Here is a 111,434-nt window from a genome sequence, read left to right as displayed (position 1 = left end):
CCTGCCGCGGTGAGCGTGCCCGGTGTGCCGCGCACCTCGATGCCGCCCTCGACGAACGCGGGGGAGACGGGCTCCGGCCGGTCGTCGAGGAGGCCGCGGGCGGCCTCCTTCGCCGACTCGACGTCGGGCTGATCGAACGGATCGATGCCGAGCAGACGCCCGGCCACCGCGATCGCGTACTCCCAGGTGAGCAGGAGTGCACCGAGTGTGCCGCTCACGAGCACCTCGCCGGGGTGGCGCTCGCGCAGGTGGTGCTCACCAGCGTTCGCCACGAGGCGGACGATCTGCACGTCGGCGAGACCCTCGGTGAGCTCCGGGGAGTCGACGTCGAGCACGACGGGGAGGAGTCCCTTTCCGTCTTTGCCGGTCGACTCGGCGATCAGCTGCTCGGCCCAGTCGGCGAAGCCCACGATGTGGGTTCCGTCGGCCACGATGGCGACCTTGTCGCGCAGCGGCGACGTGCCCGCCAGGGCGGCGCCGAGGATCAGTCCGAAGTTCTCCGATCCGTCTTCGGCGAGGTTGAGGGAGATGGCCTCCGCCTCATCGAGCAGCTCACCGATGTCGGCGCCGGCGAGCCCGGACGGCACGAGACCGAAGGCCGTGAGCGCCGAGTAGCGGCCGCCCACGTCGGGGTCGGCCAGGAACGTGCGGTAGCCCGCCGCGGTGGCCAGCTGCTCGAGCGGTGAGCCCGGATCGGTCACGATCACGATCCGGGAGACGGGGTCGATGCCCGCCGCACGGAAGGCGCTCTCGTAGGCCCGGCGCTGGCTGTCGGTCTCGAGGGTGCCGCCGGACTTCGACGACGCGACGAGCACGGTGGTCTCGAGGCGGTCGGCGAGAGCGGCGCGCAGCTGCCCCGGAGCAGTCGAGTCGAGGATGGTGAGCTCGACACCGGCCGTCTTGGTGATGACCTCGGGAGCCAGCGACGATCCGCCCATGCCCGCGAGCACGATGTGGTCGATGCCGGCCGCGAGGAATTCCTCACGGAGTGCGGAGACCTCCGCCACGAGCGGCCGCGAGACAGCCACCGCCTCGACCCAGCCGAGGCGCTTGGACGCCTCGGCCTCGGCGGCCGGACCCCAGAGCGAGGGGTTCTCGGCCGTGATCCCGGAGGCGACCAGGTCGGCCACCAGACGCGGTACGTGCGTCTGGACGGCCGTCCTGGCGTCTCCGGAGACGTGGATCGATACGGTCACTCGGCAGCCTTCAGGGCGGCCGTCACGGTGTCGAGCAGCTCGTTCCAGGAGACGATGAACTTCTCCACGCCCTCCTTCTCGAGCAGCTCGGTGACCTCGGCGTACGAGATGCCGAGGGCGCCGATGGCGTCAAGCACCTTGTTGGCCTCGGCGTAGCTGTTCGCGATGGTGTCGCCGGTGACGACTCCGTGGTCGGCGAGAGCGTCGAGGGTCTTCTCCGGCATCGTGTTGACCACGCTGGGAGCGGCGAGCCCGACGACGTAGGTGGTGTCGGGGACACTCGGGTCCTTCACGCCGGTCGAGGCCCAGAGCGGACGCTGCGTGTTGGCACCGGCCTCGAGCAGCACGAGGGCGCGCTCGGTGGCGAACGCCTGGGTCCACACCTCGTAGGCGAGCTGGGCGTTGGCCACGCCGGCCTTGCTCTTGAGGGCGAGCGCCTCGTCGGTGCCGATCTCGTTGAGGCGCTTGTCGATCTCGGTGTCGACGCGCGACACGAAGAAGGAGGCGACGGAGTGGATCTTCGACAGGTCGTGGCCCGCCTCCTTGGCCTTCTCGAGGCCGGCGAGGTAGGCGTTGATGACGTCGCGGTAGCGCTCGAGCGAGAAGATCAGCGTCACGTTCACCGAGATGCCCTCGCCGATGGTGTTCGTGATGGCCTCGAGGCCCTCCACCGTGGCGGGGATCTTGATGAGCACGTTCTCGCGGTCGACCTTGGCGTAGAGGGCCTTGGCCTGCTCGAACGTTCCGGCGGCGTCGTGCGCGAGCCCCGGCTCGACCTCGATCGAGACGCGGCCGTCGAAGCCCTTGGTCTCGTCGTAGATCGGCTTGAAGATGTCGCTCGCGGTGGCCACGTCATCGGTCGTGATCTCGAAGACGGCGTCGGTCACGTTCGTTCCCGACTTCGCGAGCGTCTGCACCTGCTCGTCGTACGACTCGCCCTTGGCGAGGGCGGCGGCGAAGATCGTGGGGTTCGTGGTGACGCCCACGACGTTCTTCTCGGCGATGAGCTTCTGCAGCCCGCCCGAGGAGATGCGCTCGCGCGACAGGTCGTCGAGCCAGATGCTGACGCCGACGTCGGAGAGCTTCTGAGTGGATTCGGTCATTGTTCTTCTCCTAGAAAGTGTGTCTGTCGGCCGGCGCTAGAGCGCGGCCAGCGAGGTCTTCGCGGCCTCGACGGCCGCCTCGGTGGTGATGCCGAACTCGCGGAACAGGGTCTTGTAGTCGGCCGAGGCACCGAAGTGCTCGATCGAGACGATGCGGCCGGCGTCGCCGACGTAGTGCCGCCAGCCGAGGCCGATGCCGGCCTCGATCGAGACGCGCGCCTTGACGGCCGCGGGCAGCACGTGCTCCTTGTACTCATCCGACTGCTCCTCGAACCACTCGAGCGACGGAGCAGAGACGACGCGGGCGTTGATGCCCTCGCCCCTCAGGATCTCACGGGCCTCGACGGCCAGGTGCACCTCGGAGCCGGTGGCGATGAAGATCACGTCGGGCGTGCCGTTCGGAGCCTCGGCGAGCACGTAGGCGCCCTTCGAGACGTTGCTCGCCGACGCGAAGACCTCACCGGAGGCCTCGCCGTCGCCGCGCTCGTAGACCGGGATGTTCTGGCGGGTGAGCGCGATGCCGGCCGGGTTGTGACGGCGGCCGAGGATGGTGAGCCAGGCGTGGCCCACCTCGCTCGCGTCTGCGGGACGCACGACGTCGAGCCCCGGGATCGCGCGGAGCGACCACAGCTGCTCGATCGGCTGGTGCGTGGGGCCGTCTTCGCCGAGGGCGACGGAGTCGTGGGTCCAGACGAACACCGAGGGCACCTTCATGAGTGCGGCCAGACGCACCGCGGGGCGCATGTAGTCGCTGAAGATGAGGAAGGTGCCGCCGAACGGGCGGGTCTTGCCGTGCAGCACGATGCCGTTGAGGATCGACGCCATGGCGTGCTCGCGGATGCCGAAGTGCAGCACGCGGCCGTACGGGTTGCCCGTCCACTCGTGCGTCGAGTGCTCGGAGGGCACGAACGACGCGGCCGACTCGATCGTGGTGTTGTTCGACTCGGCGAGGTCTGCGGAGCCGCCCCAGAACTCGGGCAGCAGCGGCGCGAGGGAGTTGATGACCTTGCCGGAGGAGGCGCGGGTCGAGACGTCCTTCCCGGGCTCGAACACGGGGAGTGCGTCGGTGAGCCCCTCGGGGAGCTCGCCGGCCTCGAGGCGGTCGAGCAGCTCCTTCTTCTCGGGGTGGGCGGCGGCCCAGGCGTCGAAGCCCTTCTGCCACTCGGCACGCTCCTCGGCGCCCTTGGCGATCGCGCCGCGGGTGTGCTCGATGACCTCTTCGGCCACCACGAAGGACTGCTCGGGGTCGGCGCCGAGCACCTCCTTGAGGCCCTTGAGCTCGTCGGCGCCGAGCGCCGAGCCGTGGATCTTGCCGGTGTTCTGCTTCTTCGGGCTCGGCCAGCCGATGATCGTCTTGAGGATGATCAGCGACGGCTTGGAGGTCTCGGCCTTGGCGGCCTCGATCGCCTCGTAGAGGGCGTGCACGTCTTCGACGTACTGACCCGTCTTCTTCCAGTCGACCACCTGCACGTGCCAGTGGTAGGCCTCGTAGCGGGCCTTGACGTCTTCGGTGAAGGCGATGTTGGTGTCGTCCTCGATCGAGATCTGGTTCGAGTCGTAGATCGCGATGAGGTTGCCGAGCTGCTGGTGGCCGGCGAGCGAGGAGGCCTCGCTCGTGACGCCCTCCTGCAGGTCGCCGTCTCCGGCGATCACGTAGGTGTGGTGGTCGAACGGGCTCGTGCCGGGCGCGGCATCCGGATCGAACAGACCGCGCTCGAAGCGCTGCGCGTAGGCGAAGCCCACGGAGGAGGCGAGACCCTGGCCGAGCGGGCCGGTCGTGATCTCGACGCCGTCGGTGTGGCCGTACTCGGGGTGGCCGGGCGTCAGCGAGCCCCAGGTGCGGAGCGCCTTGAGGTCGTCGAGCTCGAGGCCGTAGCCGCCGAGGTAGAGCTGGATGTACTGGGTGAGGGAGGAGTGACCGACCGACAGGATGAAGCGGTCGCGCCCGAGCCAGTGCTGGTCTCTGGGGTCTTTGCGCATGACCTTCTGGAACAGGAGGTAGGCCGCCGGCGCGAGGCTGATCGCGGTGCCGGGGTGGCCGTTGCCCACCTTCTCGACGGCGTCGGCCGCGAGGATCTTGGCGGTGGTGACCGCCTGGTCGTCAATGGGTTCCCATTGGAGTGAAGCCACGAGGTGTTGGACCCTTCTCGATTGCGGCTCCTCAGAAGCGGAACCGATCCGCCACAATCATATCGACGCCGACAGGGGCCGCCGCTTCGATCGAATAGACTTGTGGACGGGATCTTTCTGTGCAGGTAATGAGGAGTAATGGACGTAGCGGTTGACGGCCGGGTCGAGCATCGGCGGATCAGCCCGATGGAGAAGGTCAAGGCGTATGTCGCGCTGACCAAACCGCGGGTGATCGAGCTCCTCCTGGTGACCACCGTCCCGGTGATGATCCTGGCCCAGCAGGGTATCCCGAACCTGTGGCTCGTCTTCGCGACCCTCATCGGCGGGGCGCTCTCCGCCGGCAGCGCCGGAGCGTTCAACTGCTACTTCGACCGCGACATCGACCGCGTGATGGATCGCACCTCGAAGCGTCCGCTCGTCACCGGTGTGCTGACCGACCGCGAGGCGCTCGTCTTCGCCTGGGCCCTCGGCGTCATCTCGATCGCCTGGCTCGCCGTCTTCACCAACCTGCTGGCCGCCTCGCTCTCGCTCGTCGCGATCCTCATCTACGTTCTGCTCTACACGCTCGTGCTGAAGCGCCGCACCCCGCAGAACATCGTCTGGGGCGGCACGGCGGGATGCATGCCCGTGCTGATCGGCTGGGCGGCCGTCACGAACTCGCTGTCGTGGGAGGCGCTGATCCTCTTCGGCATCATCTTCCTCTGGACCCCGCCGCACTACTGGCCGCTGTCGATGAAGTACCGCGCCGACTACAAGACCGCCGGAGTGCCGATGCTCGCCGTGGTGCGCGGCCGGGTCGTCGTCGGCCTCCAGATCGTGCTCTACGCGTGGGCCATGGTGGCGTGCTCGCTGCTGCTGATCCCGGTCGGTCACATGGGCCTCATCTACTCGGCCACCGCCGTGATCGCGGGGGGCTGGTTCCTCTACGAATCGCACCGCCTCTACAGCCGGTCGATCCGCGACCTCTCGATCAAGCCGATGCGCGTCTTCCACGGCTCGATCACGTACCTCACGCTCATCTTCCTCGCGGTCGCGATCGACCCGCTGGTCACGATCCTCCCGCTGTAAGGGGTCCCGAATGCAGACCCCCTTCGGCTGGCTCGCCGACCGCGTCTCCCTCTCACCCCGCGCCCTGCGCTGGGGCACGACGGCCGCTCTCGTCGTGAGCATCCTCATCATCATCACCGGCGGTGTCGTGCGCGTCACGGGCTCCGGCCTCGGCTGCCCCACCTGGCCGGCCTGCGACGACGGATCGCTCACCACGACGCCCGAGCTCGGCATCCACGGCTTCATCGAGTTCGCGAACCGCGCGCTCACCGGCGTGCTGATCGCCGCCGTCGGCTGGGCGATCGTGGCGGCCCGGCTGCAGAAGCCCCGCGTGCGGAGCATGACCAGGCTCGCCTGGTCGCAGTTCTGGCTCGTGGTCGCCAACGCCGTGGCCGGGGGAGTGACGGTACTCACCGAGCTCAACCCCTGGGTCGTGGCCATGCACTTCCTGATGGCGATCGCCCTGCTCACGACCACCACGCTCACCTGGCACCGCGCGCATCGAGCGCAGGGTGCCGAGGCCGTCTTCCCGCGCCCGGTCGGCATCCTGGCCTGGGTGCTCGTAGCGGCCACCGCCGTGCTCATCGTCGTCGGCACGCTCGTGACCGGCACCGGACCGCACGCGGGCGATTCGGCCGACGTGCCGCGGATGGCGTTCGTCTGGGAGCACGTGGCGATCGCGCACGGCGTGCTCGGCACGCTCGTGCTCGTGCTCGGGGTCGTGCTCTACATCGCCGTCGCCCGCATCCCCGGCGCCGCTCTGGCCCGACGCCGTGCGCTCACCTTCGTGGTGGTCGTCGTGCTGCAGGCCGTCCTCGGGGTCGTGCAGGCGCTGACGGGCCTCCCGGAGTGGATGGTCGTGCTGCACCTGCTGGGCTCGGCGCTGGTCTGGGTGGGCGTCCTCCGGGTGCTGCTCGATGTGCATCCGCATCTCTGGGCCCCCGGCGCTCCCGGGCCGTATACAATGAAGTCTCAGGAACCCGCTCTTCAGGCCTAGTTCCGCCCGACACCCGATCCGCACCTAGTCCGGGCATCTGCACAGAGTCCCGGCATCGGCAGATAGTTCGATGCGACTATGGAATGTCGGAGACCTCCTCCAGGTTGCACAGCAAGGAAGGGAGACAGTCATGTCTGACGTACTCATCGACCGTCCGGAACTCGAGAACCTCGGAGTCTACGAATTCGGCTGGTCCGATTCCGACACCGCCGGTGCCACGGCGAAACGCGGCATCAACGAAGCCGTGGTGTCGAACATCTCCGCGCTGAAGAACGAGCCGGAGTGGATGCTGAAGACGCGCCTCAAGGCCCTTCAGATCTTCGGTCGCAAGCCCATGCCCACCTGGGGCGCAGACCTCTCGGGCATCGACTTCGACAACATCAAGTACTTCGTGCGCTCCACGGAAAAGCAGGCCCAGACCTGGGAAGATCTGCCCGACGACATCAAGAACACCTATGAGAGGCTCGGCATCCCCGAGGCGGAGCGTCAGCGCCTCGTCTCCGGTGTGGCCGCGCAGTACGAGTCCGAGGTGGTCTACCACCAGATCCGTGAAGACCTCGAGGCCCAGGGCGTCATCTTCATGGACACGGACACCGCGCTCCGCGAGCACCCCGAGTTCTTCACCGAGTACTTCGGCACCGTCATCCCGTCGGGCGACAACAAGTTCGCCGCGCTCAACACGGCCGTCTGGTCGGGCGGATCGTTCGTCTATGTGCCGCCCGGCGTGCACGTCGAGATCCCGCTGCAGGCCTACTTCCGCATCAACACGGAGAACATGGGCCAGTTCGAGCGCACGCTGATCATCGCCGACGAGGGCTCGTACGTCCACTACATCGAGGGCTGCACCGCTCCGATCTACAAGAGCGACTCGCTGCACTCCGCCGTGGTCGAGATCATCGTCAAGAAGAACGCCCGGGTGCGCTACACGACCATCCAGAACTGGTCGAACAACGTCTACAACCTCGTCACCAAGCGGGCCATCGCCCACGAGGGCGCGACGATGGAGTGGATCGACGGCAACATCGGCTCCAAGGTCACCATGAAGTACCCCTCGATCTACCTCGTGGGCGAGCGGGCCAAGGGAGAGACGCTCTCGGTGGCCTTCGCGGGCCCCGGCCAGCACCAGGATGCCGGCGCGAAGATGATCCACATGGCTCCGTACACGCAGTCCTCGATCGTCTCCAAGTCGATCGCCCGAGGCGGTGGGCGCGCAGGCTACCGCGGCGAGATCCGAGTCGCGGAGAACGCGCACCACTCGGCCAACACCGTGCGCTGCGACGCCCTGCTGGTCGACACCATCTCGCGCTCGGACACCTACCCGGCCATCGACATCCGGGTCGACGACGTGCAGCTCGGTCACGAGGCCACGGTCTCGAAGGTCTCCGAGGAGCAGCTGTTCTACCTGATGTCGCGCGGTCTTCCCGAAGACGAGGCGATGGCCATGATCGTGCGCGGCTTCATCGAGCCGATCGCCCGGGAGCTGCCGATGGAGTACGCACTCGAACTCAACAAGCTCATCGAGATGGGCATGGAAGGATCCGTAGGCTGAACATGGCCCTCGCCTCACCCGCTTTCGTTCCCGTCCAGACCCGGTCGGAGCGCCTCGCCTCGACCTCCGTCACGGACTTCCCGGCCGTCACCGGCCTCGAGTTCGAGTGGAAGTTCATTCCGCTGGCTCGCGTCAAGCACCTCACCGAGGGTGCGCTCGACGGATCGCCGACGGCGTTCACCTACTCGGTGTCGGCCGGCACCGCCGTGGACTGGATCGATCCCTCGGCACCGGTCGTCGGCACCGCCGGCGTGCCGGAGGACAGGGCCGCAGCGAACGCCTGGGCCTCGGTCGAGAAGGTGCTGCACATCGCGGTGACCGGTGAAGACGCGGCCGAGCTCGTGGTGCGACGTGACCGCTTCGGATCGACGGCGCGCGCGGCCCACGTGGTGATCGAGGCGGCGCCGAACAGCAAGGGCGTCGTCATCCTCGAACATCACGGATCGGCGAACCTCACGGAGAACGTCGAGATCGTGGTGGGCGACAACGCCCAGCTCACGGTCGTGACCGTGCAGGAGTGGGATGACGAGGCACTCCACCTCTCCTCCCATTTCGCGCGAGTGGGCCGGGATGCGAACCTCCGCCACGTGATCGTGTCGCTCGGCGGCTCGGTCGTGCGGGTGAACCCCTCCGTGCACCTGGTGGCGCCGGGCGCTTCGATCGATTCGTTCGGCCTCTACTTCGCCGACGCGGGGCAGTACTTCGAGCAGCGCCCCTACATCGACCACCAGGCCGCGAACACGCGCAGCCGGGTGAACTACAAAGGCGCCCTGCAGGGCAAGGGTGCGCACACCGTCTGGGTGGGCGACGTGCTGATCGGCCCGCACGCCGACGGCACCGACAGCTACGAGCAGAACCGCAACCTCGTGCTCTCCGAGGGCACGCGCGCCGACAGCATCCCGAACCTCGAGATCGAGACCGGCAACATCCAGGGTGCCGGACACGCCTCCTCGACCGGCCGGTTCGACGACGAGCAGCTCTTCTACCTGCAGTCGCGCGGCATCTCCGAGGAGGAGGCTCGCCGTCTCGTCGTGCGGGGCTTCCTCGCGGAGATCATCAATGAGATCGGCTCGCCCGCCCTCGAGGAGCGGCTCTCCGCCGCCGTCGAGGCGGAGCTCGTGCAGGCCGAGGCCGTGCGCGCCTCGGCGCTGGTGCAGTAGCCGTGGCCGAGAAGGTGTGCGCGTTCGAGGACGTGCCGGTCAACCAGGCGCTCCGCGTCGTGGTCGGCGGCGTCGCGATCGCCCTGGTGAAAGACAGCGCGGGGGAGTGCCACGCCATCGGCGACACCTGCACGCACGGCGACATCTCGCTCGCCGAGGGCTTCGTCGAAGACGACACTCTCGAGTGCTGGGCCCACGGCTCCAAGTTCTCGCTCGAGACCGGCAAGCCGCTCACGCTGCCGGCCTACGAGCCCGTCCCCGTGTTCTCGATCGAGATCATCGACGGGGACATCTACATCGACCCGACCGTGACGAAAGTGATTAACTAGCATGTCTGTTCTGAAGATCGAAGACCTCCAGGTGAGCGTCGAGACCGAGCAGGGGACCAAGCAGATCCTGCGCGGCGTCGACCTCACCATCGGCGAGGGCGAGACCCACGCCATCATGGGCCCGAACGGCTCCGGCAAGTCGACGCTCGCCTACGCGATCGCCGGGCACCCGAAGTATCAGGTCACGGGCGGTTCCGTGCAGCTCGACGGCGAGGAGATGCTGGACAAGACGGTCGACGAGCGCGCTCGCGCGGGCCTCTTCCTCGCCATGCAGTACCCGGTCGAGATCCCCGGCGTCTCGGTGTCGAACTTCCTCCGCACCGCCAAGACCGCGCTCGACGGCGAGGCCCCGCCCATCCGCAGCTGGATCAAGGACCTCGACTCGTCGATGACGGCCCTCCGCATGGACAGGACCTTCCGGGAGCGCAACGTCAACGAGGGCTTCTCGGGCGGCGAGAAGAAGCGGCACGAGATCCTGCAGCTCGAGCTTCTGAAGCCCAAGTTCGCGGTGCTCGACGAGACCGACTCCGGACTCGACGTGGATGCGCTGAAGATCGTCTCCGAGGGCGTCAACCGCGCGAAGGAGACCACCGGGCTCGGTGTGCTGCTCATCACGCACTACAACCGCATCCTGCGCTATGTGAAGCCCGACTTCGTGCACGTGTTCGTGGCCGGCCGTGTGGCCGAACAGGGCGGGCCCGAGCTCGCCGTGCGACTCGAGAACGAGGGCTACGATCGCTTTCTCACCGGCGCGAACGTAGAATAACGAAATGGTCACGACACTCGAACCGACGCGCTACGACCAGATCGAAGAAGCGCTCAAAGACGTCATGGACCCTGAGCTCGGCGTGAACATCGTCGACCTCGGTCTCATCTACGACCTCGGCTGGGATGCGGAGCAGGACGCGCTCGTCATCAGCATGACGCTGACGTCGGCAGGCTGCCCGCTCACCGACGTGCTCGAGGAGCAGACGGCGGAGGCGCTCGACGGCGTCGTCGATCAGTTCCGCATCAACTGGGTGTGGATGCCGCCGTGGGGCCCCGAGAAGATCACCGACGACGGCCGCGACATGATGCGCGCCCTCGGCTTCTCCATCTGACGCTTCCGCGTTCGAAACCGCACTCGTCGCGGCATCCGCTCTTCTGGAGAGCACGGATGTCGCGACGTTTGCGTTTCTGAACCACCGCATCTGCTCCTGCACAGCTGTGGGCCCGCGGCGGTGAGTCCACCGATCCGCGGCGCGGCGACCGGGCCGGCGGCCGATGCGGCACCGTTGCGGCATGATTTCCGCAGCCGCACTCGTCAGCGACCTCGGTGGCGTGGCGTCGTGCCGGGAACTCGCTCTCCACGGTGTACTTGCGACCGAGGTCACCCGTGCCGTGAGGGTGGGCTCGCTCATTCGTGTCCGAAACGGGTGGGTCGCGCAGCCTCGCGAGGGGCCGCCTGACGTTCTCGAGGCGGTGAGGGCCGGGGGCACTCTCGGGTGCGTGTCCGCACTCGTCGCACGAGGTGTCTGGACCCGCCGAGACGCACGGCGGCATGTTCGGATCCGACGCTACGCGCACCGACCCGGCCCGTCGACAGGTCTCGTGCTGCACCGCTCGCATCCGATCATCGGGCTAGCTCCCCCCGTCGGCGGCCTCGACTCCGTCGAGTGGGCTGTGGCTCACGCGACGATGTGCCAGCCGCCGCGAGACGCGGTGGCGACTCTCGATTCCGTGCTCCACCTCGCGCTCTGCTCCCGACGGCGGCTTGAAGACGTGGTGGGCGGGCTTCCTTGGCGCTACGCCTCCCTTCTCGACCGAGCTGATGCTCGTGCCGAATCCGGGCTGGAGACCCATGTGCGGCTGCTGCTCCGCTCGGTCGGGATCCGCGTGGAGGTGCAGGTGCAGATCAGCGGCGTCGGGCGGGTCGATCTCCTGGTGGGCGACCGGCTCGTCATCGAGACGGACGGGCGGGAGTGGCACTCCGATGCGCGGTCGTTCGCCGACGACAAGCGGCGCGATCTCGCCCTCGTCGAACGCGGGTATCTGGTGCTCCGGTTGAGCTCTGCGCAGGTGATGTTCGAGTCGGAGCTGGTGCTCGATGTCGTGCGGCGGCTCCTAGCCCGCGGGGAGCATCGATGGGCGGCGCGACACCGCCGCGCCGGATTGGCCGTCCATCTGTGATGCGGTTCGACAATGCACACGTCGCGGCCTCCGAGCTCCTTGGGGAGCCGGCGGCCGCGACGTTTGCGAGTCTGAACTGGTGGGGACTAGGGCTTGGGGCGGGAGGTGAGCTTCCAGGCGAGGGGGATGATGCCGGCCGCGAGGAGGGCCTTGATGATGCCGCCGACGATGAAGGGGTAGAGGCCGGCCTGGAGGGTCTGCTCGAGGGTGAGTCCGAGGGAGGCGGCGAGCCAGGGGAGGCCCGCCGCGAACGTGATGACGGTGCCCGCGGTGAAGGAGGCGAAAGCGCCGAGCACTTTGCGGTCCCAGTTGCGCTGGGCGAGCCAGCCGGTGAGGCCCGCCGCCACGATGAAGCCGATGATGTAGCCACCCGTGGGGCCGGCGACGACCTGCCAGCCGGCGCTCGCGTCGCTGAACCACGGGACACCCGCGATGCCGACGACCGCGTAGACCGCCATGGCGATGACTCCTCGGAGGGCACCGAGCGTGGAGCCCACGAGCAGCACGGCGAGGGTCTGGCCCGTGATCGGCACCGGCCACAGCGGGATGGCGACCTGGGCCAGAAGGCCCACGAAGGCCGCGCCACCGGCGACGAGCATGACGTCGGTGAGGATGCTGCGGCTGATCAGCCGGTCAGCCAGGGTGGGACGGCCAACGGCCAGGGACAGGGTGGACATGCAGTCTCCTTCTCGGTGCCGGATCGCTGCACGAATGCACGACGATTGCACGGATGCGGGCAGCGGTCGGCCACCGGCTTCTCTCGAAATATACTAGAAGACGTCCCCCACCCCACCGCGTTGTGGCAACGCAACGAAAGAATTGGATTTCTCTGTGCTCAGCGTTACAGACCTGGCCATCCGGGTCGGCGCACGAACCCTCATGGAGGACGTGTCCTTCCGAGTCGGTCCTGGCGACAAGGTCGGCCTCGTGGGCCGGAACGGCGCGGGAAAGACCACGCTCACCAAGGTGCTCGCAGGCGACCTGCAGCCTGCCGCGGGTTCGGTGAACCGGAGTGGCGAACTCGGCTACCTGCCTCAGGATCCCCGCTCGGGAGACCCGGAGGAGCTGGCGCGCACGCGCATCCTGAACGCCCGTGGCCTCGGCTCGCTGCTCGAGGGCATGAGCGAGTCGTCGATGGCTATGGCGAGCGACGACCCGAAGGTCAGTGCGGCCGCCATGAAGAAGTACGGCAACCTCACGGAGCGCTTCGACGCGCTCGGCGGCTATGCGGCCGAGGCGGAGGCGGCCTCGATCGCCTCGAACCTGAGCCTTCCCGACCGCATCCTCGACCAGCCGCTGAAGACGCTCTCCGGCGGTCAGCGCCGGCGCATCGAGCTCGCCCGGATCCTGTTCTCAGATGCCGAGACGCTCATCCTCGACGAGCCGACCAACCACCTCGACGCCGACTCCGTGGTGTGGCTGCGCGAGTTCCTGAAGAGCTACAACGGCGGCTTCATCGTGATCAGCCACGACATCGAACTCGTGGGCGAGACCGTGAACCGCGTGTTCTACCTGGATGCGAACCGTCAGGTCATCGACGTCTACAACATGAACTGGCGCAACTACCTCCGTCAGCGCGAGGCCGACGAGGAGCGCCGCAAGAAGGAGCGCGTCAACGTCGAGAAGAAGGCCACGCAGCTGCAGATGCAGGCCGCCCGCTTCGGCGCAAAGGCCTCGAAGGCCGCAGCGGCGCACCAGATGGTGGCGCGCGCCGAGAAGATGCTCTCCGGGCTCGAGGAGGTGCGCGAGGTCGACCGGGTGGCGAAGCTGCGGTTCCCCACGCCCGCCGCCTGCGGCCGCACGCCGCTCATGGCCTCGAACCTCTCGAAGAGCTACGGTTCGCTCGAGATCTTCACGGCCGTCGACCTCGCGATCGACCGAGGATCGAAGGTCGTCATCCTGGGCCTGAACGGTGCGGGCAAGACGACCCTGCTCCGCATCCTCGGCGGGGCCGACGAGCCCGACACCGGGCGCATCGAGCCCGGTCACGGCCTCCGGATCGGCTACTACGCCCAGGAGCACGAGACGATCGACGTCAAGCGCACCGTGCTCGAGAACATGGTGTCGGCCTCGCCGAACCTCACCGAGACCGAGGCGCGGCGCGTGCTGGGCTCGTTCCTTTTCACCGGAGACGACGGGCACAAGCCCGCGGGAGTGCTCTCCGGCGGCGAGAAGACGAGGCTCGCGCTGGCCATGATCGTGGTGTCGGGCGCGAACGTGCTGCTGCTCGACGAGCCGACGAACAACCTCGATCCTGCCAGCCGCGAGGAGATCCTGGATGCGCTCGCGCACTACGAGGGCGCCGTCGTGCTGGTGAGCCACGACGAGGGTGCCGTCGAGGCGCTCAATCCCGAGCGCGTGCTGATCCTGCCGGACGGCGTCGAGGACCACTGGAACAAGGACTACGCCGACCTGATCTCGCTCGCCTAGCCGCTCCAGGCGACCAGGCCGCCGGACTCAGCGATTGTCGAGGATCTCGTCCTCGACCTCCGCGTCGGTCTTGCGGGCGAGGCGCTTGCGCTCGCGCTCGGCCGCGCGCTCCTGCTCCTCGGGGTCGTCGGCGTTCAGCCGGCGGAACTCCTGGCGCACGATGTAGCCGAGCCCCACGAAGCCGAGCACGCCGAAGCAGAACCACTGGAACGTGTACGACAGGTGCGCGCCCTCGTCGGGCTGCGGCTTGGGCATGGCCATCGGGCGCTCCGCCGGGGCCGGATCCTCGCTCGCGAGCAGGCCGTAGGCGGCCGTGTACGTGGGGAGATCGAGCAGGTCGGCGATCACGGGCAGTTCGATCGTGCCGATCTGCCCGTCGCCGAGGCCGCCCATCGAGGCGAGCTCGGGCTCGCTCGCCTTGAGCCGCGCGACCACCGTGACCGTTCCCTCGGGTGCGGCCGGCACGGCATCCGGAGCGTTCTGCCGCTCGCCCGTGGGCACCCAGCCGCGGTCGACGACGAAGACGTCGCCGTTCTCGAGCTGGAAGGGCACGAGAACATCGAAACCGACGTCGCCACCGAGCGGCCGGTTGCGCACGAGCAGCTGATCATCGGAGAGGTAACGGCCGGTCATGGAAACCGTGAGCCACTCGTCGGACTCGTCGTAGGAGTCGAGCTCGGGGAGCACATCGGCGAGAGGCGTGGGCTCGGCGTCGAAGTTGGCGGCCACGCGGTTGATCTCGGCGACCGCTTCATCACGGCGCGCGAGCTGCCAGAGCGCGAGGAGCACGCATACGAGCGCGAACACGAGCGTGAGCGCGAGATAGCCGGCCCAGCGGCGGCTGAGCAGGAAACGCCAACCCATCATGCCGGCACGACCTCCAGCGGGAAGTCGCGGGCGGCGAGGAACTCCCGAAGGAAGGAGACGTGCTCGTCGCAGGCGAGCCAGATCTTGCGACGGTCCTCGGAGTGGATCTTCGGGTTCCGCCATTCGATGCGCCAGATGCCCTCCGCGCGGCAGCTAGCCCGCGAGCACTCGGCGGCCGAGGGCTCGAGCCCGAGCGAGATCACGGCCGGGGCTCCTCGGAACCCGGCGCCGGCCGGTAGACCTCTATGGCGGTCGGCTGCTCGTGCCGTTTGAGGCTCGACGTGCCGACGTTGCCGAGCACCACCGCGAAGTAGGGGAGGAGGATGGCGCCGGCGGCCACGACAGCGAGCCACCAGCCCTGCACGAAGAGCATGAGAACGAGACAGACCACGCGGATCGACATCATGAGCAAGTACTTGTTCATGCGCTTCCGGCGCTCGTCATCGGGTGACGGCGGGAGGCTGGTGACCGACTGGCTGCTCTTCATGATGTACCCCTTAGCCTACGCTCGCTTTCCTGCTCCTAAGCTGGTATTCGATCATCCGTCGCCCAGCAGTGAGGACCACCCCAGCGTGAGCACCACCACCCCCCGTACCGTACTGATCACCGGCGGCAACCGCGGCATCGGCTACGCCATCGCCGAGGAGTTCGTGGCCCAGGGCCACCGTGTCGCCGTGACCGCCCGCTCGGGCATGGGGCCGGAGGGCACCCTCACCGTGATCGCCGACGTCACCGACGGCGCCTCCATCGACGCCGCCTTCACGGAGGTGGAGAAGGAGCTCGGCCCCGTCGAGGTCGTCGTGGCCAACGCAGGCATCACGCGCGACACCCTCATGATGCGGATGTCGGAGGACGACTTCACGAGCGTGATCGACACCAACCTCACGGGCGCGTTCCGCGTGGTCAAGCGCGCCTCGAAGGGCATGCTCAAGGCCCGCTTCGGCCGCATCGTGCTCATCTCGAGCGTCGTGGGGCTCTACGGATCGGCCGGCCAGGTCAACTACAGCGCCTCGAAGAGCGCTCTCGTGGGTCTCGCCCGCTCGGTCTCGCGTGAGCTCGGCGCCCGCGGGATCACCGCCAACGTCGTGGCGCCCGGGTTCATCGAGACCGACATGACGGCCGAGCTGCCCGAGGCGCAGCAGGCCGAGTACAAGAAGAGCATCCCGGCCGGGCGGTACGGATCGGCGGGTGAGGTCGCGAAGGCGGTCGCATGGCTCGCCGGCGACGACGCCGCGTACATCACAGGCGCCGTCATCCCCGTCGACGGCGGCCTCGGCATGGGGCACTGACCCCGGCGAGGCTGACCGTCAACCGCGCAACCCCACCAGGGGCAGGAGCTGGCTGAGGTCGCGCACGTCCATCACGAGGTCGGCGTTCTCGCGCACGAGCGGCCGCGCGTGGAAGGCGACGGAAAGCCCAGCGATCTCCATCATCTTGAGATCGTTGGCCCCGTCGCCCACCGCGACGGTGCGGGAGAGCGGGGTGCCGCGGGCGCCCGCCCACTCGGTGAGCGCATCCGCTTTGCTCTGCGGGTCGATGATGGGCCCCGAGACCGTGCCGGTGAGGCGACCGTCGGCCACACCGAGGCGGTTGGCGCGCCAGTGGTCGAGCCCGAGCGACTCGGCGAGCGGGTCGAGCACCTCGTGGAACCCTCCGGAGACCACCGCCACAGCACCCCCGGCCGCGTGCACGGCGGCGATCATCTCGGGCACTCCGTCGGTCACCCGGATCGCGGCACGAACCTCGTCGAAGCACGACGACGGCAGGCCCTCGAGCAGCCGCACGCGGGCGGCGAGGCTCTGGGCGAAGTCGAGTTCGCCGCGCATGGCCCTCTCGGTGATCTCCGCGACCTCGGCGTGGCAGCCTGCCAGGTCGCCGAGCATCTCGATCACCTCGTTCTCGATGAGGGTGGAGTCGACATCGAGGACGATGAGGATGCTCATGGATCTACGCGAACTCCCTTGCCTACGACGGTGATGCCCGAGTCGGTGACCGTGAACCCTCGTTCACGGTCGCGCTCCGCATCCACACCCACCTGGGCGCCGGCCGTCACGATCACGTTCTTGTCCAGGATAGCCCGACGCACCACGGCGTCCGGTTCGATGTGCACGCGGTCGAAGAGCACCGACTGCTGCACGAGGGCGCCTGAATCGACCGTCGTCCACGGCCCCACGACGCTGCCCTCGACGCGGGCGCCGGAGATCAGGCAGCCGAGCGAGACGATCGACTCCACCGTGACCCCGGGGTTGCCCTTGCTGTCGCGCACGAACTTGGCGGGCGGCGAGTTGAGCTGCTGGGTGTAGATCGGCCACTTCTCGTTGTAGAGGTTGAAGACCGGGAGCGCCGAGATGAGGTCCTGGTGCGCGTCGTAGAACGAGTCGATCGTTCCCACATCGCGCCAGTAGTAGCGGTCGCGGTCGGTCGAGCCGGGCACGTCGTTGCGGTTGAGGTCGTAGACGGCGGCGTTGCCGGCCGCCACGAACGCGGGGATGATGTCGCCTCCCATGTCGTGGCTCGAGCCCGGCAGCTCGCCGTCGCGGATGACCGCGTCGATGAGCTGGTCGGCGTCGAAGATGTAGTTGCCCATGGAGGCGAGCACCTCGCCGGGGGAGTCGACGAGCCCCGTCGCATCCTTCGGCTTCTCGAGGAACTCGGAGATGACCGTCGGGTCGTCGTCGGCGGTCTGGATGACCCCGAACTGGTCGCTCAACTCGATCGGCTGGCGGATGGCCGCGACCGTCGCGCCCTTGCCCGAGTCGATGTGCGCCTGGATCATCTGGCCGAAGTCCATGCGGTAGACGTGGTCGGCGCCGACCACGACGACGATGTCGGGCTTCTCGTCGCGGATGAGGTTGAGCGACTGCAGGATGGCGTCGGCGGATCCGCTGAACCAGCGCTTGCCGAGCCGCTGCTGGGCGGGCACGGAGGCGATGTAGGAGTTCAGGAGACCGTCGAGGTGCCAGGTCTGCGAGACGTGGCGGTCGAGCGAGTGCGACTTGTACTGCGTGAGCACGACGATCTGGCGGAGACCGGAGTTGACGAGGTTCGACAGCGCGAAGTCGATCAGACGATAGCCCCCGCCGAACGGCACTCCGGGCTTCGCTCGATCGGCCGTGAGGGGCATGAGGCGCTTGCCCTCGCCACCGGCCAGGACGATGCCGAAGATCTTCTGTGATGCTGCCATACCCCCCACCATAATGAGGTTTCCGCCGGCTCGTACTACGGTTCGATTATGCGAGTCGACGTGATCACCCGAGAGTATCCGCCCGAGGTCTATGGAGGCGCCGGCGTGCACGTCGCCGAGCTGGTGAAGGGCCTGAGGTCCCATCTCGATATCGCCGTGCGCTGCTTCGGCGCTCCGCGCGACGAGGAGGGTGTGTTCGCCTACGGTGTGCCCGCCGAGCTCGCAGGGGCGAATCCGAGCCTCACCACCCTGGGTGTCGACCTGCAGATCGCCGAGGCCGTGGCCGGCACCTCGCTCGTGCACTCGCATACCTGGTACGCCAACGCCGCCGGGCGGCTGGCCGCGCTGCTGCACGACGTGCCGCACGTCGTCACCGCCCACTCGCTCGAGCCCCTCCGCCCGTGGAAGGCCGAGCAGCTGGGCGGCGGCTACCGGATCTCGTCGCTGATCGAGAAGGATGCGTTCGAGTCGGCCGACAAGGTCATCGCGGTCAGCGACGGCATGGCCCGGGACATCCTGCGCTCGTACCCCTCCCTCGACGAGTCGAAGGTCGTGACCGTCTACAACGGCATCGACCTCGAGCGCTGGAGGCCGAACCACGACGCCGCCGTGCTCGCACGTCTCGGCATCGACGCCGACCGGCCGACCGTGGTGTTCGTGGGGCGGATCACGCGCCAGAAGGGACTGCCGTATCTCCTTCGCGCCCTCGCGCTGCTGCCGGAGGACGTGCAGGTCGTGCTCTGCGCCGGCGCGCCCGACACGCCCGCGATCCTCGAGGAGGTCTCGAGCGCCGTGCGCACTCTGCAGGAGACACGCGGCGGCATCATCTGGATCGAGGAGATCCTGCCGCAGAGCGACCTCACCGCCGTGCTCACCGCCGCGACCGTGTTCGTCTGCCCCTCGGTCTACGAGCCGCTCGGCATCGTGAACCTCGAGGCCATGGCGTGCGGCCTGCCCGTGGTCGGCACCGCCACCGGCGGCATCCCCGAGGTCGTCGACGACGGCGTGACGGGCCTCCTCGTGCCCATCGACCAGCTGCAGGACGGCACAGGCACACCGACCGACCCCGATCGCTTCGTGGCCGACCTCGCCCGAGCCCTCACCGAGGTCGTCTCCGACCCCGAGCGCGCCGCCCGCATGGGTGCCGCTGGACGGGCTCGTGCGGAGGCGGAGTTCTCCTGGGGCGCCATCGCCTCCCAAACCGCCGACATCTACCGCGCGTTGATCTGAGCAGAGGTTTCTGCGCGACTAAACTTCTTCCATGCCCACTGTGCTCGATCTCGAAGACGTTTCGGTTGTCCGCGATGGGACCACCATCCTCAGCGGAGTGAATTGGAAGGTGGACGGCGATCAGCGCTGGGTCGTGCTCGGCCCGAACGGCGCCGGCAAGACCACACTGCTGCAGATCGCGGCCGCGATGAGCCACCCCTCCAGCGGGGTCGTGCACGTGCTCGAGGGCCAGCTCGGCCAGGTCGACCTGTTCGAACTGCGGCCCCGCGTGGGCTTCGCATCGAGCGCGATGGCCCGCCGGTTCCCGGCCAACGAGACCGTGCTCAACGTCGTGCTCACGGCGGCCTATTCGGTCACCGGCCGCTGGAACGAGGCCTATGAGGACATCGACCTCCGCCGGGCGCAGCGCGTGCTCGTGGAGTGGAAGCTCGACCACCTCTCGGAGCGCCTCTTCGGCTCCCTGAGCGATGGCGAGCAGAAGCGTGTGCAGATCGCCCGATCGGTGATGACCGACCCCGAGCTGCTGCTGCTCGACGAGCCGGCCGCGAGCCTCGACCTCGGCGCCCGCGAGGAGCTGCTGCAGCTGCTCGGCGGTTACGCCTCGGCCCCCGAGGCCCCTGCGATCGTGATGGTCACCCACCACGTCGAGGAGATCCCCAAGGGCTTCACCCACGCCCTGCTGCTCGGCCCCGACGGCATCGTGGCGGCCGGCGAGCTCGGTGACGTGCTCACCGCCCAGAACCTCGAGGCCACGTTCGGCCTCCCGATCGCCCTCTCCGAAGACGACGGGCGCTTCAGCGCTCGCGCCGCGTGACATCTATCTGCTAAACTGTCTAGCTGGCCCGTCTGGCCCTAGATCTCATCCCTCGCTGTGACACAAGGACACCACTATGAAGACTGACACCCACCCCAAGTACGAAGCTGTTGTCTTCCGCGACCTCGCATCGGGCGCCACTTTCCTCACCCGTTCGACCGTCGGCTCCGCCAAGACGATCGAGTGGGAGGACGGCAACACCTACCCCGTCATCGACGTCGAGATCTCGTCGGAATCGCACCCCTTCTACACGGGCAAGCAGCGCATCCTCGACTCGGCCGGCCGCGTCGAGAAGTTCAACACCCGTTACAAGGGCTTCGGCGGCGCCAAGTAGCCCTCAGGCCCTCACCGGCTGACGGCGCACCTGCACCGCCCGCAATCACACGCACGAGAACCCCGTCGACTCCGGTCGGCGGGGTTCTTCGTCGTCCGTGCTGAAGTTTCTGCGGAGAACGACAAACAGAGGCGGCCCCGGGGGCGGCTCAGGGGCGGGGCGGCACCTCGGGCCAGCCGCGGCGCGCCGTGAACTGCGGGTCGCGGACACGCCGCATGTAGTCCTCGAAGGAGTCGCACTGGGCGTCGTGCCAGGCGTGCTGAGCCGCGTGCAGCTGCACGAGGTCGAGGTCGAGCTCGGCGGGGAACGCCGACGCGATGGCCTGGGCCACCCGGCCGGCCGCGATCGCGTCGGCCCCCGCGTCGTGCGCGTCGGTGAGCGTCACGCCGTAGTGGGCCGAGGAGGCCTCGAGCGTGCGCTTGCCCTTGCGGTAGCGGTCGAGCTGCTTGTCGATGACGAGTGGATCGATCACGGGGAAGGGCGCCACGAGGGGGAGCACCCCGTGCCGGAGCGACTCGTGGTGCAGCAAGCTGAGGTCGTAGGGCGCGTTGTACACGACGAGGGCGTAGCCGTCGTCGAGCGCACGGCGGAGCTCGGTGACGATCTCGGCGACGACCTCGGCCGCCGGCCGGCCCTCGGCCCGGGCGTGCGCCGTGGTGATGCCATGCACCGCCGTGGCCTGCTCGGGGATGGGGACTCCCGGATCGGCGAGCCAGTCCCGGCGCCGCACGGGCTCGCCCGCCGCGTCGAGCAGCGAGATGTTGGCGGTGACCACGCGGCTGGTCTCGACGTCGATCCCGGTGGTCTCGAGGTCGAACACCGCGAGCCGGTCGGCCCAGGCGGGACGCGGGCGGGTCTCGACGGCCACGGGGGCGCCTTCGAACGCCATCGGCACCGCTTCCGCTTCGACGATCGGCACAGCGACCGACGGAGCCGACATCACCCCGGGCGGAGCCACCGGAGCAGCCGCGACCACGGGAGCAGCGGCCGCCGCCTCCACCACGAGCTCCGCGTCGGCCAGGTCGAAGAGGGGCACCTCGACGAAGACGACGTCGGTGCGGGAGGATTCGGTCATCGGCACGGGCTACCGCCCCTGTTCTTGCTCGGTTCTCTGGCCGACATGCAGCCAGTAGAAGGCTTGGGTTCCGAAAGTGAGCGTAACCCGGCCCTCGTCGTCGAACGACGGGAACTCGCCGTGACCGAACAGATCGAACAGGCGGCGGCCCGCGAACTCGGGCGCCTCGATGGTGGCGGTGACGGGGTTGTGCGAGAACGAGAACACGCACAGCACGTCCTCCGGCGCATCTCCCAGGTAATCGCCCGAACCCTCGTAGGAGCGCACGAACGACAGCACGGATTCGTGGTCGCTCGAGAGCACCTTCATGGTGCCGAGACCGAATGTCGGATGCGCCTTCCGCACGTGGATGACGTTGCGCACCCAATGCAGGAGCGAGCGCGACTGGGCGAGCTGCGACTCGACGTTGACCAGGTTGTAGTTGTAGACGAGCGACTGCACGACCGGCAGGTAGAGCTTGCCGGGATCGGCGGTGGAGAAGCCCGCGTTCCTGTCCGGGGTCCACTGCATGGGCGTGCGGGAGGAGTCGCGGTCCGGCAGCCAGATGTTGTCACCCATGCCGATCTCGTCGCCGTAGTAGAGGAAGGGCGAGCCCGGAAGCGAGAACAGCAGTGCATGGGCGAGCTCGAGCTCGGCACGCGAGTTGTCGAGCAGCGGCGCCAGCCGGCGCCGGATGCCGATGTTCGAACGCATCCGCGGATCGTAGGCGTACCAGCCGTACATGGCCTGCCGGTACTCCTCCGACACCATCTCGAGCGTCAGCTCGTCGTGGTTGCGGAGGAACACGCCCCAGGCGGCTCCCGGCGGGATGTCGGTGGTCTCGGACAGCACGCGCATGAGCTCGTCGGCCCGCTGCGAGCGGAGCGAGTAGAAGATGCGCGGCATGACCGGGAAGTCGAAGGCCATGTGGCACTCCGGCTCCTCCTCGGTGCCGAAGAACGCCGCAACCTCGCGGGGCCACTGGTTGGCCTCAGCCACGAGCATGCGACCCGGGTACTCGTTGTCGATCATGGCGCGCAGCCGCACGATGTACTCGTGCGTCTTGGGCTCGCCCTCGCCGTTGCCCTCCTCGGACTCGAAGAGGTAGGGGATGGCGTCGAGCCGCAGGCCGTCGACCCCCATGTCGAGCCAGAACCGGCAGACGTCGAAGACGGCCTCCTGCACGGCCGGGTTCTCGAAGTTGAGGTCGGGCTGGTGGGAGAAGAAGCGGTGCCAGAAGAACTGCCGGCGCACGGGGTCGAACGTCCAGTTCGACTCCTCCGTGTCGACGAAGATGATGCGGATGTTCTCGTACTTCTCGTCGTCGTCGGCCCAGACGTAGTAGTCGCCGTAGGGCCCCTCGGGGTCGGCGCGCGACTGCTGGAACCACTCGTGCTGGTCTGACGTGTGATTGAGCGGGAAGTCCATGATGATGCGCATGTTGCGCTCGTGCGCCTTCGTGACGAGCTCGCGGAACTCCTCGACGGTGCCGTAGTCCGGCAGCACGGCCTTGAAGTCGGAGACGTCGTAGCCTCCGTCGCGCAGCGGCGACTGGAAGAACGGCGGCAACCAGAGGGCGTCGATGCCGAGCCACTGCAGGTAGTCGAGCTTCGAGATCAGTCCCGCGATGTCGCCGAAGCCGTCTCCGTTGGAGTCGACGAACGAGCGGATCATCACCTCGTAGAAGACCGAGCGTCGATACCACTCGGGATCGAGGGAGAGACCGGGAGACTGGATGGGTGCGGTGAAGCTCACAGGTGTCCTTTCGGAGTGCGGAAGACCGGCCAGTGCATTCCACGCCCCACGCTAGTCCAAACCTCCGACAGTGCCAGCGCCGCCTATGCTGGTCGGGATGACCGTCGCCTCGCCCTACGCCCGTGAACTCGCCCGGATGCCCGTCACGACCAGGGTCGAGACGCTCGCCGGAAGCGATACCCATCTGTGGGAGTACGGCGCATCCGGGCTCGACGAGGCGGCCAGGGAGGCCGCCACCACGGCCGTCGTCGTGGTGCACGGCTTCCGCGGCGACCACCACGGCCTCGAACCCGTGATCGCCCAGCTCGACGAGCCGGGCATGCGGATCGTGGCCCCCGACCTCCCGGGCTTCGGCGCGTCGACCCCGTTGGCCGTGACGCACGACATCGACGGCTACGCCACCTGGGCGAAGGCCCTCGTTGCCTCCGTGCGCGCACAGTCGCCCGCCGCCCGCATCGTGGTGATCGGCCACTCCTTCGGCTCCATCGTGGTCTCGGCCGCGCTGGCAGGCGAAGGCGACGGCGGCGCCCTCGAGGCCGACGACATCGTGCTCATCAACCCCATCGCCGCGCCTGCTCTCGCGGGCCCGCGCGGGTTCATGACGCGCCTCGCCATCGGCTACTACCGCTTCTCGGCCGCCGTGCCGGAGAAGCTCGGCTTCGCCATCCTGCGGAGCGGCCTTGTGGTGCAGATCATGAGCTCGACCATGGCCAAGACGAAGGACAAAGGCCTCCGCCGCTGGATCCACGACCAGCACCACCGCTACTTCTCGGCCTTCGCCAACCGGAGCGTCGTGCTCGACGCCTTCCGGGCCTCGGTGAGCCACGACGTCAGCGAGTACGCGGCCCGCATCCACGCTCCCGTGCTCATGATCGCGGCCGATCGGGACGACATCACGCCCGTGGCCGCCCAATACTCCGTGCAGAAGACGATCCCGGGGGCCGAGCTCGTGATCATCGAGGGCGTCGGCCACCTCATCCATTACGAGCGCCCGGTCGAGGCGGCCGACGCCATCCGGTCGTACCTGGCTCGCTCGTGAAGCTCGTCTTCGACTGCCGCTACACCCGGATCGGGCGCCACGACGGCATCAGCCGCTACACCGCGGGAGTGGTGGGCGCTCTCAAGGCCCTGATCGACGCCGGCGACCCCGCCGTCGACGGCCTCGAGCTCACGATGCTCATCAGCGACGAGCGCCAGCTCACCATGCTGCCGGACCTGCCGTGGTCGAAGGCCTCGGGGCCCACGAGCGTGCTCGAGCCCGTGGTGTCGCTCCAGGTCAACAGGCTGGCGCCGGATCTCGTGATCAGTCCCATGCAGACCATGGGCACCTTCCGTCGCGGCTACCGCCTCGCGCTCACGGTGCACGACCTCATCTACTACTCCAACCCCACGCCCCCGCGCGACCTGCCAGGCTTCGTGCGCGTGCTCTGGCGGCTCTACCACAAGGCCTGGTGGCCGCAGCGGATGCTGCTGAACCGGGCGGATGCGATCGTCACGGTCTCCGAGACCACCCGCGCCCTCATCTCCCGGCACCGGCTCACCACGAAGCCCGTTCTCGTGGCGCGGAACGCAGCCGACCTTCCACCCGCATCCGTGGCGGAGGCGGCGGCAGGAGCCGCCGGCGAGCGGTCGGCCTCGAAAGCCCTGATCTACATGGGATCGTTCATGCCGTACAAGAACGTGGAGACCCTCGTGCGCGCCGTGGGCGACCTCCCGGGCTACACGCTGCACCTCGTGAGCCGGGTGTCGAAGGCCGATCGCGAGAGGCTCGAGGCGATCGACCCCGACGCGCGCCTCGTCTTCCACGACGGCGCGAGCGACGAGGAGTACTCGGAGCTGCTGCAGAACGCCACCGCCCTCGTGACCGCGTCCCTCGACGAGGGCTTCGGCATCCCGCTCGTGGAGTCGATGGGGCACGGCACGCCCGTGGTCGTGAGCGAGATCAGCGTGTTCCACGAGATCGGGGGAGAGGCGGCGCTCTACGCGCCCGCCCGCGACGCCGCGGCCTTCGCCGCGCGCATCCGCTCGCTCGAGGAGCCGGACGAGTGGGCACGCCGCTCGAGGGCCTCGAGGGCGCAGGCCGAGACGTTCAGCTGGGAAGCGTCAGCTCGAGCGCTAGCGGCGCTCGCATCCGGATCGCCGGATCGATCGCGGCGCCATTGAACTCGGCGATCGAGACCTCGCCGGCTTCGATCACGAAGTCGTGCGCGGAGCCGTTCGGGATGCCGTGGCCCTGCTCGGGCAGCTTCTTCTCGGTGATGTAGCGGAGGAGCGACGCGATCACGCCGCCGTGCGAGACCACGATGAGCGACTCGCCCGAGTGCTCCTCGGCCAGCAGCTCGAGAGCGGGCAGCACGCGGCGAACCACCTCGGAGCGGCGCTCACGACCGGGCACCTCGGCGAGCGGATCAGGGAACCGCTCCGCGATCCCCGCGGCATCGAGACCCTCGACCTCGCCGTAGCTGCGCTCCACGAGGGCGGGCACGAGCTCGGGCGCCGGGAGTCCGACGATCTCCGCCACGATCTCGGCGGTCTCGCGGGCCCTGCTGAGCGGACTCGCGACGATGCCGTCCCACTGCTGACCCGCTTGTGCCCGCGCCGCCAGAGCATGGCCGGCCTCGCGAGCCTGCTCCCGGCCGGTCTCGTTCAGCGGCACATCCGTCGTGCCCTGGATGCGCTTCTGGAAGTTCCAGTCGGTCTGGCCATGGCGCACGAAGGTGAAGGTAGTCATCGCGACCAGTCTAGAACGGAGCGTGCGGATCGACCCGTCCCTCAGCGGGGCTGGGGAAGCAGCCGTGCGGCGAGCTCGGTGAGGGTCTCGGTCGTGCCGGCGTCGATCTTGACGGTCGCCCTGGTGTCTCCCTTGGTCACCCCGCGGTTGACGATCACGATCGGGAGCTTGCGTCGCCTGGCCTGCTCGAGCAGACGGATGCCGGAGTTGACCACGAGCGAGGATCCCGCGATGAGCATGGCGTCGGAGGCCGCCACGATCGCCGAGGCCTCGGCGAACTTCTCGGTGGGGATGAACTCGCCGAAGAACACGACGTCCGGCTTCAGCACGCCGCCGCACACGGTGCAGGCCGGCACCTCGAAGGCCTCCCACTCGCTCACGTCGGCGTCGCCGTCGGGAGCCATGCGCACGAGATCCGGCTCGGTGAGCCCGGGATTGGCGGCCGAGATGCGCTCGGCGACGCTCGAGCGCGCGAAGCTCTGGCCGCACTGCAGGCAGGTCACGCGGTCCATCGATCCGTGCAGGTCGACGAGGTGGCGGGATCCCGCCCGTGCGTGCAGACCATCGACGTTCTGCGTGATGACGCCCGTGACGACCCCGGCGTCCTCGAGCTCCGCGAGGATGCGGTGCGTGCCGTTGGGCTCGGCGGCATCGAACATGCGCCAGCCGAGGTGGCTGCCGGCCCAGTAGCGCTTGCGGAACGATGCGCTCGCGAGGAACTGGTCGAAGGTCATCGGATTGCGGGTGGGTGCACCCTCGCCGCGGTAGTCGGGGATGCCCGAGTCGGTGCTCACACCGGCCCCCGTGAGCACCACGACGCGCTTGCCCGCGAGCACCTCGGCCGCCCGATCGAGCTCGGGCGCGGCACCGGGAACGGCGGATGCTGCCGCCTCCGGGACGGACGAGACCGACGGAACCATGGAACCTCCTCGCCGGTGCAGCGCACCAGCCTGTCACAGAGTCTAAACAACGGAGTTCTCCGGAATGTTTCCGGGCTGGCAGAGTGGGGGATGAATCCACCGTCCGGTCACCCATCAGTAAGGCTCCCGTGCCCCTCGTTCCCCTCGACACCCTCGACCGGCCGGAGCTCGCCGACTACGCGAACCTCACCGACGTCGCGCTCCGGCGCCTGCTCGAGCCACAGGGCGGCCTCTACCTCGCGGAGTCGAGCAAGGTGATCGAGCGCGCCGTCGCTGCGGGTCACCGGCCGCGCTCGGTGCTGCTGCAGCAGAAGTGGCTGCCCGACCTCGAGTGGCTCGTGGAGCGCTTCCCCGAGGTCCCCGTCTTCGTGGCCGACGACGCGCTGCTCGAGCAGCTCACGGGCTTCGCGATGCATCGCGGCGCGCTCGCCTCGATGCACCGGCCCGAGCTGCCCGACCCGCGCGACCTCCTCCGAGACGCCCGCACCGTCGTGGTGCTCGAGGACATCGTCGACCACACCAACGTGGGCGCCGCGTTCCGTTCGGCGGCCGGTCTCGGGGCCGACGCGGTGCTCATCACCCCGCGCTGCGCCGATCCGCTCTACCGCCGGAGCGTGCGGGTGAGCATGGGCACGGTGCTCCAGGTGCCCTGGACCCGCATCGGGGAGTGGCCGGAGGCCGGCCCGCTGCTGCACGAGGCGGGGTTCACCATCGCGGCCCTCGCGCTCGGCGACGACTCGGTGCCGCTGCCCGAGTTCACGGCCGCCCTGCCCGAGCGCGTGGCGATCGTGCTCGGCACCGAGGGCGACGGGCTCAGCCGCCGGGCCCTCGCCGCCGCCGACGTGCGGATCGAGATCCCCATGCTGCACGGCGTCGACTCGCTCAACGTGGCCGCGGCGAGCGCCGTCGCCCTCTACGCGCTGCAGGACGCGAACAGGTAGCGATTGCCTACTGCCCGTCGGGTCGCTCAGACAATATGCTTCGTCTACCTGACCCGAGGGAGATCCGCATGACCGAGAAGAGCGCCGCACCCGCCGTCGTCCCCCCGCCCACCGAGGGCAAGGGGCTGGCGGCCGGCAAGCTGGGCCTCTTCGGCTCCACCGTGATCGGCCTGGCCTCCACGGCCCCGGTCTACTCGCTCGCGGCCACCGTGGGCTTCGTGGTGCTCGCGGTGGGTGCGCAGGCGCCGATCGCGATGATCCTCGCCTTCATCCCGATGTTCCTCACGGCCTACGCCTACCGCGAGCTCAACCGCGCGGTGCCCGACTGCGGCACGGCGTTCACCTGGGTCACGAAGGCCTTCGGCCCCCGCACCGGGTGGCTGGCCGGCTGGGGCGTGGCGGTGGCCGGCATCATCGTGCTCGCGAACCTCGCGCAGATCGGCAGCAAGTACCTCTGGCTGCTCACGAACAACCCCGACCTCTACGACAACGTGCCGCTCGTGACCGCCACGGGCGTGGTCTTCATCGGGCTCATGACCTTCGTCAGCGTGCGAGGCCTCGAGATCGGCGAGAGGTTGCAGAACATCCTGCTCGCCGTGCAGTACGTGGCGCTCATCCTGTTCGTGGTCCTCGCGCTCTGGGCCGTCTTCACGGGCACCGCTCCCGAGGGCTCCACCGTTCCCCAGGCCGACTGGTTCAACCCGTTCGCCTTCACCTCGCTCTCGGGCTTCACCGAGGCGATCCTGCTCTGCCTCTTCATCTACTGGGGCTGGGACACCTGCCTCGCACTCAACGAGGAGACGAAGGATCCCAAGCGCACGCCCGGCCGCGCCGCCGTGCTGTCGACGGTCATCCTGCTCGTGACCTACGTCTCGGTCACGGTCGCGGCCATGGCGTTCGCGGGCCTCGGCACCTCGGGCATCGGCCTCGGCAACGAGGGCAATTCCGAAGACGTCTTCTTCGCCCTGAAGGACGCGATCTTCGGCCCGTGGGCGTGGCTGCTCGTGATCGCCGTGTGCGTCTCGGCGATCTCGTCGACGCAGACGACCATCCTCCCCACGGCCCGCGGCACGCTCGCGATGTCGACCTACCGGGCGCTGCCCGAGGCGTTCGGCCGCATCAACCCCACGTTCCGCACCCCGCGCTTCGCCACGATCTTCATGAGCGTCGTGGCCGTGGCCTTCTACGTGGGCATGACCCTCGTGAGCGAGAACATCCTGGCCGACACGATCCTCTCGATCGGGCTCGCGATCGCCTTCTACTACGCGCTCACGAGCTTCGCGTGCGTCTGGTTCTTCCGTCGCGAGATCTTCACGACCGTCCGCAACTTCCTGTTCAAGGGCCTCTTCCCGCTCATCGGCGGGCTCATGCTCACGGCGGCCTTCATCCAGTCGGCCATCGACATGTACGACCCCGACTACGGCTACACCGTGATCTTCGGCATCGGCGGCGTGTTCGTCGTGGGCGTCGGCTCCCTCGCGCTCGGCGTCGTGCTCATGATCGTGTGGTCGTTCTTCCCGCGCGCGAAGCCCTTCTTCCGTGGCGAGAGCCTCAACCGCGAGACCGCCGTGCTCGTGCCGGAGGACGACCACCCCGTACCACGGTCGGTCGACGGCGGGCTCATGTAGCAGCGCTGGCTAGGATGGGCGGGTGAGTCCCGCCAGCCCTGCCGTCTATCGGCGCCGGCGGATCGTGGTGGGCTCGGCCCTCGTCATCCTCGCCCTCCTCCTCACTTACCTGCCGGTCGCGATCCTCGCCCCCGTGCCCGCCGCATCCGCTGCCGTGGCCGCCACGGAACCGGTCGTCACCCCGCCCGTCGCCCTCACCACGCCTGGTCAGGGCTCGAGCGCCATCGGCCTCGTCACCGACGGTCAGACCCGGATGCTGGGCCAGAGCGGCAGCACCGACTCCGTTCCCATCGCGAGCATCACCAAGTCGATCACCGCTCTCGTGGTGCTCGACGAGCTGCCGCTCGGCGAGGGCGAGGAGGGGCCCGAGCTCACCATGACGGCCGCCGACGAGGCTCTCCTGCAGGCGACGATCGCCGAGAACGGCTCGTGGGCATCCGTGTACCCCGGTCAGGTGCTGACCGAGCGCGAGGTGATCGAGATCATGATGCTCGAGTCGGCCAACAACTACGCCTACACGCTCACCAACTGGGCCTTCGGCGACACCGCCGCCTACCTCGCTGCGGCCACGGCGTGGCTTGCCGAGAACGGCCTCACGGGCACGGCCGTCGTCGATCCCTCCGGTTTGAACCCCGGATCGCGGAGCACCACCTCCGACCTGCTGACGATCGCCGGGCTCGTGCACTCCGACCCCGCCCTCAGCGAGATCGTCGGCACCGCGGCGCTCGAGCTGCCTCAGCTCGGCACGGTCGAGAACTCCAACACCCTCGTCGGCACTGCGGGCATCGACGGCGTGAAGACCGGCACGACCGACGAGGCGGGCTTCTGCCTGCTCTTCTCGGCCGACTACGTGGTGGAGGGGCAGACGCTGCAGCTCGTGGGCGTCGTGCTCGGTGCCGCCGACACGGACTCGCTGCAGGCGTCGGTTCTCGCCCTGCTCCAGAGCACCGAGAGCGGTTTCCAGACCGTGCAGGTGGTGGCCGCGGGCGACGTACTCGGCAGCTACTCGACGGCGTGGGGGTCGTCGTCTGACGTGGTGGCCGCCGAGGGGGTCACCGCCACCGTGTGGTCGGCTGTGACCGTGACGGGCGACGTCGAGCTCGAGCAGGTCGACGGCGCGGCCGCCGGGGATGAGGTGGGCACGGCCCGCTACACCGTGGAGGGCGTCACCCTGGGCAGCGGCGAGCTGACGGTGCCGCTCACGCTCGACGAGACGCTCGAGGGGCCCGACCTGGGCTGGCGGCTCTCCAACCCGGGCCGGCTGTTCGGCTGAGACCCCGAGCGCCCGCCGGCCACCGCCCGCCCCTCAGTCCTTGGGCACGAAGATCGGCTCGGCCAAAGGCCGCTTCGGCAGCACGTTGTCGCCGCTCGAGCGGTGTGTGATGCGCCGCAGCACCCAGGGCACGAAGTGCATGCGCGCCCAGACCAGGTCTTCGCTGCGCGCATGACGCCAGCTCGTGCGGGGGAGCGGCTCGGGCTCGCCCGGCTGCAGGTCGTTGTCGACGTTGAGCGAGCGCAGCACGAGCCGCGCGACCTCGTGATGCCCCTTCGCGTTGAGGTGCAGGCGGTCGGGCGACCACAGCCGGGTGTCCTGGATCTCCTTCAGACCCCACTGGTCGGCCACCACGCAGTCGTAGCGGTCGGCGATCACGCGGAGGTGCTCGTTGAAGATCGCCACCTTGCCGCGGATGCTCCGGAACACCGGCGTGAAGTTCGTGTCGACCCCCGTGAAGATCACGACGGTCGCGTCGTCCCGGCGCAGCCGCCGGATGCCGACCTCGAAGCGCGCCGCGATGTCATCCGGATCGGTGCCAGGGCGGATGACGTCGTTGCCGCCCGCCGAGATCGTGATCAGGTCGGGCTTCAGCTCGAGGGCGGGCTCGACCTGCTCGTCGAGGATCTGCTGCAGCAGTCGGCCGCGGATGGCGAGGTTCGCGTAGGAGAACTCGCCGTCGGCCGTGACGGCGAGCGTCTCGGCCACGCGGTCGGCCCAGCCGCGGTAGCCGCCCGGGCTCTCGGGCTCGGGGTCTCCGATGCCCTCCGTGAACGAGTCTCCGAGGGCGACGTAGCGACGCCAGGGATGGGGCTGGGTCATCAGCGGATGCTCCTTTCCGAACGCCTTCCAGGGTAAGCCCGTGTCACCCGTGCGGGGTATCCTCGAACATCGTGACCAATCTCCCCCTCTTCGAACCGGCTCCCGGAACGAGTGCAGCGGGTCACCTGTCACCGTCGTTCCCCGCCCGTGCTCCGTGGGGCACCGCGGGCCGGCTGCGGGCGTGGCAGGAGGAGGCGCTCACGGCCTACTTCGAGCGGGAGCCCCGCGACTTCCTCGCCGCCGCCACACCGGGCGCGGGCAAGACCACCTTCGCCCTGCGCCTCGCCTCGGAGCTCCTGCGCCGCCGCACCGTCGACCGCGTGATCGTGGTGGCGCCCACCGAGCACCTCAAGCGGCAGTGGGCCGATGCCGCCGACCGGGCGGGCGTGCGCCTGAACCCCGGCTTCAAGAACAGCGAGTCGCGCTTCGGCCGGCACTTCCACGGCGTGGCGCTCACCTACGCGCAGGTGGCCGCCCGGCCCTCCCTGCACCGCGAGCTCACCGAGGGCGCCCAGACCCTCGTCATCCTCGACGAGGTGCACCACGGCGGCGACGCGCTCAGCTGGGGCGACGCGGTGCGGGAGGCGTTCGAGCCGGCCGCCCGCCGGCTCTCGCTCACCGGGACGCCGTTCCGCTCGGACACCTCGCCGATCCCGTTCGTGGAGTACGCACCGGACGAGCACGGCATCCGGGTCTCCCGAAGCGACTACAGCTACGGCTACGGGCGTGCGCTGAAGGACGGCGTCGTGCGGCCCGTGCTCTTCATGGTCTACGCCGGCCACATGCGTTGGCGCACCAAGGTGGGCGACGAGATGGAGGCCCGTCTCGGCGAGGGCAACACGAAGGACATCACCTCCCAGGCCTGGCGCACGGCGCTCGACCCGGCGGGCGACTGGATCCCGCAGGTGCTCGGCGCCGCCGACAAGCGGCTCTCCGAGGTGCGGCAGGCGATCCCGGATGCAGGCGGCCTCGTCATCGCCACCGACCAGACCGTCGCGCGCGCGTACGCCGCCATCCTGGAGTCGATCACGAGCGAGAGCGTGACCGTGGTGCTCTCGGACGAGAAGGAGGCCTCGGACCGCATCGAGCAGTATTCGAAGGGCACGACGCGCTGGATGGTGGCGGTGCGCATGGTGTCGGAGGGCGTCGACGTGCCGCGGCTCGCCGTGGGCGTCTACGCCACGAGCGCCTCGACGCCCCTGTTCTTCGCCCAGGCGATCGGCCGCTTCGTGCGGGCCAGGCGCCGCGGCGAGACCGCATCGGTGTTCCTGCCGAACGTGCCCTCGCTCATGGCACTGGCCGAGAAGCTGGAGCTCGAGCGCGATCACGCGCTCGACAAGCGCGACGACGGCTCGAATCCCGAGGGCGACTTCTACAACCCCGAAGACGCCATGGTGGCCGCCGCCAACCGCGAGGAGAAGGCGTCGGAGAGCCTGCTGGAGGAGTTCAGCTTCCAGGCGATCGGCTCGGAGGCCACCTTCGACCGCGTGGTCTACGACGGTGGCGAGTTCGGCTTCCAAGCCGTGGTGGGCAGCGAAGAGGAGCTCGACTTCCTGGGCCTGCCCGGGCTCCTCGAGCCCGAGCAGGTGAAGGATCTGCTGCAGCACCGGCAGGCCAGGCAGCAGAAGCACGCCAAGACCGCGCCGAAGCCCGACACTCCCGACCAGGGCGGCGTGCCCGCGCCGCTCTACCGCACGCTCAAGGAGCAGCGGAGCCTGCTCAACTCGCTCGTGGGCATCTGGTCGAAGACCTCGAACGAGCCGCACGGGCTCATCCACGCCGAGCTCCGGCGCATCTGCGGCGGGCCGGCCGTGGCGCAGGCGAGTGTCACCCAGCTGCAGTCGCGCATCGTCACGGTGCGCAAGTGGATGAGCGCCGCCGGACGCTGAGCCCCGAAGGTGGGGTAGCGTCGCGCACCGCGAAGCGGAGGCGGCGTGCCACTATGTCGGAATGACGACGACTGAGACCACGAAGGAACGCACCTTCTTCGGTCAGCCCTTCTCGCTGGTGCACGTGTTCGGCGTGGAGATGTGGGAGCGGTTCTCGTTCTACGGCATGCAGGGCATCCTGCTGCTCTACATGTTCTACAACACCACCGAGGGCGGCCTCGGCATCCCGAAGCCCACGGCCGTGAGCATCATCGGTGCCTACGGCGGCGCGGTCTACCTCGCGACCATCCTCGGCGCCTGGATCGCCGACCGCCTCGCCGGCGCCGAGCGCACCCTGTTCTTCAGCGCCATCGTCGTGATGGCCGGGCACATCGCGCTGTCGCTCCTGCCGGGCTTCGCGGGACTGGGGGCGGGGCTCGTGCTGATAGCGCTCGGCTCCGGGGGAGTGAAGGCCAACGCCACGAGCGTGGTCGGCACGCTCTACAGCGAGCAGGACATCCGGCGCGACGCCGGGTTCTCCCTCTTCTACCTCGGCATCAACCTCGGCGCGTTCCTCGGGCCGCTCCTGACCGGACTGCTGCAGACCTCGGCGGGCTTCCACTGGGGATTCGGCCTCGCGGCCCTCGGCATGGCCATCGGCCTCGTGCAGTACTCGTTCGGCCGGCGGTCGCTGCCCGCCGCCTCGAAGACGGTGCCGAATCCGCTGCCTGGCCGCCGCCGGCTGCAGATGGCGCTCATCGCCGTGGCCGGCATCGTGGTCGTGCTCGTCCTGATCCTCACCGGCATCCTCACCGCCGACAACTCGGCGGATGCCGTGGCGATCGTGACCCTGCTGGCGGCGATCGCGCTCTTCGCCGTCATCCTGTCGAGCTCGCGGCTCAGCGCGGTCGAGCGGCGCCGGGTGATCTCGTTCATCCCGATGTTCATCACGAGCGTGGCGTTCTGGTCGCTCTACCAGCAGCAGTTCACCGTCGTGACCATCTACGCGAACGACCGACTGAACCTCGACCTGTTCGGCTGGACCATGCCGGTGGCGTGGGTCCAGTCGATCAACCCGATCTTCATCATCATCCTCTCGGGAGTCTTCGCCGCGATCTGGACGAAGTGGGGCGCGAAGCAGCCGGCCACCCCGTACAAGTTCGCTGCAGCGGCGATCGTGATGGGGCTCGCGTTCCTGCTGTTCATCCCGTTCTCCGGCACCGGCGAGCACGGAACGCCCCTGATCGCCCTCGTGGGCATCCTGTTCGTCTTCACGATCGCCGAGCTGCTGCTCTCACCGGTCGGCCTGTCGCTCTCGACCAAGCTCGCACCGCGGGTGTTCCAGACGCAGATGGTGGCCCTGTTCTTCCTCTCCATCGCGCTCGGCACGGCCATCTCGGGCATCCTGGCCGGCTTCTACGACGAGAAGAACGAACCGCCCTACTTCGGCATCTCGGGATTCGTGGCCATCGCGGTGGGCGGCGTGCTCATCGCCCTCACTCCGTGGGTGCGCAAGATGATGAGCGGCGTGCGGTAGCGCCCCGGACCTCGCCGAACTGTCGGCCCGTCAGCGGGGGGCGGTGACGTGCTCCCACAGCTCGACGACGACGGAGTCCGAGACGGTGGCCGGGCCTCCGAGGACCTTGACCTGCTGGGGGTTCAGGCGGTCGAGTTCCGCGAGCACCGAGGTTGGGATGCTGTCCGGCGTGACGAGCAGCACGGGAGCGTCCATCGCGATCGCGGCTGCAGAACCGGAGAGTGCGTCGGGAAAGACGCGGCCGGATGCCACGAACACGGTGGTCGTGTCGTTGCAGAACGTCTTCTCAGAGGTCGTGGCCGACACCTCGTAGCGGTCCGCCCCTCCTATCCGTGTGACGTGGCCGAACCGCCCGAGTTGTTCGACCACGGCCTCACTGATCGTCGATGGCCCCCCGACGACGATGATCTCGTCGAGCATCGTCTCTTCACGAAGCAGTCCGAGCACGGGCTCCGGTACTCCGTCTTTGGCGGTGAGCAGAACCGGAACGTGCCAAGAACCCGCCGCCGCGCTGGCGGAGAGCGCATCCGGGAACGTCTGACCGGAGGCCACGTAGAGGATCTCGCTGCTGGTGCCGAAGGTGAGCCGGGCCAGAGATGCGGCGACCTCGTAGCGGTCGTCACCCGCCACCCGCTCGACGGCGGCAGGCAGGTAGTCGAGCGACCGCTCGAGTTCGGCAGAGATCGAAGCCGTGCCGCCCAGGATGACGATTTTGCCAGGCGACAGTCGCACCATCTCGTCCAGAACGCCTTGAGGCACAGAATCCCTGGGTACCAGGAGGATCGGCCCTCCGTCGAAGCCGGCTGCTGCGGAGCCCGCGAGCGCATCGGAGAAGGTCGAGCCCGAAGCGAGGTAGACGACGTCTGCACCACCGGGGAAGGCCTCCTGCGATGCCCGGATCGCCACCCCGACGCGATCGGCCCCGCCGAGACGTTCCACCGTCGGTGGAATCAGCTCCGTGATCGGGCACAGCCTCGCTCTGGATCGCTCAGCGGGTTCCACGGGTTGGGCCGCCGCGCCCCCGGGCACCGCGCCTGATGCCAACGCCACAGCGATGATCGCACCCACGAGTCCATTGATCTTCATGATCTCCTCCAGTCGGTCGATTCGACCATACTCGAGAATTCATCACTTCAGGGGCGGTGGCGGGCTTTCTTCGACGACGTGAACCATCAGCTAGCCGCCGAAGCGCTCGGTGCGCACCGTCGTGGGGTCGGCCCCCGCCGCCACGAGTGCGTTCGACGCGAGCTCCACGAAGGGCGTGGGACCACAGATGTAGGTGGCGGCGCCGACCGAGCCCTCGGAGCCCTCGGCCCAGGCGGTGACCCGGGCGGCGTCGATGCGGCCGAGGGTGCCCTCCCAGCCCTCGGGGGCTCGGCGGGTGTACTGGATGTCGACACGCGCAGCCGTGGCGGCGGCGAGCTCGGCGAGCTCGTCGCGGTAGTAGACGAACTCGGGGGAGCGCACGGAGTAGAGCAGGTGCACCGGAGCCGTGCTCGCGGCCTCGGCGTGGGTGCGCAGGATGGACATGAGGGGTGCGATGCCGGAACCGCCGCCGATCAACCGGAGCGGCTCGGGCTGAGTGGTGGGACGCCAGACGAACCAGCCGCCGAGCGGGCCGATCACCTCGAGCTGATCGCCCACCGAGACGCCGCGCACGAGATAGGGGGAGACCTCCCCGTCGGGCATGAGCTCGACGCTCACGGAGACGACCGGATCGCCTGCGGCCGAGGAGAGCGAGTAGGAGCGGGCGGCCTGGTAGCCGTCGGGCGCCGTGAGGCGGATGTCGATGTGCTGGCCTGCGAGCGCACCCGGCCAATCCGGGATGCGGAGCATCAGCGTGCGCGCGGTCGGGGTCTCTTCACGGATGCCGACGACCTCGGCGATGCTCCACTTCACTCACCCATCGTACGAGTAGCGCTCCTCTTTCCACGGGTCGCCGTAGGCGTGGTAGCCGTTGACCTCCCAGAAGCCGAGCTCGTCGGTGTCGTGGAGGGTGAGTGCGGTGACCCACTTCGCGCTCTTCCAGAAGTAGAGGTGCGGCACGAGCAGCCGAGCGGGGCCGCCGTGCTCGGGATCGAGCGGCTCGCCGCCGAACTCGAACGCCACCCACGCCTTGCCGTCGAGCAGGTCCTCGAGCGGCACGTTGGTGGTGTAGCCGCCGTAGGAGTGGGCCATGGTGTAGCCCGCATCCGTCTCGACGTCTTCGAAGAGGGTGTCGAGCGAGACCCCGCGCCAGGTGGTGTCGAACTTCGACCAGCGCGTGACGCAGTGGATGTCGGTGTCGACGGTCTCGACGGGGAGGGCGCGGAACTCCTCCCACGACCAGCGCTTCACGTCGCCAGACTCGTTCGTGATGGAGAACGACCACTCACCGGGGTGGATGTTCGGGGTGGGCCCTGCGGAGAGCACTGGGAAGTCCTTCGTCTCGTACTGCCCCGGTGGCAGCTTGGGGTCGGCCTCGCGTGCGCGGCCGAAGAATCCCGGCGTGATGACTCCCATGGTGCTCTCCTCAGGTGGCTCGGACGGTCTGGATCAGGCCTTGGCCTGGTCGGACAGGTCGTGGATGAGTGCCTTCTCGTCCTCCTCGGAGAGCGAGGTCTTGATGACGGTGCCGTTGAAAGGCGCGAGCGCCGCGGCGAACTTGTCCTCGGTGATCTTGGTCGTGTAGATGACGACGGCCGACTTGCCGGCCTTGACCTGGTCCTTGACCTGCGAGCGGAACTCGCTGTTGAGGCCGGTCTTGTCGATTCCGGCGAACAGCGCGCCCATCAGGCCGCCGAAGACGAGGCCGACGAACGGCACGAAGAAGAGGATGCCGATGAGCGTGCCGAACATGGCTCCGCCCGCTGCTCCCAGGCCGATGTTGCCGACGCCTCCGGGGTTCTCGACGTGGGTCTTGCCGTCTTCGTCGACCTTCACGAGGGCGAGACCGGAGAGCTGCACGATGAGGTCGCCGTTGAGCTCCTGGACCTTCTCGTAGGCGCCCTCCGCATCTTTCTCGGTGTCGAAGGCGATGACGATGAGATCTGCCATGGGAGTGAGTCCTTTCGCTGTTTTCTTCGAGCGTAGGGGAAGTCCGGCAGCATTTATATAGGCACAGACGACAGAAGGCCCGGTCTTCCGACCGGGCCTTCGTACTGTCTCAACCAGTGTGTCCGAGGGGGGACTTGAACCCCCACGCCCTATACGGGCACTAGCACCTCAAGCTAGCGCGTCTGCCATTTCCGCCACCCGGACGAGTGTCTCGCCGTTCGATCGCTCGACCAGCCAAGAGAAGACGATAGCACGGATCCGGAGGCCGCAAATCCACTTCCGCACCGAGCGGCCGGGTAGCGTGGTCGGCATGACGCCAACGCCTGGGAACGACGAGCTCGACCTCACCGCACGCATCGCCCGCGACCTCATCCGCTTCGACACGTCGAACTTCGGCGAGGGCCGGTCGAACGGCGAGACCGAGGCCGCGGAGTACCTCGCGGCGCACCTGGAACGGCTCGGCCTCACGGTGCAGTCGTTCGACTCGGAGCCACGGCGCACGAGCATCGTCACGCGCATCCCCGGGCGCGATCCGTCGAAGCCCGCACTCGTCGTGCACGGCCACACCGACGTGGTGCCGGCCATCGCCGCCGACTGGTCGGTCGATCCGTTCGAGGGCGTCGTGAAGGACGGCATGCTGTGGGGGCGCGGCGCCGTCGACATGAAGAACATGGACGCCATGATCATCTCGGCCCTCGATCGCATCCTGGGCAGCGGGCGTCAGCCGGCGCGCGACCTCGTGGTGGCGTTCTTCGCCGACGAGGAGGCCGGGGGAGTGCTCGGCTCCGGCTACCTCGTGCGCGAGCACCCGGAGCTCTTCGAGGGCGCCTCGGAGGCCATCAGCGAGGTGGGCGGCTACTCCATCGACCTCGACGGCAAGCGCGCCTACCTCGTGCAGACGGGGGAGAAGGCGATCCTCTGGATCAAGCTCGCCGCGCGGGGCACCGCGGGCCACGGCTCGCAGATCAACACCGACAACGCCGTCACCCGGCTCGCGCGGGCCGTCGCGGCGATCGGCAGCCGCGAGTGGCCCGTGCACCTCACCGCCACCACGAGCCAGCTGCTCGACCGGGTCGCGGCGATCCTCGGTCACGACCCGCAGCAGCAGAGCCCCGACGAGATCGCGATCGCCACCGGCACGGCCTCGCGTTTCATCTCGGCGACGCTGCGCACCACCGCGAACCCCACAGGACTCACCGCCGGCTACAAGCACAACGTCATCCCGGATTTCGCCGAGGCCATGATCGACGTGCGCGTGCTGCCAGGGCACGAGGAGGCGGTGCTCGCAGAGATCCGCTCGATCGTGGGCGACGACATCGAGATCTCGATCACCCACCGGGACATCGGTCTCGAGACGACCTTCGACGGCGCGCTCGTCGACGCCATGGTCGGGTCGCTGCAGAAGCACGATCCGGGCGCCGAGGTGCTGCCCTACCTGCTCTCGGGCGGAACCGACAACAAGGCGCTCAGCCTCCTCGGCATCCGGGGCTTCGGCTTCGCCCCGCTGCAGCTGCCGGCAGCCCTCGACTTCCCGGCGATGTTCCACGGCGTCGACGAGCGGGTGCCGCTCGAGGCGCTATCGTTTGGCACTGACGTACTCACCGACCTGCTGCTGGAGTACTGACCGGCACCGCCTCGTCTCCGACTGCAAGGGACCCATGGACTTCATCAACGCGATCATCCTCGGCCTGGTCCAGGGGCTCACCGAGTTCCTGCCGATCTCCTCGAGCGCGCATCTGCGCATCGTGGGCGAGCTGCTGCCCGGGGCACAGGATCCGGGAGCCGCGTTCACCGCCATCACGCAGCTCGGCACCGAGACCGCCGTGGTGGTGTTCTTCTGGCGCGACATCGTGCGGATCATCTCGCGGTGGGCCAAGTCGCTCGCGGGGAAGGTCCCGCGGAACGACCCGGATGCGCGGATGGGCTGGCTCATCATTCTCGGCTCGCTGCCGATCGTCGTGCTGGGCGTGTTCTTCCAGGACCAGATCGAGACCACGTTCCGCTCGCTCTGGGTCGTGGCCGTGATGCTGATCGTCTTCGGCGTGCTGCTCGGCATCGCCGACTACGTGGGGGCGAAGCAGCGCCGGCTGAAGGATCTGACCGTGCCGCACGGCATCATCTTCGGGTTCGCGCAGGCGCTCGCGCTCATCCCCGGCGTCTCCCGCTCGGGCGGCACCATCACGGCCGGGCTCTTCATGGGCTACGAGCGCCGCGCCGCCGCGCGGTACTCGTTCCTCCTCGCCATCCCGGCGGTTTTCGGAAGCGGCTTCTTCCAGCTGGCGAAGAGCTTCGACGAGCAGAACTTCTACGGCCCTCTCGAGACGGCCATCGCCACGGTGGTGGCGTTCGTGGTGGGGCTCGTGGTGATCGCGTTCTTCATGAGCTACATCTCGAGGCGCTCGTTCCTGCCGTTCGTGATCTACCGGATCGCGCTCGGCGGCGTGCTCATCGTGCTGTTGTCGACCGGGGTGCTCGCGGCCTGAGCGTGCGCGTGCTCGCGGCGTGAGCGTGCTCGCGGTCGTCTAGGCTTGATCAGTGCGATCCTGGCCCCGACCCGACATCCCCGCGCTGCCCGGCCGTGGAGCCGCAGCCCGCGTCCACGACGACGCGAGCGGTCACTACCTCGAGTCGGCGTCGCCTGACGCGCCGGCCACGCTCTACGTCTGCGGGATCACTCCCTACGACGCCACGCACATCGGCCACGCGGCCACCTACCTCGCCTTCGACACGCTCGTGCGGGTGTGGGTGGATGCCGGGCTCGAGGTCTCGTACACGCAGAACGTGACCGACGTCGACGACCCGCTGCTCGAGCGCGCGGCCGCCACCGGGGTGGACTGGCGGGAGCTCGCCGAGAGCCAGGTCGAGCTCTTCCGCACCGACATGGAGGCGCTGCGGGTGAACCCGCCGGATGCCTACGTGGGCGTCACCGAGACCATCGACGCGATCGCCGGTGCCGTGGCCGAGCTGGCCGCACGCGGTTTCGCCTATCGTGTGCCGACTCCGGATGCGCTGAACCCCGGCGACGAGGACTGGTACTTCGACATCGCGGCCGCCGAAGCCGCGACCCCGTGGACCCTGGGCTCCGAGAGCGGTCTCGACCGCGCCGTGATGAGCGCGTTGTTCTCCGAGCGCGGGGGAGACCCGGATCGTGCGGGCAAGCGCGATCCGCTGGATCCGCTGCTCTGGCGGGCCGCCCGGGCGGGCGAACCCGCGTGGGACGTCGACGGTGACGGCTCCGACGGCTCCGACGGGCGCATCGGGATCGGCCGCGGCCGGCCCGGTTGGCACATCGAGTGCTCGGTGATCGCGCGGGACACCCTCGGCGACACGATCTGCGTGCAGGGCGGCGGAGGCGACCTCGTCTTCCCGCACCACGAGTTCAGCGCTGCGCACGCGACAGCGCTCACGGGCGAGCGGTTCGCGCGCGTGAACGCGCACGGCGGTCTCGTGGCCTTCGACGGCGAGAAGATGTCGAAGTCGCTCGGCAACCTCGTGCTCGTCTCCCAGCTGCGCGCGGCCGGCATCGAGCCGGCCGCCGTCCGGCTCGCGATCCTCGGCCACCCGTACCGCTCCGACTGGGAGTGGCTGCGGGGCGACGAGCTGCTCGCGACCGAGCGGCTCGCCCGCTGGCGGGCAGGAGCCGCGCGCCTCGTGCCGCTCGACTCCGAGCTCGATCCCGAGGCCGACGACGCCGCGGCACTCGCCCTGCTCGAGGCCGTGCGCAACCGCCTGCACGACGACCTCGACACGCCGGGCGCGCTCGGGCTCGTCGACGACTGGTTCGACGGCGCCCACACGGCCTCGTCGACCGAGGTCGTCACGCGCCTCGTCGACGCCCTCCTCGGCATCCGCCTCTAGCCGCCCCTTCGGCGACTTGACAGAAGTTGCGCGAAAGAACGCCGACTTGACACAAGATGTGCCAAGTCGGCGTTTCTAGGCACAACTTCTGTCAAGTGGGGGACGCAGGTCAGTCCCGGCGCCAGGGCTCGTCGGGCCGGCCGTCGCCGCCCGCGCGGCCGTCGCCGCCGGCGCGGCCGTCGCCGCGCTTGCGGAGGTAGCGCTCGAACTCCTGGGCGATCGCCTCGCCGCTCGCCTCCGGGGAGTCGACGGTGTCGCGCGCCTGCTCGAGCTGCTGGATGTAGGCCGCCATGTCCTCGTCCTCACCCGCGAGGGCGTCGATGCCCGTCTCCCAGGCCGACGACTCGTCGGCGAGTTCGCCGCGGCTGATGCTCACGCCGATGAGCTCCTCGAGCCGGTCGACCAGCGCGAGCGTGGCCTTCGGCGAGGGGGCGTTGTGCACGTAGTGCGGCACGGATGCCCACACCGACACGGTCGGCACGCCGAGCTGCTCCGCGGCGTCCGCCAGGATGCTCAGGATGCCGACGGGGCCCTCGTAGGTGCTCCGCTCGATCTCGAGCTCGCTCCGCACCACGGGGTTCTCGCTCGTGGAGAAGATCGAGATGGGACGGGTGTGCGGCACGTCGGCGAGCATGGCCCCGAGCAGCACGACACCCGTGATGTCCTCCGCCACGACCGTCGCCATGATCTCGGCGGTGAACGAGCGCCAGTTGCGGGAAGGCTCGGAGCCGATCAGGAGGTAGACGCGCGACTCCGCCTCGTCGCCAGGGCCGAAGACCGTGGCTCCCGGCCACACGAGCACGCGCTTGCCCTCGTCGTCGACCGTGACATTCGGCCGGTTGAACTGGAAGTCGAAGTACTCCTCGGCGTCGACCTCGGCGATCGGCACGACCTCGAGCTGCTCCTGCAGCACCTTGAGCGCGCCGGTCGCGGCCTCGCCCGCGTCGTTCCAGCCCTCGAACGCCACGAGGAGGAGCCTGCCGTGCAGGAATCCGTTGTCTGTCACCGTGATGGGTACCTCACCAGCTTCCGGGACCACCGCACGGTGCGGCTGCCATCAGTCAAGGATAGGCGGCACACCGTAGACTTGTCGCCCGTGACCGAAACCGATCCCGCTCCCGCCCCCTCCGCCGTGCTCTGGGACATGGACGGCACCATCGTCGACACCGAGCCGTACTGGATGACCGCGCAGGGCGAGCTCGTCGCCTCCTACGGCGGCACCTGGACGCACGAGGCGGCCATGACCCTCGTGGGCTCCGGACTCGACCGCACCGCGCGCATCCTGCAGGAGTTCGGCGTGCAAATGGAGGGCGGAGCCATCATCGAGCTCCTCTCGTCCCGCGTCATGGAGCAGGTCTCCGAGCGCGCACCCTGGCGGCCCGGAGCCGTCGAGATGCTGCGCGAGCTGCACGACGCCGGCGTGCCTCAGGCCCTCGTCACGATGTCGATCGGGCGGATGGCCCACCACATCGCAGGCCTCCTGCCGTTCGAGCCCTTCGCGGCCGTCGTCTCGGCCGACGACGTGACCGAGATGAAGCCGCACCCCGAGCCCTACCTCCGCGCCGCCGACGCGCTCGGCGTCGACATCACGCGCTGTGTGGCCATCGAGGACTCGGTGACGGGGGTCGCCTCCGCGGTCGCCTCCGGCGCCGCCGTCGTGGGCGTGCAGCACCTGCTGCCGCTCGACGACTCCGGGGCCCACGTCATCTGGGCCACTCTCGACGGCCGCCGCGCCGCCGAGCTCGGCGCGATGCTGGTGCGCGCATGAGCGGCACCGAGCAGGGCGCGGTGCACTACAGCGGTCCGTTCCGTGAGGGCGATCGCGTGCAGCTCACCGGTCCCAAGGGGAAGCTCAACAGCATCACCCTCGAATCCGGCAAGGTCTTCCACACCCACCGCGGCTTCATCGACCACGACACCCTGATCGGGCTCCCGGACGGCTCGGTCGTGGCCAACTCGGTCGGTGTCGAGCACCTGGCCCTCCGGCCCCTGCTCACCGACTTCGTGATGTCGATGCCGCGGGGTGCCGCCATCATCTACCCGAAGGACGCGGCGCAGATCCTCGCCCAGGCCGACGTCTTCCCCGGCGCGACCGTCGTGGAGGCGGGCGTCGGATCCGGAGCGCTCTCGCTCTGGCTCCTCCGCGCGATCGGCCCCACCGGCCGGCTCTCGAGCTTCGAACGGCGGGACGAGTTCGCCGACGTGGCGCGCGGCAACGTGGCGGCCTACTTCGGCGGGGTGCCCGAGGGCTGGACCGTGACGGTCGGCGACCTCGTCGAGGCCCTTCCCGCCACCCACGAGGCTCACACCGTCGACCGCGTCGTGCTCGACATGCTCGCGCCCTGGGAGTGCATCCCCGCGGTGGCCGAGGCGCTCAAGCCCGGTGGCGTGGTGCTCTGCTACGTCGCGACCGTCACCCAGCTCTCCCGCGTGGTCGAGGCCATCCGCGACACCGGACTGTTCACCAACCCCGTGCCCAACGAGACGATGGTGCGCGGCTGGCATGTCGAAGGCCTCGCGGTGCGCCCCGACCACCGGATGATCGGCCACACCGGCTTCCTCGTCTCGGCCCGCCGCCTCGCCCCGGGTGCCGTGCTGCCCGAGCTCAAGCGCCGCGCCTCGAAGAGCGACTTCTCGGACGAGGACATGGAGGCCTGGACCCCGGGCGCCCTCGGCGAGCGGGGGATCAGCGCCAAGAGCCTCCGCAAGCGCGTGCGCGCCGCCACAGCGACCGCCGACGCGGCGCTCGCCCGCGAAGCCCGCGAAACCCGGGAAGCGGGTGCCGTCACCGATGCCGACGTCACCCAGGCCGACGCCACCGCGGCGGACGCCACCGGCGACGCGGTCGAATAGGATAGTTTTCGCTCACCGGGCCCACGGCTCGTCGAACGCAGGAAAAGAGGATCCGTGCGCAAGTCTCTCGCGCTCACCCTGTCGGCCGGCCTCCTGGTCGCACTCGCAGGCTGCAGCGGCGCACCCGCCGCACCCGACTGCTCGAAGGTCACCCCCTCGGGCGGCGCGAGCTCGATCGTGACCGCCGACGGCGCGATCGGGGCCGACCCGGCAGCCACCTTCCCGTTCCCGCTCGTGGTCGAGAAGGCGCAGGCCTCAGTGCTCACCGAGGGCGAGGGCGACCCCATCGGCATCGGCGGAACGATCGCCGGCTCGTACACGATCTACGACGGCGAGAGCGGCCAGCCCGCCGGAGCCACGCAGGCCACCGCGCTCGTGGTCTCCGAGGGACTGCCCGCCGGACTCCGCAACGCCCTGCTCTGCAGCACCGCGGGTCAGCGCACCGTCGTGGTGCTGCCGAACGACGAGGCGACCCAGATCGTGGCCGGCGCCCCCGGCTCGATCGTCATGGTCTTCGACATCAGCGCCGCCTTCCCGCAGGCCGCCGACGGCGACACCCAGCCCGCACAGTCCGGCTTCCCCGGAGTCGTGCACGCCGACGACGGCCGCCCCGGTGTGACCATCGGATCGCTGACGGCTCCTGACGAGGCCAAGAGCGCTCTGCTGAAGAAGGGCGACGGCGCCGAGATCGCCACGGGCGACACCGTCGTCGTGCAGTCCACCGCGGTCTCCTACAGCACTCGCGAGGTCACGAGCTCGACCTGGGAGGACGGCACGCCCGGGGTCTGGACCATGACCGAGGACACCGCGGCCGCGTCGGCGGGCCAGCCCGCCGGCATCTCCGAGTTCCTCGTGGGGCAGACGGTCGGCTCCGAGGTGCTCGCGGTGGTGCCCGACGGCAGCGGATCGGCCACGGCGTACGTCATCGACATCGTGGGCGTCCTGCCCGCGAGCTGATCCCGAGCGGCCTAGGATTCAGTCGTGCCCTCCGAGACCCGTGCCGTCCCGCCGGTGCCTGTGGAGGAGCGCCTGTTCAGCCTCGTGCTGGCACTTCTCGCGACCGAGTCCGGCCTCACCAAGAACGAGATCCTCTCGACAGTGCAGGGCTACCGGCAGCGGTTCGAGGTGCACGGCGACAATGCGAGCCTCGAGCGCCAGTTCGAGCGCGACAAAGACGACATCCGTGAGCTCGGGGTGCCGCTGGAGACGCTCGAGGCGCCGGGCGACCCCGGCAACAACCAGAGCCTGCGCTACCGCATCCCGCGCGCGGCCTATGAGCTGCCCGCCGACATCTCGTTCTCGCCCGAGGAGATCACGCTCCTGAACCTCGCCGCCATGGCCTGGCGGGAGGGCTCGCTGTCGCGCGAGTCGCGCCGGGCGCTGCTGAAGCTGCGGTCGATCGGTGCCGACACGACCGAGCCCGTGCTGGGCTACGCCCCGCGCATCCGCACCCGCGACGCCGCGTTCGGCCCCCTCTCGGATGCACTCGCCCGGGGCCTGACCGCGACCTTCCTCTACCTCAAGCCCGGCAGCGCCGCAGCGCGGCTCCGCACGGTGCAGCCCCTCGCCCTCGTGCAGCATCAGGGCCGCTGGCACCTCAAGGCCTTCGACCAGGGCGTCGGCGAGCCGCGCACCTTCCTGCTCTCCCGCATCTCCGGCGCCGTCAAACTCGGCCGCCAGCCGCTCGAGCTCGCGCCGGGCGACTACGCCGCCGAGGCCCTCGCCGAGCTCGATGCCCTGTGGGAGGCCAACGTCGCCGAGATCGAGGTCGTGCCGGGCACGGATGCCGCGGTGCGGCTGAGCCGTCGCCGCGGAGCGAAACTCAGCGCGGATGATGTGATCTCGCTGCACTTCACCGATGCCGCGCTGCTCGCCGACGAGCTCTCGGGCTTCGGACCCGAGGTGCTCGTGCGCTCTCCCGACCACCTCGTCGAGGCCGTCAAGGCGCGACTCCGGCTGGCCGTGGACGTCAATTCCGAGGGCACCGGGGGTGACTCCGATGGCCGCTGACCGCGACCGACCGTCCAAGGCGCCTGCCGAACCGCTCGCCTTCGCCCAGGACCGCCTGACGTTCCTCCTCGCCCTCGTGCCGTACGTGCTCGATGCCGGGCGCGTGACCGTGGCCGAGGCGGCCGCGCACTTCCAGGTGACCGAGAAGCAGATTCGCGACGCCGTCTCCCTGATCGCCGTCTCCGGCGTGCCGGGGGAGACCACGCAGTACCAGCACGGCGACCTCTTCGACATCTCCTGGGACGCCTTCGACGAGCACGACGAGATCGTGATCACCCACCGGGTCGCACTCGACGACTCTCCGCGCTTCTCGGCCCGGGAGGCGGCGGCCCTCATCGCGGGGCTGCAGTACCTGCAGGCGCTGCCCGAGAACGTCGATCAGGGCGTCTACTCCTCGCTCATGGACAAGCTCGCCCGCGGAGCCTCCGAGAGCCCGAGCCAGGTCGCGATCGCCTCGAGCGACTCCACCGGCTCGCTCGCCGAGGTGCGCGACGCCCTCGCGCGCGGCGTGCGGCTCGAGTTCGACTACCTCTCGTCGAGGGGTTCCGCCGAGCGCCGCGAGGTCGACCCGCTCCGCATCGACTCCGACGACGAGAACTGGTACCTCCGCGCCTGGGACCACCTCCGCCAGGCGGTCCGCACCTTCCGGCTCGACCGGATGACCGAGGTCACCGTGACCGACCGTCCCGTCGACCAGGAGCACGGCGACCTGCCGCTCGGCGACAGCCTGTTCCAGGGCGGCGACGACGATCTCGTGGTGACCGTCGACGTCGATCCGGACGCCATGGCGCTGCTCGGCGAGTTCATGGCCGGTGTCGACACCCGCCGGCTCGAACCGGTGGGGGACCGCGTGCGCGCGCGCATCCGGGTGGCACACCTCAACGGACTCACCCGGCTGGCCGCCGCGAGACCGTCTGCCGTCACCGTCGTCGACCCACCCGAGGCCCGCGCCGCCGTGGTCGAGTGGGCGAGCCGAGCGCTCGAGCGCTACACCGCCGACAACTCCCTCTAGGCTGGACGACATGGCGTGGTGGGCGTGGCTGATCATCTGGACCGTCCTGGTCCTCGGCCTTCTCGGCATGCTCGCCTGGCTCGGCTGGCGGCTGTTCAAGAAGGGTGCCGCGGTGTTCCGCGCCCTCGAGGAGCTCGGCGACAAGGTCGCGCAGTTGAATGAGAACGTCGAGGAGCTCGCGCTCGAGCGGCCCGAGAGGGCGATCGCACTCGGCTATCCCGAGATGGCCCGCCGCCATGACCTTCACCAGGAGCGCAGGGTGCGTCTGCGGGAGGCACGCAGGGAAGCCCGACTCGCGCGGGGTAAACTACTCATCAATCCGCCGACGATCCCGACGCTAAGGAAGTAGATCCCATGTTCGCTAACCTCAACGGGTGGCACCTGGTCATCGTCCTGGTCGTCATCCTGCTTCTGTTCGGCGCGACCCGTCTTCCCGCCCTCTCCAAGAGCCTCGGCCAGTCGATGCGCATCTTCCGCAACGAGACCAAGGCCATGAAAGAGGAGAGCGCTGCCGAGAAGGCGGCGGAGACCGGCGTGGTCACGAACACGGCCGAGGGCCAGGCACCGGGCACGACCCCGGCTCCGGGAAGCACCTCGGACACCTCGAAGTCGTAGGGCCACGTGGCCGTCAAGCCACCGCGGCCCGAGCGCTCCCGTGAAGGCAGGATGTCGCTCGGCGCACACCTGATCGAGCTGCGCAAGCGCCTCTTCCTCGCCGCACTGGCGATCGTCCTCGGCAGCATCGCGGGCTTCGTCGTCTCCGACGTCGTGCTCGCGGCCATGATCCGGCCGATCTCCGAACTCGCGGCCGAGCAGGACCGCAACGCGAGCCTCAACTTCACCGACGTCTCGTCGGCGTTCGACCTGCGCATCCAGATCGCCTTCACCGTGGGCGTCGTCATCTCGTCGCCGGTCTGGCTGTACCAGCTCTGGGCGTTCGTGATGCCGGGCCTGAAGAAGAACGAGAAGCGCTATGCGATCGGCTTCGTGGCCGCCGCCGTCCCCCTCTTCCTCGCCGGCTGCGCGGCGGGCTGGTTCGTGCTGCCGCACATGGTGACCCTGCTCACGGGCTTCGCTCCCGAGGGCACCACGGCCCTGCTCACGGCACGCTCCTACTTCGACTTCGTGCTCAAGCTCGTGCTGGCCATCGGCATCGCGTTCGTGCTGCCCGTGTTCCTCGTGCTGCTGAACTTCGCCGGGGTGCTCACCGCGAAGGCCATCCTGAAGTCGTGGCGCATCGCCATCCTCGCGGTCACGCTCTTCACCGCCATCGCCACGCCCGCCGCCGACGTGATGTCGATGTTCCTCCTCGCCATCCCCATGATCGGCCTCTACTTCGCAGCCGCCGGCATCGCCTGGCTGCACGACCGGCGGGCCGCCCGGATCGCCGCCCGCATCGACCTCGAGCTGGCCGTCTGATGGCCGCCGGAGAGACGGACGAGATGCTGAGCCCCGCTGAACGGTTCGCCGCCAGCCGCAAGCGCGCTGGGCACCCGCAGGTCGAGATCTTCCGCAGCGCCCAGGCGTTCGACCTCGATCCCTTCCAGATCGAGGCCGCCGGGGCGCTGGAGGACGGCCGCAGCGTGCTCGTGGCGGCTCCGACCGGAGCGGGAAAGACCGTCGTGGCCGAGTTCGCGGTGCACCTGGCCATGCAGTCGGCGCGCGACAAGGTGTTCTACACGGCTCCGATGAAGGCGCTCTCGAACCAGAAATACAACGAGTTCGTGGCCGAATACGGCCCGGACGAGGTGGGCCTGCTCACGGGCGACACGAACGTGAACGCCGACGCCCGCATCGTGGTGATGACCACCGAGGTGCTGCGCAACATGCTCTACGCCGACTCCGATCTGCTGAGGAACCTGCGTTTCGTCGTGATGGACGAGGTGCACTACCTCGCCGACCGCTTCCGCGGCGCGGTCTGGGAGGAGGTCATCATCCACCTCCCGCAGAGCGTCAAGCTCGTCTCGCTCTCGGCCACCGTGTCGAACGCCGAGGAGTTCGGCGACTGGCTGCAGGCCGTGCGCGGCGACACCGAGGTGATCGTCTCCGAGGAGCGGCCCGTACCGCTCGACCAGCACGCGCTCGTGAAGACGAAGCTCATCGACCTGTTCGACTCCACGGGCCGCGCGGCCACGAACCGGGTGAATCCCGAGCTCGCCCAGCTCGTGCGAGGCGGGGCCTCGCTCGGGGCCGACCGCAACCGCGGCGGCTACAGCGGCGGGCGTGGGGTCGGTGGCGGCGGTCGAGGTCGGAACGGCGGTCGCGGGGGCGGGGGCGGTCGAGGCGGCTACCACCGTGGAGGGCACGACGGCTTCGAGCGGATGGACCGCCCCGACGTGGTGGCCCTGCTCGACGAGCATCGGCTGCTGCCCGCCATCTTCTTCGTGTTCAGCCGGGTCGGCTGCGACCAGGCCGTCAAGCAGGTGCTGCGCGCCGGAGTGCGCCTGACGACCGCCGAGGAACGCGACGAGATCCGCCGCATCGTCGACGACCGGTGCCGCACCCTGCTCGACGAGGATCTCGCCGTGCTCGGCTACTGGGAGTGGACCGAAGGGCTGCAGCGGGGTGTCGCCGCCCACCATGCCGGCATGCTCCCCGCCTTCAAGGAGGTCGTGGAGGAGCTCTACCAGAAGAAGCTCGTGAAGGTCGTCTTCGCCACCGAGACCCTCGCCCTCGGCATCAACATGCCCGCCCGCACGGTCGTGCTCGAGAAGCTCGAGAAGTTCAACGGCGAGGCGCGCGTGCCCATCACGGCGGGGGAGTACACCCAGCTCACCGGGCGCGCCGGCCGGCGGGGCATCGACGTCGAGGGCCATTCCGTCATCCAGTGGCGCGAGGGGCTCGACCCCCAGGAGGTCGCGTCGCTGGCCTCGCGCCGCACCTACCCCCTCAACTCGAGCTTCCGGCCCACCTACAACATGGCCGTCAACCTGATCGACCAGTTCGGGCGGTCACGGGCCCGCGAGATCCTGGAGTCGTCGTTCGCGCAGTTCCAGGCCGACCGCGCCGTGGTCGACCTGGCGCGCAAGGTTCGCCAGCAGGAGGAGTCGCTCGCGGGCTTCGAGAAGGCGATGACCTGCCACCTCGGCGACTTCCGCGAGTACGCGCGCATCCGTCGCGAGCTCACCGACCTCGAGCGCTCCGGCGCCGGTCGTGCCGACGTGACGCCGCGCGGCGAACGCGAGAAGCGGCAGCGGCAGATCGCCTCGCTCCGGCGCCAGCTCCGCTCCCATCCGGTGCACGGCTGCAAGGATCGCGAGGCGCACGCCCGCTGGGCCGAGCGATGGTTTACGCTCAAGCGCGGGACCGACAAGCTCACGCAGCAGATCCAGACCCGCACGAACGTCATCGCGAAGGTCTTCGACCGCGTCACCGACGTGCTGCTCGGCCTCGACTACCTGCAGAACGACGAGCACGGCGTCACGACCCTCACCCGCCAGGGCCACACCCTCAAGCGCATCTACGGCGAACGAGACCTCCTCGTGGCCGAGTGCATCCGCCGCAAGGTCTGGCACGAGCTCGACGCCGCCTCGCTCGCGGCGATCGCCTGCACTCTCGTCTACGAGCCCCGCCGAGACGACGGCGACTCCTCGGATCGCTACCTGCCCCGCGGCGCCTTCCGCAAGGCGCTCGACGAGACCCAGACGCTCTGGGCCACGATCGACGACGTCGAGCGCGACCACCGGCTCCCGGGCTCCGAGCCGGTCTCGACCGGCCTGGCGACGGCCATGCACCGCTGGGCGCAGGGCGCTGGACTCGATGAGGTGCTGATGCTCGCCGACATGGCGGCGGGCGACTTCGTGCGCTGGACGAAGCAGACCATCGACCTGCTCGACCAGCTGCAGGGCACTCCGGATGCGCACCTCGCCACGACGGCCCGCGCGGCCATCGACGTGGTGCGGCGCGGCATCGTGGCCTACTCGTCGGTGGCGTGAGCGTGAGCGATCCCGCCTTCCGGGCCCTTTCTGCGCCTCGGCTCCCTCGGGCCGCCGGCGCCTTCGTGCGCCCGCTGCTCCCGCTCTGGCTCGCGGTGCTCGCTGCCGTCGGGGCCGGCCTCGCCTTCGACGCCGGGTTCCCCGACAAGGGCTGGTGGCCGCTCACCCTGCTCGGCACCGGCATCGTGCTCGTCGCGCTGATCGGTCGGCGCGCCGGGAGCGCCCTGCTCGTGGGCTTCGTGGCCGGCTCGACCTTCTGGGGCACCCACATCATCTGGCTCACCCTCTACCTCGGCCCCCTGCCCTGGATCGGGCTGACGGGCTTCGAGGCCGTGTACTTCGCCCTCGGCGCCCTGCTCATCGCGCTCGTGTACCGGCGAGCCGACCGCGCCTGGCCGAGCCGCACGGGCCGCCTGCTCGTGGTCCCGCTCGTCGTCGCCGGACTCTGGACCCTCCGCGAGGGGCTGAACGCGATCTTCCCCTACGGCGGCTTCTCCTGGGGGAGGGTCGCGATGTCGCAGTCGCAGAGCCCGTTCACCGACCTCGTGGCCTGGGTCGGCATGGCGGGCCTCAGCTTCGTGCTCGTCTGGCTCGTCGCCTTCCTCATCCAGCTCGTCCGCGAGCACGGTCTGCCCCGCTCCACCCGCGCTTTCACCGCCGGCATCGCGGTGGCCGCCACCCTCGGCGTCCCCGCCTGGCCCGCGCTCACCGAGGGCACCTCGCGCATCGCCGCCGTGCAGGGCAACTCGGATGCCGGGCTCTTCGCCGTGCACGCCCCGGGCGACATCCTGAGCGACCACGTCTCGGCCTCGATGCCACTGGCGTCGGAGCAGGGCCTCGACGTCGTGGTGTGGCCCGAGAACGCCTCGGATCTCGATCCGGCGCGGTCGCCGCTCGCCGCGGAGTCGCTCGATGCCGTGAGCGAGCTGCTGGGAGGCGTGCCGGTCGTGGCCGGCACCATCCAGGCCAGGGGCGATGAGGTCTTCAACACGTCGCTGCTCTGGGAGGACGGCGGGATCGCCGACTTCTACGACAAGCGCCACCCTGTGCCGTTCGCCGAGTGGATGCCCAACCGGGAGTTCTTCCGCCCGTTCGCACCGGACCTGATCGACCTGGTGAGCCGCGACTACAGCTTCGGCACCACCGACCTCACCTTCGACATCGACGGGCTGATCGCCGGCATCTCGATCTGCTTCGACATCACCGACGACGCCGTCATGCGCGCCATGGCGGCCGAGGGCGCCCAGGTCGTGCTCGCGCAGACCAACAACGCCGACTTCGGGCAGACAGACGAGAACCTCCAGCAGCTCGCGATCGCGCGACTGCGGGCGGTCGAGTTCGGCCGGTCGGTGGTGAACATCTCCACGGTGGGCACGAGCGAGATCATCGCGCCCGACGGCAGCCGGATCGTCGGGATCCCGGCCTACGAGGCCGGCTCGATGGTGGCGGATGTGCCCCTGGCCACCCTGCAGACTCCGGCGGCGATCGCGGGCTTCCAGATCGAGTGGCTGGTCGCGGGCTTCGGGCTGATCGGCCTCGCGGTGGCCCTCACGACGAGAGCGCCGCCCCGCCCGAAGGCGGAACGGCGCTCCTGACGCGCCGTGGACCGGTGCTCAGGCGCCGATCTTCTGTGTGCCGCGACGGGCGCGCAGGTAGGTCAGGCGCTCCTCGAGCAGCTCCTCGAGCTCGGCGCGCGTGCGCCGTTCGAGCAGCATGTCCCAGTGGCTGCGCGGTGTCTTCGCGTCGGCACGGTCGACGGTCATGGGCTCCGAACCCACCATCAACGTCGCCTCCCGACTGCAGAACTTGCATTCCCAGATCTCGGGGGCTTCGGCCTCGGCCGAGAACACCATCTCGGTGTCACGGCCACAAGTCGCGCATCGGTACGTGTACGTGGTTCGGGGCGAAAAAACGACGCCCTCCTCGCTCTGAAGGCTTTGTGCGCCCAGACGCATTCCGCGCAAACTGCGATCTGCCATTGTGTGGTCTCCTCTCGCGTTGCTTCCAACGTTATAAACCGTCCGGTGGGTGCATTCCTTTCCGATCCGTGCTATTGCCAGTAGTCTCCCAGCGATCGGCGCCAGCCCCAATCAGGGGGGTGTGCGCACGAGCTCGAGCATCAGGTCGACGCGGTCGGTGACGATGCCGTCGGCGCCGTTCTCGAGCAGGTGACGGGCCTCGTCCGGGTCGTTGATCGTCCAGACGTGCACCTCGACGCCCGCCGCGTGCAGCCTCCGCACGGTGCGGGGAGTGGTGGTGCGGATGCGCCAGATCCGCTGCGGGATCTGCACCGCGTCGACGTGCCGCAGCAGGAGCCGGGCGAGGGGCACGAGCCCGATCTTCGCCGCGAGGAGGGCCGGCACGAACTCCCGGGCCGAGGCGGACGCTGCGACCTGCTTCTCGGAGATCCGGCTGCCCAGCGGTCGTTGCTCGAGCAGGTCGACGGTTGCCCGGCGCCGCTTCGTCGAGAACGACGTGATGAGCACCCGATCGAGCGCTCCCGCGGCGAGGATGGCCGCCGCGGCCGGCGCGGCCGCATCCTCCGCCTTGATGTCGATGTTGAATCGGGTCTCCGGATGCGCCGAGAGCACCTCGGCGAGGGTCGCGAACCGCCCGCCCCCGCCCAGGTCGACCTCGCGGAGCTCGGCGAGCGTGAGGTCGGCGATGCGGTCGGATCGGCCGGCCACCCGGTCGAGAGTGGGATCGTGCACCGCCACGGCGATGCCGTCGGCCGTGGCGTTGACATCGGTCTCGATGTAGGCGGCACCCGCGGAGATGGCCTTCTCGAACGCCGCGATCGTGTTCTCCGGCACCTCGAGCGCCAGTCCCCGATGGGCGAGGATGCGCGGAGTCGCCGGAGCGAACCAGCCGCCGCCGGCCCTCCCCGCCGACTCGCCCGGGTCAGCCCTGCGGCGTCGTGCCACTCTCGCCCGCCTTCGGGGTGCCCCGATCGCCGAACGCCTGTCCGATGCCCTTCAGCGCCTCGGTGAGCTCGCTCGGGATGACCCAGAGCTTGTTCGCCGAACCCTCCGCGATCTTCGGCAGCGTCTGCAGGTACTGGTAGGCCAGCAGCATGCTGTCGGGCTCACCCTTGTGGATGGCGCTGAACACGGTCGTGATGGCCTCCGCCTCGCCCTGGGCGCGCAGCACCTGGGCCTGCGCATCTCCCTCGGCGCGGAGGATCTCGCCCTGCCGGTGCCCCTCGGCCTCGAGGATCGCCGACTGCTTCGTGCCCTCGGCGGTGAGGATGACGGCACGGCGCTCGCGCTCGGCGCGCATCTGCTTCTCCATCGAGTCCTGGATCGACGCGGGCGGGTCGATGGCCTTGAGCTCGACCCGCGACACGCGGATGCCCCACTTGCCCGTGGCCTCGTCGAGCACGATCCGGAGCTGGCCGTTGATCTCGTCGCGGCTCGTCAGAGCCTCCTCGAGGTTGAGGCCACCCACCACGTTGCGGAGGGTCGTGGTGGCGAGCTGCTCGACAGCGCCGAGGTAGTTGGAGATCTCGTACGTCGCCGCCCGCGCATCCGTGACCTGGAAGAAGACGACGGTGTCGATCGAGACCACCAGGTTGTCCTCGGTGATGACCGGCTGCGGCGGGAACGAGACGACCTGCTCGCGCATGTCGATGAGCGGGCGCAGGCGGTCGATGAAGGGCACGAGGATGTTCAGGCCCGGCATGAGCGTCTTGTGGTAGCGGCCCAGCCGCTCGACCACGCCGGCGCGTGCCTGCGGGATGATCCGCACGGATCGGGCGACCACCACCAGCACGAAGATGACGATGATGATCACGACGATCACCAGGATGACCTGGCCCACGGTGTCGTTCACGGTGCCTCCTTGGTCGGGGTTTCGGTGAGGGGGACGGCGGCGGGCACGACCAGTGCCGTGGCTCCGTCGATGGCGGTGACGAGCACGCGCTCACCGCGCTGCAGGTCTCGGCGTTCGGTGTGCGGCGAGACCCTGGCGGTCCAGGTGTCGCCGTTGGAGAGCTTCACGTGGCCGGCCGATCCGGTGACCTGGTCGATCACGAGGCCCTCGAGGCCGAGGAGGGCGTCGACGTTGCTCTTCGCCGGGTCTCCACCCCGCTTCAGCAGCTTCAGCAGCGGCGGCCGCAGGGTGAGGATGAGCAGCAGCGACAGGATCGCGGCGACCACCACCTGCACGTACCAGGGCGCTCCGAAGGCTCCGGCGATGAGGCCGCCGAGGCTCCCGATGGCGATCATCAGGAAGGTGAACTCGAGCGTCAGCATCTCGATCACCACGAACAGCAGGATCAGCCCCAGCCAGAAGATCCAGGCGTACGAGTCGAGGAATTCGAGCATCGTCGGTCTCCTCTCGCATTCGATCGGCGTGCCTCGACGCTAGCAGGGTTCGGCACCGTGCCGGAGGGAGCAACGGCTACTTGGTAGTCTCGGGTGGTCATCCGATCCACGAGGAGCTCTCTGTGTCCACTTCATCAGCCACCCCCCTCGCCGCCGGTTCGCTGAGCGGCAAGCGCGCCCTGGTCACGGGCTCCTCGCGCGGCATCGGCGCCGACACGGTCGGGTACCTCGCCGAGGCCGGCGCCTCCGTCGTGATCAACTACCGCAACAAGGAGGCGCGGGCGGCGAAGCTCGCGAACTCCATCCGAGAAGCCGGCGGGAACGCGATCGTCGTGGGCGCCGACCTCACCGACAGCGACTCGGTCGCCGCGATGTTCGACACCGTGCAGGCCGAGCTCGACGGACTCGACATCCTCGTCATGAACGCCTCGGGCGGCATGGAGAGCGGTATGGCCGAGGACTACGCCATGAAGCTCAACCGCGATGCCCAGGTCGACGTGCTGACCGCGGCCCTGCCGCTGCTCGCACCTGGTTCGCGTGTCGTGTTCGTCACGAGCCACCAGGCGCACTTCATCGCCACCACGCCCACGATGCCGGAGTACGAGCCCGTCGCGCTCTCCAAGCGCGCAGGTGAGGACGCACTGCGGGCCATGACCCCGCGTCTCGAGGAGGCTGGCATCGGTTTCGTCGTGGTCTCGGGCGACATGATCGAGGGCACCATCACGGCCACGCTCCTCGAGCGCGCCAACCCGGGCGCGATCGGCGCCCGCAAGGAGGCGGCCGGCCGGCTCTACAACGTGAGCGAGTTCGCGGCCGAGGTCGCGGCCGCCGCGGTCGACCCCATCCCGGCGAACCACACCCGCTACGTCGGCGACGTCTCGGGCTTCACGCCCGTCCCCGGCGAGTAGCCGGAGCCCGGTCCGTGAGCGGTGAAGCGGATGCGGCGACGCCGGACGGCGCCATCATCCTGAAGTCGCGCGTGCTGCTGCTCGACCGCGACGGGCACGCGCTGCTGTTCTTCACGCGCGCCGACGTGCCGTCGAACCCCACCCGGTGGCTGACGCCCGGCGGTCACCTCGACCCGGGGGAGGACCATCTCGATGCGGCCGTGCGCGAGCTCTTCGAGGAGACGGGACTCACGGTGCCGCCGTCGTCGCTCGGCACGCCGTTCTGGTCGCGCGACTTCACGGCATCGCCGGCACCCGGAGTGCAGCGCGACTACCACGAGGAGTGGTACCGGCTCGTGGTCGACCGGTTCGACCCCGTCGACACCAACTGGACCGACGACGAACGGGTCGACGTGCTCGAGTGGCGGTGGTGGAGCCTCTCGGCGATCCGCGGAACGGCCGACTCCGTGGAGCCGGCCGTTCTGGCGGAGCTGCTCGCGCAGTCGCTCTGAGCTGTCGCAGGTCGCTCGCCTGCCGCTAGGCGACGGACTTCTTGGTGCGCCCGAGCATGATCGCCGTGATGGCCGCCATGATGCCCGTGACGATGAGCATGATGCCGGTGAAGAGCACCAGGATGCCGATCGACTCGAGCGGCAGGAAGATCACGATGATGCCGGCGACCACCGAGATCACACCGAGGATCGTGCCGAACCACTGCGAGGAGTCCTTGGCGGTCTCGATCACAGCGAGCACGCCCTCGAGGATCCAGGAGAAGCCGATCACGAGCGCCAGGGCGACGAGCGCGACGACCTCGTTGCGGATGGCGACGACGCCCGCGACGATGAGCAGCACGCCGAGGATGATGTTGAGCGCACGCATGCCGCCCGAGACGCCCTTGTTCACGATGCCGGCGACGACGCGCACGAGTCCCACGATCCAGAAGTAGATCGCGAAGAACAGGGCGATCGTGAACACGATCGCATCCGGGTTGTTGAACGACAGCACGAGCACGACGATGCCGAGCACGAGTGAGAGGATCGCGCGGATCCACAGCCCGGCTTTGAGCCAACGGCCGGCGGCGGCGGTGATGTCGCCCTCGAAGAGCCAGAAGCCCGTCGGGTTGATCGTGGGTGTGGTCATGGTGTTGCCCCCTTGCGAGCCGCCTCACGGCGAGGCGGTCTGTCGCAGACAATCTAGCGCCACTTATGAGCGCGGTGGGAAAGTGCCGGGAGCATGTTGCGGGCGCCTGGCGATGTCGGGCGCCGCACATATCCTGAGTCGAGCAATCGTCACCTTCGGGGGTGCGGGCAGAAAGCAGTCATGTCATCAGCATCATCGTGGCGGGTCGCGGGTGTCGCGATCCCGTTGGTCGTCGTCGCGCTCCTCGCGGGGTGCGCGGGGGAGCCGGGGGCGGCGCCGTCGTCGTCATCGCCGCCGAGCCCGCTCGAGCCCTACTACTCGGCGCTCTACGGCAGCGGCTCGGAGGAGGAGCAGGCGGCGCAGAACGCCGCGATCCAGGATGCGGTGGCCGCGTGCATGAAGGAAGAGGGCTTCTCCTACACGCCAGACCCGTCCCTGGGTTCGGCGTCGTTCAGCACGGAGGACATGGAGATCCCGTGGGGGAGCGAGGAGTTCGCGACGACCTACGGGTACGGGGTCTCGACAGGCGCGTTCGACGAGATGAGCGGATCGGGGGAGTACGAGGACCCGAACCAGGACTACATCGACTCCTTGAGCCCGGGGGAGCAGGCCGCCTACGGCACGGCGCTGTGGGGTGCCCCGCCCGAGGCGCTCGATTCCGCCGGCTCGACCGGCTCGACCGATGAACCCTCGGTCGATGTCTCCGCCGACTACGACTGGAAGCAGGCGGGCTGCATGGGGGCGGCTCAGCACGAGTTCGGCGACACCGGTTCGATGGATCCGGAGTTCGCATCGCTCGTAGAGGAGATGGGCGCGATCTGGATGGAGGCGCGCGAGATCCCCGCCGTGATCGCGGCGGAGAAGGCGTGGTCGGACTGCCTGGCCTCGGCCGGCTTCCCCGGCTACGAGAAGAAGGACGATCCGGTCAACGACTTCAACGAGCGCTTCAACGAGCTGCAGGAAGCCGGGTCGCCCGAGGACTCGGGCTCGGGCTCGGGCTCGGGCTCGGCCGACGATGACGGGGCCCCCGACCCGGTCGCGCTCGACGAACTGAAGAACGAGGAGATCGCGACAGCCACGGCCGACTTCGCGTGCGGAGAGTCGACGGGCTACACCGACACCATCGAGACAGAGCAGCTGGCCCGCGAACAGGCTTTCGTCGATGAGCACCGCGAAGCCCTCGACGCCCTCCTGGCCCGTCACGGCGGTGAGTGACGGATGCGCGTCATGACTGCGAGCCGGCTCGCGGCGATCCCACTGCTCCTCGTACCGATCCTCTGCGGCTGCACCGACCCGGGCGGCGCCCCGCCGGCGTCGGCGCCTACGCCTACGCGTGCGTCCGCGTCTGCGTCCGCCGATGCGGGGCCGCTCGATCCGTACTTCTCCGTCTTCTACGGACGTGAGTCGGAGGAGGAGAAGGAAGCACGAGACGTCGCCCTGCAGAACGCCGCAGCGGCGTGCATGAAGAAGGAGGGGTTCGAGTACCAACCTGACTTCCGCTCCACGGCGGGTGGCGAGCTCGCCATCCCCTTCGGTACCGAGGAGTTCGCCCGCACCTACGGCTACGGCATCTCGAGCGGCGCATTCCAGTTCACCGATCCCGGCGCGAGTGCCGATCCCAACCAGGCGTACGTGGAGTCGCTCAGCGAGGAGGAGCGATCGGCGTACGACGAGGCACTCTGGGGCCTCCCGCAGGGCTCGGGGGCGGAGGTCGCCTCCGGCGGGGATTCCGCCGACGAGTCCCACCAGTACGAATGGTCGGAGGGTGGCTGCATGGGCGCCGCCGACCACGAACTCGGATCAGGACCGGAGCCGGACGACCCCCAGCTCCAGTCCCTGCTGATGCTCCTCGAGCGCGAGTACGACAAGGCCGAGGCGGCTCCGGCCGTTCTCGCGGCCGAGGAGGCCTGGTCGGACTGCATGGCGGAGGCCGGGCACGCCGAGTACGAAAGGAGGGACGAGGCCGCCAGCGACTTCGACCATCGGTACGGCGAGCTGCTCGGCCCGGACGGGGAGGAACCCGACCCCGCCGCACTCGACGCGCTGCAGTCTGAGGAGATCGCCGTGGCGACCGCCGACTTCGAGTGCTCCCGCGACGACGGATACGCCGAAGCGCTGGCCGCCGAGCAGCTCAAGGTGGAGCAGGTGTTCGTGGACACCCACCGGGAGGAACTCGATGCGCTCGTCGCGCGGCTCGGATCCTGAGCGGCCGAGGCCACATCGATCTGGAGCGGGGAGTCCTCGAGCGGAGAGGTCGCGAGCGGAGAGGTCGCGAGCGGAGAGGTCGCGAGCGGAGCAGCCCAGAGCGGAGCGCCCGAGACCGTCGGCTCCCGGAAGCCGGCTGCGCGGGCCCCGGCTCGTGGCGGTGATCGCTGTCGTGGCCGTGGTGGCTCTCGGGGCCGGGGTCGCGCTCAGCCGGTTCGTGGTGTCTCCCGCCGAGCTGGCGGCCGCGGCCAGGCCGCCGGAAGCGGGGCCCGTGACGGCGCCGATCGAACGCCGGGTCATCCAGAACACGGTCACCACACGGGCCGACGTCGCGTACGCCGACGCGGTCGACGTGAAAGTCGACACCACGGGCCTCAGCGGTCCGGCGGTCGTGACCGGGCGCGTGCCTGAGGTCGGCAGCACGCTCGACGCCGGATCGGTTGCACTCGAGGTGGCCGGGCGGCCGCTCCTCGTGCTGCCCGGAGCGCTGCCGGCGTACCGTTCGCTGCGGGCCGGGCTCTCGGGGCCGGACGTGCTCCAGCTCAAGGCCGCCCTCGCCGGCGTCGGCCTCGATGCCGGAGACACGACGTCGGATGCCTACGACGCCGCGACCGCCGCGGCCGTCGGCGAGCTCTACCGGCGGGCGGGCTATCCGCCGCCCGGATCGGGCCCTGAGGTGGAGCAGCAGCTCGCCGGTGCCCGGTCGGCGGTGCGCAGCGCCGAGGCCGCCGTGGAGCAGGCCGGCGCGGCGGTGTCGACGGCCGCCGCAGGGCCATCCATGGCGGCTCGGGTCGAGGCCGACAACCAGGTGCGCGAGGCTCAGCGGGCGCTGGCCGCGGCCGTGGACGCCGTCCCGCGGGAAGACTCCCTGGTCGCGCGACTCGAAGACGAGCTCGCGCTCGCCTTCGCACGACGCGACGAGCTCCTGGAACCACCCCGGACGAGTGCCGAACAGGCGAGTCTGGCAGCGGCCGAGGAGCAGCTCGACGACGCCAGGGCCGCCCTCGTCCGCGCCGAGGAGGAGGCGCTCACCGGCCTGCCCTCGGCGGAGGTCGTCTACCTCACGTCCCTTCCACGCAGAGTGGATGCCGTGACTGCGGAGCGGGGGAGCGTCACGACGGGTGCGGCGCTCTCGGTCTCCGGTGCGGAGCTCGTGCTTCAGGGCTCGGCGTCCGCCGCCGACGCCGAACTGCTCGCCCCCGGTGCGGCGGCGACCTTCGAGGGTGCCGACGGGGTCGAGCATCCGGCCACCGTCGCCTCCGTCGCGGCTCAGAAGGAGGGGAGCGGAGCAGACGACTCGGCAGAGAGTGCGGCCGGCGGCAAGCGCTTCGACGTGGTCCTCACGCCGGGCGAGCTGACGGATCAGGAACGCGAGTCCCTGAAGGGCAGCAACGTGCGCGTGGGCATCCCGGTGCAGTCGACCGACGGCGAGGTTCTCGCGGTGCCCGTCGTGGCGCTCACCGCGGGGCCCGGGGGAGAGGCGCGGATCGAGCTCGTGCCGGACGAAGACGGATCCGGCGATTCTCCCGCGAGCGCCGGCAGCGGTGGGAGCGGATCCGCTCTCGTCGAGGTGGAGGCGGGTCTCTCCGCGGGCGGGTTCGTCGAGATCCGCTCGCCCGACCCGCGGGTGCGCGCGGGCGCGAGGGTGGTGGTCGGCCGATGACGATCGTCGAGGCACGGGCCGACCAGGCGGCACCGCTGGTGGAGCTGCGAGGTGTGGGCCGCTCGTTCGGCTCCGGCCGTGCGGTCACGGCCCTCAGCGGCATCGACCTGCAGCTGCCCTCCGGAGACTACGTGGCCATCACGGGACCGTCCGGGGCGGGGAAGTCGACGGCCCTCAACATCCTGGGGCTCCTCGATCGGCCGAGCACGGGGGAGTACCTGTTCGACGGCCTGCCGACCGCAGCTCTCGACGACAGGCGGAGGTCGGGGCTGCGCGGTTCGGGGATCGGCTTCGTGTTCCAGTCGTTCCATCTGCTGCCCACGCGCACGGTGCGGGAGAACGTGATGCTCGCCTTCACCTACGGCGGAATCCCGCGGCACGAGCGCTCGATCCGAGCCAGGACCGCGCTCGAGCGGGTGGGGCTCGGGCATCGTCTCGAGGCGTTCCCGGCCACGCTCTCGGGTGGCGAGCGGCAACGCGTGGCGATCGCCCGAGCCGTCTGCACCGATCCGCGGCTGCTGCTCGCCGACGAACCCACGGGCAACCTCGACCGCGCCAACGCCGACGCCGTCCTGGCGCTCTTCGACGACCTCCACGCCGACGGCCTCACCATCGTCGTGATCACCCACGACCCCGAGGTGGCTTCGCGTGCCCGGCGCCGCGTGGTCATCACAGACGGCCGGCTCAGCGAGATCGCCCGATGACGGCCAGGAGGAGGCATGATCTGCGGATCGGCCCACGGCTATCCGGCGGGGCGGCATCGTCGAGGGCAGCCCGGTTCGACCTCCGGGATCTGGCCGCCGAAGTGCTCGAGGGCGTGGGCGCCCGGCCGCTTCGGCTGTTCGTGAGCCTTCTCGGCACCGTCGTGGGCATCGGCGCGCTCGTGCTCACGGTGGGCCTCGGGCAGACCGCCGGGGGTCAGCTCGACGCGCACTTCGACCGCGTGGCGGCCGAGCATGCCGAGATCACCCCGCAGAAGAAGCAGGGCGCCGACGGCGAGGAGCGCGCTGCCGCAGCGCTGCCCGACGACTCGGCCGATCGGGTGCGGCGGCTGGCGGGGGTGCTCGCGGCGGCCACCCTCACCGCGCTCCCCACGGAGGGCCTCCGGGTGAGCGCCGTCCCCGTCCACGATCCTTCGGAGCCCGAGACGACCCCGCCGCCGGTCTACGCCAGCTCGGGCGAGCTGGTCGAGGCGATCGGGGCCCATCTCGTGGCGGGTCGCGCGTTCGACGCGGGCCACGACGCGCGAGGTGACCGGGTGGCGATCCTGGGCTCCGATGCTGCGGCGACCCTCGGCATCCGGCGCCTGGAGGCGCAGCCCTCCGTCTTTCTCGGCGACCGCAGCTACACGGTCATCGGCATCCTGGGGGAGTCGGTCACCGAGGCGCACCTCGCAGGAGCCGTGGTCATCCCCACGGGTGCGGCCCGCCGCGATTTCCCCTCCGTCCCTCCCGATCTCGTCGCTCTGCACCTCGACAGCGCCGCCGGCGAGCTCGTCTCGCGGCAGGCACCCATCGCCCTCGACCCGAACGAGCCCGACGTCTTCACCGTCGCGGCGCCCAGCCGTCCGACCGCCCTGCAGAACGAGGTGGGAGACGACCTCGACATCGTCTTCCTCGCCATCGGCCTCATCACCCTGCTGGCCGGCGGTCTCGGCATAGCGAACGTGACCACGCTGAGCGTCTCCGAACGCACGGGCGAGATCGGCCTGCGCCGTGCTCTCGGGGCCACGCGCCGGCAGATCGGGGCGCAGTTCGTGCTGGAATCCGTGGTCGTGGGCGCACTCGGGGGAGTCATCGGGGTGGCGCTGGCGGTGCTCGCGATCGTGGCGGTCTCGGCGCTCCGAGGCTGGACACCGGTGCTCGACCTCCCGCTGGCCTTCGGCTGCGCGGGGCTGGGCGCGGTGGTGGGCCTCACCGCGGGCGCTTATCCCGCCGCGAAGGCCGCGCGCACAGAGCCCGCCGATGCCCTGCGCTCGTCGTGAGCGCTACTCTGATGCCGGGGTGAGCCATGAAGACCGATTTCAAGAAATCTCTCGACTGCTACCGGCCGGGCAAGCCCGGGGCGTTCCGGGTACTCGAGGTGCCCGAACTCACCTACCTAGCCATCGACGGCTACGGCGATCCCAATTGCGCGCCGGAGTACGCTTCAGCCCTCGAGGCCCTCTATCCGCTGGCTTACAAGCTCAAGTTCATGAGCAGAGCTCAGCTTGATCGCGACTATGTGGTCATGCCGCTGGAAGGCCTCTGGACAGCCGACGACATGACGACGTTCACCACGGCTCGGGACAAGTCGGCCTGGGCATGGACCCTGCTGATGATGGTACCGGACTGGATCACGCAGTCGATGCTCGACGAAGCCCGCGACGTCATTATGTCAACAGCTTCTTCGGCAGCGGTGGGGCGGGCAGCGGAGCTGTTGCGATTGCAGACGCTGCAGGAACAGACCTGCGTGCAGACCCTGCACGTCGGGAGCTACGACGACGAGGCCGCCATCCTCCAGCAGCTCCACGACGAGGTCATCCCAGGCCTCGGCTACCGGATGCGCGGCCTCCACCACGAGATCTACCTCAGTGACGCCCGCCGCGTCGAACCAGCCCGCCTCCGCACCCTTCTCCGCCAGCCGGTGACGCGCTGATAATGCACATTATGTCAAGTGAAACGAGCAATATCGCATCTGATGCACGCCCCGGCCTTATCCCGCCGATAGCCTTCGGACATGCCTGATTACACGGCCCTACCTACCCTGCAGCACTTTGTGTTGGAGGAACGCTGGGTGCTTGCGATCCTCGCGCGACCGGGCTCGCTCGAGATCGACATCGATCTCGTGTTTGCCCGGGATCACCCCGAACTGCTTCCTCCGCGCCAGGGTGAGCATTTTTACAGTCGTCTCGGCACGATCCGATTCTCGGAGGTCTCGTCCCTGAATTGGACGGAGCAAGGCACTCCTGCCGCGGTCGATGCCTCTGGTCAGCGCGATCGAGGCAGCGTCGATCGATGCCGTTCACACAGGGCCACTCTGAACTCAGAGTTTCGTGCGTCTCCCCATCGTGGTCGAGATTGTCGATTACACACCCACTGATCTAATCATGCGTTTAATGCAAATATCTTGCAACTGATACACGAATTTTGGCGGTGATGATGGTTGTCGAGGCCGCGCTGAGCGCGAGGTTCCGCCGCTACCGTGACGAGCTCGCCCTCTCCCCCGGCCTCGACTTCCACTCGCTGCGCCGCTCCTACGTCACGCATCTGATCGAGGACGGCTACGACGCCCTCTTCGTCCAGCGGCAAGTCGGCCACGAATACGCCTCGACCACTGGCCTCTACACCTCCGTCTCCAGCGACTACCGCACCCGCACACTCCGCCGCGTGCTCGACCAGACCATCACCGACGCCCTCAACCGGAAGGCCCCCACACCATGACCCGCGCCGTCGACTACCAGTGGCACCTCGCTGAACTCATGGCCCGCAACGCCATGCACAACACCACCGACCTCGCTTCCCACCTCACCGAACGCGGAATCACCTTGTCGGCCTCGCAGGTTTATCGCCTCGTCACCAACCGACCCGAACGCATCTCGCTACCGATCCTCTCGGCGCTCTGCGACATCTTCCACTGCACCCCCGCCGAACTCATCACCGTCGCGGCAGAGAACGCGAAGCCGCTAAGAAGATCGTGAACTCCGACGTCATCGACCTCAACACCCAGGCCCGCCCACGACGGGCACGCGTCGTCCGCGATGACTAACCAGCAGCCAAGGCCGGTCGAACGACGAGGCCGACCCCGCTCGACCGGGAACCTGCACTGCGACCGTTGCGGCCGCGGCCGCAACAGGATCGCCGCCCGCTGGCCCGACGGGGATCTCTGCGGGATCTGCTTCGCCACCGCCACCCACACCCGCGGAGCCTGTCCCGGATGCGGCGCCGACCGGATGATGCCCGGACTCGACACGCAGCGTCGGAGCATCTGCGTTGACTGCGCCGGCATTCCCGCCCAGTTCCACTGCGAGACCTGTCACGAAGAACGACCCCGCTAGCGCAGAGGAACCTGCGCCCGCTGCAGCCTCCGCGTCGACCTCGAAGATCTCCTCACGCCCGAGGGCACCGCGAAGTCGACCGGGACCGCGCTCTTGGAAGCGCTCGTCACTGCCGACCGCCCCGAGAGCATCATCACCTGGATGCGACACCTCGGCGTGATCGACGTCCTCACACAGCTCGGTAACGGCACCCTCGCCCCCACCCACAAAGCCCTCGACGCCCTCCGTCCCGGCCGCCACATCGAGCACATTCGCGCCATCCTCGTCGACACCGGGCAACTGCCGCCCCGAGACGATGCCCTCGCCCGCTTCGAACGCTGGCTCGACGACAAACTCGCTCCGATCACCGACGCCACAATGCGCCGCCCGATCGAACTGTTCGCCCGCTGGCATCACCTCCGCAGCATTCGGAAACGATCGTCCGCGGGCACCACCAGCCAGGACGCAACCCACAACGCGAAACAAGAGATCACCGCAGCAATCACCTTCCTCACCTGGCTCAAGGACGACGCCAATCACACGCTTGCCACCTGCACCCAGAGATCCGGAACTGTCTCGACAACACAACTATCCCGGTCTCGACGCGAGTTGCGGCCCTGCTCCTTCCGCTCTTCGCGCAACCGCTCTCACGCGTCTGCTCACTCACGACCACCGCCGTCCAAAGGGAGCAGAACGGCATGATCATCATCGTCGACGCTCAGCCGGTCGAACTCCCGGCGCTCTTCGCCACCCTGATCGAACAGCACCTCGCCGACCGCTCACCGGCCAACGAGAAGCACCGGCCACTCCCCTGGCTCTTCCCCGGAGGCAAGGCCGGCCACCACATCACCCACAGCTATCTGCTCACCCAGATCCGCGAACTCGGCCTGAACCCACTCGCCAACCGAAACCGAGCCCTCGACGACCTCGTCACCACCAAGCCCGCACCACTCGTCGCTGACCTCTTCGCCTATAGCGACCAAGTCACCACGAAACACGCCAACGAGAACGCCGTCGAGTTCGCCACCTACGCCAGCCGGCGGGAATAGCTCCAGATCGAATCTTGCTCGCTACCAGCACGACGGCCGGTCAGCGAGGACGCGAAGGAACTCCCCCCAGCGCGTCAGCGTCAGCTCCAGAGTCGAATTCACCCAGCCGCGCATCGAAGGCCGGCGTGCCGACGAGCTTGATCTCGACCCGAAGAATGTGATGGATGCCGCCTTGGTGGACCTTCGGAACGAGCGACACGATCGCCTACGCCGACCTCATCCCCGTCATCGACGGCGGCATCACCCTGGACACCTTCGACGATGGGCGGATGCGCAACGGGATCTGGCGCGCCCACACCCTCGTCCCCGGCCGGCCCTGCATGGCCTGCATCGGCCAACTCGTGCCCGGGGACGTCGCCCTCGACAAACTCGAACTCCTCGACGACTTCGAGTACATCATGGGCGCCAACCGGGAGGCGCCTTCCCGACAGAACGTCGCAGCGCTGTCGGCGAGCGTCAGCAGCGCGCTGCTGGCACAGTTCGTCAGCCTCACCGCCCACCCCGGCCGCCGCGGCGTGCCGGCACCGCTGCGCTACATCCTCTCCACCCACCTCCTCGAACACTCCCCCGCGATCTCCGGGCCCTACTGCCCCTACGAGAACGCAACCACGACCGGCGACCGGCGTACACCCATCGCCGAACACCGCGACGACTGGCGCACCACCGTCGCCACCCGCGCGGCAAAGAAGCGCCCGCTCCGGCTTCGTGCCCTCGGCAAGCTGGAGGAATTCGTGCAGCGGGCGATCAACCGCACCGTCGGATAAACCGTCTGGGAGTGGTGCCGCCTGCCGCGCCCCCCTTCCACGATCAGGCTGACGGACGACCAGGGACTCTCGTCTCGAGAATCTAGAGATTCACGAGACACCCGGGGCGGGAAAATCCACCACTCGCCTCTCTTTTTGAACCGCAGCGCTGAATGGCCAAGTTTCGCAGTGTGCTACTTGGATTAGTTCACTGGCTGGGACTGATCGAGGACAAGAATTCTTCGAAAACGTCCTCCATTCGGAATTCTTCCTTGTCGTATAACCACTGGATCTCAAGGCCGTCGAGGATTGCTACGAAGGTGAAAGCGAGAGCGCGCGGTGTCATCGAGGTGTTGAGAAGCCCCTCGGCGGCCATTTCTATGAAGCGCTGCTCGTAGTAGCCACGGAACATGCGGTAGCGCGTTTTGAAGTATTCGTGGGCGGGATGAGCTGAGGAGGTCGCTTCGGCCGAAAGCGAGGCATGTAGGGCGGCAAGCCCCGGTTCAAGCTCGTTAGCGACGACCGCTTCGAGCATCGAGCGAACCGCACCCTCAGGGGTGTTGCCGAGACGCTCCGCTGCCGCGCGAGTAAGAGCCGTGCTCCGTTCATCACGGTATTCAAGAACCGCGACCAGGAGCGACTCCTTGTTCTGGAAATGATGGAGCAGGCCGGTATGACTCATCCCGGCGCGGGCAGCGATGTCCTTCATGGTGGCGCCGTAGAAGCCCACCTGACCAAATTCCTCGATGCACGCATCGAGGATCTTCTGTCGGATGGCAGCACTCTTGGCGTAGCTCCGTCGCGGAGGTGTAGCCCGAACGGTTGTTGTCACGAATGCTCCTGTCCGTCGATTTGGCCAGGTCTCCGGCGGCGACCCTGATCGACCCTATCCGAAAAAGTCGTAACGCAATTCGAGATTCGTGTTATCTTATCGGAATTGAAACCCGAAGCGTGATTCGACATTGCTTCTACCTGCTGCCTAAATGACCCGCCTCAGTGGTTGGCGAGTTCGCAGGCGCATCACTTCGTGCTGACACCGTTGAACAAAGGAGTTCTGTTGACAAACACCGACCACCCCGGGGACTCAATACCTCTGGCTGAGACGACACCGCCCATGGGCTTCGCCGGAGCCACCGTGCAAGGGGCGGAGGAGATGAACGTTGCATCGAGTGACGGCCCGGACGATCGTCCAAAGATCAGAGGTGGAGAGCTAGCGGCTGTTCTTGTCGGACAGCTGACGCTCTTCATGGCACTGGTCGTCCCGATCGGGTTCTCGCTGGCGGTCAAGGTTGGCTCCATCGACCCGGAGAACCAGAACACCGTGCTGGCTTTGGCGCTCGGTATCGCCAGCACGCTGGTGCTCTTCACGAACCCGGTCTTCGGTGTGTTGAGCGACCGCACGCGATCCCGTTTCGGGCGACGCCGGCCCTGGTTCGTCGGAGGCGTTCTGCTTGGAACGGTGGGAAGCATCGTCATCGCGTTCTCCGAATCGACGACACTCGTGATCATCGGATGGTGCATCGGACTGGGCGGCTACTCCTTGGCCAACCAGACGTTGGTCACGTTCCTGGGGGACCGTCTTCCGAGGAGCCAGCGAGGAAAGGTGATGGGCATCAATGGCGCCCTCACTCAGATCGGCCCGATTCTGGGCATCGTGCTGGCAGGCATGTTCACCTCGAACGTCAGCTTGATGTTCCTCGTCCCCGCCGGAATTGCCGTGCTCGGGGCGGTGTGGTTCGTCTTGGCGATGAAGGATCCCAAGTTCGAGGGCACGGTGCCGGAGCTCCGGTTCTCGGCTCTGGCAAAGGGGTTCTACTTCAATCCCCGCAAGCACTCGAACTTCGGCTGGGTGATCGTCAGCAAAGTCCTCGTGTACGGCTTCATCGCCCTCACCACCCTGTACACCGTCTACTTGCTGATGGCGCGGTTCGAGCTCGGCACAGCGGAAGTCGCGTCGCTGACCGCGCTGATCAGCCTGATGGGTGTCGCTCTCGCAGCCCTCGGGGCGCTCGGTGGCGGGTTCCTGTCGGACAAGCTGAAGTCACGCAAGCCGTTCCTCGTCATCGCCGCAGGGCTCCTTGCAGCAAGCGCTCTGACCGTGGCCACGTCAACCAGCATCCCGCAGTTCGTCATTGGGAGTCTGCTCACCTCTCTCGGCCTAGGGGTCTACGGGTCGGTCGATCAGGCTCTGCTCCTTGACGTCCTGCCGAGTGAAGGCAACGAGAACGGGCGCTACCTCTCCATCTTCTTCCTCGCGAATGGCGTCCCCCAGGCCATCGGCCCGTTCCTTGCCGCAGCCGTGCTTTCGTTGGCCGGCGGTGACTACTCCTGGGTGTACTTCGTGGGCGCGGCGTTCGCCGCTCTCGGCGCCCTCGCCATCATCCCCATCAGCGTCGGAAAGCGCGCAAGCCTGTCCACCACCAGCATCCGAACCATGTGACGAGTGTGAGGCGGCCCGCTAGCTATGCGGAGCCGCTTCACACCCTCGTCGGCCGACGCGGCCGCTCTCTCGGTACGGATACACCACTCAACGGAGCCCTACATGCCTGAATCGTCCCTGTCTCCCCTGGAACAGGCCAACGACCTGCTCGGTCGCATGACCCTGAGAGAGAAAGCTCAGCAGGTGTCCGCGATCATGCCGACCGCCCTGCTGGGGCCAGACGGCCCTGACGACAAAGTCCTCGACGAGATCATGAAGGACGGCATCGGGCACGTTTCGAACCTTGCCATGATGGGGGCCGCATCTCCCCACAACCTTGCGACCATCACCAACAAGGTGCAGCACTATCTGCGAGAGAACACTCGCTTGGGAATCCCCGCCATGTTCCACGCCGAAGCGCTGAACGGCTTTCTCGCACCCGGATACACGTCCTTCCCCACAGCCATCGGGCTGGCCGCAACATGGAACCCGGATGCCGTCGAGGAGATGGCGCGAGTGATCAGCCGACAGATGCGTTCCGTCGGGTCCCTTCATGCTCTCTCGCCTGTGCTGGACATCGCTCGTGACGCGCGGTGGGGCCGTGTGCACGAAACCTACGGCGAGGACGTCTACCTCACCACCGCCATGGGAGTCGGCTTCGTGCGCGGGCTCCAAGGCGACGACCTTCGCGAAGGAGTGCTTGCCACGGCGAAGCACTTCCTCGGCTACGCGATGACTGAGGCGGGCCAGAACATGGCGGCGACGCAGCTGGGCGAGCGGGAGTTGTACGACGTGTACGCGACGCCGTTCGAAGCAGCCATCAAGCTCGCCGGCCTCGGCAGCGTCATGAACTCCTACTCTGAGATCGACGGCGTCCCGGTGGGTGCCAGCCACGCGATTCTCACCGAGCTCCTCCGCGATCGCATGGGATTCACGGGTAGCGTCGTCTCGGACTACAGCACCGTTGAATGGCTCGCGACCCGCCAGTTCATCGCGCCGACGGCTGCAGACGCAGGATTGCTCGCGCTCACCGCAGGTCTCGATGTGGAGCTTCCCTCCGTCGTCGGCTACGGCGGACACCTCGTGCACGCTGTCGAAGACGGCCGCCTCGACGAGAGCGTGCTCGATGAGGCCGTTCGTCGCGTCTTGGTCGACAAGTTCGCACTCGACCTGTTCGAGAACCCCTACGTGAACGAAGACCCTATCGAGCTGAACCGGATCGCTGCCGAGGGGCAGGACCTGTCCCGGTCGCTGGCCGAGGAGTCGATCACTCTTCTGAAGAACGACGGCACACTGCCACTCCAGCGAGGGGTGCGCATCGCCGTGATCGGCCCCAATGCCGACTCCGCCATGGTCAACTTCGCTGCCTACACCTACCCCTCCAGCTTGGACATGACGAAGGGGATCATGACCGGGGAATCCCGGATGGCCGGGGTGAGTACGATGTCGGACTCCTCACCGGAGATCAGTCCCGAGGAGGCGGTGAAACGTGCCGAGCAGTACGCGCAGCTGATGAGCATCGACACAGACGCCCTCGTTCGCCACTCCTACGGCGCCATGGATCTCGCGGAAGCTCTGCGCACCGTCTCACCGACCAGCGAAGTCACCAGCACGATCGGCGTGAACATCCGGCCCGACGATCCTCAGGACGTCGCGGCAGCTGTTGAGGCAGCCGCAGCAGCGGACATCGTCGTTCTCGCTATCGGCGGCCGCGGGGGGTGGTTCGGTACGCGAATCACCGAGGGCGAGGGCACAGACGCCGCAAAGATCGAGCTTCCCCCGCATCAGGTCGAACTGGTGCGGGCCGTCTCCGCGACCGGTACCCCCCTGGTGGGCGTGTACTACCAAGGTCGCCCCTACGCGATCGCGGACGTCGACGAGCTGCTCGCCGCCTCCCTCGTCGCCTACTACCCCGGACCGTACGGATCGCAGGCCGTCGCGTCAGTGCTGTTCGGTGACGCGAACCCGAGCGGGAAGCTGCCCTACACGATCCCCCGCGCGACCGGGCAGGTGCCGCTGTACTACAGCCAGAAGCGCGGCAGCGGCTACCGCCGCAGCGACGGTGACATGTTCCGCAGCTACATCGACCTCGAGAACAGTCCGCTCTACCCCTTCGGGCACGGCGCGAGCTTCACCTCATTCGAGTACTCGAACGCGACGGTCAGCGCCGACACGGTGCCCACAGACGGCGGCGCCGTCACGATCACGGTCCAGGTGACCAACACGGGGGAGCGGGCAGGTTCGGAGATCGTCCAGTTCTATATCTCCCAGGCTGTGATCGGAATCACCAGGCCAGAACTGCAGCTCGTCGGATTCGCCCGAGCAATGCTCGCCCCTCAGGAGACCGGTTCCTTCTCGTGCACGGTGCAGGCCTCACAGCTCGGGTTCACCGGCATCGACGGTCGTTTCGTCGTCGAACCGGGGCCGGCCGCCGTCCGCGTCGGGTCCAGCTCGGATCAGGTCATGGCGGCCGTACCGTTCACGCTCACGGGCGACACTGTGGACCTGGAAGGCCAGCGCTCGTACCTCAGCAAGGCATCGACAACGCAACTGAATCCCACCCCAGACCCGAAGTTTCGACGTTGACCAGCTCACTGATGAACACGCCAGCACAGAACATGAAGGAGAAGGACCGATGACAGAGCAGCTTCGATTCGATGGTCGTGTGGCGATCGTGACAGGGGCGGGAATAGGGATCGGTGCAGCCCACGCCCGCTATCTTGCAAGCCGGGGTGCGACGGTGGTCGTCAACGAGCTTCCTGCCAATGTGCAGCGCGCTGAGAACGTCCGGGACGAGATCCGCGCTCTGGGCGGCACAGCAATAGCCGTCGGCGGCAGAATCGGTGACGACGACGACGCGATAGCTCTCGTGGCCCGCACGATCGAGGAATTCGGACGCCTGGACATTGTCATCCACAACGCCGGTGTCCCAGCCGGCAAGGTCATGGATGGCTCGGAACTGGTCCACAACGCGCCGAGTCCGGGGCTGGATATGTACTTCGACATCAACGTGCGTGGGTCGTTGCAACTCAACCGGGCCGCGTGGCCGCACATGGTCGAACAGAACTACGGCCGCATCCTGTTCACCTCCTCTGCAGTCGGAACGGGATTCTGGTACGGGCCAACGGGATACGAACTCGACTACGCCGTGTCCAAGCTGGCGGTCTTCGCCGCAGCCCGTCAGGTCGCCGCAGCCGGAAAAGAGCACGGGATCATCGCGAACACCCTGATGCCGTGGGCATTCACCGAGACAGTCGGAGCGAGCGGAGGAGGAGAGGAAACCGAACTCATCACCTTCATGCGCAGCACCCTTCAACCCGACAAAGTCGCCACGGCGATAGCCCCACTTCTCCACGAGAACGCGCCCACGACAGGAGAAGCCTTCACCGCTGGAGGCGGGCGCATCGCCCGCGTCTTCCTGGCGGGCACCCGCGGGTACTTCAACCCGGACCTGACCAGCGAAGACGTTGTCGCCAACTGGGACCAGATCATGGGAGAGACCGCGCCGTCCGGTGAGCTACTCGACGTCTTCGAACAAAGCCAGCCACGCGAAGAGAGGCTCTTCCTCAAAGCCCTCGAGATCGGCCACATCCCTGATCTCACGTGGATCGCCGAACAGTCTGTCAAAGACTCCACACGATCAGCCGCCGGCTGACCGTACGACTTCCTCATCCAACTCAACCCGCGACAACAACACCCCCGGGCGACCTCGGCCGCGGCGGTTTCGATCTCGAAAGGATCCTGAAATGACCGATCTTCCTTCCACTTTCCTGTGGGGTGCCTCAACCGCGCCGCACCAGATCGAGGGCAACAACATCAACAGCGACTGGTGGGCGCTGGAGGCCGCGGCTGGAATGGAATTCAGCGGAGACGCCGTCGACAGCTACCACCGCTACCGCGAAGACATGGAACTGCTCGCGGCAGCGGGCTTCAACGCCTACCGTTTCGGCATCGAGTGGGCTCGCATCGAGCCGCGCCCCGGTCAGATCTCGCGAGCCGAGCTGGCTCACTACCGCCGGATGATCGAAACCGCCTTCGAACTCGGTCTGGAACCGGTGATCACCCTTCAGCACTTCACCGCTCCGGCGTGGTTCGCGAACGAGGGAGGGTGGATGAGCGACACCGCCGTCGAGCGGTTCAGCTTCTTCGTCACTGCCGCGACCCAGATCCTCGACGGGGTCACATGGGTCGCCACGATGAACGAACCCAACATGCAGGCGATGACAGTGATGATCCGCGAAGCGATGACATCCGGCCTCATCAGTGAATGGCAGAGCCCGACCGTCGACGGAGAAGCTCAGCGCGAACGGATCGCCGCGAACCTCCCCACGCCCGAACCTCGAATCGGGCACCGAATGGTCGAGATCCACCACGCAGCCCGCCGTATCCTGCGCGAGCACACCGACGCGAAGATCGGTTGGACGATCGCCAATGCTGCCCTGACCTCGACGCCCGGCAACGAGGACAAGCTCACCCACATTCGTTACGACCAGGAAGACCTTTACCTCGAAGGCTCCCGCGGAGACGACTGGGTCGGCGTGCAGTCCTACTCCAGCCAGCAGGTCGACGCCAACGGCATCGTCCCCCACCCCGAACACCCCGACAACACTCAGACCGGCGCCGCCTACCGTCCCGACGCGCTCGGCATGGCTATCCGTCACACATGGGAGGTCACAGGCCTCCCCATCCTCGTCACCGAGAACGGAATACCCACGGCCGATGACAATCGCCGAATCGAGTACACGACCGGAGCGTTGCAGGGCATGATCGCCGCCATCGGCGAGGGGGCCGACGTCCGCGGCTACCTTCATTGGAGTCTGCTCGACAACTACGAGTGGGGCCACTGGCACCCTACGTTCGGCCTCATCGCCGTCGACCGCGAAACCTTCGAGCGCAAACCCAAGCCCAGCCTTTCCTGGCTCGGTCAAGTCGCCCGCACACAGGGTACGTCGCTGTCTGACACTTCGAAGTAGACAGCCTCACGGGGTGATGGATGCCGGGGGACGTGTCCACCGAAACCATTCGATCCCGCTAGACAATCCGTCGATTCATCCCAAGGAGTTTCTCGATGTCGTACACCCACTCAGAATCACTCGCCGGTAAAGCCGTCATCATCACCGGCAGCGGGCGAGGAGTCGGACGTGGAATCGCGCGCACCCTCGCCCGCAATGGCGCACAGCTGATCCTCACCGACATCCTCGACGATGCTGTCGCCGAGGCTCGCGAGGAACTCGCAGCGCTCGGAGCAGATGTGGACAGCATCGCCATCGATCTGCGCGAGCCTGATGCGGCCGAACAGATCGTCGGCACTGCAATCGACCGGTTCGGACGTCTCGACGGACTGGTCAACAACGCGATCGCCATCAATCCCGCCTCGCCATTCACCTCGCAAACAACGGACGACTTCGACCTAGCTTCTGACACCGGCCCGCGAGCAACCTTCCAGCTCATGAAGGCTGCACACCCCCACCTCGTGGCAGCCGGAGGTGGCTCCATCGTCAATTTCGGTTCGGGCGCAGGGTCAGCAGGAGAGATCGGATTCGCCGCCTATGGCGCAGCGAAGGAATCCATCCGAGGACTCACTCGCGTCGCGGCGGTGGAATGGGGACCAGACAACATTCGCGTGAACGTCGTTTTACCCTTCGCCAACAGCGAAGGCGCACGCATCTGGGAGCAGCAGGACCCAGCCAGTTACAACGCCGCGATGAACAGCGTTCCTCTCAAGCGGATCGGCGACGTCGAAAAGGACGTCGGCGCCCTGGTGTCATTCCTCCTCAGCGACGATGCCACCTTCCTCACCGCTCAATCGATCCACGTGGCCGGCGGAGCAGGTATTCACCGGTAACCCCGAGCTGAAAGGACAATTCTCCGTGTCTTTCATTGGAAAGTTCATTGATCGCAAATTCTTCGAGCCCGCCCACCGGATGAAGGTGTCGCAGTTCGTGGAACTCGATCCGCCCACCGGGGCAATCGCTTTCATCGGCGACAGCATCACCGAGGGCGGCGCTTGGCATGAGTGGTTCCCGGAACATCGTGTCATCAACCGTGGCATAAGCGCCGACACGTCCGCAGGAGTTAGAAAGCGCATTGCTGTAGCAGTTCGTCACGCTCCGGCGGCCGTCTTCCTCTTGATCGGAACGAACGACATCGGCCGTGGCCGCAAGACCGACGAGATCGTCGCCGACGTTGAGGGGATCCTCCGGGCCGTTCGCACCCACGCACCGGATGCACGAATCGTGCTGCAAAGCGTCATGCCCCGCCAAGCCAAGTACCGCACCCGCATCGAAGACGTGAACGCGAACTACCGGCGGATCGCCGGAAGCACTCCGAGTGCCGAGTACCTCAACCTCTGGCCGACCTTTGCCGACAGGGACTCTCTGCGGGGCGCCCTCACCGTGGACGGGCTTCATCTCAACGGGGCCGGCTACCGCGTTTGGACCGACGTGCTCCGCCCTCTCCTACCCTCCACGAAGCCCTAGCGACCCGCGACAATCCTTCGGCAACAACCCGGTCGCAGGCCAGCCGCCGCCCGCGATCAGGGCGAGCGCGAGGACGAGGCTGCCGAGGCGCGCCGGCCGGGGCAGGTCTGGGAACATGATCATCGGAAGAGCGGCAGCGGACGTCGCCCCTACCTCAACTGCGCCCCCACGTCGGACCGCTTACTGCGGCCGTGAAGCCGTCCGCGCGAGCTGCGCAGATTCGAACCGGCGGGCTTCTGCACGGAGCTCTACGTCTTCCGGTGCAGCCCCGCCAAACCCGCCGTGTGGCATGGCCTCAAATACATGCAGCTCCGCAGTGACACCTGCACGACGTAAGGCCCGGTGCATCCTGACGACATTGGAAAGGAATAGATCACGCGTGCCGCTTTGCAGGAACGTCGGCGGAAACTCGGACAGGTCAGCGAACAATGGCGAAAGATACGGGTGCGCGAGATCTTGGCCGCCTGCGTACAACAGGTTCGGCGTCATCTGTGACGCAAGCACCGTATCGATCCCATCATTCGTGACGAAGCTGTCCCCAGATTCGGTGAGGTCGACCTCAGGAGTGATCAGGACGAGTCCGGCTGGCATCGGGAGACCTTCATCATTGGCACGAACCAGCAGCGCGGCGGCGAGGTTTCCTCCGGCAGAGGTGCCGCTGACGATGACTCGATGCGGGCCAACAGCTTTCAGGGCCGCCCGATACACAGAAATGAGGTCATCGAGTGCGGCAGGGAACGGGTGCGAAGGAGGCATCCGATAATCGGGCACCCATGTAACTCCGCTTCGGCCGACGGCATGAGCGGCTCCAGCCATCCACGCAAGGTCTCCACCACCCAAGTAGAACGAACCGCCATGGATCTCGATGAACAGAGGTCCTTCCGGGCTGTCACCGACAGCCGTCGGCCGGAGGACATAAGTCACGACTCCGTTGATCGTCTCGGTACTCACGTCGAAAGACTCGCGAGACGGGAGGGTAGCCTCGAAATACGGTCGGACGAGAGCACCCATGGCTTGCACGTAGCCCATCCAACCTGCCGCGTCCGCAAGATCGGGATAGCGCGGGTCAACTCCACTGGTGGGAACAGATAGCGCTCCCTGCGCCTGCTCGCTGACACTTGTTGGCACCGGAGGAAAACCGAGTCTGTTATGCGCTGATGATTGAAAGACGTGCCGATCGTGGTGGGTCATGATTTCTCCTGGTTTAGCTGCGTCGCTGTGGCATCTGGTCGGGAATACTCGCCGGCTGACCTCGGCCTGATTGAGGTGGAAGGGCTCAGCGACGAGCGAGTCGGGAAGCTGGACGACACGTTGCCTCCCCCGCTACACGACTACCTCGAAACGCCTGATCCACCCGCAACAAAGATTGACTGTGCGGTGAGGTAGGTCGAATCATCGCTCAGCAGGAACGAAACCAGCGCACCGACGTCCTTCTCGCTGTCCCCGATTCGCTTGAGGGGTACGGCGTTGACGGCCGCATTGAATGCTTCTGGGTCAGTCTGCTCCCAATAGTCCGTTCCCTCGGTCCGCGCGAAAGGAAGGACGACATTGACTCGAATGTTGTCGGCACCCCACTCGAGCGCGGCCACTCGAGACAGTCCACGAATCGACTCCTTGGCAGCACCGTACGAGGCGAAACCGGGTTCTCCTGCAGCGCCGGCGCCGGATCCGAAGTTCACTATGGAGCCCCCGCCTGCGCTGACAAGATGCGGGTAGGCCGCCTTCATGAGAGCGAACGTTGCTCGAGGACCGGTGCTTATAGCGAGGTCGAAATCAGCCAATGTCTGACATTCCAACGGTGACGGCGGCTTGATGGCCATTGCGTTGTTGACGAGACCATGGACGGCTCCAAATTTGCGATAAGCCTCTTCGATGATCCGTTCGGCCGCATCAGGTTCTCGGAGGTCTGCCGCGATGCTGTGCACGTCGGTACCGTGGCTTGTCATGTCCTCGCGTAGGGTCTCGAGATCGTCGGCCAGGATGTCGGTGACCAGCAGCCGAGCCCCATTGCGTGCGAGGGTACGAGCAATCCCTCGCCCAATCCCACGGGCGCTTCCCGTGACCACTACTGCTTTGCCTTCGAGCGACTTGGGGTGTGTGTAGGACATCAGTTCCTTTCGGTTCGCGCCTTCTGTGGACTTGTTGCTGGCCAGGTCGACCCAAAGGGCCTTTCGCGCGGTGCCCGTACCCTCTTTCACGCTGCGCCTGGCAGAGTGGTGACGAGTTCCTCGCCCTCGGCCGGGTGCTCTGATGCTTTCCGTTTCGGAATGAAGAACCCCAGCAAGACGCTCAAGGTACCGATCACCGTCATGTACCCGAGGCTGACGAGGAAGCCGGTCCCGGAGATGAGACCCGTTTCCGGAGCAGCGAACAGGGCCAGCACAACTCCGGCGATTGCGGTTGCCGCGGACAGTCCGATGCTTGTCACGGTGGTGCTGGTTCCCGTGATCTCGCTCGAGTTCGCGGCGGAGACCGCATCGAACAGGACATTCGCAATTGCACCCACGTTCAGCGCGCTCCCGATCGTGACGCAGAGCACGGCAGCCATCGTGCACCAGAAGTTGCCAAGGAAGAAGATCACGAGCAGTAGCGGAAATGTCTGCAGGGCAGCAGCGAGGATGAAGACGCTGCGAGCACCATGCCGACGCGCGATCATTCCGCCAACTGGGCTCAGCGCAAATGCCAGTACTGCTGCGATGGCGCCGAGGCCACCTGCGGTCGCCGGAGAGAGTCCCAGTCCCCCGTCTGTGCCCAATGGGTACTGCTGGATGATCTGAAGGACGATCACGGATCCGCCGGCGGGCCCGAGCGCGAGAAGGAAGGCTGAGCCCATTGGTACGGCCACCGAGCGACTCTTGAAGAGCCGCACATTCACGATGGGGTGTTTGACCCGTAGTTCCCAGATCACCCATCCGATGAGCGCTGCGATTCCGAAAGCGAGAAGGCCGATGAACGTGATGCTCGCAGCTCCTACGGTCTGAACCAGGGTTATGGCGAGCAGGATCGCACTGATGGCGACAGGCATGACGACGGCGCCGATGAGGTCGAGTGGCCCTCGCTTCCGTGCCCCTGTGTCCCGTGGCAGGACGATGAGGCTGACGATGACGGTCACGACAGCGAAGAGGGCGGCGAAGAAGAAGATCGATGCCCAGCCGAAGAATTGCAGCAAGGAGCCGGCGATCAGCCCACCGGCGGCTCCGGCGAGAAGTGCAGACCCGCCAATCAGGGAGACGGCAACGGGGACCCGCTTGGAGGGCAGGTGTTCGCGGGCGAGACCGAAAGCCAGTCCGAAGACGGCCCCCGCCGTGCCCTGGATGGCTCGACCGAGGATGAGCATCGCGAGCCCGCCTCCAACCACGCTGACGATCGATCCCACACCGGCGAGTATGCACACGATGATGAGCACGCGTCGTCGGCCGTACAGGTCGCCAAGTCGACCGCCGAGTGCGGCTGAGGAGGCGGATACGAGCAGATACACGGTGACGGTCCAGGCGATCTGGTCCGCACCGACGTCGAAGACTCCGATCAAGGAGGGCAGAGCGACGTAGACCATCGAGCTCTCGAACGCGCTCAACATCACGGAGAGCGCAAGTGTAGCTATCAATAGCCCTGGTTTTGGCCGTCGCTTCTCGGCGGGCGGTTTGGGCTGGCTGTCTTGTGTCATTGGAAGCCTCTGTCCTGGCAACGCATGCGCTGAGAGCAAGCGTTGCGTCTCTCCCGGTCATCTTTGACCACGAGGTGTCCTGTCGGTTCTTCAGCGGTGAAGGCGAGTGACTGGACGGGTATTTGCAGCACACGCTCGTCTGCCGATTGGTCTTGTCACCAACGGAAAAGCGAGCTCTCGGGTCTGTTGTGCTGCAGCACCGGGGCTACTGCGTAGGCCGGGTGCGTGTTACTGGAATAGAGCTATGACAGACACTACGAACGATGATTCGTGCGAATGCTGATTCGTAAGCTACTGCCGTTCAGCGTCTTGGTCAAGGGCGATTTTCAGCCCGTGATTCACTTGGCACGATCCGAGCTGACCTGGTCGTCGTGCGAGAGCAGCATCTCTCGTCGGATGCCCCATCAGGAAGCATGCTCGCCGAATCAGGCCGGCTTTATCGATTGCCGCTGCCGCAAATTGAACTGCGGACCGGTCTTGGCATCGAGGTTCTAGGCCGGGTGGTGAGAGACCATGCGGAGCGCCATCGTGGCGTACTGCGCTGAAGCTTCATCCATGTTTGCCAGCACTTCCCCGTCTGACATCTGAAGCACCGTCCCCGCGCCGGAGACCTCGCCCCACGAGGGGTACTCGGCTTGGTGGAGAAATGAGGTGGCTAGGCGGGTTCCCATTTCCAGGAGCGCGACTGTTGCAAACAGGGAGTCTGTGTCTTGGTCGAACTCGCCTTGTCGTTGGCCCTGCTCCACGAGAGCCCGTAGTCCTGTGAAGTGGGCGTTCTGGAGTCCGTGCACCCTGGTCAGGCTTTCCGCATCGAGCAAGAGCTTCTCGCGATCCGTGATGGCAGCTTGCCGCCCATGCCGGAGGAGGTAACTCAGACGGGTCGTTGCCGCAGCGTAGAGCGCATCACCTGCCGTCAATTTGTCCCTGATGGCACGATTGAACGCCTCAAGCGTTTCGACCTCGTAGGTCACGATGATCTCGGCCAGAATTGCTTGCTTCGAAGGCCAATGGTTGTACAGGCTTGCAGGGACGAGGCCTACGGCGGCGGCGATCTGCTCCATCCCTGTTCCGCTGTACCCCTGCCGGGCGAACAGCGTTGCAGCAGCATCCTGAATTTCGGCTCGCCGGGACCCGATTTTTCGTTGGGCTGTCACTTTTGCAGTGGACATGCCGAGAATCCTACCGTCAAGTCGTTTACCGGCCGGCCGTCCCCCTCGCGAGGTACGCCGGTGTGAACCGAGAGCACCTCACGTGAGCGCCTCGTCTGGTAGCGCCGTGGGCACCGTCACTGCGGCTCGCTCGTGATGTTCCGGAGCAACTGGACGGTGGCGGCTGAGGCCCCTTCTAGATCATGAGACTTCCGCCGTTGACTCCGATTGTTTGACCGGTGATCCAGTCGGCTTCGTCTGATGAGAGATACACGGCCAAATACGCCGGGTCCTCCGGCTTGCCTACTCGGCCAAGAGGAATTGCGTCTGCATAGTGCTGGAGCGCGCTGGCGTCTTCAAGGACCAGTCCGAGCGAGATGGTGTTGCAGGTGATCCCGTACTTGGCGTTCTCGGCGGCGATACTTCTCATGAATCCGATCTGACCAGCCTTGGCCGCGGAGTATGAGGCGATACCGATAGGAAGGCCCTCTTGACCGGCACTGGATGACACGGTGATGATTCGGCCGTGTTGCCGTTGGATCATGCCTCCCAGAACGGCTCGGGAGCAATTCAAGACGCCGTACAGGTTCGGCGCCAAGATCGTGGCCCAGTCGTCTGGCGAGGTGGCAGCGAATGGCTCCATAGGCATGAGCCGCTCGGGGCCCCCGGTGCCGGCGTTGTTCACGAGGATGTCTACGGGTCCCTCGGTCGAGGCGATGTCAGCGACCGCCTCACCAACCGCAGCAAAATCCGAGACATCGAAACGTAGAGCTCTTGCCTCCCCTCCGGCTTCGACGATCGCGGCGACAGTTCGCTCTGCGCGGTCTAGGTGGAAGTCGTTGACGATGACGGTGGCTCCCTGAGCTGCCAGTGTGCGGGCAATTCCTGCGCCGACATTCTGGCCGGCGCCGGTGACGAGCGCGACTTTTCCATCGAGTACGAACATGTTCTACCCTTCATGTCCAGCAGCCCGCGGGCGCCAGATCAGCTTCGTGTTCGGGTGGTCGGTGATGAATGCGGGGTGCGGCGTCGCGGCCCTGTTTCGTCATCAGGAAGAGTGACCAGGGTTCGCGACGCCGCACCCGAGTTGTGGACCTGCCGGGTGGGCGCTGGATCAGCTGGAAAGCGCTTCCACGAAGCCCTCGTACGAGAACTTCTCGTTTGCGTATGCCGAGTCCAGGAACTCGTAGAGTTCGGCGACCTTGCCGTTCTCTGAGAACCGAAAGTGGACAGCGTAGAAGTTCTCGTAGTCCAGCCCCGCGTTCGTGACCGCCCGCGTGGTGACCTTGAGCGCAACCTTGTAGCCGTCGACGATGATGTCGGTGATCTCGGGAGTGAGGCCGTTCGGGTAGAGGAACTTTATCGATTTCACTACCGTTGCGAAGCCTTCGTGGCCGAAGTACTCGGTGTGCCCGACCTTGTAATAGGCGTCCGGCTCGACGATCGGCTCGTAAACTGCAGGATCGAGGGTGAGGTAGTGATCGTAGAAGTGCAGGGCGAGTTCGCGAGATCGCTCGTCGATATCTTTCGTGTCAGTCATAACGTCTTCCTTTGCAAAGTCTGTAGGGGGCTGATAGGTGACTAGGCCGGCTGTGAGGCGAACGGCCGGGTGAGTTCCAGCATGTCCGGGTACTTCTGCAGGTGGGCGCCGCCGTTGATGTCGAAGGTTGCTCCTGTGATCCAGGTCGCCTTGTCCGACGCGAGGAATGCTGCGACGTCGGCAATCTCTTTCGGCTGACCGGAGCGGCCGAGGGGGGTGTTGTCGTTGAACTGCTCGAGCAGCCCGGGGACCATCTCCGAACCTGCCGTCATCGGGGTTTCGACTCTGCCTGGCTGGATCGCGTTGACGCGGACTCCGCGTACTCCCTGCTCGAGCGCAGCCACTTCCACGAGCATCGTGGCTCCGGCCTTGGATGCGCAGTAGGCACCCATTCCGGTACCTGGCTGACGTGCGTTGAGGGACGAGATGACGGTGATGCTGCCACCCTCAGCGATTGCCAGCCCGGCGTGCTTGAGCACCAGGAACGTTCCGGTCAGGCACACGTCGACGGTCTTCTGCCACGCCGTGAACGAAAGTTCGGTGAGCGCCCCCACGAAGGTCAAGCCCGGACAACTGACAACCGCGGCCAGGTCGGTGATTCCGGCGAAGCCGGCCGCGACGGATTCCTCATTGGTCACGTCCATCGTGATCGCCGAGGTGTCGCCACCAATCTTTGTTGCTGCAGCCTGTGCCGCTTCGAGGTTGACGTCCGCGATCGTCACGTCGAACCCGTCGTCGTGCAGCGCCTGTGCGGTGGCGAATCCGATGCCGGACGCCCCCCCGACGACTACCGCGCGGCTCATGCGGTCACGTCCGTTTCAGAGGTCTTGTCCTTCAGGAATTCGTCGCGCGCAGAGACCCACTCATCGCGGTGGCTGGTGGCGTACGCGTAGCGGTCCTTCCAGCGAGCATCGTTGCTGTCCGCGAACTTGTAGTCGAACTTGATCGAGGTGCGGAACTCCACTACCTCAACGCCTTCCGGTCCTGCCGTGTATCGGTAGGGCGAGTCCTTCGGCACGAAGAACCCGTCGCCGGCGCCCAGTGTGCGCTTCCCAAGGATCAGGGTGCCAGACGCGATGTAGTACAGGCAGTCACCATCATGGCTGTGGGGCGGGAGCTCGAAGTGAGGAGCGAGCCAGGCGTGGACGAGGCTGAGTCCGTCGGTGCGGTCGGATCCTTCAGGGGGCACGTCGCGGAAAAGGACCTTCGAAAACAGGCCCACTCCCATGGAGTCGTCAGTCGCGTTGACGATAGACGCCTCAGGAATCTCTTTGAACTCCATGACCCCGGATTCGAGGAGCTCCGGGGCGTCTACGTAGGTAAAGGGTTGGATGGATGGCCGGGCGGCCGGGGGGGTGTCGGTTGTCATGATGATCCTTTCTTCGTTGAATGGTTGTTACAGGTCAAGAACGAGACGGCGGCCTTTTGCACGGCTGACGCAGAGCATGACGGTGTCGTTCGCAGCTTTTTGATCGTCTGACAGGTATTCGTCGCGGTGATCGGGTTCGCCCAGAAGCAGCTTGGTCTCGCACGTACCGCAGTAGCCCTCGAGGCACGAGTAGGGCTGGTTCGGGCGAGCTGGGAGGATGGCGTCGACGATCGACTGAGTCGCCGACACGGGAATGACCTCTCCGGTGCGCGCCAGCTCGACCTCGAAGGAACCATCCGCGGGCTGGTGCGCGTGCACTTCACCAGAGCTTTTGAAACGCTCGACATGGAGTTGTGCCTCGAGGCCGAGCGCCGAGCATGATGCGGCCAGTGCGTCGAGCATCGGCGCGGGACCGCACGCGTAGATTGCCGTTCCAGGTATGGCGAGCGACAGTTCGCGCGCAAAGTCTGCACGGCCGTCGGTGTCCTCGGGGATGATGCTGAGCTCTCCGCCGCGAGCTGCACGCAGCTCGTCTTGAAACGCCATTGATGAGCGATTGCGACCGCCGTAGACCAGACGCCAAGGCACCGCCGATTCCGCGGCGCTCCGCACCATGGCAAGAATGGGCGTGATGCCGATTCCACCGGCGAAGAACAGGTATTGAGATGCCGGAACGAGCTCGAAGTTGTTGCGCGGACCTCGAATCTCGATGGTGTCACCCTCCGCGAGCCGGTGCATGGCCTCTGATCCGCCCTGGCTGGCCGGATCAAGAAGGATTCCGACTGTGTAGCCGCGGTCATCGGATGGTTCGCCGCAGAGGGAGTATTGGCGCACCAATCCTGATCCCAAGCGGAAGTCGAGGTGCGCGCCGGGTGCCCACGGGACCACTGGGCGGCGGTGGGTCGGTTCGAACCGGAGGGATTTCACGCGGTCCGCGATGTCGCGGACGTGGGTGACCACAAAGCTCTCGAACTCGGTTTCGTAGGCTTCCATTTGGAACAACTTTTCTTCAGGCGTCGGAGACGACGGCGGCGCGGTGTTGCTCGGTATCCGGTAGATGTCTCAAAGAGTCAGTGGGAGCTGTTCCAGGACGAACATGCTGCTGATGGTCTCGTGAGGAGAATCTGCGACGATCACTCGAGCGGCGATGAATTCGCCCACCTCGAGTTGATCGAGGGATTCTGATTCGCTCGGCCAGAATTCGAGCTGCAGCGGTTCGGCTGAGAACTCTTTCGTGGGCACCTGGAAGCTGTTCGCGTTGACATCGCTGGACACGATGCTGCGGTCCACGTATCCCTTGTAGTCCACCGTAGGGATTTCCCGTACGGCAAGAACTGGCACTGCCCCCACCGTCGCTGCTGTCTGAGTGGATGCTCCGCCGATGGCGGCGCCCACTTTGACTCCGAGGCTTGCGATGCGCCGGTTCTTCCGGTCAACGGTAATCAGGAGGTCGTCGCCTTCTTCGACTGTCGACAGATCTCCCGCGACTTCGAGCCCGTTGCGGTAGAACCGGATGTCGCCGAACTTCTTCAGCATCCCGTAGACCTGGCCAGAGAAGATCAGCATCTCGGGGATGGTCTTGTCGTGTGCCGGAGCTGCTCCGTCGACAAACTCCCATCCCGCCTGAGCCGGGGTCCCCTTGTAGTCGATGCCGGCGAAGAAGGCGAAGCCCGTGTAGGGAGCCAGCCGGCCGTCTCGCCCGCGGAAATTCGGCGATGTGAAGGCCATGATGGTGCAGAATGCTGGCCTGTCCCGATCGACCTGGAGGGGCGGGGGCACGATGAGCTTCTGCAGAGCATCGTGAGTTGTCTCGAAGGTGAACTGGACTCGCGTCATGTCGGCGTGCTGAGGAGCTTCGTACCCATGCATTGCGGATGTCCCGGGACGGGCACCTAGAACATTGGAAACGCCGGCGGGATTGTTGTCTGTCCCGTAGTCCACCCGATCGGTTATTGACATCATGCTCCCCTTTACTAGGTGCGTAGAACGACATTGGTCTGAAGCGTTGTGCCACCCTGAGGTGTTCACTCCCGCCGACTACGAATGGTCATTCGCGCGAACGGTGATTCGTAACGTAATCGGGCCCTCGTTCACTGTCAAGTTGAACTCACCGCAATAGGCTCCGTTAGGGCTGTTTCCCAGTTAGCCTCGAGAGCTCTGGACTTGTCCGTCACGCCGACGCGCAGCCGCACGCCCCGAGCTCGCAGGTCGCCCGCGCATCGGGGATTTGCAGCCCTACTTGACAAGCTCTGTGGCGCAGTCATAGCTTACGAATCAAGGTTCGTATGAACCGCGATTCGTATCACCGATCGAGGGGCGACGCTGCTCCGAAGTGACGAGAGCTTCAGAACAATGTCGTTCGATCCACGAAGCAAGGGGAGCAAGATGTCGAGAATTGACCGGGCGGATTATGGCACAGACCAGAACCCCGCCGGAGTATCGAATGTGCTGGGAGCGCGGCCAGGAACGGCCGCCATGCACGGGTACGATGCACCCCAGCACAGCAACATGACCCGCTTGCAGTTGACATTCGAGACGACCCATACGGCGTTGCAGAAGCTCATCGCCCCGCCCCCCTTGGAAGTGGATCTCGATGCGCCTGCATACTGCACGATCATGGCGTTCACGTCGCCACATTTCCGTGGACGAGACGGTCGTGTCGCGCCATACACAGGGTTCTCATTCTGGTCCTCCGTCGACCACAGAGGAACGAAAGCGCAGGCCGGCTGGGAATTTGTCGACGGCGCGGCTCCTGCCCACGACAAAACCGTTCCGGAGATGCTGATCTTCTCCGGACAGGTCTATGGCATGTTGAAGAAGTTCGGAGACATCCGGTTCTATCTGAACGGGTCAGAAGTAGCTGGCGACCTGTCCTCGGTCGAAGAAGGCGACGATGTACTGATCACGGTCGATCGAAAGAGTCACCGAATCGCAAGTCTGCGAGTGCAAGTGGCTGGACCCCTGAATGCCGCAGCTCCCGAGGACGAAACCAAGCTCGTCGGGGCGGTTCCGGTAATGGCGGTGCGCGAGATCCCGACGGTCGACTATAAGGGCTTTGTTGACCGCAGCATTGTGTCCACCGACGTGAACGCGAACAAGGGCCAGCTGCTGAAAAAGCAGTTTGTGGCGAAGCCGCTTCACCTCGAGTTTTGGCCCAGTGAGGCGGAGTCTCTTGACGACCTAGACGTAGGTCGGTTTGTGAGCGCCAGCCTGATCGTGGCAGACGTAGCACACGAGACAATCAGCACGATGTTCGTCGTGGAAAGCCTTCCCCTCACCATCTGACTCCCGAAGCGGCGATCATCGGCTCCAGTCAGTCACATTCGCGCTTACTTGACCGCTCAATGGGCGCCAGCGCTCAGCAACACTTTGGCCACCAGAAAGCAACTCCCCACGAAAGGAACACCATGACAGAAATCACCGACATCGACGTGAAGTCACGACAGCTCGCAATGCAGTTCTACGACTACTTCTGCACCTTCGACCCGGCAGTTTACGAGCATCTCGTTGAACCAGACGCCTACTACAAAGTCGGGCACGCTGAGTACTTCGGGCACGAAGGGTTCGCAAATGTTGCAAAGGTGGCGAAGTTCGTCTACCCGAACGGTCTCACACCCGAGATCACGGACGTCATCGTCGAAGGCTACAAAGTGGCGCTCAAGGTGACAACCAGAGCCGTCACGAATAAGGGGCTCGACTACGAGAACTTCTACGCTGTCCACTTCCGCTTCTCAGAGAACGGCAAGGTCGCCGAACTCAACGAGTTCCCGGACACTGCCTACGCTCTGGAAAAGTTCTCCCACGAGGGTATCGAAGACCTTCTGTAGGAACCTGATGGCGGCAAGAGGGAAGTGACTGAGCTTCATGCGCCAGAACGTGCGCATGATGTGTCGAGGCGCGATTGCAGGCGACGCCCGTGTGCTCTCCCAGCAGCGCCATGGTGGGCCACTTGCCCTCTCCATTCCTCCGCTGTTCCCGGCCACTTCTCGACAGCTTCTACTGGCAGCAGGGCTCTTGACTGAGTTCGCCGCGCTCGCGCTGCATACTGGGCCTTTGGGCTGCCGTACGCACCCTGGGTTGTTTGTCAGGCTTGGAAGCCGCGGCCGCCGTCATATGTGACGCGGCATACGACAGCCGATGCACAGACGAAACCGCCCGACCCCGAAGGGCCGAGCGGCTTCCGTCACCTTGGGGGGTGAAGGTCAGTCGTTGTCGTTGTCGTTGCCGCGCGCACGGGTACCGGCCTTGGCGATGCCGCGGCTGATGATGTAGGCCGCCGTCACGACGGCGACGTACTGCCAGGCGTGGTCGGCGCCGAAGCCCTGACCGTCGTCGCCCTGGTCGGTGACGGCGGCGGCGATCAGGATCGCTGCGGAGACGATGAGCCAGATGTAGAACTCGGTGGTCTTGAAAGCCGACTTCGTCTCGCTGAAGACGCGTCGGACGACAGTGTTGTGAGTGCGGGCAGCGCCCTGCGAAGTGTTGGACATAGGAGTGTCTCCTTGATGATGGGGCGGAAGAATTACCGCCGGAAGCTGTCGAGCGCAATACGCCAGGGTCTGGGGCGCCACGACAAAGGGCTTCGATTCCTGACAGTAGCCTGCCGCGCGACGTCGCGCAGAGGGTTGCGGACTGCCGCGTCTCGTGCCACACGCGAGACGCCTCTCGAGGGCTATCTGCCGAACGCTGACCGTGCGGGGCAGTCGAAGGGGTCGCCGCCGGCCACCATTCCGACCGAGTTCAGGTAGCGCACCACGATGGCGTACGACTGGACGAGGGTGGTCTCGGTGTAGGCGATGTCGTGCGCCTGGCAGTAGGCCATGACCATCGTCTGGGCCCGCCGCAGGTTCGGTCGCGGCATGTTCGGAAAGAGATGGTGCTCGACCTGGTGGTTCAGACCGCCCATGAAGATCTGCACGAGGGGTCCGCCGCTGATGTTCCGGCTGGTGAGCACCTGGCGGCGGAGGAAGTCGACCTTGCTGTCGTGGGCGAGAACGGGCATCCCCTTGTGGTTCGGAGCGAACGACGCACCCATGTACACCCCGAAGACGGCCAGCTGCACCCCGATGAAAGCCGCGCCGACACCCGGCGAGAGAAACACGAAGACGGCTGTGATGTAGAGCCCCAGCCGGGTGGTGAGCATCGCGATCTCGACGGGGCGCTTGTCGACCTTGCCCGGTCCGAAGACGGTGCGGAGGCCGTGGAGGTGCAGGTTGAGGCCCTCGAGCACCAGGATGGGGAAGAACAGATAGCCCTGCCGACGGGTGAACCAGGCGAGCATGCCGACCGCCTGCGCGGCATCATCCTCGGTGAACGAGACGACGTCCCGGGCGATGTCGGGGTCGCGGCCGAGCACGTTGGGATTGGCGTGGTGCCTGCTGTGCTTCGTCATCCACCATGAGTAGCTGATGCCCACGACGGAGTTCGCCAAGGCGCGCCCCGCGATGTCGTTCGCCCGGCCGGAGGTGAAGATCTGCCGGTGGGAGGCCTCATGCGCCAGGAACGCGTACTGGGTGAAGACGATGCCGAGGAAGCCGGCGACGATGAGCTGGAACCACGAGTCGCCGAGCAGCACGAAGGCGGTGACCGCCGCCGCCAGGGCGATCGTGATCACCGCGAAAGTCATCAGGTAGAAACCGCGGCGTCGGCCGAGGAGACCGGCGTCGCGGACTTGACGGAGCAGACCGGAGTACTCGGACGTCGGGTTGACGCCGTGGCGTCTCGGTCTGGTCCTCGTCACACCACGAGGCACGGGAAGGTCGGGATGGATGCTCACAGCGGGTCTCGATCCGGAACGCGGTGACCGGGGCTGGGGCGACCTGAGCTCAGGCTACCCCGACCGCGTCATCGCAGCGACGCCCGGGCACGTTCCTGAGGACACCGTCACATCAGGTCCCGCATCCGCTCAACCGGATCTCATCAAGCCGCTCGTCGACGGCCTCAACGTCGACCGGGCCGTGATCTCCACACTCGAGCCACGCGCCGGTGTGGCGTAGGTTGAGGGCATGACCGGCCAGACACGAGAAGCACAGCTCGCTGAGACCTTCGTCGATCTCGCCGACACCCTTGTCGCGGATTTCGACGTCGTCGACCTCCTGCACGTGCTCGTCGAGCGCACGGTGCACATCCTCGATGCCGCCGACGCCGGCATCCTCCTGCCCAACGGCGACGGCGTGCTGGAGGTCATCGCCTCGACCAGCGAACGAAGCCACCTCATCGGCCTCCTCCAACTCGACGCCCACGAGGGGCCCTGCGTCGACGCGTACACCTCGGGCACGATCGTGGCCGTCGACAACATCGCCTCCACCTACGCCAGGTGGCCCACGTTCGCCACCGACGCCTCCACCCTCGGCTATCAGTCCATGTACGCGATCCCGATGCGGCTGCGGCACGAGACCATCGGCTCGTTGAATCTCTTCAGCGATCGCACCGGACCGCTGGACCCGAAGGACACCACGACCGCCCGGGCCCTGGCCGACGTCGCCACGATCGGCATCCTGCAGGAACGAGCCATTCGGGAAGCCGACATCGCCCGCGAACAGCTGCAGCACGCGCTCAACAGCCGGGTCGTCATCGAACAGGCCAAAGGCGTGCTGGCCCACACCGAGAGCCTTGACATGCACGACGCGTTCGCCCTCCTCCGCGACCGGGCCCGCCGCACCGGCCGTCGCCTGTCCGACGTGGCGCAGGAGGTCATCGACGCCGCATCCCTGCGCCCCTGAGCCCCACCCACGGGCAGTGGCGACGCCGGAAGACGGCGCTGGCCTGGACGACGTGCTCTAGACGGTCGTGTGCCCCGACTGTCGACTCCAGGCCTGGGTGGCGACCTGCACCGCATCCCACGGCGACCCGAGCGGAGGCGTGTAGGAGAGGTCCAGATCGCTCATCGCCTCGACCGTCATGCCGTGGTGGAGTGCGGTGGCGTAGGTGTCGACCCGCTTTGCGATCTCGGCACCGCGGGCTCCCACGAGCTGTGCTCCGAGCAGCAGTCCGCTGTCGGTGTCGCCGGTGATCCGGATGCTCAGCGGTTTCGCGCCCGGGTAGTACGCCTTGTGATCGTCGGCGATAGCCGTGCCGCTGAGGGGCGTGTGGCCGGCGGCGACGGCTTCATGGTCGCGGAGGCCCGTGCGCGCGGCGACGAGATCGAAGACCTTCACCACCTGGGTGCCGAGACTCCCGGCGAATCGGGCGCTGCCGCCGATCGCGTTCTCCCCCGCCACCCTTCCCTGCTTGTGCGACGTGGTGCCGAGCGGCAGGTAGGTGACGCCGAGCAGGCGATGATGGGTGACCACGCCGTCACCCGCCGCCCAGACATGGGGCAGGCCGGTGCGCATCCGCTCGTCGACGACGGCCGCTCCCCCGGCCGCGACGCTCGCGCCGGCATCGGTGAGCAGGCTGGTGTTGGGACGCACACCGATGACCAGGAGCACCACATCCGCCGTGCGGGCGTAGCCTTCACCGTTCTCTCGTCCGGTCACAGTGAGTCGACCACCGGCGGCGCGGGCGACTCCCTCGACTCGAGCGCCGGTGACGACGTCCACACCGTTCCGGGTGAGCTCGTCGTGCACGAGAGTGCCGAGTTCCGGGTCGAGGGTCGAAAGCACCTCGGGGCCACGTTGCAGTTGCGTCACGTGGAGGCCCCGCACAGTGAGGGCCTCGGCCATCTCGAGGCCCACGTATCCCGCGCCCACGATGATCGCCGTCTCCGGCTGATGCTCGTCGAGGTAGCGCTCGAGCGCGAAGGTGTCGCCCATCGAATGCAGCACATGCACCCCGTCGTCAGGGCCGAGCCCGCCGGGCCCGACTCCCACGATGCCGGCGGTCGAAGGTGCGGCCCCGGTGCCGACCATGAGCTCGTCGTAGGCGATCGTCGACTCCACGCCGCCGGCGTCGCGCACGGCGAGCTGCCGGCTGGCGACATCGATGCCCGTGGCGAGGGTGTCGAGGCGAAGCCGCATCCCCGTCGCCTCGAGATCTGCGTGAGTGCGGTGAGCCAGCGACTGCCACGGGTCGACCTCCCGGGAGAAGTAGTACGGGATGCCGCAGATGGAGAAGTTCGGGTACGAGTCGGCGACGACGACGGTGACGTCGACGGACGGGTCGAGTTCGCGGGCGCGGAGCGCTGTGGAGATTCCGGCGTCGTTTCCGCCGATCACGACCAGATGCATGGAGTGTGCCTTTCCTGAGGGTGCGGGATCTCTCTGTCGGCCCCATCTTGACTCCACCTCACTAGTTCAGTCAAGATTGAAACAATGAATACTGAACGAAATGACGATCTGGAACGGCGCGCAGCGAAGCACGCCGCGCTCAGCGAGCCGGCGCGGCTGCGCATCGTCGATCTGCTCACGCTGGGTGACCTCTCCCCCACCGAGATCCAGGTCGCGGTCGGCATCCGCTCCAACCTCGTCACCCATCACCTGAACGCATTGGAAGCGGTCGGGATGGTGACGCGGTCGCGGTCGGAGGCGGACAAGCGGCGCTCCTACGTGCACCTGACCGACACCGCGCTCGTCGGGCTCACCCCGGGTGCCGTGGGGCGGGCCGAGCGGGTGGTGTTCGTGTGCACCGCGAACTCGGCACGGTCGCAGCTCGCGGCCGCGCTCTGGGAGCGGCAGTCGAGCATTCCTGCCGCATCCGCAGGCACGCACCCGGCCGACCGGATCGATGCGGGCGCGATCCGCGCCGCCGAACGCCACCACCTCGCGCTTGCGGACGTGCGACCGCGCAGCCTCGCCGATGTGCTCACCGACACCGACTTCGTCGTCACCGTCTGCGACAACGCCCACGAGGAGCCGGGCATCACCGGGAACCTCCACTGGTCGATCCCGGACCCGGTTCGAATCGGCACCACCGCCGCCTTCGACACCGCCTTCGCCGAACTGCGACGTCGCATCTCGGATCTCGCCCCGCGGCTCGCCGCATCCTGAGCGCGGGGCACCCCTGATTCCGCCCGAGCCATCCCGCACCCCTACGGAAAGCAATCCATGCCCCCCACGCCCACCGTCCTGTTCATCTGCCAGCACAACGCCGGCCGTTCCCAGCTCGGAGCAGCCCTGCTCGACCATCTGGCCGGCGGCCGGTTCACGGCGATCTCGGCCGGTCTCTCGCCCGCCGATGGGGTGAACCCGGCCGTTGCCGCGACGGTCGCCGAGCTGGGCATCGACATCGCGCACAACGTGCCGCGCGCGGTCACGAGCTCGGACCTCGATGAGGCCGACATCGTGGTGCTGATGAAGCCGGGGCTGGCTCTGCCGTCGATGCCGCGCGGCGAGGTGCTGGAGTGGTCGTTCCCGAACCCGGAGGCATGGGACGCCGAGGCGGTGCGGCCGCTGCGAGAGGCCGTGGCCGCCACGATCCGCGCGGAGATCCTCCGCTAGATCGAGGTGGGCACTCGCCCGATCTGCCTGAGCGGTTGCTCCGGCAGATCGCAGCAGCTGCCGCCGATCGCGGTCCCGGTCGAGTCGAACAGGCCCGCTCCCCCGCACACGCCTGTATCAGGCAGCACCAGCTCGACCCGGGCTGCGGCTTCGTGGTCACCGGCCAGCTCCGCGACGACGGAGCGCACCTGCTCGTAGCCCGTCATCGCCAGGAACGTCGGGGCCCGGCCGTAGGACTTGGCACCCACGAGGTAGAAGCCGGGCTCGGGGTGGGCGAGATCCTTCGCTCCGGTGGCGGCCACGGAGCCGCAGGAGTGCACGTTGGGGTCGACCTCGACGGCGATCCGCACCGGAGCCTGCAGCGTCGGATCCAGCTCGAGCCGCAGCTCCGACAGGAACGACAGGTCGGGCCGGAACCCGGTCAGCACCGCCACGTGATCGGCGGGCCCGAGCGTGCGGCCGTCTTCGCTGGTCAGGACCACACGGTCGCCGTCACGGTCGATCCTCTCAACCCGGAAGCCCGTCACGATGTCGATCAGACCGGCATCGACGAACTCCTTCGCGGTGATGCCGAGCTGCCCGCGGGCCGGGAGCTCGTCGGCTTCTCCCCCGCCGAACGTGTTGCCGACGGCGCCGCGGCGGAGCACCCACGTGACCTCGGTCGACGGATCGCGTCGCGCGATCCTGCCGAGTGCGATCACGGCTGTCACGGCCGAGTGACCGGAGCCGACGACGACGCTGTGCGTGCCCTCGTACTTGGTGCGGGCCCGATAGTCCGGGATGCGATACTCGAGCAGCTCTGCGGCCGCGCGCTCACCGAGCGCGGGAAGACCGTCGGCGCCGGCGGGTTTCGGAGCAGACCAGGTGCCGGATGCGTCGATCACGGCGCGCGCATCCACCCGGTACTCGGCGCCATCGGCCGATTCGACGTGGACGGTGAAGGGCTGCTCCGCACGGCCCGCGTCGACCAGTCGGTCACGCCCTCGGCGAGAGACGCCGACGACGCGCGCGTCGTAGCGGATCCGCTCGCCCAGGGCAGCGGCGAGCGGCGCCAGGTAGCTGCTGATCCACTGAGTGCCCGTCGGGAATCCTGCGGCGGGAGCCTCCCAGCCGGTGGGCTCGAGCAGGCGGGCCGCGGCCTCGTCGACCAGCTCGCTCCACGCCGAGAACAGGCGGACATGGCCCCACTCGGACACCGCGGATGCGGCGCTCTCGCCAGCCTCGAGCACCAGCACGGGCTGCTCGCGCTCGACCAGGTGCGCGGCCGCCGCCAGGCCCTGGGGACCGGCACCGATCACGACGACGGGTAGATCGTTCTGCACCGTACGACTCCCTCACACATCGATGAAACTCAATGCATCGACATTGCTCGATTCATCGACAGATGTCAATATGACATGCGACAATCGAGGTATGACGATCGCACTGCCCTTGCTGACCACGGATGCCGAGGCCTGCTGCACCCCCGTCACCGGCGGGGTGCTCGCGGTCGACGAGGCCGAGCGGATCGCCCGCACCTTCAAAGCGCTAGGCGACCCGACGCGGGTGCGCCTTCTCTCGCTGATCGCGGCGAGCGAGGGCGGGGAGGCGTGCATCTGCGACCTGACCGAGCCCGTGGGGCTGTCGCAGCCGACCGTGTCGCACCACATGAAGCAACTCGTCGACGCAGGCCTGGCCGTGCGCGAGCAGCGCGGCCGGTGGGCCTACTACCGCGTGGTCACCGACGCCCTCGACCGGGCGGCCCAAGCCCTCCGCTCCTGACAGGCACCGTGACCATCCGGCCGATAGCCGGCACGGACTGGCCCGACGTCGAGACGATCCGCTCCTGTTCCCGAAGCTGTCTGCGGTCAGAGACGGGCGTAGCGGGCGCGCACGAAGGTGTAGATGCCGTAAGCGGTGAGGCCCATTCCGACGGCAACGAGAACGACCACTCCGAACGGCAGTTCCGCCAGTGACTTCAAGGCGCCGTCCAGGCCGGTGGAGCTCTTGGGGTCGAGGGTGGCCGCGGCGACGACCAGGAGGATTCCCACGACGCCGGTGGCGATTCCCTTGGCGACATATCCGACGACTCCCAGGATGCGTACTGCCCGTCCGGGCGTGCCGCTCGGGATGGTGAGGTCTTCTTCGAATTTCCGGGTGACGCCTTTGAAGATGAAGTATCCGCCGATGGCCAGGGCGATCATTCCAACGGCGCCGAGCAGAAACTGACCACCGGGCAGGGCCAGGATGGTCGCGCTCGCCTGCTGTGCGGAGTCGCTGCCGTCGGCGCTCTGCCCGAGAGCGAACGTCAGCGCGGTGAGACCGAGGGCGACGTAGGCGGCTGCTTTACCCGCGGCCACGAGGCTTCGAACCCACCGCTTCTTCGACGCCGAACCGACCCCGAGAACGGTCTGCACGATCAGCCACAGGCTCAGTGCGATCAGGCCGACGACGATCACCCAGAGCAGGACGGTGCCACCAGGGAGTTCCGCGACCTCTGCGAGGGCGCCGGCTTGATCGGTTTCGCCGCTCTGATTGAAGGCCACGCGGATGGCGAGATAACCCAGCAGCAGATGCACGAGGCCGCTGGCGGCGTATCCGACGCGGGCCAGCACGTTCAGGATGGTGCTGTTGCCGGCCGTGTTCGCTGCTCGGCGTGCCGTGGAGCGTGTGCTCATGGGTGGGGGCCCTTCGATCTGCGGGTGGGGAATGCGGCGGATGGGTCAGGTGCCGTCGCGTTGCAGCTGCGACAGCGGCCCGAGAATGGGTTCACCGGGGACTCGGACGGTGCGGTGGGTGTCGATGGCGATCACCGTGCCGACGATGACGAGCGACAACGCGATCGATGCGGTCGTGTCACTGATCCAGTGGTAGCCGAGGTAGAGGCGGCTGACGATCTGCATCCCGATCGAGGCGATCGCGACGCTGAAGGCGGCGATGGTGAACCAGGTGCGCTGAATGCGACTGGCCAGGAGATAGGCGGTGATGAGGAGGAAGTCCGACGTGCCGAGCACGTGCCCGGAGGGGAAGGAGAAGGAGTGGTCGGGGCCGAACAGCATCAACCCGACCGGTGGCCGTGGGTGCTGCACGAGGGGGGCGATGGTCTGCGCGAGCACGACCCCGCTGATCATGCCGCCGGCCAGGAGCAGGGGCCGCCAGAGGTGCCGCGCCACGCTGATCCAGATGACGAGCACGACGAGGATGATGATCGGGAGAGCGACCGGACCGAACGCGACGGCCAGGACGATCATGATGCCGGTCGCGGTGCCGTCGACGCGCTCGTTGAACCAGGCCTCAACAGTCGCGTCGAGTTCATGGAAGCCGGTCTGCGTGACCACACTGACGAGCAGGAACGCGAAGGCGACCGCACCGGTTGCGACGAGGATGCCGCTGGTCACGTAGAGGCGCCGGCGGGCTGCTGGTTGCAGGTACCGCTCTTCGACGATGAACTTGTCGCGCCACTGAGCGATGCGTCCCCTGCGGGTCGCGGTCATCGCTCCGCTGCTTCTGCGCCGAAGCGATCGGGACCGATTGAGAGAGTCCAGCCGGCGGCGATCCGTGCCTCCATCGTGACGGTGTGGCGCGCTTCGGCCATCGGTGCTGGACCCTCTCGGTCGGGGTTGTGAGGTCAGACGCGGCGGTTGCCGGAGAGCATCCGGACGAGGAACACGATCACGGCGAGCACGAGCAGGATGAGACCCACCCAGAGCAGGAAGTTCAGCGACGAGACGAAGCCGCCCGTGAACAGCAGGATGACCGCGATGACCGCGATGGCGATAAGCAGGATGTTCACTGTTTTTCTCCTTCTGTTGTGGATGACGACCGGTCGCCGGGACGTTCAGAACCCGGACGTGCCATCTTCGATCATGCCTACCATGATTGAGTCAATAGCGATTGAGTCAACATCAGATGCCATTGCACACATCAGCGTTGTCGACTTCCGGACAGGGCGTGGGTCGAGCTGGAGGGCAGGCCGAGGTACCAGGTCGTGAGGTTCCGGAGCACGGCACCGACCAGTCCGGCGAAGATGAGCGTGGGGGTGATCTCCACACCGTTTTCGCCCTCGTTGATGATGCCGTCCGAGACGGTCTTCGCCACCTCGGTCGACAGGAATGCCCCGACCAGATTGAGGACCGCAGAGATGCCGACGGCTACGCGGGGCTTCAGGGCTCCCGTGGCGACCGAGGTGGCCATCGCGTTGGCCGTGTCGTGGAATCCGTTCGTGAAGTCGAACACCAGGGCCACCACGATCACCAGGATTACCAGGATCACGGTGATGAGCACATCCATCGTTCCGTCCTCCCGCGGCCGCGATGGTCGCTCACGCCCTGTCTGGCCCCGCACACGGGAGCTGCCACCGGGAGGTCGAGTGGATACCGCGTGAACGGCTCGCCTCAGTTGAGGATCTCGCCCCGTTCCTCCGGGGGCCGAGCGGTCAGGCGTTCGCGCCACACCTGCAGCGCCTCGGGAGCGAGCCGCGGCCAGTCGGTGATCTCCTCCACGACGCGCAATGGGCTGGTGCTGCGGTACGAGCGGGTCGGGTTGCCGGGGAACTTCTTGTCCGTGACGTTCGGGTCGTCCTCGAAGGCACCCGTCGGTTCGACGCGGTAGACCCGAGGTGCACGCTCGTCGGGCGCGAGCTCGGCCGCGAGTTCTGCCGCCAGGCCGGCGCCGTCACGGAGCGCCGTGAAGTAGATGTGGTTCATCACGACATCGGGCCGATAGTTCGAGCGGAAGCCGGCCGAGAGCGAATCGCCCGGTTCGAGGTCGGCCGTGGTGCCGTGGAAGAACGGCCCCGTTTCGTGCGCCGCGTTCACGATCAGGCGCCCGGCCGCGATCCGCTGCGTGAGAACACGTAGTGCACGACACCGGAGGGCGACGCCGTCACCTCCACGTCGAAGCGCTCCTCGAGACCCTCGAGGCCGTCCCACACCCGCACGCCCCGGCCGAGCACGATCGGCACCACCACGATGTGCAGGTGGTCGACGAGATCGGCCGCGAGGAAATCGCGCACGACGGTGGCGCCGCCGCCGAGGCGCACGTCGAGCCCGCCGGCCAGCTCGGTCGCCAGCTCGAGCGCCTCGACGGGAGGCAGCGAGCGGAACAGGAACGTCGTCTCACCCACCTCGAGCTCCGGCCGCTCGTGATGGGTGAGCACCACAACCGGAGAGTGGAACGGCGGCTCCTCACCCCACCAGCCCCGCCACGACTCGTCCTCCCATGGCCCCTGCTGGGGGCCGAACTTGCGGCGCCCCATGATCTCGGCACCGATCCCCCGGCCGGTGGCGGCCGCGAATGCGTTGTCGACCCCGGTCGTCCCCGCTCCGAGGGCCTCGTCCTCGTGGCCGGACATCTCCACAAACGCCTGGGTGGGGAGGAACCACTCCATCAGCCTGCCGCCCGCGTGCCCGAACGGCGTCTCGAGCGCCTGGCCCTCCCCCGTCGCGAAACCGTCCAGCGACACGGCGAGGTTGTGCACTCTGAGCTTGACCATGTGGTCACGCTAGCAGAAAGTGGACGCCGTCAACATCGGGTCGGGCAGCCAGACGTCGGTCAGCCGGGGGCGGGCTCCTCCGAGACACGGAGATCGCCCCGGGCGGCGGCCGCATTCAGATCTCGCAGCCACGCGTTGTTCAGCTGCGGCGACTTCGAGGAATCGAACTGGAACTGGATCGGCACCGCCGGATGCATCCACACCGTCGTGCGACCGTCCTCGCCGATCTCGGCCCACGACAGCGTGAACGACTCCGAACGACGGAGCTTGTTCACGATGACGACCTGCACATGCGCGAGCACGCGGTCGGCGAACTCGATCTCGCGCTCCTGAGGACCGTAGAGGAGCCGCCCCATCAGATCTCGTTCCGCTCGAGGTGCTCGGCGTCGGCGAGGTTGAGGTGCACGGCGATGTCGGGGCCGGTCTCCCCCGGCACCACCGCGCTGGCCGTCGTGCGCTTGCGGGTGGCCTGGGACATCTGCTCGAGCAGGGCGACGGCATCCGGATCCGCCACGGCCGAGACGCTGGGTCTCGACAGGATCGGGATCCCCGGTCCGAGCACGAGCGAGATGGAACCCTCCCGGCCGTCCTCCTCGATCGTCGGAACCGTGACGAGCAGCCCGTGGTCCATCGATCTCAACGACGCCGCGAAGGTCATCAAGGCGTTCGCCACCGCGTCGGAGGTCTGGAACGCCTCCACTCCGTATTTGACGGTCTTCATGACATCACCCTCCCACCTCCAGCAGCTTAACGGCGTCAGGCGCGGAAGAGCCCCGCCTCCGAGCGCACCACGAGCCCCAGCTCCTCGAAGCGGTCGAGCCATCCCGTCATCGGCCAGGTGCCCCAGACCCGGTGGAAGATCGTCGCGTTCCGGATGATCTCGTCGAGGTGCTCGAAGGGCGGGCTGCTCACCGGGTGGTGCTGGTGGTAGGCGCGCGCCGATCCGATCCATGCCAGCTCGACGCCGGCATCCCGAGCCCGGTAGGCGAAGTCGGTGTCCTCGCCGCCGTAGCCCACGTACTCCTCCGAGAAACCGCCGAGACGGCTCCAGGTCGGCACGGTGAGCGCGAACGACAGCGACCAGAACAGCTCGTGCGCCCCGCCGAGTGAGACCTCGCCCGGCGCGGGAGCCGGCCGCGCCGGATGCGGCGCATCCGCCTCCTCGAGCCTGTCCAGGTCGTAGCCACCGTCGGGTGCAGGGGTGAGGTAGGTGACGGGCCCGCAGAGCAGGCGATCGGCGAGCTCCGGATCGGCGGCCGCCCGGGCGTAGGCTGCCACGGCCCCCTGGCCCGGCACGCAGTCGACGTCGAGGAAGGCGAGCACGTCAGCGCCGAGCGCGCGGGCCGTCGCCGCGCCGAGGTTGCGGGCCCGCGCTAAGGGCAGCCCGTGATCGGTGCTTCCGAGGCTCACGACGTGCACCCCCTCGAGTTCGGGGGCCGTCGAGCGCACGAGGTCCTCGTCGTCCATTGCCACCACGATGTGGAGATGCGGCCGCTCCCCCGCCCGGTCGAGCGCTCGTCGCTGCAGCAGGAGGTGGTCGCGGCGGCCGTGCACGATCGTGATCACGGCGGTGCGGCTCACGACACCACCGTCGGCACGCGGGCCGCATCGGCGACGCGGCGGATGACAGCCGCGGCGCGCTCGGCGCCCAGCCCGTCGTTCCAGCCCTGCCACAGCGCGCCGTCCTGGGCAGCGGCCCGCTCGAGCAGCGCGGGCCACCCGGAGGAGGGGAACCGATCGAGCACGACCGCCGGCCACTCGGATCGGCGCAGCACGGCCGCCGTGCTCCGCTGCTCGTCGTGCGGACGGTCCTCGGGCACGATCACGGCCGGGCGCCGCGCGGCCGCGATCTCGGCGATCGCGTTCTGCCCCGCGTGCGCGACCACGACATCCGCCGCCACGATGAGCGGCCACGGGTCGTCGACCCAGCGCCCGCTCGTTCCCCCCACCACGTCCCAGTGCCAGTCCGGAGTGTCGGCGCGCGCCTCCTCCAGTACCCGCGCTTCCGCACCCCCTCCGCCCGCGCCGGCGAGCACGAGCACCCGCAGGGCCGTCGTGCCCAGCGTGCTGGCGCTCGTCGACGACGGCTTCCGCGAGATCGCTCCCACCTCCTCCAGCCGATCGGCATCGGATGCCGTGAGACCCCTCACCATGCCCGTCGCGGCCGGCGGCCAGGCAGCGATGAGCGCGCTCGACACGCCGAACCCGAGGCGGTGGGGCCCGTCGGAGCGCTCCCCCGGGAGCACGACGCTCACGACCGGGACCCCGTGCAGCCGCGCCAGCAGAGCCACCTCCACGGACACATCCACGACCATCGCCGCGGGCCGGGTCCGCTCGATCCACTCCGAGATCGCCGCCGACCGCCGCCGCAAGCCCTCGTGCCGAAGCGGGGCCCAGTGCAGCACGCCGCCGGCATCCGGAGCATCGGATGCGGCACCACCGGCACCACCGGCAGCATCGCCACCGGCACCGGGATCGGCCGCGGGCCCGTTGTCGCGCGGCAGCTCGATCCACTCCCCCGCCCAGCCGTCCGGTCGCGGCGACGACGAGAGTCCCGTGACCTCGCGGCCCAGCCGGGCTGCGACGGCCGCGGCCCGGGAGGCGTGCCCTCGCCCCTGATGGTGCACGTAGTATCCGATCACGCCGCCCGCGCCTCGCCGAGGAGCCCCGTGAAGCATCGTTCGTACTCGTCCACCATCGTCTCCACCGAGCAGCGTTCGACGGCGTGGCGGCGCACGCCCCTCCGCGGCAGCTCGAGCGCTCCGAGCACCGCGTCGGCGAGCCCCTGGACGTCTCCCGGCGCCGCCAGCCTCCCGCCGGCCGCCGTCACGATCTCCGGCAGCGCGCCCGTCGCGACACCCGCGACGGGAGTGCCGCACGCCATCGACTCCGCGGCGACGAGACCGTAGGGCTCCGGCCAGTCGGGCGACACGATCGACACCGACGAGTGCCGCACGAGCTCGATCAGCTCCTCGCTCGCCAGGTGACCGGCGTAGTGCACGCCGTCGCCGAGCCGCGGTGCGATCTCGCGACTGAAGTAGCCGTGGTCGTGCACGGGCCCCGCGAGCACGAGCGGCACTCCGGCGAGCCTCGCGGCGTCGATCGCCACGTGCGGAGCCTTCTCGGGGACCACCCGGCCGAACCACACGGCGTCCGTTCCACCGGGCCCGAAGCGCCAGCGCTCGGTGTCGATGCCGTTCAGGATGACCTCCGCCGGCACGCTCCCGGCCCACCGCGAGGCCGTGTCGCCACTGACCGCCACGAACCGCGAGGGGCCGTGCGCGGTCGGAGTGAGCCGGATGGCCGACTCGAGCCAAGGCGTCGGCGGGGTGTGAAGCGTCGTGACCATGGGGACCGACAGCGTCGGGGCGAGGGCCACGGGCAGGTGGTGCAGGCTGTTGTTGTGCACCACGTCGAAGCGATCGTGCCCCGTCCGTGCGAGGTCGAGCATGAGCGAGAGGTAGGCGTGGTGCTCGCGCATCCACTGCTCCGGCGAGGCCCCCACGTCGGATCGCGCCTCATCCGACGGCTCGAACTCGGCCACGTCGAGCGCTGTGGCCCCGAGCGCCGGGTCCGATCCGGGCGCGGCGAAGAGCGTCACGTCGTGCCCACGGTCGCGCAGCGCCCCGGCGAGGGTGTGCGTCTGGGCTTCGAGTCCTCCCGCGAACGGCTCGGCCACGGGGAATCGGCTCGAGGCGATCAGGCAGATGCGAAGGCGCTTCATCCGACGAGACCCCGGTACAGATCGAGGTGAGCGGCGGAGATCATCTCGCGCTGCCGTCGGCGCTCGGGGATCGGCTCGGGCGGCGGGGACGCGGTGCGCGCGGCGACGTGCACGGCCGTGTGCAGCGACGAGACGTCGAGGCCGTCCTCATCGTTGTGGTAGCCGATCACGGCCCCCTGCTCGGAGTAGTAGCCGCAGTCGGGAGCGATCACCGCCGTGCCGAGGTCGCGGCACGCCTCGAGCCAGCCCGAATGGGTGCCGAAGCGGTAGGGCAGCACGGAGGCATCGAGGCTCGCGAGATACTCCCACAGCTCGGCGTCGGTGAAGAAGTCGTGGATGCGCAGTTCGAGTTCACCTCGCCCGCTCGCCTCCTGCAGGTAGGCGCTGAGCGCCTCGTCATGGCGCGCCCCCGAGGGCGTCAGCACGTCCGTGTGTCCGTCGACCTGCAGCACGCCGCCGGGGATCTCGGCGACCGCCGTGGCCACGGCACGGATCACGGGCAGCGGGTCCATGCTCGCGCGCAGGCTCTTGACGTGCACGCCCACCCGGAAGCCCCCGTCGCTCTCGGGGCTCCCGACCCGGCGTGCCTGCACGGCCGCCATGGTGTCGATGTCGACGACGTGCGGGTGCGGCAGCACGAGCGCCGTGCGCCCCCAGCGCCGCTCGATCTCGGCCGCGGCACCCGGAGTGAGGGTGATGAGCGCATCCGCCGCCGGGATGAGCACGTCGAGCTGGGCGTCGTGGGCCTCGCGCGCGAGGTGGTGGGGGTTCCGCAGGTCGTGCACCGTGTAGACGAAGGGCTTGCCGGTCTCCCGCAGGGCCGCGACGAGCTCGGCGAGCTCCTCCGGAGTGCGGGCGTCGAAGCCGAACTGCAGGTGGAAGACGTCGAACTCCGCCGCGTGCTCGCGCACCCAGGCCGGGTCGAGCATCACGGGAGGCCACCAGCGCGACACCGCGGAGCGTCGGTGGTCGTCGGGGTCCGGATCGGGCAGCCGTGTCACACCGTCGTTCGAGAGCGGCGACGACAGGTGCTTCACGTAGACGTGCGACGACGGCACCGAGGCCACGCGAATGGTGCGGGAATCCCCCTCGTCGCCTCCTCGCGCTCTGATCCCGGACATGACACTGCTCATTCGATGTTCCTCTCCCAGCTCCCAGTCAACGTGTTCCGCCGATCACGGCAACCCTCTTGACACGATCGGTTTTCTGGCGATCCCATCGGGCGGACCACTAGCGTGGAGCCGTGAGCACCAAGGAATCCCACGCCACCGGTTGGCCCGCCCTCGCTGTCGACGACTGGGCCGACACCCGCGCCACGTTCCACCTCTGGACGCAGATCGTCGGCAAGATCCGCATGGCGTTCGCGCCGATGGTCAACCACTGGTGGCAGGTGCCGCTCTACGTGACCGCCCGTGGTCTCACGACCGGGCCGATCCCCTACGGCACCGACCTCTTCGAGATCGACTTCGACCTCCTCGTGCACCGGCTCGAACTGCGCCGGAGCGACGGCCGGATCACCGAGCTCCCCCTCGAGCCGATGTCGGTCGCGGAGTTCTACGAGCAGGTGCTCGCCGGGCTCGAAGGTCTCGGCATCGAGGTCGCCATCCACGCCCGCCCCAACGAGGTCGACCCCGCCATCCCGTTCGCCGACGACACCGAGCACTGCAGCTACGACAGCCGTGCCGTGACGCTGTTCTGGCGGCAGCTCATCCAGGCCGAGCGGGTGCTCACAGCGTTCCGGGCACCGTTCCTCGGCAAGGTCAGCCCGGTGCACCTGTTCTGGGGCGCCCTCGACCTCGCGGTGACCCGCTTCTCCGGCCGCGAAGCGCCCGCGCACCCCGGAGGGGTGCCCAACTGCCCCGACCACGTGATGTTCGAGGGCTACTCGCACGAGATCAGCAGCGCCGGCTTCTGGCCCGGCGGCGGCACCGAGGGTGCGTTCTACTCCTACGCGTATCCGGTGCCCGAGGGCTTCGCCGAGGCGCCGGTCCCTGCGCCGGCCTACTACAGTGCCGAGCTCGGCGAGTTCCTTCTCCCGTACGAGGCGGTGCGCACCGCGGCCGATCCGGATGCGCTCGTCGCCGAGTTCCTCGAGGCCACCTTCGAGGCCGCGCGCACCCTGGCCCGCTGGGACGACGCACTGCCGGGAGCGCGGTCGTGACCACCGCCGTGACCACCGCACGGGCGCGGGCGGCGCGGATCTGGTTCGGCGGCATCGCCGTGGTCGTGGGCGCCGCGCTCGTCATCCAGCTCGTGCTCGTTTTCACGAACGGGCAGGACGTCAACTCCTTCCAGCCCACCACGAGCCAGAGCCTCGGCGAACGGCTGATCAACCTCTTCAGCTACTTCACCATCCAGAGCAACCTGTTCGTGCTCGGCACCTCGATCGCGCTCGCCGTGAGCATCGGCCGCGACGGGCGGGTGTGGCGCGTGGTGAGGCTCGACGCGCTGCTCGGCATCATCATCACGGGGCTCGTCTACGACTTCGTGCTCGCCGGACTCGTGCACCCCGCCGGATGGGCCCTCGCCGCCACGATCGGCTTCCACTACATCTCCCCCTGGGCGACGCTCCTGGGCTGGCTGATCTTCGGGCCGCGGCCCCGGATGTCGTGGCGGGTGATGGCCCTCGCCTTCCTCTGGCCCCTGGCCTGGCTCGTACTCACCTTCGTGCGCGGCGCCCTCACCGGCTGGTACCCCTACCCCTTCCTCGACGTCGACCTCATCGGCCTGGCCGACTCCCTCCGCAACTCCGCCGTCATCCTCCTCGTCGCGGTCGCGATAGCAGCCATCCTCACCCTCCTCGACAAGCACCTCCCGGCCCTCGTCCACGACCGCCGCTCCCGCTGATTCGCGGAGCCGCTCTCGGCTGAGGGAGGCCTGGGGGTTGCGGGCAGCGCAGAGGGTCGTATCGTCGAGGCCATGGCCATTCAGAGCGGTAACGACGACGACACCGTCCAGAAGGACGTCTCCTACAGCCCCTCCAGCGGGCGAGAGACCGAGAAGTCGCAGGACGAACCGCGCAGTTCGGCGCACCTCGACGACCCTGAGGTCGACGAGGGGGCGGTCATCTCCCTGCCCGGGGAGGGCGGGCCCGACGACGTGGGCGAGGTCGACGTCGACGAGGAAGCCATCCGGGAGTCCATCGCCGGCAGGGCCAAGCACGCCTGAGCCCACTCCACCGATTTCGAGAGGCCGGTGCCGTCAGGGCGCCGGCCTCTCGAGGCGCATCAGCAGCCTCGGAAACCCGTTGAGCACCGATGTCGTCTCGGCCGCCTTTGTGAAGCCGGCCGCCTCGAACAGCGCGCGCGTCCCCACGTACGCCATGGTGAGATCGACCTTCTCGCCCCGGTTGTCGACCGGGTAGCCCTCCACCACCTCCGCACCCCGCTCGAACGCGAAGGCGACCGCCCCGGCGAGCAGCGGATGCGAGATGCCCTCGCCTCGATGACCAGGCCGGACCCGCAGACACCACACCGACCACACCTCCCGCTCGTCCAGCGAGGGGATGCGGCGGTTCCGAGCGAACGTCGTGTCGGCCCTCGGATGCACGCCCGCCCAGCCGACCACCTCGTCGCCGTCGTACGCCAGAACACCGGGAGGCGGATCCTCCTGGACGAGCTGCTTCACGAGCTCACCCCGCCGGAGACCCACGAGCTCCTGGTTCTGCTTCGACGGGATGCGGTAGCTCAGGCACCAGCACACGTTCGCGTCCGGGCGCTTGGGACCCACCATCGTCGCCACATCGGCGAAGACGGTCGCCGGCCGCACCTCGATCTGCATGCCGCCACCCTGGCACCGCCGCCCGGGGGAGGCAACAGGTCGCGGGGCTCCTACGAACGACCGTCGGCACCCTCCCTGGCGAGCGCACGCCGCAGGTTGCCGCTCCCCCACAGCCCGTCGGCCACCACGGTGAGCCCCGTGAGCTCCGCCGTGGCCAGCACCTGCCCGCCCCGCGCGGTGATCGCACCCACGAGGCTTCGCAGCTCCCGCGGCCCCGCCGACACCGCTCCCGCCGAATCCGTGTCCAGGTACACGAGGTCGTCCTCCTGCACCCGCGGCAGGAGCGCGAACGGCGACAACCGCTCGAAGGCTACGTCCGAGCGGGCGACGAGCGCCGAGACCGCCCGCAGGTTCGCCTCATCGAAGACCACGTCACCCCGACCCATCGTCGCCGAGGCGACATCCACGGGTGGCCGGCCACGCGCATCCGGAGCCGCCGCACCGCGCAGGTAGATGAAGCGCGCCGCCCGCTCCGCACCCGCCGACGCGGCATCGGCGCGAACCGCCGCGAACTGCGCGGGCCCATGCCCGCCCACCAGTCCCCGCATCGAACGGATGACCGCCTCTGGCTCGTCGCGCACCGCTTCCCAGGTGGCCACGAGCTCCTCGTCGGTGCTCGCGAGCGTCACCGACGCATCCGGGAACCGCTGCAGCACCGCCAGCGCGGCCGCCCCGCCATCGACGAAGGGGTCCACGAATCCGCGCAGTTCCTCGGATGCGGTCAGAGCCGCGAGGCGTGCATCGCGTCGGGCGCGCACCGAATCGAAGTACGGCGGATCGACCCGGCCGCCCGCGCGCCGCTTCACGCCCGAGGGGCGTTCCGCTTCGCCCGGAGAGCCGCGACCACGCGCGTGATGAGTTCGCCGGGAAGTTCGTCCTTCACCGGCAGCTTCACCGTGTCCTTCCCCGACCGGTACGGAGCGATGTCCGCCTCCAGACGCGCGTCGTCCCCGGCGAAGGAGTGGACGGCGTACAGGGCGAGGTGCGACTTCCAACCCGCGAAGAAGGTGAGGTGCCGGCCGTCGTAGGAGTAGGTCGGCATGCCGTAGCCGATCGACTCCTCCGCGCCCGGGAGAGCTCCGCGCACGAGGGCGCGAAGCTCCTCGAGCCGCCGCCGCACCTCCGGCGGGAACGAGGCGATGTACTCCTCGACCGATTCGGCAGCCTGCTCTGGCACGGCCCCACCTCTCCTCGAACTCGCCCGGGCGCCTGTCTCAGCCCCGAGGGTCGTGCTGGACCCGGATCAGTGCCTGGGCTCGTCGAAGTACGAGACGTGGATCTCGTTGCGCTCGCGCGCCGCCTCGGCACGTTCCTGCCGCAGCCGCTCGGAGCGCTCCTGGCGCTCGCGGAGCACCTCGGGGTCGACCTCCACGCGACGCACGGTCACACCGCCCTTGGCGGCGGGGCTCGTCGAGGTCTTCCTGGTCGACCGCGTCGCCGACGAACCGGCGGTTCCGGAGGCGGCCGCGGCGGCCGCCCGGGCCGACACGACGGGCGGCTTGCCGGTGCCCCTGCATCGCGCGCCGTGCTTGTCCTCGTGCTGGATCATCGTCTGGGAGACGAGGCCGACGGCGACCGACTTCCCGCAGACGGGGCATTTCGTTGCGCTGCTAGCCATGCTGTTCTCTGGTTCCTCTCGATCACCGGGGTCGCGGTGCGAAACCCCGGTTCCTCGATTTTCTCACGGAATCGAGATTCGTCACGCCTCGCCGAAACCGGTCTCGATGAGATCGGCGAGGGCGTCGACCGCTTCACGGCCGGCCGGATCCGCGCTCGCGACCTCCACGGGGGCGCCTTTCGTGAGGCCGAGCGCCATGATGCCCAGCAGACTCTTGGCGTCCTTCCCATTGACCGTCACCTTGACGTCGAAGGTTCCCGCGAGCTTCACGAACTCGGCGGCGGGCCGGGCGTGCAGGCCGTCGCGGTTCACGATCGTCACCGTGCGCGAGTGGCCGGTCTGCGCGTCACCGGATGCCGCGGCACCCGCCGCCGACCCACCGGATGCACCGCCGTCGCTCTCGGTCCTGCCGCCCGCAGCACTCCGCCCCGCCGCCACGACCTCGGCGAGCGAGGCGCCCGACTCGGCGGCAACCGCCGCCGCGACCCCGCCCTCCACGAGCGGCGCGTCCACGATGCGCACGCGGTCCCGAACGTCGTCGTCGAGGAAGTCGAGCGCGGTCTCGGCGGTCAGGATGGCCGACCCGAGGTCGCAGAGCACGGCGACTCCCGCCCCGGAGTCGGCCTCGGCGATGGCCTGGCCGACCTTGTCGAAGCTCGTCCCGATGCCGCCGTCGTCCGTGCCGCCGGCCGCCACGAGCGTGGTGTGCTGCGCCATCTGCGCGGCGAGCTCGACAAGCCCCTCCGCGATCTTGGAGCTGTGCGACACGAAGACGACGCCGACCCTGCCGGGAGTCCCGCTCACGTCACTGCCCCGCCGACGGGGCGCCTGCCGCGGCATCCGCAGCGGCGCGCAGCAGGAGCGACGACGACTGGGCGCCGGGATCGCGGTGCCCGATGGCGCGGTCACCCAGGTAGCTCGCGCGACCCTTGCGGGCCACGAGCGGCTCGGTCGCTTCGGCGCCCTGTTCGGCGGCCGCCGCTGCGGCCTCGAGCACGGCGACCTCGTCCTTGCCGTCGGCGACGGCTGCGGCCGCAGCGTCGACGGCCGGCGTCCACGCATCGATCATCGTCTTGTCGCCCGGCTCGGCCTTGCCTCGGAGCACGACGCCGTCGCGGGCAGCGGTCAGCAGCGCCACGAGTGCGGCGCCGTCGAGCTCCTTCTCCTGGCCCACGGCCCCGGCGGCCTTGAGGTAGGCGGTGCCGAGCAGAGGGCCCGACGCGCCGCCCACGGTCGAGATCAGCGTCGTCGCCACCAGCTTCAGCGCATCGCCCGGCGACGCGTCGGCGGGCAGGTCGTCGAGCTTCGCGAGCACGGCGGTGAAGCCACGGTCGAGGTTCTCTCCATGGTCACCGTCGCCGATCTCCCGGTCGAGGGTGATGAGTTCACCCCGGTGCTCCGAGACGACGGCAGCGCTCCGCCGGATCCAGTCGGTCGTCCAGTCGATGCCCAGTGTCATCCGATCGACCCTACCTTCCCCACCGCAGCGCGGCGGTCTGCACGGGGGCGTCCCAGAGTTCGGTCAACTCGTCGTCGAGCTTCAGCACCGAGATCGACACGCCCTGCATCTCGAGCGAGGTCACGTAGTTGCCCACGAGGCTCCTGGTGACCTCGATGCCCTTGCCCGCGAGCACCTCGGCCGCGTGCCGGAACACCACGTAGAGCTCCACCTGGGGCGTTCCCCCCATGCCGTTCACGAGCAGCAGCACCTTGTCGCCCGAGGCGAACGGAAGATCCTCCAGCACGGGCTTGAGCAGGCGGTCGACGATCTCGTCGGCGGGGGCCAGCTTGATGCGCTCACGACCTGGCTCCCCGTGGATGCCGATGCCGATCTCGATCTCGTCGTCGGCCAGCGTGAAGCTCGGCTCCCCCGCGTGCGGCACGACGCACGGAGTGAGTGCCACGCCCATCGTGCGCACCTGACCGTTGACCTTCTCGGCCACGGCGGCGACCGCGTCGAGGTCGTCGCCGCGCTCGGCGGCCGCACCCGCGATCTTCTCCACCAGCACCGTGCCCGCCACGCCGCGTCGGCCGGCGGTATAGAGCGAGTCCTTCACGGCCACGTCGTCGTCGATCACGACCGTGCGCACCTCGACCCCGTCTGCTGCCGCGAGGTCGGCGGCGGTCTCGAAGTTCAGCACGTCGCCGGTGTAGTTCTTGACGATGTGCAGCACACCCGCACCGGAGTCCACGGCCTTCGTGGCGGCGAGGATGGGGTCGGGGGTCGGCGAGGTGAAGACCGGCCCCGGCACGGCCGCGTCGAGCATCCCGTACCCCACGAATCCGCCGTGCAGCGGCTCGTGGCCGCTGCCGCCGCCCGAGACGATGGCGACCTTGCCGGCCACCGGGGCATCCTTCCGCGCGATGTAGATCGGATCGTGCGAGACCGTCACGATGTCGCCGTGCGCGGCCTCGAAACCGGCCACCGCCTCGTCGACCACGTTCTTCGGATCGTTGATGAGCTTCTTCATTGAAAATTCCCTCCGATCGGACGTTCGTCGCCCGCGACGGGAGCCAGTGGTTGGCCATCCGGTGCAAATCTACGCCGTTTCGCCGTATACCTGGCAAGACGCTGGGGATATTGTGAAGTACCCGACCACCTCGGGGGCCGCACTCGCGGCCAGTCAGTGCGAAGGAAGGTCAACGTGGACAATCTCGGTATCGATTTCCTCTCGGAACTCGTGGGCACGGCCATGCTCGTGCTCCTCGGTTGCGGCGTCGTCGCCAACGTGGCGCTCGTGCGCACCAAGGGCTTCAACGGCGGCTTCCTGATGGTCAACATCGGCTGGGGCCTCGCGGTCTTCGCCGGCGTCATCGTCTCCTACGCCTCCGGCGCGCACCTCAATCCCGCGGTCACGCTCGGCCTCCTGGCCAACGGCGCCACCTCGTTCGGGTCGGAGGCCACCGCGGTCGACGTGAACGCCCTCTCGGTGCTCGCCTACATCGGCGCGCAGCTGATCGGCGCGATCATCGGTGCCGTGTTCGTGTGGCTCGCCTACAAGCAGCACTTCGACGCGGAGCCCGAAGCGGCCAACAAGCTCGGC

General features: G+C 67.9%; 120 protein-coding genes, 1 tRNA gene and 1 pseudogene (1 of these 122 running past the window's edge). 63 read left to right on the top strand and 59 right to left on the bottom strand.

From position 1 onward, the window contains the following. The 3 genes in view from N1028_RS16205 to tkt are tightly spaced (at most 36 nt apart) and all read right to left on the bottom strand, a layout consistent with a single transcriptional unit that may run on beyond the window. Window positions 1-1,196, bottom strand: the 5' portion of a protein-coding gene (locus N1028_RS16205; RefSeq protein WP_259530430.1) for a glucose-6-phosphate isomerase. 409 nt of this gene lie to the left of the window's left edge; only the first 1,196 of its 1,605 coding nucleotides appear in the window; it begins with the start codon at window positions 1,194-1,196; the stop codon falls past the left edge of the window. Next, window positions 1,193-2,299, bottom strand: coding sequence for a transaldolase (tal, locus tag N1028_RS16200; protein ID WP_259530429.1), 1,107 nt, complete (start codon window positions 2,297-2,299; stop codon window positions 1,193-1,195). Before tal ends, N1028_RS16205 begins: the two co-directional genes overlap by 4 nt. Before the next feature lie 36 nt (window positions 2,300-2,335). Next, window positions 2,336-4,429 carry a transketolase gene (gene tkt, locus N1028_RS16195; RefSeq protein ID WP_259530428.1) on the bottom strand — a complete coding sequence of 698 codons (2,094 nt, stop codon included), beginning with the start codon at window positions 4,427-4,429 and terminating at the stop codon, window positions 2,336-2,338. A gap of 138 nt (window positions 4,430-4,567) precedes the next feature. Here tkt and N1028_RS16190 point away from each other — a divergent pair, with 138 nt between their 5' ends. From N1028_RS16190 to N1028_RS16155, 8 genes are all read left to right on the top strand, one after another. Then, the gene (locus N1028_RS16190; protein WP_259530427.1) at window positions 4,568-5,497 is read left to right on the top strand and encodes a heme o synthase; all 930 of its coding nucleotides are present in this window, start codon (window positions 4,568-4,570) and stop codon (window positions 5,495-5,497) included. A gap of 10 nt (window positions 5,498-5,507) precedes the next feature. Then, the gene (locus N1028_RS16185) at window positions 5,508-6,473 is read left to right on the top strand and encodes a COX15/CtaA family protein (RefSeq protein WP_259530426.1); all 966 of its coding nucleotides are present in this window, start codon (window positions 5,508-5,510) and stop codon (window positions 6,471-6,473) included. Between the two features lie 130 nt (window positions 6,474-6,603). After that, complete coding sequence (gene sufB, locus N1028_RS16180; RefSeq protein WP_259530425.1) at window positions 6,604-8,022, top strand: Fe-S cluster assembly protein SufB; 1,419 nt, start codon at window positions 6,604-6,606, stop codon at window positions 8,020-8,022. 2 nt (window positions 8,023-8,024) lie between these two features. Continuing rightward, the gene (sufD, locus tag N1028_RS16175) at window positions 8,025-9,182 is read left to right on the top strand and encodes a Fe-S cluster assembly protein SufD (RefSeq protein ID WP_259530424.1); all 1,158 of its coding nucleotides are present in this window, start codon (window positions 8,025-8,027) and stop codon (window positions 9,180-9,182) included. Between the two features lie 2 nt (window positions 9,183-9,184). Further along, complete coding sequence (locus tag N1028_RS16170; protein WP_259530423.1) at window positions 9,185-9,511, top strand: non-heme iron oxygenase ferredoxin subunit; 327 nt, start codon at window positions 9,185-9,187, stop codon at window positions 9,509-9,511. Window position 9,512: 1 nt separating this feature from the next. Then, the gene (gene sufC / locus N1028_RS16165) at window positions 9,513-10,277 is read left to right on the top strand and encodes a Fe-S cluster assembly ATPase SufC (protein ID WP_259530422.1); all 765 of its coding nucleotides are present in this window, start codon (window positions 9,513-9,515) and stop codon (window positions 10,275-10,277) included. A 4-nt stretch (window positions 10,278-10,281) separates the two neighbouring features. Then, window positions 10,282-10,611, top strand: a complete 330-nt coding sequence (locus tag N1028_RS16160) for a metal-sulfur cluster assembly factor (RefSeq protein WP_259530421.1) — start codon at window positions 10,282-10,284, stop codon at window positions 10,609-10,611. A gap of 601 nt (window positions 10,612-11,212) precedes the next feature. Next, the gene (locus N1028_RS16155) at window positions 11,213-11,680 is read left to right on the top strand and encodes an endonuclease domain-containing protein (RefSeq protein WP_259530420.1); all 468 of its coding nucleotides are present in this window, start codon (window positions 11,213-11,215) and stop codon (window positions 11,678-11,680) included. Window positions 11,681-11,766: 86 nt separating this feature from the next. Here N1028_RS16155 and N1028_RS16150 read toward each other — a convergent pair whose 3' ends face one another. Then, complete coding sequence (locus tag N1028_RS16150) at window positions 11,767-12,357, bottom strand: biotin transporter BioY (RefSeq protein WP_259530419.1); 591 nt, start codon at window positions 12,355-12,357, stop codon at window positions 11,767-11,769. A gap of 154 nt (window positions 12,358-12,511) precedes the next feature. Here N1028_RS16150 and N1028_RS16145 point away from each other — a divergent pair, with 154 nt between their 5' ends. Then, on the top strand, window positions 12,512-14,110 hold the full coding sequence (locus tag N1028_RS16145) for an ABC-F family ATP-binding cassette domain-containing protein (protein WP_259530418.1): 1,599 nt from the start codon (window positions 12,512-12,514) through the stop codon (window positions 14,108-14,110). A 27-nt stretch (window positions 14,111-14,137) separates the two neighbouring features. On the opposite strand, the gene N1028_RS16140 is transcribed toward N1028_RS16145, so the two are convergent. The 3 genes from N1028_RS16140 to N1028_RS16130 are packed head-to-tail and all read right to left on the bottom strand — an operon-like array spanning window position 14,138 to window position 15,464. Next, the gene (locus tag N1028_RS16140) at window positions 14,138-14,977 is read right to left on the bottom strand and encodes an SURF1 family cytochrome oxidase biogenesis protein (RefSeq protein ID WP_259530417.1); all 840 of its coding nucleotides are present in this window, start codon (window positions 14,975-14,977) and stop codon (window positions 14,138-14,140) included. Then, on the bottom strand, window positions 14,974-15,180 hold the full coding sequence (locus tag N1028_RS16135) for a hypothetical protein (RefSeq protein WP_259530416.1): 207 nt from the start codon (window positions 15,178-15,180) through the stop codon (window positions 14,974-14,976). Before N1028_RS16135 ends, N1028_RS16140 begins: the two co-directional genes overlap by 4 nt. Further along, on the bottom strand, window positions 15,177-15,464 hold the full coding sequence (locus N1028_RS16130) for a DUF3099 domain-containing protein (RefSeq protein ID WP_259530415.1): 288 nt from the start codon (window positions 15,462-15,464) through the stop codon (window positions 15,177-15,179). Before N1028_RS16130 ends, N1028_RS16135 begins: the two co-directional genes overlap by 4 nt. Window positions 15,465-15,549: 85 nt before the next feature. Between N1028_RS16130 and fabG the strand changes: the two genes are divergently transcribed. Continuing rightward, window positions 15,550-16,266 carry a 3-oxoacyl-ACP reductase FabG gene (gene fabG, locus N1028_RS16125; protein ID WP_259530414.1) on the top strand — a complete coding sequence of 239 codons (717 nt, stop codon included), beginning with the start codon at window positions 15,550-15,552 and terminating at the stop codon, window positions 16,264-16,266. Window positions 16,267-16,284: 18 nt separating this feature from the next. Here the strand turns inward: fabG and serB are convergent, their stop codons facing one another. After that, a complete protein-coding gene (gene serB / locus N1028_RS16120) occupies window positions 16,285-16,920 on the bottom strand; it encodes a phosphoserine phosphatase SerB (protein WP_259530413.1) in 636 nt (211 codons plus the stop codon). Continuing rightward, window positions 16,917-18,161 carry a glucose-1-phosphate adenylyltransferase gene (locus tag N1028_RS16115; protein WP_259530412.1) on the bottom strand — a complete coding sequence of 415 codons (1,245 nt, stop codon included), beginning with the start codon at window positions 18,159-18,161 and terminating at the stop codon, window positions 16,917-16,919. The genes serB and N1028_RS16115 overlap by 4 nt, the downstream gene beginning before the upstream one ends. A 48-nt stretch (window positions 18,162-18,209) precedes the next feature. Here N1028_RS16115 and glgA point away from each other — a divergent pair, with 48 nt between their 5' ends. The 3 genes from glgA to N1028_RS16100 all read left to right on the top strand — a co-directional run bounded on the left by glgA (window position 18,210) and on the right by N1028_RS16100 (window position 20,539). Further along, window positions 18,210-19,391: a glycogen synthase gene (gene glgA, locus N1028_RS16110; RefSeq protein WP_259530411.1), complete on the top strand. Its 1,182-nt coding sequence runs from the start codon at window positions 18,210-18,212 to the stop codon at window positions 19,389-19,391. Window positions 19,392-19,422: 31 nt separating this feature from the next. Beyond that, on the top strand, window positions 19,423-20,205 hold the full coding sequence (locus tag N1028_RS16105) for an ABC transporter ATP-binding protein (protein ID WP_259530410.1): 783 nt from the start codon (window positions 19,423-19,425) through the stop codon (window positions 20,203-20,205). Between the two features lie 76 nt (window positions 20,206-20,281). Next, window positions 20,282-20,539: a type B 50S ribosomal protein L31 gene (locus N1028_RS16100; RefSeq protein ID WP_259530409.1), complete on the top strand. Its 258-nt coding sequence runs from the start codon at window positions 20,282-20,284 to the stop codon at window positions 20,537-20,539. 148 nt (window positions 20,540-20,687) lie between these two features. On the opposite strand, the gene N1028_RS16095 is transcribed toward N1028_RS16100, so the two are convergent. After that, the gene (locus tag N1028_RS16095) at window positions 20,688-21,614 is read right to left on the bottom strand and encodes an exonuclease domain-containing protein (RefSeq protein ID WP_375163415.1); all 927 of its coding nucleotides are present in this window, start codon (window positions 21,612-21,614) and stop codon (window positions 20,688-20,690) included. Between the two features lie 9 nt (window positions 21,615-21,623). Then, window positions 21,624-23,348 carry a maltose alpha-D-glucosyltransferase gene (treS, locus tag N1028_RS16090; protein ID WP_259530408.1) on the bottom strand — a complete coding sequence of 575 codons (1,725 nt, stop codon included), beginning with the start codon at window positions 23,346-23,348 and terminating at the stop codon, window positions 21,624-21,626. 97 nt (window positions 23,349-23,445) lie between these two features. On the opposite strand from treS, the gene N1028_RS16085 reads away from it, so the two are divergent. Both N1028_RS16085 and N1028_RS16080 read left to right on the top strand, forming a co-directional pair. Next, window positions 23,446-24,387, top strand: a complete 942-nt coding sequence (locus N1028_RS16085) for an alpha/beta fold hydrolase (protein WP_259530407.1) — start codon at window positions 23,446-23,448, stop codon at window positions 24,385-24,387. Continuing rightward, the gene (locus N1028_RS16080) at window positions 24,384-25,511 is read left to right on the top strand and encodes a glycosyltransferase family 4 protein (protein ID WP_259530406.1); all 1,128 of its coding nucleotides are present in this window, start codon (window positions 24,384-24,386) and stop codon (window positions 25,509-25,511) included. The genes N1028_RS16085 and N1028_RS16080 overlap by 4 nt, the downstream gene beginning before the upstream one ends. On the opposite strand, the gene N1028_RS16075 is transcribed toward N1028_RS16080, so the two are convergent. After that, entirely contained in the window at window positions 25,438-26,079 is a 642-nt protein-coding gene (locus tag N1028_RS16075; protein WP_259530405.1) for a histidine phosphatase family protein, read from the bottom strand. The genes N1028_RS16080 and N1028_RS16075 overlap by 74 nt on opposite strands. A 41-nt stretch (window positions 26,080-26,120) precedes the next feature. Next, the gene (locus N1028_RS16070; protein ID WP_259530404.1) at window positions 26,121-26,999 is read right to left on the bottom strand and encodes an NAD-dependent protein deacetylase; all 879 of its coding nucleotides are present in this window, start codon (window positions 26,997-26,999) and stop codon (window positions 26,121-26,123) included. Between the two features lie 128 nt (window positions 27,000-27,127). Between N1028_RS16070 and N1028_RS16065 the strand changes: the two genes are divergently transcribed. The 3 genes from N1028_RS16065 (at window position 27,128) to N1028_RS16055 (ending at window position 30,841) form a co-directional block, all read left to right on the top strand. Beyond that, window positions 27,128-27,940 carry a TrmH family RNA methyltransferase gene (locus N1028_RS16065; protein ID WP_259530403.1) on the top strand — a complete coding sequence of 271 codons (813 nt, stop codon included), beginning with the start codon at window positions 27,128-27,130 and terminating at the stop codon, window positions 27,938-27,940. Window positions 27,941-28,008: 68 nt separating this feature from the next. Beyond that, window positions 28,009-29,568, top strand: coding sequence for an APC family permease (locus N1028_RS16060; protein WP_259530402.1), 1,560 nt, complete (start codon window positions 28,009-28,011; stop codon window positions 29,566-29,568). Window positions 29,569-29,590: 22 nt separating this feature from the next. After that, window positions 29,591-30,841 carry a D-alanyl-D-alanine carboxypeptidase family protein gene (locus N1028_RS16055; protein ID WP_259530401.1) on the top strand — a complete coding sequence of 417 codons (1,251 nt, stop codon included), beginning with the start codon at window positions 29,591-29,593 and terminating at the stop codon, window positions 30,839-30,841. Window positions 30,842-30,874: 33 nt separating this feature from the next. Here N1028_RS16055 and N1028_RS16050 read toward each other — a convergent pair whose 3' ends face one another. Next, a complete protein-coding gene (locus tag N1028_RS16050; protein ID WP_259530400.1) occupies window positions 30,875-31,663 on the bottom strand; it encodes an SGNH/GDSL hydrolase family protein in 789 nt (262 codons plus the stop codon). 71 nt (window positions 31,664-31,734) lie between these two features. On the opposite strand from N1028_RS16050, the gene N1028_RS16045 reads away from it, so the two are divergent. Together N1028_RS16045 and N1028_RS16040 are read left to right on the top strand one after the other, a co-directional pair. Then, window positions 31,735-33,552 carry a DEAD/DEAH box helicase gene (locus N1028_RS16045; RefSeq protein WP_259530399.1) on the top strand — a complete coding sequence of 606 codons (1,818 nt, stop codon included), beginning with the start codon at window positions 31,735-31,737 and terminating at the stop codon, window positions 33,550-33,552. 61 nt (window positions 33,553-33,613) lie between these two features. Next, a complete protein-coding gene (locus tag N1028_RS16040) occupies window positions 33,614-35,068 on the top strand; it encodes a peptide MFS transporter (RefSeq protein WP_259530398.1) in 1,455 nt (484 codons plus the stop codon). Between the two features lie 30 nt (window positions 35,069-35,098). Here N1028_RS16040 and N1028_RS16035 read toward each other — a convergent pair whose 3' ends face one another. From N1028_RS16035 to N1028_RS16015, 5 genes are all read right to left on the bottom strand, one after another. After that, complete coding sequence (locus N1028_RS16035; RefSeq protein WP_259530397.1) at window positions 35,099-36,007, bottom strand: cell wall-binding repeat-containing protein; 909 nt, start codon at window positions 36,005-36,007, stop codon at window positions 35,099-35,101. Window positions 36,008-36,244: 237 nt separating this feature from the next. Next, entirely contained in the window at window positions 36,245-36,967 is a 723-nt protein-coding gene (locus N1028_RS16030; protein ID WP_259530396.1) for an FAD-binding oxidoreductase, read from the bottom strand. Further along, window positions 36,968-37,570 (bottom strand): sulfite oxidase-like oxidoreductase, encoded by a 603-nt coding sequence (locus N1028_RS16025; protein WP_259530395.1) that lies wholly within the window; start codon window positions 37,568-37,570, stop codon window positions 36,968-36,970. Window positions 37,571-37,603: 33 nt separating this feature from the next. After that, the gene (locus tag N1028_RS16020) at window positions 37,604-38,104 is read right to left on the bottom strand and encodes a DUF1269 domain-containing protein (protein ID WP_259530394.1); all 501 of its coding nucleotides are present in this window, start codon (window positions 38,102-38,104) and stop codon (window positions 37,604-37,606) included. Window positions 38,105-38,223: 119 nt separating this feature from the next. Next, window positions 38,224-38,308, bottom strand: a tRNA-Leu gene (locus N1028_RS16015). Window positions 38,309-38,414: 106 nt separating this feature from the next. Between N1028_RS16015 and N1028_RS16010 the strand changes: the two genes are divergently transcribed. From N1028_RS16010 to mshC, 3 genes are read left to right on the top strand one after another with little or no spacing between them, the layout of a single operon-like run. Next, window positions 38,415-39,728, top strand: a complete 1,314-nt coding sequence (locus N1028_RS16010) for a M20/M25/M40 family metallo-hydrolase (RefSeq protein WP_259530393.1) — start codon at window positions 38,415-38,417, stop codon at window positions 39,726-39,728. 34 nt (window positions 39,729-39,762) lie between these two features. After that, complete coding sequence (locus N1028_RS16005) at window positions 39,763-40,587, top strand: undecaprenyl-diphosphate phosphatase (RefSeq protein ID WP_259530392.1); 825 nt, start codon at window positions 39,763-39,765, stop codon at window positions 40,585-40,587. A gap of 52 nt (window positions 40,588-40,639) precedes the next feature. Next, complete coding sequence (mshC, locus tag N1028_RS16000) at window positions 40,640-41,962, top strand: cysteine--1-D-myo-inosityl 2-amino-2-deoxy-alpha-D-glucopyranoside ligase (protein ID WP_259530391.1); 1,323 nt, start codon at window positions 40,640-40,642, stop codon at window positions 41,960-41,962. Window positions 41,963-42,071: 109 nt separating this feature from the next. Here mshC and N1028_RS15995 read toward each other — a convergent pair whose 3' ends face one another. Beyond that, complete coding sequence (locus N1028_RS15995) at window positions 42,072-42,968, bottom strand: PAC2 family protein (RefSeq protein WP_259530390.1); 897 nt, start codon at window positions 42,966-42,968, stop codon at window positions 42,072-42,074. 90 nt (window positions 42,969-43,058) lie between these two features. Between N1028_RS15995 and N1028_RS15990 the strand changes: the two genes are divergently transcribed. Genes N1028_RS15990 through lnt form a run of 10 tightly spaced genes read left to right on the top strand, consistent with a single transcriptional unit; the run spans window position 43,059 to window position 53,367 of the window. Then, entirely contained in the window at window positions 43,059-43,730 is a 672-nt protein-coding gene (locus N1028_RS15990) for an HAD family hydrolase (protein WP_259530389.1), read from the top strand. After that, complete coding sequence (locus N1028_RS15985; protein WP_259530388.1) at window positions 43,727-44,815, top strand: tRNA (adenine-N1)-methyltransferase; 1,089 nt, start codon at window positions 43,727-43,729, stop codon at window positions 44,813-44,815. The genes N1028_RS15990 and N1028_RS15985 overlap by 4 nt, the downstream gene beginning before the upstream one ends. Before the next feature lie 54 nt (window positions 44,816-44,869). Then, a complete protein-coding gene (locus N1028_RS15980; protein WP_259530387.1) occupies window positions 44,870-45,772 on the top strand; it encodes an FKBP-type peptidyl-prolyl cis-trans isomerase in 903 nt (300 codons plus the stop codon). A 24-nt stretch (window positions 45,773-45,796) separates the two neighbouring features. After that, window positions 45,797-46,825, top strand: coding sequence for a helix-turn-helix transcriptional regulator (locus N1028_RS15975; protein ID WP_259530386.1), 1,029 nt, complete (start codon window positions 45,797-45,799; stop codon window positions 46,823-46,825). After that, a complete protein-coding gene (locus tag N1028_RS15970) occupies window positions 46,815-47,837 on the top strand; it encodes a helix-turn-helix transcriptional regulator (RefSeq protein ID WP_259530385.1) in 1,023 nt (340 codons plus the stop codon). Before N1028_RS15975 ends, N1028_RS15970 begins: the two co-directional genes overlap by 11 nt. Window positions 47,838-47,847: 10 nt before the next feature. Beyond that, window positions 47,848-48,186, top strand: a complete 339-nt coding sequence (locus N1028_RS15965) for a hypothetical protein (RefSeq protein ID WP_259530384.1) — start codon at window positions 47,848-47,850, stop codon at window positions 48,184-48,186. Window positions 48,187-48,191: 5 nt separating this feature from the next. Beyond that, entirely contained in the window at window positions 48,192-48,452 is a 261-nt protein-coding gene (gene tatA, locus N1028_RS15960; RefSeq protein ID WP_259530383.1) for a Sec-independent protein translocase subunit TatA, read from the top strand. Between the two features lie 51 nt (window positions 48,453-48,503). Then, window positions 48,504-49,256, top strand: coding sequence for a twin-arginine translocase subunit TatC (tatC, locus tag N1028_RS15955; RefSeq protein WP_259530382.1), 753 nt, complete (start codon window positions 48,504-48,506; stop codon window positions 49,254-49,256). Window positions 49,257-49,279: 23 nt separating this feature from the next. After that, a complete protein-coding gene (locus N1028_RS15950; protein ID WP_259530381.1) occupies window positions 49,280-51,772 on the top strand; it encodes a DEAD/DEAH box helicase in 2,493 nt (830 codons plus the stop codon). Between the two features lie 2 nt (window positions 51,773-51,774). Then, window positions 51,775-53,367, top strand: a complete 1,593-nt coding sequence (gene lnt, locus N1028_RS15945) for an apolipoprotein N-acyltransferase (protein WP_259530380.1) — start codon at window positions 51,775-51,777, stop codon at window positions 53,365-53,367. 18 nt (window positions 53,368-53,385) lie between these two features. On the opposite strand, the gene N1028_RS15940 is transcribed toward lnt, so the two are convergent. From N1028_RS15940 to N1028_RS15925, 4 genes are all read right to left on the bottom strand, one after another. After that, the gene (locus N1028_RS15940; protein ID WP_259530379.1) at window positions 53,386-53,751 is read right to left on the bottom strand and encodes an RNA polymerase-binding protein RbpA; all 366 of its coding nucleotides are present in this window, start codon (window positions 53,749-53,751) and stop codon (window positions 53,386-53,388) included. Between the two features lie 111 nt (window positions 53,752-53,862). After that, entirely contained in the window at window positions 53,863-54,696 is an 834-nt protein-coding gene (locus tag N1028_RS15935) for a glycerophosphodiester phosphodiesterase family protein (protein WP_259530378.1), read from the bottom strand. After that, window positions 54,674-55,603, bottom strand: a complete 930-nt coding sequence (locus N1028_RS15930; protein ID WP_259530377.1) for an SPFH domain-containing protein — start codon at window positions 55,601-55,603, stop codon at window positions 54,674-54,676. The genes N1028_RS15935 and N1028_RS15930 overlap by 23 nt, the downstream gene beginning before the upstream one ends. Further along, window positions 55,600-56,097, bottom strand: coding sequence for an NfeD family protein (locus N1028_RS15925; RefSeq protein ID WP_259530376.1), 498 nt, complete (start codon window positions 56,095-56,097; stop codon window positions 55,600-55,602). Before N1028_RS15925 ends, N1028_RS15930 begins: the two co-directional genes overlap by 4 nt. Window positions 56,098-56,219: 122 nt before the next feature. Between N1028_RS15925 and N1028_RS15920 the strand changes: the two genes are divergently transcribed. Together N1028_RS15920 and N1028_RS15915 are read left to right on the top strand one after the other, a co-directional pair. Further along, window positions 56,220-57,005, top strand: coding sequence for an SDR family oxidoreductase (locus tag N1028_RS15920; protein WP_259530375.1), 786 nt, complete (start codon window positions 56,220-56,222; stop codon window positions 57,003-57,005). A 14-nt stretch (window positions 57,006-57,019) separates the two neighbouring features. After that, the gene (locus N1028_RS15915; RefSeq protein ID WP_259530374.1) at window positions 57,020-57,496 is read left to right on the top strand and encodes an NUDIX hydrolase; all 477 of its coding nucleotides are present in this window, start codon (window positions 57,020-57,022) and stop codon (window positions 57,494-57,496) included. Between the two features lie 25 nt (window positions 57,497-57,521). Here N1028_RS15915 and N1028_RS15910 read toward each other — a convergent pair whose 3' ends face one another. Then, window positions 57,522-58,124 carry an HdeD family acid-resistance protein gene (locus N1028_RS15910; RefSeq protein ID WP_259530373.1) on the bottom strand — a complete coding sequence of 201 codons (603 nt, stop codon included), beginning with the start codon at window positions 58,122-58,124 and terminating at the stop codon, window positions 57,522-57,524. Between the two features lie 180 nt (window positions 58,125-58,304). Here N1028_RS15910 and N1028_RS15905 point away from each other — a divergent pair, with 180 nt between their 5' ends. The 11 genes from N1028_RS15905 (at window position 58,305) to N1028_RS15855 (ending at window position 67,820) form a co-directional block, all read left to right on the top strand. Beyond that, entirely contained in the window at window positions 58,305-59,339 is a 1,035-nt protein-coding gene (locus N1028_RS15905; RefSeq protein ID WP_259530372.1) for a hypothetical protein, read from the top strand. Window positions 59,340-59,351: 12 nt separating this feature from the next. Continuing rightward, the gene (locus N1028_RS15900; protein ID WP_259530371.1) at window positions 59,352-60,329 is read left to right on the top strand and encodes a hypothetical protein; all 978 of its coding nucleotides are present in this window, start codon (window positions 59,352-59,354) and stop codon (window positions 60,327-60,329) included. Window positions 60,330-60,489: 160 nt separating this feature from the next. Further along, window positions 60,490-61,992 (top strand): efflux RND transporter periplasmic adaptor subunit, encoded by a 1,503-nt coding sequence (locus tag N1028_RS15895; protein WP_259530370.1) that lies wholly within the window; start codon window positions 60,490-60,492, stop codon window positions 61,990-61,992. Beyond that, complete coding sequence (locus tag N1028_RS15890; protein WP_259530369.1) at window positions 61,989-62,696, top strand: ABC transporter ATP-binding protein; 708 nt, start codon at window positions 61,989-61,991, stop codon at window positions 62,694-62,696. Before N1028_RS15895 ends, N1028_RS15890 begins: the two co-directional genes overlap by 4 nt. After that, on the top strand, window positions 62,693-63,976 hold the full coding sequence (locus N1028_RS15885; protein ID WP_259530368.1) for an ABC transporter permease: 1,284 nt from the start codon (window positions 62,693-62,695) through the stop codon (window positions 63,974-63,976). The genes N1028_RS15890 and N1028_RS15885 overlap by 4 nt, the downstream gene beginning before the upstream one ends. Window positions 63,977-64,002: 26 nt before the next feature. Further along, window positions 64,003-64,629: a GyrI-like domain-containing protein gene (locus N1028_RS15880; protein WP_259530367.1), complete on the top strand. Its 627-nt coding sequence runs from the start codon at window positions 64,003-64,005 to the stop codon at window positions 64,627-64,629. A 500-nt stretch (window positions 64,630-65,129) separates the two neighbouring features. Further along, on the top strand, window positions 65,130-65,414 hold the full coding sequence (locus tag N1028_RS15875; protein ID WP_259530366.1) for a tyrosine-type recombinase/integrase: 285 nt from the start codon (window positions 65,130-65,132) through the stop codon (window positions 65,412-65,414). Beyond that, window positions 65,411-65,671 carry a helix-turn-helix domain-containing protein gene (locus N1028_RS15870; RefSeq protein WP_259530365.1) on the top strand — a complete coding sequence of 87 codons (261 nt, stop codon included), beginning with the start codon at window positions 65,411-65,413 and terminating at the stop codon, window positions 65,669-65,671. Before N1028_RS15875 ends, N1028_RS15870 begins: the two co-directional genes overlap by 4 nt. A 450-nt stretch (window positions 65,672-66,121) precedes the next feature. Further along, window positions 66,122-66,709, top strand: a complete 588-nt coding sequence (locus N1028_RS15865; RefSeq protein WP_259530364.1) for a hypothetical protein — start codon at window positions 66,122-66,124, stop codon at window positions 66,707-66,709. Then, window positions 66,706-67,056: a hypothetical protein gene (locus tag N1028_RS15860; protein ID WP_259530363.1), complete on the top strand. Its 351-nt coding sequence runs from the start codon at window positions 66,706-66,708 to the stop codon at window positions 67,054-67,056. Before N1028_RS15865 ends, N1028_RS15860 begins: the two co-directional genes overlap by 4 nt. A gap of 164 nt (window positions 67,057-67,220) precedes the next feature. Next, window positions 67,221-67,820 (top strand): hypothetical protein, encoded by a 600-nt coding sequence (locus tag N1028_RS15855; RefSeq protein WP_259530362.1) that lies wholly within the window; start codon window positions 67,221-67,223, stop codon window positions 67,818-67,820. Between the two features lie 187 nt (window positions 67,821-68,007). Here N1028_RS15855 and N1028_RS15850 read toward each other — a convergent pair whose 3' ends face one another. Then, window positions 68,008-68,631, bottom strand: a complete 624-nt coding sequence (locus tag N1028_RS15850; RefSeq protein ID WP_259530361.1) for a TetR/AcrR family transcriptional regulator — start codon at window positions 68,629-68,631, stop codon at window positions 68,008-68,010. A 282-nt stretch (window positions 68,632-68,913) separates the two neighbouring features. Here N1028_RS15850 and N1028_RS15845 point away from each other — a divergent pair, with 282 nt between their 5' ends. The 6 genes from N1028_RS15845 to N1028_RS15820 all read left to right on the top strand — a co-directional run bounded on the left by N1028_RS15845 (window position 68,914) and on the right by N1028_RS15820 (window position 76,697). Further along, on the top strand, window positions 68,914-70,239 hold the full coding sequence (locus N1028_RS15845; protein WP_259530360.1) for an MFS transporter: 1,326 nt from the start codon (window positions 68,914-68,916) through the stop codon (window positions 70,237-70,239). 102 nt (window positions 70,240-70,341) lie between these two features. Continuing rightward, entirely contained in the window at window positions 70,342-72,804 is a 2,463-nt protein-coding gene (locus N1028_RS15840; RefSeq protein WP_259530359.1) for a glycoside hydrolase family 3 N-terminal domain-containing protein, read from the top strand. Between the two features lie 49 nt (window positions 72,805-72,853). Beyond that, on the top strand, window positions 72,854-73,873 hold the full coding sequence (locus N1028_RS15835; protein ID WP_259530358.1) for an SDR family NAD(P)-dependent oxidoreductase: 1,020 nt from the start codon (window positions 72,854-72,856) through the stop codon (window positions 73,871-73,873). 91 nt (window positions 73,874-73,964) lie between these two features. Continuing rightward, window positions 73,965-75,191, top strand: a complete 1,227-nt coding sequence (locus N1028_RS15830) for a family 1 glycosylhydrolase (RefSeq protein ID WP_259530357.1) — start codon at window positions 73,965-73,967, stop codon at window positions 75,189-75,191. Between the two features lie 95 nt (window positions 75,192-75,286). Next, a complete protein-coding gene (locus N1028_RS15825; RefSeq protein ID WP_259530356.1) occupies window positions 75,287-76,063 on the top strand; it encodes an SDR family NAD(P)-dependent oxidoreductase in 777 nt (258 codons plus the stop codon). Window positions 76,064-76,088: 25 nt separating this feature from the next. After that, a complete protein-coding gene (locus tag N1028_RS15820) occupies window positions 76,089-76,697 on the top strand; it encodes a GDSL-type esterase/lipase family protein (RefSeq protein WP_259530355.1) in 609 nt (202 codons plus the stop codon). A 180-nt stretch (window positions 76,698-76,877) separates the two neighbouring features. Here N1028_RS15820 and N1028_RS15815 read toward each other — a convergent pair whose 3' ends face one another. The 10 genes from N1028_RS15815 to N1028_RS15770 form a co-directional block, all read right to left on the bottom strand. Then, entirely contained in the window at window positions 76,878-77,888 is a 1,011-nt protein-coding gene (locus N1028_RS15815) for an alpha/beta hydrolase (protein ID WP_259530354.1), read from the bottom strand. Window positions 77,889-78,028: 140 nt separating this feature from the next. Further along, window positions 78,029-78,895: an SDR family NAD(P)-dependent oxidoreductase gene (locus N1028_RS15810; protein ID WP_259530353.1), complete on the bottom strand. Its 867-nt coding sequence runs from the start codon at window positions 78,893-78,895 to the stop codon at window positions 78,029-78,031. Further along, a complete protein-coding gene (locus N1028_RS15805) occupies window positions 78,892-80,361 on the bottom strand; it encodes an MFS transporter (RefSeq protein ID WP_259530352.1) in 1,470 nt (489 codons plus the stop codon). The genes N1028_RS15810 and N1028_RS15805 overlap by 4 nt, the downstream gene beginning before the upstream one ends. Window positions 80,362-80,852: 491 nt before the next feature. Next, on the bottom strand, window positions 80,853-81,530 hold the full coding sequence (locus N1028_RS15800) for a TetR/AcrR family transcriptional regulator (RefSeq protein ID WP_259530351.1): 678 nt from the start codon (window positions 81,528-81,530) through the stop codon (window positions 80,853-80,855). Window positions 81,531-81,705: 175 nt separating this feature from the next. Beyond that, entirely contained in the window at window positions 81,706-82,455 is a 750-nt protein-coding gene (locus N1028_RS15795) for an SDR family NAD(P)-dependent oxidoreductase (protein ID WP_259530350.1), read from the bottom strand. A gap of 168 nt (window positions 82,456-82,623) precedes the next feature. Then, window positions 82,624-83,049, bottom strand: a complete 426-nt coding sequence (locus N1028_RS15790; protein WP_259530349.1) for a nuclear transport factor 2 family protein — start codon at window positions 83,047-83,049, stop codon at window positions 82,624-82,626. A gap of 41 nt (window positions 83,050-83,090) precedes the next feature. Further along, the gene (locus tag N1028_RS15785; protein WP_259530348.1) at window positions 83,091-83,852 is read right to left on the bottom strand and encodes an SDR family NAD(P)-dependent oxidoreductase; all 762 of its coding nucleotides are present in this window, start codon (window positions 83,850-83,852) and stop codon (window positions 83,091-83,093) included. Beyond that, window positions 83,849-84,418 (bottom strand): cupin domain-containing protein, encoded by a 570-nt coding sequence (locus tag N1028_RS15780; protein ID WP_259530347.1) that lies wholly within the window; start codon window positions 84,416-84,418, stop codon window positions 83,849-83,851. Before N1028_RS15780 ends, N1028_RS15785 begins: the two co-directional genes overlap by 4 nt. Window positions 84,419-84,445: 27 nt before the next feature. Continuing rightward, window positions 84,446-85,411: a PDR/VanB family oxidoreductase gene (locus N1028_RS15775; RefSeq protein ID WP_259530346.1), complete on the bottom strand. Its 966-nt coding sequence runs from the start codon at window positions 85,409-85,411 to the stop codon at window positions 84,446-84,448. 69 nt (window positions 85,412-85,480) lie between these two features. Further along, window positions 85,481-86,287 (bottom strand): acetoacetate decarboxylase family protein, encoded by an 807-nt coding sequence (locus N1028_RS15770; protein ID WP_375163418.1) that lies wholly within the window; start codon window positions 86,285-86,287, stop codon window positions 85,481-85,483. 516 nt (window positions 86,288-86,803) lie between these two features. On the opposite strand from N1028_RS15770, the gene N1028_RS15765 reads away from it, so the two are divergent. Together N1028_RS15765 and N1028_RS15760 are read left to right on the top strand one after the other, a co-directional pair. Next, window positions 86,804-87,703 (top strand): acetoacetate decarboxylase family protein, encoded by a 900-nt coding sequence (locus N1028_RS15765; protein ID WP_259530344.1) that lies wholly within the window; start codon window positions 86,804-86,806, stop codon window positions 87,701-87,703. Between the two features lie 122 nt (window positions 87,704-87,825). Then, the gene (locus N1028_RS15760) at window positions 87,826-88,245 is read left to right on the top strand and encodes a nuclear transport factor 2 family protein (protein ID WP_259530343.1); all 420 of its coding nucleotides are present in this window, start codon (window positions 87,826-87,828) and stop codon (window positions 88,243-88,245) included. 375 nt (window positions 88,246-88,620) lie between these two features. On the opposite strand, the gene N1028_RS15755 is transcribed toward N1028_RS15760, so the two are convergent. Both N1028_RS15755 and N1028_RS15750 read right to left on the bottom strand, forming a co-directional pair. Beyond that, window positions 88,621-88,908 (bottom strand): hypothetical protein, encoded by a 288-nt coding sequence (locus tag N1028_RS15755; RefSeq protein ID WP_259530342.1) that lies wholly within the window; start codon window positions 88,906-88,908, stop codon window positions 88,621-88,623. Window positions 88,909-89,090: 182 nt separating this feature from the next. Continuing rightward, window positions 89,091-90,044 carry a fatty acid desaturase family protein gene (locus tag N1028_RS15750; protein ID WP_259530341.1) on the bottom strand — a complete coding sequence of 318 codons (954 nt, stop codon included), beginning with the start codon at window positions 90,042-90,044 and terminating at the stop codon, window positions 89,091-89,093. 142 nt (window positions 90,045-90,186) lie between these two features. Between N1028_RS15750 and N1028_RS15745 the strand changes: the two genes are divergently transcribed. Together N1028_RS15745 and N1028_RS15740 are read left to right on the top strand one after the other, a co-directional pair. Next, a complete protein-coding gene (locus N1028_RS15745) occupies window positions 90,187-90,414 on the top strand; it encodes a hypothetical protein (protein ID WP_259530340.1) in 228 nt (75 codons plus the stop codon). 9 nt (window positions 90,415-90,423) lie between these two features. Then, window positions 90,424-91,140 carry a GAF and ANTAR domain-containing protein gene (locus N1028_RS15740; RefSeq protein ID WP_259530339.1) on the top strand — a complete coding sequence of 239 codons (717 nt, stop codon included), beginning with the start codon at window positions 90,424-90,426 and terminating at the stop codon, window positions 91,138-91,140. Window positions 91,141-91,197: 57 nt separating this feature from the next. Here the strand turns inward: N1028_RS15740 and N1028_RS15735 are convergent, their stop codons facing one another. After that, entirely contained in the window at window positions 91,198-92,586 is a 1,389-nt protein-coding gene (locus N1028_RS15735) for an FAD-dependent oxidoreductase (RefSeq protein ID WP_259530338.1), read from the bottom strand. An 84-nt stretch (window positions 92,587-92,670) separates the two neighbouring features. Between N1028_RS15735 and N1028_RS15730 the strand changes: the two genes are divergently transcribed. Both N1028_RS15730 and N1028_RS15725 read left to right on the top strand, forming a co-directional pair. After that, window positions 92,671-93,345, top strand: coding sequence for an arsenate reductase/protein-tyrosine-phosphatase family protein (locus tag N1028_RS15730; protein ID WP_259530337.1), 675 nt, complete (start codon window positions 92,671-92,673; stop codon window positions 93,343-93,345). A 57-nt stretch (window positions 93,346-93,402) separates the two neighbouring features. Further along, entirely contained in the window at window positions 93,403-93,795 is a 393-nt protein-coding gene (locus N1028_RS15725) for an arsenate-mycothiol transferase ArsC (RefSeq protein ID WP_259530336.1), read from the top strand. On the opposite strand, the gene N1028_RS15720 is transcribed toward N1028_RS15725, so the two are convergent. Then, window positions 93,792-95,117: an NAD(P)-binding domain-containing protein gene (locus tag N1028_RS15720; protein ID WP_259530335.1), complete on the bottom strand. Its 1,326-nt coding sequence runs from the start codon at window positions 95,115-95,117 to the stop codon at window positions 93,792-93,794. The genes N1028_RS15725 and N1028_RS15720 overlap by 4 nt on opposite strands. Before the next feature lie 91 nt (window positions 95,118-95,208). Between N1028_RS15720 and N1028_RS15715 the strand changes: the two genes are divergently transcribed. Further along, entirely contained in the window at window positions 95,209-95,556 is a 348-nt protein-coding gene (locus tag N1028_RS15715) for an ArsR/SmtB family transcription factor (RefSeq protein ID WP_259530334.1), read from the top strand. A gap of 86 nt (window positions 95,557-95,642) precedes the next feature. Here N1028_RS15715 and N1028_RS15710 read toward each other — a convergent pair whose 3' ends face one another. The 12 genes and pseudogenes from N1028_RS15710 to N1028_RS15655 form a co-directional block, all read right to left on the bottom strand. Beyond that, a complete protein-coding gene (locus tag N1028_RS15710) occupies window positions 95,643-96,389 on the bottom strand; it encodes a DUF1206 domain-containing protein (protein ID WP_310795609.1) in 747 nt (248 codons plus the stop codon). A gap of 108 nt (window positions 96,390-96,497) precedes the next feature. Next, window positions 96,498-97,268 carry a phosphatase PAP2 family protein gene (locus N1028_RS15705; protein ID WP_259530333.1) on the bottom strand — a complete coding sequence of 257 codons (771 nt, stop codon included), beginning with the start codon at window positions 97,266-97,268 and terminating at the stop codon, window positions 96,498-96,500. Between the two features lie 134 nt (window positions 97,269-97,402). After that, a complete protein-coding gene (locus N1028_RS15700) occupies window positions 97,403-97,567 on the bottom strand; it encodes a hypothetical protein (protein WP_259530332.1) in 165 nt (54 codons plus the stop codon). A 146-nt stretch (window positions 97,568-97,713) separates the two neighbouring features. After that, window positions 97,714-98,064 (bottom strand): annotated as a pseudogene (locus tag N1028_RS15695) (inorganic phosphate transporter); the annotation flags it as partial. A gap of 104 nt (window positions 98,065-98,168) precedes the next feature. Beyond that, entirely contained in the window at window positions 98,169-98,591 is a 423-nt protein-coding gene (arr, locus tag N1028_RS15690) for an NAD(+)--rifampin ADP-ribosyltransferase (protein ID WP_259530331.1), read from the bottom strand. Window positions 98,592-98,593: 2 nt separating this feature from the next. After that, window positions 98,594-99,268, bottom strand: a complete 675-nt coding sequence (locus N1028_RS15685; protein WP_259530330.1) for a dihydrofolate reductase family protein — start codon at window positions 99,266-99,268, stop codon at window positions 98,594-98,596. Window positions 99,269-99,327: 59 nt separating this feature from the next. Further along, on the bottom strand, window positions 99,328-99,624 hold the full coding sequence (locus tag N1028_RS15680) for a DUF7882 family protein (RefSeq protein WP_259530329.1): 297 nt from the start codon (window positions 99,622-99,624) through the stop codon (window positions 99,328-99,330). Further along, the gene (locus N1028_RS15675; protein ID WP_259530328.1) at window positions 99,624-99,989 is read right to left on the bottom strand and encodes a hypothetical protein; all 366 of its coding nucleotides are present in this window, start codon (window positions 99,987-99,989) and stop codon (window positions 99,624-99,626) included. The genes N1028_RS15680 and N1028_RS15675 overlap by 1 nt, the downstream gene beginning before the upstream one ends. A gap of 35 nt (window positions 99,990-100,024) precedes the next feature. After that, window positions 100,025-100,849, bottom strand: coding sequence for a glycosyltransferase family 2 protein (locus tag N1028_RS15670; RefSeq protein ID WP_259530327.1), 825 nt, complete (start codon window positions 100,847-100,849; stop codon window positions 100,025-100,027). Next, the gene (locus N1028_RS15665) at window positions 100,846-101,910 is read right to left on the bottom strand and encodes a glycosyltransferase (RefSeq protein ID WP_259530326.1); all 1,065 of its coding nucleotides are present in this window, start codon (window positions 101,908-101,910) and stop codon (window positions 100,846-100,848) included. The genes N1028_RS15670 and N1028_RS15665 overlap by 4 nt, the downstream gene beginning before the upstream one ends. Next, entirely contained in the window at window positions 101,907-102,992 is a 1,086-nt protein-coding gene (locus N1028_RS15660; protein ID WP_259530325.1) for a glycosyltransferase, read from the bottom strand. Before N1028_RS15660 ends, N1028_RS15665 begins: the two co-directional genes overlap by 4 nt. Next, window positions 102,989-104,113, bottom strand: a complete 1,125-nt coding sequence (locus N1028_RS15655) for a glycosyltransferase family protein (protein ID WP_259530324.1) — start codon at window positions 104,111-104,113, stop codon at window positions 102,989-102,991. Before N1028_RS15655 ends, N1028_RS15660 begins: the two co-directional genes overlap by 4 nt. A 122-nt stretch (window positions 104,114-104,235) precedes the next feature. Between N1028_RS15655 and N1028_RS15650 the strand changes: the two genes are divergently transcribed. From N1028_RS15650 to N1028_RS15640, 3 genes are all read left to right on the top strand, one after another. Next, complete coding sequence (locus tag N1028_RS15650) at window positions 104,236-105,153, top strand: DUF5996 family protein (RefSeq protein WP_259530323.1); 918 nt, start codon at window positions 104,236-104,238, stop codon at window positions 105,151-105,153. After that, complete coding sequence (locus tag N1028_RS15645) at window positions 105,150-105,839, top strand: Pr6Pr family membrane protein (RefSeq protein WP_259530322.1); 690 nt, start codon at window positions 105,150-105,152, stop codon at window positions 105,837-105,839. Before N1028_RS15650 ends, N1028_RS15645 begins: the two co-directional genes overlap by 4 nt. A gap of 72 nt (window positions 105,840-105,911) precedes the next feature. Then, window positions 105,912-106,160 carry a hypothetical protein gene (locus N1028_RS15640; protein ID WP_259530321.1) on the top strand — a complete coding sequence of 83 codons (249 nt, stop codon included), beginning with the start codon at window positions 105,912-105,914 and terminating at the stop codon, window positions 106,158-106,160. A gap of 33 nt (window positions 106,161-106,193) precedes the next feature. Here the strand turns inward: N1028_RS15640 and N1028_RS15635 are convergent, their stop codons facing one another. The 7 genes from N1028_RS15635 to dhaK form a co-directional block, all read right to left on the bottom strand. Continuing rightward, window positions 106,194-106,772, bottom strand: a complete 579-nt coding sequence (locus tag N1028_RS15635) for a GNAT family N-acetyltransferase (RefSeq protein ID WP_259530320.1) — start codon at window positions 106,770-106,772, stop codon at window positions 106,194-106,196. Window positions 106,773-106,822: 50 nt separating this feature from the next. After that, complete coding sequence (locus N1028_RS15630; protein ID WP_259530319.1) at window positions 106,823-107,578, bottom strand: DNA adenine methylase; 756 nt, start codon at window positions 107,576-107,578, stop codon at window positions 106,823-106,825. Then, on the bottom strand, window positions 107,575-107,949 hold the full coding sequence (locus N1028_RS15625) for an iron chaperone (RefSeq protein WP_259530318.1): 375 nt from the start codon (window positions 107,947-107,949) through the stop codon (window positions 107,575-107,577). Before N1028_RS15625 ends, N1028_RS15630 begins: the two co-directional genes overlap by 4 nt. Window positions 107,950-108,015: 66 nt before the next feature. Then, entirely contained in the window at window positions 108,016-108,390 is a 375-nt protein-coding gene (locus tag N1028_RS15620) for a hypothetical protein (protein ID WP_259530317.1), read from the bottom strand. Window positions 108,391-108,471: 81 nt separating this feature from the next. Further along, the gene (dhaM, locus tag N1028_RS15615; protein ID WP_259530316.1) at window positions 108,472-109,194 is read right to left on the bottom strand and encodes a dihydroxyacetone kinase phosphoryl donor subunit DhaM; all 723 of its coding nucleotides are present in this window, start codon (window positions 109,192-109,194) and stop codon (window positions 108,472-108,474) included. A gap of 1 nt (window position 109,195) precedes the next feature. Further along, window positions 109,196-109,849: a dihydroxyacetone kinase subunit DhaL gene (gene dhaL, locus N1028_RS15610; protein ID WP_259530315.1), complete on the bottom strand. Its 654-nt coding sequence runs from the start codon at window positions 109,847-109,849 to the stop codon at window positions 109,196-109,198. 10 nt (window positions 109,850-109,859) lie between these two features. Continuing rightward, a complete protein-coding gene (gene dhaK, locus N1028_RS15605) occupies window positions 109,860-110,861 on the bottom strand; it encodes a dihydroxyacetone kinase subunit DhaK (protein ID WP_259530314.1) in 1,002 nt (333 codons plus the stop codon). Window positions 110,862-111,035: 174 nt separating this feature from the next. Between dhaK and N1028_RS15600 the strand changes: the two genes are divergently transcribed. Continuing rightward, window positions 111,036-111,434, top strand: a 399-nt coding sequence (locus N1028_RS15600; RefSeq protein WP_259530313.1) for an MIP/aquaporin family protein, incomplete at its 3' end; no start/stop codon positions are given.

This window comes from Herbiconiux oxytropis (genome assembly GCF_024979315.1).
In the GTDB taxonomy this organism is placed as follows: Bacteria; Actinomycetota; Actinomycetes; order Actinomycetales; family Microbacteriaceae; genus Herbiconiux; species Herbiconiux oxytropis.
This window is presented reverse-complemented; position numbering and strand designations above follow the sequence as displayed.

What these genes read in the sequence shown, in the direction of transcription:
- tal (WP_259530429.1), bottom strand. Translation starts at nt 2,299, where the DNA reads ATGACCGAATCCACTCAGAAGCTCTCCGACGTCGGCGTCAGCATCTGG.
- N1028_RS16190 (WP_259530427.1), top strand. Translation starts at nt 4,568, where the DNA reads ATGGACGTAGCGGTTGACGGCCGGGTCGAGCATCGGCGGATCAGCCCG.
- N1028_RS16185 (WP_259530426.1), top strand. Translation starts at nt 5,508, where the DNA reads ATGCAGACCCCCTTCGGCTGGCTCGCCGACCGCGTCTCCCTCTCACCC.
- sufB (WP_259530425.1), top strand. Translation starts at nt 6,604, where the DNA reads ATGTCTGACGTACTCATCGACCGTCCGGAACTCGAGAACCTCGGAGTC.
- sufD (WP_259530424.1), top strand. Translation starts at nt 8,025, where the DNA reads ATGGCCCTCGCCTCACCCGCTTTCGTTCCCGTCCAGACCCGGTCGGAG.
- sufC (WP_259530422.1), top strand. Translation starts at nt 9,513, where the DNA reads ATGTCTGTTCTGAAGATCGAAGACCTCCAGGTGAGCGTCGAGACCGAG.
- N1028_RS16160 (WP_259530421.1), top strand. Translation starts at nt 10,282, where the DNA reads ATGGTCACGACACTCGAACCGACGCGCTACGACCAGATCGAAGAAGCG.
- N1028_RS16150 (WP_259530419.1), bottom strand. Translation starts at nt 12,357, where the DNA reads ATGTCCACCCTGTCCCTGGCCGTTGGCCGTCCCACCCTGGCTGACCGG.
- N1028_RS16140 (WP_259530417.1), bottom strand. Translation starts at nt 14,977, where the DNA reads ATGATGGGTTGGCGTTTCCTGCTCAGCCGCCGCTGGGCCGGCTATCTC.
- N1028_RS16130 (WP_259530415.1), bottom strand. Translation starts at nt 15,464, where the DNA reads ATGAAGAGCAGCCAGTCGGTCACCAGCCTCCCGCCGTCACCCGATGAC.
- serB (WP_259530413.1), bottom strand. Translation starts at nt 16,920, where the DNA reads ATGAGCATCCTCATCGTCCTCGATGTCGACTCCACCCTCATCGAGAAC.
- N1028_RS16115 (WP_259530412.1), bottom strand. Translation starts at nt 18,161, where the DNA reads ATGGCAGCATCACAGAAGATCTTCGGCATCGTCCTGGCCGGTGGCGAG.
- glgA (WP_259530411.1), top strand. Translation starts at nt 18,210, where the DNA reads ATGCGAGTCGACGTGATCACCCGAGAGTATCCGCCCGAGGTCTATGGA.
- N1028_RS16105 (WP_259530410.1), top strand. Translation starts at nt 19,423, where the DNA reads ATGCCCACTGTGCTCGATCTCGAAGACGTTTCGGTTGTCCGCGATGGG.
- N1028_RS16100 (WP_259530409.1), top strand. Translation starts at nt 20,282, where the DNA reads ATGAAGACTGACACCCACCCCAAGTACGAAGCTGTTGTCTTCCGCGAC.
- N1028_RS16095 (WP_375163415.1), bottom strand. Translation starts at nt 21,614, where the DNA reads ATGACCGAATCCTCCCGCACCGACGTCGTCTTCGTCGAGGTGCCCCTC.
- N1028_RS16085 (WP_259530407.1), top strand. Translation starts at nt 23,446, where the DNA reads ATGACCGTCGCCTCGCCCTACGCCCGTGAACTCGCCCGGATGCCCGTC.
- N1028_RS16075 (WP_259530405.1), bottom strand. Translation starts at nt 26,079, where the DNA reads ATGACTACCTTCACCTTCGTGCGCCATGGCCAGACCGACTGGAACTTC.
- N1028_RS16070 (WP_259530404.1), bottom strand. Translation starts at nt 26,999, where the DNA reads ATGGTTCCGTCGGTCTCGTCCGTCCCGGAGGCGGCAGCATCCGCCGTT.
- N1028_RS16060 (WP_259530402.1), top strand. Translation starts at nt 28,009, where the DNA reads ATGACCGAGAAGAGCGCCGCACCCGCCGTCGTCCCCCCGCCCACCGAG.
- N1028_RS16050 (WP_259530400.1), bottom strand. Translation starts at nt 31,663, where the DNA reads ATGACCCAGCCCCATCCCTGGCGTCGCTACGTCGCCCTCGGAGACTCG.
- N1028_RS16040 (WP_259530398.1), top strand. Translation starts at nt 33,614, where the DNA reads ATGACGACGACTGAGACCACGAAGGAACGCACCTTCTTCGGTCAGCCC.
- N1028_RS16025 (WP_259530395.1), bottom strand. Translation starts at nt 37,570, where the DNA reads ATGGGAGTCATCACGCCGGGATTCTTCGGCCGCGCACGCGAGGCCGAC.
- N1028_RS16020 (WP_259530394.1), bottom strand. Translation starts at nt 38,104, where the DNA reads ATGGCAGATCTCATCGTCATCGCCTTCGACACCGAGAAAGATGCGGAG.
- N1028_RS16010 (WP_259530393.1), top strand. Translation starts at nt 38,415, where the DNA reads ATGACGCCAACGCCTGGGAACGACGAGCTCGACCTCACCGCACGCATC.
- N1028_RS16005 (WP_259530392.1), top strand. Translation starts at nt 39,763, where the DNA reads ATGGACTTCATCAACGCGATCATCCTCGGCCTGGTCCAGGGGCTCACC.
- N1028_RS15985 (WP_259530388.1), top strand. Translation starts at nt 43,727, where the DNA reads ATGAGCGGCACCGAGCAGGGCGCGGTGCACTACAGCGGTCCGTTCCGT.
- N1028_RS15970 (WP_259530385.1), top strand. Translation starts at nt 46,815, where the DNA reads ATGGCCGCTGACCGCGACCGACCGTCCAAGGCGCCTGCCGAACCGCTC.
- N1028_RS15965 (WP_259530384.1), top strand. Translation starts at nt 47,848, where the DNA reads ATGGCGTGGTGGGCGTGGCTGATCATCTGGACCGTCCTGGTCCTCGGC.
- tatA (WP_259530383.1), top strand. Translation starts at nt 48,192, where the DNA reads ATGTTCGCTAACCTCAACGGGTGGCACCTGGTCATCGTCCTGGTCGTC.
- tatC (WP_259530382.1), top strand. Translation starts at nt 48,504, where the DNA reads ATGTCGCTCGGCGCACACCTGATCGAGCTGCGCAAGCGCCTCTTCCTC.
- N1028_RS15950 (WP_259530381.1), top strand. Translation starts at nt 49,280, where the DNA reads ATGCTGAGCCCCGCTGAACGGTTCGCCGCCAGCCGCAAGCGCGCTGGG.
- N1028_RS15940 (WP_259530379.1), bottom strand. Translation starts at nt 53,751, where the DNA reads ATGGCAGATCGCAGTTTGCGCGGAATGCGTCTGGGCGCACAAAGCCTT.
- N1028_RS15925 (WP_259530376.1), bottom strand. Translation starts at nt 56,097, where the DNA reads ATGCTCGAATTCCTCGACTCGTACGCCTGGATCTTCTGGCTGGGGCTG.
- N1028_RS15910 (WP_259530373.1), bottom strand. Translation starts at nt 58,124, where the DNA reads ATGACCACACCCACGATCAACCCGACGGGCTTCTGGCTCTTCGAGGGC.
- N1028_RS15905 (WP_259530372.1), top strand. Translation starts at nt 58,305, where the DNA reads ATGTCATCAGCATCATCGTGGCGGGTCGCGGGTGTCGCGATCCCGTTG.
- N1028_RS15900 (WP_259530371.1), top strand. Translation starts at nt 59,352, where the DNA reads ATGACTGCGAGCCGGCTCGCGGCGATCCCACTGCTCCTCGTACCGATC.
- N1028_RS15890 (WP_259530369.1), top strand. Translation starts at nt 61,989, where the DNA reads ATGACGATCGTCGAGGCACGGGCCGACCAGGCGGCACCGCTGGTGGAG.
- N1028_RS15885 (WP_259530368.1), top strand. Translation starts at nt 62,693, where the DNA reads ATGACGGCCAGGAGGAGGCATGATCTGCGGATCGGCCCACGGCTATCC.
- N1028_RS15880 (WP_259530367.1), top strand. Translation starts at nt 64,003, where the DNA reads ATGAAGACCGATTTCAAGAAATCTCTCGACTGCTACCGGCCGGGCAAG.
- N1028_RS15875 (WP_259530366.1), top strand. Translation starts at nt 65,130, where the DNA reads ATGATGGTTGTCGAGGCCGCGCTGAGCGCGAGGTTCCGCCGCTACCGT.
- N1028_RS15870 (WP_259530365.1), top strand. Translation starts at nt 65,411, where the DNA reads ATGACCCGCGCCGTCGACTACCAGTGGCACCTCGCTGAACTCATGGCC.
- N1028_RS15860 (WP_259530363.1), top strand. Translation starts at nt 66,706, where the DNA reads ATGATCATCATCGTCGACGCTCAGCCGGTCGAACTCCCGGCGCTCTTC.
- N1028_RS15855 (WP_259530362.1), top strand. Translation starts at nt 67,221, where the DNA reads ATGCCGCCTTGGTGGACCTTCGGAACGAGCGACACGATCGCCTACGCC.
- N1028_RS15845 (WP_259530360.1), top strand. Translation starts at nt 68,914, where the DNA reads ATGGGCTTCGCCGGAGCCACCGTGCAAGGGGCGGAGGAGATGAACGTT.
- N1028_RS15840 (WP_259530359.1), top strand. Translation starts at nt 70,342, where the DNA reads ATGCCTGAATCGTCCCTGTCTCCCCTGGAACAGGCCAACGACCTGCTC.
- N1028_RS15835 (WP_259530358.1), top strand. Translation starts at nt 72,854, where the DNA reads ATGACAGAGCAGCTTCGATTCGATGGTCGTGTGGCGATCGTGACAGGG.
- N1028_RS15830 (WP_259530357.1), top strand. Translation starts at nt 73,965, where the DNA reads ATGACCGATCTTCCTTCCACTTTCCTGTGGGGTGCCTCAACCGCGCCG.
- N1028_RS15825 (WP_259530356.1), top strand. Translation starts at nt 75,287, where the DNA reads ATGTCGTACACCCACTCAGAATCACTCGCCGGTAAAGCCGTCATCATC.
- N1028_RS15815 (WP_259530354.1), bottom strand. Translation starts at nt 77,888, where the DNA reads ATGACCCACCACGATCGGCACGTCTTTCAATCATCAGCGCATAACAGA.
- N1028_RS15805 (WP_259530352.1), bottom strand. Translation starts at nt 80,361, where the DNA reads ATGACACAAGACAGCCAGCCCAAACCGCCCGCCGAGAAGCGACGGCCA.
- N1028_RS15800 (WP_259530351.1), bottom strand. Translation starts at nt 81,530, where the DNA reads ATGTCCACTGCAAAAGTGACAGCCCAACGAAAAATCGGGTCCCGGCGA.
- N1028_RS15795 (WP_259530350.1), bottom strand. Translation starts at nt 82,455, where the DNA reads ATGTTCGTACTCGATGGAAAAGTCGCGCTCGTCACCGGCGCCGGCCAG.
- N1028_RS15790 (WP_259530349.1), bottom strand. Translation starts at nt 83,049, where the DNA reads ATGACTGACACGAAAGATATCGACGAGCGATCTCGCGAACTCGCCCTG.
- N1028_RS15785 (WP_259530348.1), bottom strand. Translation starts at nt 83,852, where the DNA reads ATGAGCCGCGCGGTAGTCGTCGGGGGGGCGTCCGGCATCGGATTCGCC.
- N1028_RS15780 (WP_259530347.1), bottom strand. Translation starts at nt 84,418, where the DNA reads ATGACAACCGACACCCCCCCGGCCGCCCGGCCATCCATCCAACCCTTT.
- N1028_RS15775 (WP_259530346.1), bottom strand. Translation starts at nt 85,411, where the DNA reads ATGGAAGCCTACGAAACCGAGTTCGAGAGCTTTGTGGTCACCCACGTC.
- N1028_RS15770 (WP_375163418.1), bottom strand. Translation starts at nt 86,287, where the DNA reads ATGCATGGGTACGAAGCTCCTCAGCACGCCGACATGACGCGAGTCCAG.
- N1028_RS15765 (WP_259530344.1), top strand. Translation starts at nt 86,804, where the DNA reads ATGTCGAGAATTGACCGGGCGGATTATGGCACAGACCAGAACCCCGCC.
- N1028_RS15760 (WP_259530343.1), top strand. Translation starts at nt 87,826, where the DNA reads ATGACAGAAATCACCGACATCGACGTGAAGTCACGACAGCTCGCAATG.
- N1028_RS15755 (WP_259530342.1), bottom strand. Translation starts at nt 88,908, where the DNA reads ATGTCCAACACTTCGCAGGGCGCTGCCCGCACTCACAACACTGTCGTC.
- N1028_RS15750 (WP_259530341.1), bottom strand. Translation starts at nt 90,044, where the DNA reads ATGACTTTCGCGGTGATCACGATCGCCCTGGCGGCGGCGGTCACCGCC.
- N1028_RS15745 (WP_259530340.1), top strand. Translation starts at nt 90,187, where the DNA reads ATGCTCACAGCGGGTCTCGATCCGGAACGCGGTGACCGGGGCTGGGGC.
- N1028_RS15740 (WP_259530339.1), top strand. Translation starts at nt 90,424, where the DNA reads ATGACCGGCCAGACACGAGAAGCACAGCTCGCTGAGACCTTCGTCGAT.
- N1028_RS15735 (WP_259530338.1), bottom strand. Translation starts at nt 92,586, where the DNA reads ATGCATCTGGTCGTGATCGGCGGAAACGACGCCGGAATCTCCACAGCG.
- N1028_RS15730 (WP_259530337.1), top strand. Translation starts at nt 92,671, where the DNA reads ATGAATACTGAACGAAATGACGATCTGGAACGGCGCGCAGCGAAGCAC.
- N1028_RS15725 (WP_259530336.1), top strand. Translation starts at nt 93,403, where the DNA reads ATGCCCCCCACGCCCACCGTCCTGTTCATCTGCCAGCACAACGCCGGC.
- N1028_RS15715 (WP_259530334.1), top strand. Translation starts at nt 95,209, where the DNA reads ATGACGATCGCACTGCCCTTGCTGACCACGGATGCCGAGGCCTGCTGC.
- N1028_RS15705 (WP_259530333.1), bottom strand. Translation starts at nt 97,268, where the DNA reads ATGACCGCGACCCGCAGGGGACGCATCGCTCAGTGGCGCGACAAGTTC.
- N1028_RS15685 (WP_259530330.1), bottom strand. Translation starts at nt 99,268, where the DNA reads ATGGTCAAGCTCAGAGTGCACAACCTCGCCGTGTCGCTGGACGGTTTC.
- N1028_RS15680 (WP_259530329.1), bottom strand. Translation starts at nt 99,624, where the DNA reads ATGGGGCGGCTCCTCTACGGTCCTCAGGAGCGCGAGATCGAGTTCGCC.
- N1028_RS15675 (WP_259530328.1), bottom strand. Translation starts at nt 99,989, where the DNA reads ATGAAGACCGTCAAATACGGAGTGGAGGCGTTCCAGACCTCCGACGCG.
- N1028_RS15660 (WP_259530325.1), bottom strand. Translation starts at nt 102,992, where the DNA reads ATGAAGCGCCTTCGCATCTGCCTGATCGCCTCGAGCCGATTCCCCGTG.
- N1028_RS15655 (WP_259530324.1), bottom strand. Translation starts at nt 104,113, where the DNA reads ATGTCCGGGATCAGAGCGCGAGGAGGCGACGAGGGGGATTCCCGCACC.
- N1028_RS15640 (WP_259530321.1), top strand. Translation starts at nt 105,912, where the DNA reads ATGGCCATTCAGAGCGGTAACGACGACGACACCGTCCAGAAGGACGTC.
- N1028_RS15635 (WP_259530320.1), bottom strand. Translation starts at nt 106,772, where the DNA reads ATGCAGATCGAGGTGCGGCCGGCGACCGTCTTCGCCGATGTGGCGACG.
- N1028_RS15620 (WP_259530317.1), bottom strand. Translation starts at nt 108,390, where the DNA reads ATGGCTAGCAGCGCAACGAAATGCCCCGTCTGCGGGAAGTCGGTCGCC.
- dhaL (WP_259530315.1), bottom strand. Translation starts at nt 109,849, where the DNA reads ATGACACTGGGCATCGACTGGACGACCGACTGGATCCGGCGGAGCGCT.
- dhaK (WP_259530314.1), bottom strand. Translation starts at nt 110,861, where the DNA reads ATGAAGAAGCTCATCAACGATCCGAAGAACGTGGTCGACGAGGCGGTG.